The organism is Stappia sediminis, assembly GCF_009826895.1.
GTDB classification, from domain to species: domain Bacteria; phylum Pseudomonadota; class Alphaproteobacteria; order Rhizobiales; family Stappiaceae; genus Hongsoonwoonella; species Hongsoonwoonella sediminis.
Map to the genome: position 1 here is coordinate 1 of NZ_WUMV01000001.1, position 112,497 is coordinate 112,497.

109 protein-coding genes, 1 tRNA gene and 1 pseudogene (1 of these 111 only partly in view) are annotated in these 112,497 nt (G+C 60.5%); 59 read left to right on the plus strand and 52 right to left on the minus strand.

Annotated features, from left to right (window positions below; genetic code table 11):
* From GR183_RS00005 to GR183_RS00040, 8 genes and pseudogenes are all read left to right on the plus strand, one after another.
* Positions 1-495 (plus strand): annotated as a pseudogene (locus GR183_RS00005) (UxaA family hydrolase); the annotation flags it as partial.
* A gap of 106 nt (positions 496-601) precedes the next feature.
* Complete coding sequence (locus GR183_RS00010) at positions 602-1,576, plus strand: YeiH family protein (protein WP_202395776.1); 975 nt, start codon at positions 602-604, stop codon at positions 1,574-1,576.
* A 531-nt stretch (positions 1,577-2,107) separates the two neighbouring features.
* Entirely contained in the window at positions 2,108-2,860 is a 753-nt protein-coding gene (locus GR183_RS00015; RefSeq protein ID WP_160773541.1) for a Rossmann-like fold-containing protein, read from the plus strand.
* Between the two features lie 54 nt (positions 2,861-2,914).
* Positions 2,915-3,475, plus strand: coding sequence for an alpha-ketoglutarate-dependent dioxygenase AlkB (locus GR183_RS00020; RefSeq protein WP_160773542.1), 561 nt, complete (start codon positions 2,915-2,917; stop codon positions 3,473-3,475).
* A gap of 329 nt (positions 3,476-3,804) precedes the next feature.
* Entirely contained in the window at positions 3,805-4,665 is an 861-nt protein-coding gene (locus GR183_RS00025) for an AAA family ATPase (protein ID WP_160773543.1), read from the plus strand.
* A 345-nt stretch (positions 4,666-5,010) separates the two neighbouring features.
* Positions 5,011-5,295, plus strand: coding sequence for a type II toxin-antitoxin system RelE/ParE family toxin (locus GR183_RS00030; protein ID WP_160773544.1), 285 nt, complete (start codon positions 5,011-5,013; stop codon positions 5,293-5,295).
* On the plus strand, positions 5,267-5,581 hold the full coding sequence (locus GR183_RS00035) for a HigA family addiction module antitoxin (RefSeq protein ID WP_160773545.1): 315 nt from the start codon (positions 5,267-5,269) through the stop codon (positions 5,579-5,581). Before GR183_RS00030 ends, GR183_RS00035 begins: the two co-directional genes overlap by 29 nt.
* Positions 5,582-5,593: 12 nt before the next feature.
* A complete protein-coding gene (locus tag GR183_RS00040) occupies positions 5,594-6,451 on the plus strand; it encodes a hypothetical protein (protein WP_160773546.1) in 858 nt (285 codons plus the stop codon).
* Positions 6,452-6,845: 394 nt separating this feature from the next.
* Here GR183_RS00040 and GR183_RS00045 read toward each other — a convergent pair whose 3' ends face one another.
* Positions 6,846-7,136: a hypothetical protein gene (locus GR183_RS00045; RefSeq protein WP_160773547.1), complete on the minus strand. Its 291-nt coding sequence runs from the start codon at positions 7,134-7,136 to the stop codon at positions 6,846-6,848.
* Between the two features lie 130 nt (positions 7,137-7,266).
* On the opposite strand from GR183_RS00045, the gene GR183_RS00050 reads away from it, so the two are divergent.
* Positions 7,267-7,485, plus strand: coding sequence for a helix-turn-helix domain-containing protein (locus GR183_RS00050; protein WP_202395777.1), 219 nt, complete (start codon positions 7,267-7,269; stop codon positions 7,483-7,485).
* 76 nt (positions 7,486-7,561) lie between these two features.
* Complete coding sequence (locus tag GR183_RS00055; RefSeq protein ID WP_160773549.1) at positions 7,562-7,768, plus strand: hypothetical protein; 207 nt, start codon at positions 7,562-7,564, stop codon at positions 7,766-7,768.
* A 77-nt stretch (positions 7,769-7,845) separates the two neighbouring features.
* Here the strand turns inward: GR183_RS00055 and GR183_RS00060 are convergent, their stop codons facing one another.
* The gene (locus GR183_RS00060; RefSeq protein ID WP_160773550.1) at positions 7,846-9,669 is read right to left on the minus strand and encodes an ATP-binding protein; all 1,824 of its coding nucleotides are present in this window, start codon (positions 9,667-9,669) and stop codon (positions 7,846-7,848) included.
* A 16-nt stretch (positions 9,670-9,685) separates the two neighbouring features.
* Positions 9,686-9,916: a hypothetical protein gene (locus tag GR183_RS00065; protein WP_160773551.1), complete on the minus strand. Its 231-nt coding sequence runs from the start codon at positions 9,914-9,916 to the stop codon at positions 9,686-9,688.
* Between the two features lie 366 nt (positions 9,917-10,282).
* Between GR183_RS00065 and GR183_RS00070 the strand changes: the two genes are divergently transcribed.
* Positions 10,283-12,088 carry an RNA-directed DNA polymerase gene (locus GR183_RS00070; protein WP_160773552.1) on the plus strand — a complete coding sequence of 602 codons (1,806 nt, stop codon included), beginning with the start codon at positions 10,283-10,285 and terminating at the stop codon, positions 12,086-12,088.
* Positions 12,089-12,283: 195 nt separating this feature from the next.
* Here the strand turns inward: GR183_RS00070 and GR183_RS00075 are convergent.
* The 3 genes from GR183_RS00075 to mnmA form a co-directional block, all read right to left on the minus strand.
* Positions 12,284-12,360, minus strand: a tRNA-Met gene (locus GR183_RS00075).
* A gap of 150 nt (positions 12,361-12,510) precedes the next feature.
* The gene (locus GR183_RS00080; RefSeq protein WP_160773553.1) at positions 12,511-13,194 is read right to left on the minus strand and encodes a class I SAM-dependent methyltransferase; all 684 of its coding nucleotides are present in this window, start codon (positions 13,192-13,194) and stop codon (positions 12,511-12,513) included.
* Positions 13,191-14,375 (minus strand): tRNA 2-thiouridine(34) synthase MnmA, encoded by a 1,185-nt coding sequence (gene mnmA / locus GR183_RS00085; RefSeq protein ID WP_202395778.1) that lies wholly within the window; start codon positions 14,373-14,375, stop codon positions 13,191-13,193. The genes GR183_RS00080 and mnmA overlap by 4 nt, the downstream gene beginning before the upstream one ends.
* 503 nt (positions 14,376-14,878) lie before the next feature.
* Here mnmA and GR183_RS00090 point away from each other — a divergent pair.
* The 10 genes from GR183_RS00090 (at position 14,879) to GR183_RS00135 (ending at position 26,814) form a co-directional block, all read left to right on the plus strand.
* Positions 14,879-16,810: a flagellar hook-length control protein FliK gene (locus GR183_RS00090; RefSeq protein WP_160773554.1), complete on the plus strand. Its 1,932-nt coding sequence runs from the start codon at positions 14,879-14,881 to the stop codon at positions 16,808-16,810.
* 160 nt (positions 16,811-16,970) lie between these two features.
* A complete protein-coding gene (locus GR183_RS00095; RefSeq protein WP_160773555.1) occupies positions 16,971-17,645 on the plus strand; it encodes a flagellar hook assembly protein FlgD in 675 nt (224 codons plus the stop codon).
* A 148-nt stretch (positions 17,646-17,793) separates the two neighbouring features.
* Positions 17,794-18,069, plus strand: coding sequence for a CtrA inhibitor SciP (gene sciP, locus GR183_RS00100; RefSeq protein ID WP_160773556.1), 276 nt, complete (start codon positions 17,794-17,796; stop codon positions 18,067-18,069).
* A gap of 677 nt (positions 18,070-18,746) precedes the next feature.
* Positions 18,747-20,327: a flagellar basal-body MS-ring/collar protein FliF gene (gene fliF, locus GR183_RS00105; RefSeq protein WP_244313568.1), complete on the plus strand. Its 1,581-nt coding sequence runs from the start codon at positions 18,747-18,749 to the stop codon at positions 20,325-20,327.
* A gap of 2 nt (positions 20,328-20,329) precedes the next feature.
* Entirely contained in the window at positions 20,330-21,379 is a 1,050-nt protein-coding gene (fliG, locus tag GR183_RS00110; protein WP_160773558.1) for a flagellar motor switch protein FliG, read from the plus strand.
* 21 nt (positions 21,380-21,400) lie between these two features.
* A complete protein-coding gene (locus tag GR183_RS00115) occupies positions 21,401-22,090 on the plus strand; it encodes a FliH/SctL family protein (RefSeq protein WP_208999706.1) in 690 nt (229 codons plus the stop codon).
* A gap of 20 nt (positions 22,091-22,110) precedes the next feature.
* A complete protein-coding gene (gene fliN, locus GR183_RS00120) occupies positions 22,111-22,458 on the plus strand; it encodes a flagellar motor switch protein FliN (RefSeq protein WP_160773559.1) in 348 nt (115 codons plus the stop codon).
* Positions 22,459-22,479: 21 nt separating this feature from the next.
* Complete coding sequence (gene flbD, locus GR183_RS00125) at positions 22,480-23,841, plus strand: sigma-54-dependent transcriptional regulator FlbD (RefSeq protein WP_160773560.1); 1,362 nt, start codon at positions 22,480-22,482, stop codon at positions 23,839-23,841.
* A 55-nt stretch (positions 23,842-23,896) separates the two neighbouring features.
* Positions 23,897-26,068 carry a flagellar biosynthesis protein FlhA gene (gene flhA / locus GR183_RS00130; protein ID WP_160773561.1) on the plus strand — a complete coding sequence of 724 codons (2,172 nt, stop codon included), beginning with the start codon at positions 23,897-23,899 and terminating at the stop codon, positions 26,066-26,068.
* Between the two features lie 122 nt (positions 26,069-26,190).
* A complete protein-coding gene (locus tag GR183_RS00135; RefSeq protein WP_160773562.1) occupies positions 26,191-26,814 on the plus strand; it encodes a GNAT family N-acetyltransferase in 624 nt (207 codons plus the stop codon).
* A 6-nt stretch (positions 26,815-26,820) separates the two neighbouring features.
* On the opposite strand, the gene mtnA is transcribed toward GR183_RS00135, so the two are convergent.
* A complete protein-coding gene (gene mtnA / locus GR183_RS00140; RefSeq protein ID WP_160773563.1) occupies positions 26,821-27,927 on the minus strand; it encodes an S-methyl-5-thioribose-1-phosphate isomerase in 1,107 nt (368 codons plus the stop codon).
* Between the two features lie 280 nt (positions 27,928-28,207).
* Here mtnA and GR183_RS00145 point away from each other — a divergent pair, with 280 nt between their 5' ends.
* The gene (locus GR183_RS00145) at positions 28,208-28,810 is read left to right on the plus strand and encodes a hypothetical protein (protein ID WP_160773564.1); all 603 of its coding nucleotides are present in this window, start codon (positions 28,208-28,210) and stop codon (positions 28,808-28,810) included.
* On the opposite strand, the gene GR183_RS00150 is transcribed toward GR183_RS00145, so the two are convergent.
* Both GR183_RS00150 and GR183_RS21630 read right to left on the minus strand, forming a co-directional pair.
* A complete protein-coding gene (locus GR183_RS00150) occupies positions 28,803-29,729 on the minus strand; it encodes a metallophosphoesterase family protein (RefSeq protein WP_160773565.1) in 927 nt (308 codons plus the stop codon). The two genes, GR183_RS00145 and GR183_RS00150, sit on opposite strands and share 8 nt — an antisense overlap.
* A 117-nt stretch (positions 29,730-29,846) precedes the next feature.
* On the minus strand, positions 29,847-30,074 hold the full coding sequence (locus GR183_RS21630; protein WP_202395779.1) for a hypothetical protein: 228 nt from the start codon (positions 30,072-30,074) through the stop codon (positions 29,847-29,849).
* Between the two features lie 104 nt (positions 30,075-30,178).
* On the opposite strand from GR183_RS21630, the gene GR183_RS00155 reads away from it, so the two are divergent.
* Complete coding sequence (locus GR183_RS00155) at positions 30,179-30,664, plus strand: NUDIX domain-containing protein (protein ID WP_160773566.1); 486 nt, start codon at positions 30,179-30,181, stop codon at positions 30,662-30,664.
* A gap of 21 nt (positions 30,665-30,685) precedes the next feature.
* Here the strand turns inward: GR183_RS00155 and GR183_RS00160 are convergent, their stop codons facing one another.
* Complete coding sequence (locus GR183_RS00160) at positions 30,686-31,654, minus strand: glutathione S-transferase family protein (RefSeq protein WP_160773567.1); 969 nt, start codon at positions 31,652-31,654, stop codon at positions 30,686-30,688.
* A gap of 408 nt (positions 31,655-32,062) precedes the next feature.
* Between GR183_RS00160 and GR183_RS00165 the strand changes: the two genes are divergently transcribed.
* Positions 32,063-32,563, plus strand: coding sequence for a GNAT family N-acetyltransferase (locus GR183_RS00165; protein ID WP_160773568.1), 501 nt, complete (start codon positions 32,063-32,065; stop codon positions 32,561-32,563).
* Positions 32,564-32,582: 19 nt separating this feature from the next.
* Here GR183_RS00165 and GR183_RS00170 read toward each other — a convergent pair whose 3' ends face one another.
* From GR183_RS00170 to GR183_RS00185, 4 genes are read right to left on the minus strand one after another with little or no spacing between them, the layout of a single operon-like run.
* On the minus strand, positions 32,583-34,661 hold the full coding sequence (locus tag GR183_RS00170) for a hypothetical protein (RefSeq protein ID WP_160773569.1): 2,079 nt from the start codon (positions 34,659-34,661) through the stop codon (positions 32,583-32,585).
* A gap of 12 nt (positions 34,662-34,673) precedes the next feature.
* Positions 34,674-37,493, minus strand: coding sequence for a DUF4159 domain-containing protein (locus GR183_RS00175; protein ID WP_160773570.1), 2,820 nt, complete (start codon positions 37,491-37,493; stop codon positions 34,674-34,676).
* Positions 37,493-38,431 carry a DUF58 domain-containing protein gene (locus tag GR183_RS00180; protein WP_160773571.1) on the minus strand — a complete coding sequence of 313 codons (939 nt, stop codon included), beginning with the start codon at positions 38,429-38,431 and terminating at the stop codon, positions 37,493-37,495. Before GR183_RS00180 ends, GR183_RS00175 begins: the two co-directional genes overlap by 1 nt.
* A 20-nt stretch (positions 38,432-38,451) precedes the next feature.
* Entirely contained in the window at positions 38,452-39,459 is a 1,008-nt protein-coding gene (locus GR183_RS00185) for an AAA family ATPase (RefSeq protein ID WP_160773572.1), read from the minus strand.
* Positions 39,460-39,695: 236 nt separating this feature from the next.
* Between GR183_RS00185 and GR183_RS00190 the strand changes: the two genes are divergently transcribed.
* The 7 genes from GR183_RS00190 to GR183_RS00220 all read left to right on the plus strand — a co-directional run bounded on the left by GR183_RS00190 (position 39,696) and on the right by GR183_RS00220 (position 47,151).
* The gene (locus GR183_RS00190) at positions 39,696-40,316 is read left to right on the plus strand and encodes a DUF1285 domain-containing protein (protein ID WP_244313569.1); all 621 of its coding nucleotides are present in this window, start codon (positions 39,696-39,698) and stop codon (positions 40,314-40,316) included.
* Positions 40,313-40,981, plus strand: coding sequence for a CoA pyrophosphatase (locus GR183_RS00195; protein WP_312846751.1), 669 nt, complete (start codon positions 40,313-40,315; stop codon positions 40,979-40,981). The genes GR183_RS00190 and GR183_RS00195 overlap by 4 nt, the downstream gene beginning before the upstream one ends.
* A gap of 11 nt (positions 40,982-40,992) precedes the next feature.
* Complete coding sequence (locus tag GR183_RS00200) at positions 40,993-41,253, plus strand: DUF6111 family protein (RefSeq protein ID WP_160773573.1); 261 nt, start codon at positions 40,993-40,995, stop codon at positions 41,251-41,253.
* Between the two features lie 4 nt (positions 41,254-41,257).
* The gene (locus tag GR183_RS00205) at positions 41,258-42,496 is read left to right on the plus strand and encodes a CCA tRNA nucleotidyltransferase (protein ID WP_160773574.1); all 1,239 of its coding nucleotides are present in this window, start codon (positions 41,258-41,260) and stop codon (positions 42,494-42,496) included.
* Between the two features lie 468 nt (positions 42,497-42,964).
* Positions 42,965-44,611 carry a class I SAM-dependent methyltransferase gene (locus GR183_RS00210; RefSeq protein WP_160773575.1) on the plus strand — a complete coding sequence of 549 codons (1,647 nt, stop codon included), beginning with the start codon at positions 42,965-42,967 and terminating at the stop codon, positions 44,609-44,611.
* A gap of 182 nt (positions 44,612-44,793) precedes the next feature.
* The gene (metK, locus tag GR183_RS00215) at positions 44,794-45,969 is read left to right on the plus strand and encodes a methionine adenosyltransferase (RefSeq protein ID WP_202395780.1); all 1,176 of its coding nucleotides are present in this window, start codon (positions 44,794-44,796) and stop codon (positions 45,967-45,969) included.
* Between the two features lie 180 nt (positions 45,970-46,149).
* Positions 46,150-47,151 (plus strand): Tim44 domain-containing protein, encoded by a 1,002-nt coding sequence (locus GR183_RS00220; RefSeq protein ID WP_160773576.1) that lies wholly within the window; start codon positions 46,150-46,152, stop codon positions 47,149-47,151.
* 108 nt (positions 47,152-47,259) lie between these two features.
* On the opposite strand, the gene hemF is transcribed toward GR183_RS00220, so the two are convergent.
* The 3 genes from hemF to GR183_RS00235 form a co-directional block, all read right to left on the minus strand.
* Positions 47,260-48,195: an oxygen-dependent coproporphyrinogen oxidase gene (gene hemF, locus GR183_RS00225; protein WP_160773577.1), complete on the minus strand. Its 936-nt coding sequence runs from the start codon at positions 48,193-48,195 to the stop codon at positions 47,260-47,262.
* Positions 48,196-48,231: 36 nt separating this feature from the next.
* Positions 48,232-48,690, minus strand: coding sequence for a tRNA (cytidine(34)-2'-O)-methyltransferase (locus tag GR183_RS00230; protein WP_160773578.1), 459 nt, complete (start codon positions 48,688-48,690; stop codon positions 48,232-48,234).
* 85 nt (positions 48,691-48,775) lie between these two features.
* Entirely contained in the window at positions 48,776-49,870 is a 1,095-nt protein-coding gene (locus tag GR183_RS00235; RefSeq protein WP_160773579.1) for a mandelate racemase/muconate lactonizing enzyme family protein, read from the minus strand.
* Positions 49,871-50,115: 245 nt separating this feature from the next.
* Here GR183_RS00235 and GR183_RS00240 point away from each other — a divergent pair, with 245 nt between their 5' ends.
* The 4 genes from GR183_RS00240 (at position 50,116) to GR183_RS00255 (ending at position 54,339) form a co-directional block, all read left to right on the plus strand.
* On the plus strand, positions 50,116-51,054 hold the full coding sequence (locus GR183_RS00240) for a DNA-methyltransferase (protein WP_160773580.1): 939 nt from the start codon (positions 50,116-50,118) through the stop codon (positions 51,052-51,054).
* Positions 51,055-51,071: 17 nt separating this feature from the next.
* Positions 51,072-52,838: a DGQHR domain-containing protein gene (locus GR183_RS00245; RefSeq protein ID WP_160773581.1), complete on the plus strand. Its 1,767-nt coding sequence runs from the start codon at positions 51,072-51,074 to the stop codon at positions 52,836-52,838.
* Positions 52,839-53,044: 206 nt separating this feature from the next.
* The gene (locus tag GR183_RS00250) at positions 53,045-53,560 is read left to right on the plus strand and encodes an RNA polymerase sigma factor (protein ID WP_160773582.1); all 516 of its coding nucleotides are present in this window, start codon (positions 53,045-53,047) and stop codon (positions 53,558-53,560) included.
* On the plus strand, positions 53,557-54,339 hold the full coding sequence (locus GR183_RS00255) for an anti-sigma factor family protein (RefSeq protein ID WP_208999707.1): 783 nt from the start codon (positions 53,557-53,559) through the stop codon (positions 54,337-54,339). The genes GR183_RS00250 and GR183_RS00255 overlap by 4 nt, the downstream gene beginning before the upstream one ends.
* Positions 54,340-54,356: 17 nt before the next feature.
* On the opposite strand, the gene GR183_RS00260 is transcribed toward GR183_RS00255, so the two are convergent.
* Together GR183_RS00260 and GR183_RS00265 are read right to left on the minus strand one after the other, a co-directional pair.
* Complete coding sequence (locus GR183_RS00260) at positions 54,357-54,671, minus strand: aldehyde dehydrogenase (protein WP_160773584.1); 315 nt, start codon at positions 54,669-54,671, stop codon at positions 54,357-54,359.
* A 75-nt stretch (positions 54,672-54,746) separates the two neighbouring features.
* The gene (locus GR183_RS00265; protein ID WP_160773585.1) at positions 54,747-56,042 is read right to left on the minus strand and encodes a sulfite oxidase; all 1,296 of its coding nucleotides are present in this window, start codon (positions 56,040-56,042) and stop codon (positions 54,747-54,749) included.
* Between the two features lie 194 nt (positions 56,043-56,236).
* Between GR183_RS00265 and GR183_RS00270 the strand changes: the two genes are divergently transcribed.
* Both GR183_RS00270 and GR183_RS00275 read left to right on the plus strand, forming a co-directional pair.
* Complete coding sequence (locus GR183_RS00270) at positions 56,237-56,908, plus strand: glutathione S-transferase family protein (RefSeq protein ID WP_160773586.1); 672 nt, start codon at positions 56,237-56,239, stop codon at positions 56,906-56,908.
* Between the two features lie 31 nt (positions 56,909-56,939).
* Positions 56,940-57,434 (plus strand): hypothetical protein, encoded by a 495-nt coding sequence (locus GR183_RS00275; protein WP_160773587.1) that lies wholly within the window; start codon positions 56,940-56,942, stop codon positions 57,432-57,434.
* 9 nt (positions 57,435-57,443) lie between these two features.
* Here the strand turns inward: GR183_RS00275 and GR183_RS00280 are convergent, their stop codons facing one another.
* The 3 genes from GR183_RS00280 to GR183_RS00290 are packed head-to-tail and all read right to left on the minus strand — an operon-like array spanning position 57,444 to position 61,077.
* Entirely contained in the window at positions 57,444-58,571 is a 1,128-nt protein-coding gene (locus GR183_RS00280; RefSeq protein ID WP_160773588.1) for an HlyD family secretion protein, read from the minus strand.
* Positions 58,568-59,881: a glycosyltransferase family 2 protein gene (locus tag GR183_RS00285; RefSeq protein WP_160773589.1), complete on the minus strand. Its 1,314-nt coding sequence runs from the start codon at positions 59,879-59,881 to the stop codon at positions 58,568-58,570. The genes GR183_RS00280 and GR183_RS00285 overlap by 4 nt, the downstream gene beginning before the upstream one ends.
* The gene (locus GR183_RS00290) at positions 59,881-61,077 is read right to left on the minus strand and encodes a TackOD1 domain-containing metal-binding protein (protein WP_160773590.1); all 1,197 of its coding nucleotides are present in this window, start codon (positions 61,075-61,077) and stop codon (positions 59,881-59,883) included. The genes GR183_RS00285 and GR183_RS00290 overlap by 1 nt, the downstream gene beginning before the upstream one ends.
* Before the next feature lie 542 nt (positions 61,078-61,619).
* Between GR183_RS00290 and GR183_RS00295 the strand changes: the two genes are divergently transcribed.
* Entirely contained in the window at positions 61,620-61,928 is a 309-nt protein-coding gene (locus GR183_RS00295; protein ID WP_160773591.1) for a hypothetical protein, read from the plus strand.
* 5 nt (positions 61,929-61,933) lie between these two features.
* Here GR183_RS00295 and GR183_RS00300 read toward each other — a convergent pair whose 3' ends face one another.
* Positions 61,934-63,673: an adenylate/guanylate cyclase domain-containing protein gene (locus tag GR183_RS00300; RefSeq protein ID WP_160773592.1), complete on the minus strand. Its 1,740-nt coding sequence runs from the start codon at positions 63,671-63,673 to the stop codon at positions 61,934-61,936.
* Positions 63,674-63,821: 148 nt separating this feature from the next.
* On the opposite strand from GR183_RS00300, the gene GR183_RS00305 reads away from it, so the two are divergent.
* Positions 63,822-65,669, plus strand: coding sequence for an ABC transporter ATP-binding protein (locus tag GR183_RS00305; RefSeq protein WP_312846752.1), 1,848 nt, complete (start codon positions 63,822-63,824; stop codon positions 65,667-65,669).
* A 270-nt stretch (positions 65,670-65,939) separates the two neighbouring features.
* On the opposite strand, the gene GR183_RS00310 is transcribed toward GR183_RS00305, so the two are convergent.
* The 5 genes from GR183_RS00310 to GR183_RS00330 form a co-directional block, all read right to left on the minus strand.
* A complete protein-coding gene (locus GR183_RS00310; protein WP_160773594.1) occupies positions 65,940-66,782 on the minus strand; it encodes a cytochrome c1 in 843 nt (280 codons plus the stop codon).
* A 28-nt stretch (positions 66,783-66,810) separates the two neighbouring features.
* Positions 66,811-68,079 carry a cytochrome b gene (locus GR183_RS00315; protein WP_160773595.1) on the minus strand — a complete coding sequence of 423 codons (1,269 nt, stop codon included), beginning with the start codon at positions 68,077-68,079 and terminating at the stop codon, positions 66,811-66,813.
* Between the two features lie 27 nt (positions 68,080-68,106).
* Entirely contained in the window at positions 68,107-68,667 is a 561-nt protein-coding gene (petA, locus tag GR183_RS00320; protein ID WP_160773596.1) for a ubiquinol-cytochrome c reductase iron-sulfur subunit, read from the minus strand.
* A 304-nt stretch (positions 68,668-68,971) separates the two neighbouring features.
* Positions 68,972-70,813 carry an ABC transporter ATP-binding protein gene (locus tag GR183_RS00325; protein WP_160773597.1) on the minus strand — a complete coding sequence of 614 codons (1,842 nt, stop codon included), beginning with the start codon at positions 70,811-70,813 and terminating at the stop codon, positions 68,972-68,974.
* Positions 70,797-71,252, minus strand: coding sequence for a hypothetical protein (locus GR183_RS00330; RefSeq protein WP_160773598.1), 456 nt, complete (start codon positions 71,250-71,252; stop codon positions 70,797-70,799). The genes GR183_RS00325 and GR183_RS00330 overlap by 17 nt, the downstream gene beginning before the upstream one ends.
* Before the next feature lie 561 nt (positions 71,253-71,813).
* Between GR183_RS00330 and GR183_RS00335 the strand changes: the two genes are divergently transcribed.
* The 5 genes from GR183_RS00335 (at position 71,814) to GR183_RS00355 (ending at position 75,193) form a co-directional block, all read left to right on the plus strand.
* Positions 71,814-72,689, plus strand: coding sequence for an S-methyl-5'-thioadenosine phosphorylase (locus GR183_RS00335; protein WP_160773599.1), 876 nt, complete (start codon positions 71,814-71,816; stop codon positions 72,687-72,689).
* Positions 72,690-72,847: 158 nt separating this feature from the next.
* The gene (locus GR183_RS00340; RefSeq protein ID WP_160773600.1) at positions 72,848-73,396 is read left to right on the plus strand and encodes an adenine phosphoribosyltransferase; all 549 of its coding nucleotides are present in this window, start codon (positions 72,848-72,850) and stop codon (positions 73,394-73,396) included.
* Between the two features lie 17 nt (positions 73,397-73,413).
* The gene (bluB, locus tag GR183_RS00345; protein ID WP_160773601.1) at positions 73,414-74,067 is read left to right on the plus strand and encodes a 5,6-dimethylbenzimidazole synthase; all 654 of its coding nucleotides are present in this window, start codon (positions 73,414-73,416) and stop codon (positions 74,065-74,067) included.
* 130 nt (positions 74,068-74,197) lie between these two features.
* Positions 74,198-74,539 (plus strand): hypothetical protein, encoded by a 342-nt coding sequence (locus GR183_RS00350; protein ID WP_208999708.1) that lies wholly within the window; start codon positions 74,198-74,200, stop codon positions 74,537-74,539.
* Between the two features lie 174 nt (positions 74,540-74,713).
* On the plus strand, positions 74,714-75,193 hold the full coding sequence (locus tag GR183_RS00355) for a GNAT family N-acetyltransferase (RefSeq protein ID WP_160773603.1): 480 nt from the start codon (positions 74,714-74,716) through the stop codon (positions 75,191-75,193).
* A gap of 24 nt (positions 75,194-75,217) precedes the next feature.
* On the opposite strand, the gene GR183_RS00360 is transcribed toward GR183_RS00355, so the two are convergent.
* On the minus strand, positions 75,218-75,709 hold the full coding sequence (locus GR183_RS00360) for a MaoC family dehydratase (protein ID WP_160773604.1): 492 nt from the start codon (positions 75,707-75,709) through the stop codon (positions 75,218-75,220).
* Positions 75,706-76,164 carry a MaoC family dehydratase gene (locus GR183_RS00365; RefSeq protein ID WP_160773605.1) on the minus strand — a complete coding sequence of 153 codons (459 nt, stop codon included), beginning with the start codon at positions 76,162-76,164 and terminating at the stop codon, positions 75,706-75,708. The genes GR183_RS00360 and GR183_RS00365 overlap by 4 nt, the downstream gene beginning before the upstream one ends.
* Positions 76,165-76,421: 257 nt before the next feature.
* On the opposite strand from GR183_RS00365, the gene GR183_RS00370 reads away from it, so the two are divergent.
* Together GR183_RS00370 and GR183_RS00375 are read left to right on the plus strand one after the other, a co-directional pair.
* Positions 76,422-77,453 carry a methyltransferase gene (locus GR183_RS00370; RefSeq protein WP_160773606.1) on the plus strand — a complete coding sequence of 344 codons (1,032 nt, stop codon included), beginning with the start codon at positions 76,422-76,424 and terminating at the stop codon, positions 77,451-77,453.
* Between the two features lie 74 nt (positions 77,454-77,527).
* Positions 77,528-78,400: a glycosyltransferase family 25 protein gene (locus GR183_RS00375; RefSeq protein WP_260513179.1), complete on the plus strand. Its 873-nt coding sequence runs from the start codon at positions 77,528-77,530 to the stop codon at positions 78,398-78,400.
* Positions 78,401-78,475: 75 nt separating this feature from the next.
* Here GR183_RS00375 and ychF read toward each other — a convergent pair whose 3' ends face one another.
* Genes ychF through GR183_RS00390 form a run of 3 tightly spaced genes read right to left on the minus strand, consistent with a single transcriptional unit; the run spans position 78,476 to position 81,022 of the window.
* Positions 78,476-79,576: a redox-regulated ATPase YchF gene (gene ychF / locus GR183_RS00380; RefSeq protein ID WP_160773608.1), complete on the minus strand. Its 1,101-nt coding sequence runs from the start codon at positions 79,574-79,576 to the stop codon at positions 78,476-78,478.
* Positions 79,577-80,305 (minus strand): aminoacyl-tRNA hydrolase, encoded by a 729-nt coding sequence (pth, locus tag GR183_RS00385; RefSeq protein WP_160773609.1) that lies wholly within the window; start codon positions 80,303-80,305, stop codon positions 79,577-79,579.
* Positions 80,306-80,350: 45 nt separating this feature from the next.
* Positions 80,351-81,022: a 50S ribosomal protein L25/general stress protein Ctc gene (locus GR183_RS00390; RefSeq protein ID WP_160773610.1), complete on the minus strand. Its 672-nt coding sequence runs from the start codon at positions 81,020-81,022 to the stop codon at positions 80,351-80,353.
* Between the two features lie 304 nt (positions 81,023-81,326).
* Between GR183_RS00390 and GR183_RS00395 the strand changes: the two genes are divergently transcribed.
* Together GR183_RS00395 and GR183_RS00400 are read left to right on the plus strand one after the other, a co-directional pair.
* The gene (locus GR183_RS00395) at positions 81,327-82,361 is read left to right on the plus strand and encodes an ABC transporter substrate-binding protein (RefSeq protein WP_160773611.1); all 1,035 of its coding nucleotides are present in this window, start codon (positions 81,327-81,329) and stop codon (positions 82,359-82,361) included.
* 365 nt (positions 82,362-82,726) lie between these two features.
* Complete coding sequence (locus GR183_RS00400) at positions 82,727-84,358, plus strand: EAL domain-containing protein (protein WP_160773612.1); 1,632 nt, start codon at positions 82,727-82,729, stop codon at positions 84,356-84,358.
* Positions 84,359-84,531: 173 nt separating this feature from the next.
* Here the strand turns inward: GR183_RS00400 and GR183_RS00405 are convergent, their stop codons facing one another.
* The 6 genes from GR183_RS00405 to lgt form a co-directional block, all read right to left on the minus strand.
* Positions 84,532-85,464 carry a ribose-phosphate pyrophosphokinase gene (locus tag GR183_RS00405; protein WP_160773613.1) on the minus strand — a complete coding sequence of 311 codons (933 nt, stop codon included), beginning with the start codon at positions 85,462-85,464 and terminating at the stop codon, positions 84,532-84,534.
* Between the two features lie 247 nt (positions 85,465-85,711).
* On the minus strand, positions 85,712-86,197 hold the full coding sequence (locus GR183_RS00410) for a hypothetical protein (protein ID WP_160773614.1): 486 nt from the start codon (positions 86,195-86,197) through the stop codon (positions 85,712-85,714).
* A 101-nt stretch (positions 86,198-86,298) separates the two neighbouring features.
* Entirely contained in the window at positions 86,299-87,456 is a 1,158-nt protein-coding gene (locus GR183_RS00415) for a M24 family metallopeptidase (protein WP_160773615.1), read from the minus strand.
* A 2-nt stretch (positions 87,457-87,458) separates the two neighbouring features.
* Positions 87,459-88,232: a peptidoglycan editing factor PgeF gene (pgeF, locus tag GR183_RS00420; protein WP_208999709.1), complete on the minus strand. Its 774-nt coding sequence runs from the start codon at positions 88,230-88,232 to the stop codon at positions 87,459-87,461.
* Positions 88,233-88,283: 51 nt separating this feature from the next.
* Complete coding sequence (locus GR183_RS00425; protein WP_312846753.1) at positions 88,284-89,387, minus strand: class I SAM-dependent methyltransferase; 1,104 nt, start codon at positions 89,385-89,387, stop codon at positions 88,284-88,286.
* A complete protein-coding gene (gene lgt / locus GR183_RS00430) occupies positions 89,384-90,232 on the minus strand; it encodes a prolipoprotein diacylglyceryl transferase (protein ID WP_160773618.1) in 849 nt (282 codons plus the stop codon). Before lgt ends, GR183_RS00425 begins: the two co-directional genes overlap by 4 nt.
* 240 nt (positions 90,233-90,472) lie before the next feature.
* Here lgt and GR183_RS00435 point away from each other — a divergent pair, with 240 nt between their 5' ends.
* From GR183_RS00435 to GR183_RS00475, 9 genes are all read left to right on the plus strand, one after another.
* The gene (locus GR183_RS00435; protein WP_160773619.1) at positions 90,473-90,760 is read left to right on the plus strand and encodes an accessory factor UbiK family protein; all 288 of its coding nucleotides are present in this window, start codon (positions 90,473-90,475) and stop codon (positions 90,758-90,760) included.
* A gap of 377 nt (positions 90,761-91,137) precedes the next feature.
* On the plus strand, positions 91,138-91,638 hold the full coding sequence (locus GR183_RS00440) for a type III secretion system chaperone family protein (protein ID WP_160773620.1): 501 nt from the start codon (positions 91,138-91,140) through the stop codon (positions 91,636-91,638).
* Positions 91,635-92,453 (plus strand): pyrroline-5-carboxylate reductase, encoded by an 819-nt coding sequence (gene proC / locus GR183_RS00445; RefSeq protein WP_160773621.1) that lies wholly within the window; start codon positions 91,635-91,637, stop codon positions 92,451-92,453. The genes GR183_RS00440 and proC overlap by 4 nt, the downstream gene beginning before the upstream one ends.
* Positions 92,454-92,771: 318 nt before the next feature.
* Positions 92,772-94,349 carry a glycosyltransferase family 39 protein gene (locus GR183_RS00450; RefSeq protein ID WP_160773622.1) on the plus strand — a complete coding sequence of 526 codons (1,578 nt, stop codon included), beginning with the start codon at positions 92,772-92,774 and terminating at the stop codon, positions 94,347-94,349.
* Positions 94,350-94,452: 103 nt separating this feature from the next.
* Positions 94,453-95,136, plus strand: coding sequence for a TetR/AcrR family transcriptional regulator (locus tag GR183_RS00455; RefSeq protein WP_160773623.1), 684 nt, complete (start codon positions 94,453-94,455; stop codon positions 95,134-95,136).
* A gap of 95 nt (positions 95,137-95,231) precedes the next feature.
* Positions 95,232-95,576, plus strand: a complete 345-nt coding sequence (locus GR183_RS00460) for a tRNA-binding protein (RefSeq protein WP_160773624.1) — start codon at positions 95,232-95,234, stop codon at positions 95,574-95,576.
* Between the two features lie 209 nt (positions 95,577-95,785).
* Positions 95,786-96,283 carry a protoglobin domain-containing protein gene (locus GR183_RS00465; protein ID WP_208999710.1) on the plus strand — a complete coding sequence of 166 codons (498 nt, stop codon included), beginning with the start codon at positions 95,786-95,788 and terminating at the stop codon, positions 96,281-96,283.
* A 119-nt stretch (positions 96,284-96,402) separates the two neighbouring features.
* Complete coding sequence (locus tag GR183_RS00470) at positions 96,403-97,395, plus strand: amidoligase family protein (RefSeq protein WP_160773626.1); 993 nt, start codon at positions 96,403-96,405, stop codon at positions 97,393-97,395.
* Entirely contained in the window at positions 97,392-98,078 is a 687-nt protein-coding gene (locus GR183_RS00475) for a gamma-glutamyl-gamma-aminobutyrate hydrolase family protein (protein ID WP_160773627.1), read from the plus strand. The genes GR183_RS00470 and GR183_RS00475 overlap by 4 nt, the downstream gene beginning before the upstream one ends.
* A gap of 12 nt (positions 98,079-98,090) precedes the next feature.
* On the opposite strand, the gene GR183_RS00480 is transcribed toward GR183_RS00475, so the two are convergent.
* The 4 genes from GR183_RS00480 to GR183_RS00495 all read right to left on the minus strand — a co-directional run bounded on the left by GR183_RS00480 (position 98,091) and on the right by GR183_RS00495 (position 101,672).
* Positions 98,091-98,873: a VOC family protein gene (locus GR183_RS00480; protein WP_160773628.1), complete on the minus strand. Its 783-nt coding sequence runs from the start codon at positions 98,871-98,873 to the stop codon at positions 98,091-98,093.
* 99 nt (positions 98,874-98,972) lie between these two features.
* Entirely contained in the window at positions 98,973-100,265 is a 1,293-nt protein-coding gene (locus GR183_RS00485; protein WP_208999736.1) for an ATP-binding protein, read from the minus strand.
* Positions 100,266-100,402: 137 nt separating this feature from the next.
* Positions 100,403-101,104 carry a response regulator gene (locus GR183_RS00490; protein ID WP_160773630.1) on the minus strand — a complete coding sequence of 234 codons (702 nt, stop codon included), beginning with the start codon at positions 101,102-101,104 and terminating at the stop codon, positions 100,403-100,405.
* 25 nt (positions 101,105-101,129) lie between these two features.
* Entirely contained in the window at positions 101,130-101,672 is a 543-nt protein-coding gene (locus GR183_RS00495) for a MarR family winged helix-turn-helix transcriptional regulator (protein WP_160773631.1), read from the minus strand.
* A gap of 302 nt (positions 101,673-101,974) precedes the next feature.
* Between GR183_RS00495 and GR183_RS00500 the strand changes: the two genes are divergently transcribed.
* Positions 101,975-102,877 (plus strand): branched-chain amino acid aminotransferase, encoded by a 903-nt coding sequence (locus GR183_RS00500; RefSeq protein WP_160773632.1) that lies wholly within the window; start codon positions 101,975-101,977, stop codon positions 102,875-102,877.
* Between the two features lie 71 nt (positions 102,878-102,948).
* On the opposite strand, the gene GR183_RS00505 is transcribed toward GR183_RS00500, so the two are convergent.
* The 4 genes from GR183_RS00505 to pgsA all read right to left on the minus strand — a co-directional run bounded on the left by GR183_RS00505 (position 102,949) and on the right by pgsA (position 105,753).
* The gene (locus GR183_RS00505; RefSeq protein ID WP_202395781.1) at positions 102,949-104,202 is read right to left on the minus strand and encodes a multidrug effflux MFS transporter; all 1,254 of its coding nucleotides are present in this window, start codon (positions 104,200-104,202) and stop codon (positions 102,949-102,951) included.
* A 174-nt stretch (positions 104,203-104,376) separates the two neighbouring features.
* A complete protein-coding gene (locus tag GR183_RS00510) occupies positions 104,377-104,868 on the minus strand; it encodes a molybdenum cofactor biosynthesis protein MoaE (RefSeq protein WP_160773633.1) in 492 nt (163 codons plus the stop codon).
* A gap of 10 nt (positions 104,869-104,878) precedes the next feature.
* A complete protein-coding gene (gene moaD / locus GR183_RS00515) occupies positions 104,879-105,130 on the minus strand; it encodes a molybdopterin converting factor subunit 1 (protein ID WP_160773634.1) in 252 nt (83 codons plus the stop codon).
* A 26-nt stretch (positions 105,131-105,156) separates the two neighbouring features.
* The gene (gene pgsA / locus GR183_RS00520; RefSeq protein ID WP_160773635.1) at positions 105,157-105,753 is read right to left on the minus strand and encodes a CDP-diacylglycerol--glycerol-3-phosphate 3-phosphatidyltransferase; all 597 of its coding nucleotides are present in this window, start codon (positions 105,751-105,753) and stop codon (positions 105,157-105,159) included.
* Between the two features lie 189 nt (positions 105,754-105,942).
* Between pgsA and GR183_RS00525 the strand changes: the two genes are divergently transcribed.
* Entirely contained in the window at positions 105,943-106,665 is a 723-nt protein-coding gene (locus GR183_RS00525; protein WP_160773636.1) for a GNAT family N-acetyltransferase, read from the plus strand.
* A gap of 25 nt (positions 106,666-106,690) precedes the next feature.
* On the opposite strand, the gene GR183_RS00530 is transcribed toward GR183_RS00525, so the two are convergent.
* From GR183_RS00530 to GR183_RS00550, 5 genes are all read right to left on the minus strand, one after another.
* A complete protein-coding gene (locus GR183_RS00530) occupies positions 106,691-106,996 on the minus strand; it encodes an HlyU family transcriptional regulator (protein WP_160773637.1) in 306 nt (101 codons plus the stop codon).
* Between the two features lie 98 nt (positions 106,997-107,094).
* On the minus strand, positions 107,095-108,663 hold the full coding sequence (locus GR183_RS00535) for a tetratricopeptide repeat-containing sulfotransferase family protein (RefSeq protein WP_160773638.1): 1,569 nt from the start codon (positions 108,661-108,663) through the stop codon (positions 107,095-107,097).
* Between the two features lie 147 nt (positions 108,664-108,810).
* Positions 108,811-110,892 carry an excinuclease ABC subunit UvrC gene (uvrC, locus tag GR183_RS00540; protein WP_376765740.1) on the minus strand — a complete coding sequence of 694 codons (2,082 nt, stop codon included), beginning with the start codon at positions 110,890-110,892 and terminating at the stop codon, positions 108,811-108,813.
* Positions 110,856-111,632: an SDR family oxidoreductase gene (locus tag GR183_RS00545; protein WP_160773640.1), complete on the minus strand. Its 777-nt coding sequence runs from the start codon at positions 111,630-111,632 to the stop codon at positions 110,856-110,858. Before GR183_RS00545 ends, uvrC begins: the two co-directional genes overlap by 37 nt.
* A 62-nt stretch (positions 111,633-111,694) precedes the next feature.
* Positions 111,695-112,497, minus strand: partial view of a calcium/sodium antiporter gene (locus GR183_RS00550; protein WP_160774166.1) — the 3' portion only. It continues 253 nt past the right edge of the window; the window shows 803 of its 1,056 coding nt (coding positions 254-1,056); the start codon falls outside the window, past its right edge; its stop codon occupies positions 111,695-111,697.

The window sequence follows — 112,497 nt, forward strand, 5'->3', positions numbered from 1 at the left end:
GACGATCTTTCCGATAGTCAGCCGACCAAGGGCAACATCGAGGGCGGGCTGACGACGATCGAGGAAAAGGCGCTCGGCAATCTGGAAAAGATCGGCCGGACGTCGAAATACATCGACATCCTCGATCCGGCAGAGGCGCCGAAGTCCGGCAGGGGCCTTTATTTCATGGACTCCTCGTCAGCGGCTGCGGAATGCGTCACGCTGATGGCGGCCGGCGGCTATGTGGTCCACACCTTCCCGACGGGGCAGGGCAACGTGATCGGCAATCCGATCGTGCCGGTCGTCAAGATCACGGCGAACCCGCGCACGGTGCGCACGATGAGCGAGCACGTCGACGTCGACGTTTCGGGAATCCTGCGCCGGGAGATGACCATCGACGAGGCGGGCGACGCCCTGATCGACATGATCGTGCGCACGGCCAACGGCCGCAACACCGCCTCAGAAGCGCTCGGACACCGCGAATTCTCGATGACCAAGCTCTACAGAAGCGCCTGAGCGGCGGCACCATCAAAGACAATAGCCGCCGCCTGGACGAGGTCCCGGCGGCGGAAATGCGGGCGCAATGTCAATATATTCAACAACCAGGCTGAAGGGCGAATTGATGCCCTTGTTTCCGGGGGTTCTCCTCGCTCTTACGGTCGCCACCGCGGCGAGGTTTCTGGGCGAGCACTATAGCGCTCCCATGATGCTTTTCGCATTGCTCGTTGGCATGGCCTTCAATTTTCTCGCCGTCGACGAGCGCTTCCGGCCGGGCATCGAGTTCAGCTCCAAGACGCTCCTTCGGGCGGGTATCGTATTACTTGGAATGCGCATCACCGGTGGCGACATCGCCTCGCTCGGCCTTTCGACGTTTTTGACCGTCGTGGGTCTGCTCACCCTGACGATAGGATCCGGTTTCGTCTGCGGAAAATTGTTCGGCAGGGGGTGGAGGTTTTCCCTCCTGACAGGTGGATCGGTCGCGATATGCGGGGCCTCGGCAGCCCTTGCGATCGCCTCGGTCATTCCGCACAACGACAAGACCGAACGAAACACGCTGTTCACCGTGGTTTCGGTAACGACGCTTTCCACCGTGGCGATGATTTTCTACCCCATTCTGTTTTCCCTGCTTGGTCTGGATGAAACGCAAAGCGGGTTTCTGGTCGGCGCCACTATTCACGATGTCGCGCAGGTGGTTGGCGCAGGCTATTCCATCTCGCCGGAGGCCGGAGATATCTCCACGATCATCAAGCTGGTCCGCGTTACCATGCTGCCGATCGTGCTGATCGTCGTGATCATGACACTGGCCCGTTCGGGAGGGGAAGGGCGGGAAAAGGTCAGGTTGCCGTTGTTCGTAGTCGGCTTTGCGGCGGTTACCACGGCGAACAGTTTCGGCCTCATTCCCGAGGCCGTGACGAGCGTTGGCGTCGGCCTTTCATCATGGATGCTTGTCATCGCCATTTCGGCGCTGGGTGTCCGCACCAACATGAAGGACATGCTGCAGCTCGGCTGGCGCCATGTCGCCGTTGTCGTCGTGGAAACGCTGTTTCTGCTGGCACTCGCGATAGCTGCGGTCGAGATCGGCCTGGCAGGGCGTTGAAGCATCCGCAATAACAACGGCGTCGCGGTAATTCGTTTGTAAGCCTTCGTTCCACGCGACGGGCGGGTGAGCGCTCACCCGGCTTCAATCATCGCAACAGCATGAGATCACGACCTATCCGACGGGCGAAGTCGGGTGGCGTTGAATTATGCGACAGAAACGGAAAATCATTTTCGAATATTGGTATGAAATATTTTTGGTCTGATTGCTTAATAATATCAAATATCTAAAGTAAATTTTGGTAGCGGAGGAGGGACTTGAACCCCCGACACGCAGATTATGATTTAGACTTAAATCTCAATCACTTAGCCACAGTCCGACCCAAGCCGTTTCATGGGCCATTTGATCGCGTTCAGAAATGGCTCGCCAAACTTTCTCAATAGATTTCAAAGCACTGCATTTAAGCCCGGCGACGCTTGCACCCTATTGCAATCGAGCACTCTGAAATAAGCGGCTGTGGTCAAACTTATCCTCCCCTTTAGCCGCAGGCGTACCATTGGTGCAGACACCGGCACACAATAGGACGCCCAGATGAACCAGCGATACGCCGAAGCGCCGACAGTGATCGAGGCAGTGAATAAAGTTCTAGGTCGCCCCTTGCGGGTCGAACCTGCTGCGGTTGAGGCGAAGTTCACCCACGATTTTCTCGAACAAACCCTCATCGAGCAACTCTTAGTCCACAAGGGAAAGCTCGGCGCCTTCGACTATGTGCAAACCGTTTCCCAAGGACGGACTCTTTTTCTTGGTGAGGGAAATCTGAGTTTCTCGCTGGCGCTTGCAAAATTGAGGCCCACCGTAGCAAAGGACTTCACCGCAACGACCTTTGAGCCCGCAAGACGACTTTCCCCAGCCGCCCTTCAGAATGCAAGCCAACTTGCACGGATGGGTGCTAAAGTTCTCAACGGCATCAATGCAACCCGGCTTCAGACGCACTTCGGCGCAACGAAATTCCATTCCATCATTTTCAATTTCCCAAATGTCGCAAGCCGTACACCCATTTATGGACGTAATCCAAACCACATTCTGGCCCGCAAATTCTTGCGCAGCGCGGCAGGACAGCTAGTCCGGGGTGGACTTGTTGTCATGACTGTCGTCGACAGCTCGTTCTATGCGGGCGCATTCGGTCTGCCTGCAGCGGCACGATTTGCGGGTTTCGGCGAACCCGAGATTCACAAGTTCAAGCCTTCCCGCTTTCCGGGCTATATGCACGCCAACACGTTGGGCGGCCAAAGTGCATTGGCCAAGTACCGCTCCTTCAGCACTTGGGTATTCAGATTGCCGTGACCCGACAACAATCCGCCGCTATCATTAGCAAAATTGCCAGATGAGATTTCACCCATGCTACCAGCCTGCGCCCAGTATCTTCCCAGCTACATCAGCCAACCCGATGAAATTGCGTTGCTTAGCAAGATCGACGAATTGCCTTGGCTTGGTGACCTGAAACGTCGTGTACAGCACTACGGATATCGCTACGACTATAAGGCTCGTCGCGTAACTGATGACGCTTACCTTGGCCCTCTACCAAGCTGGCTGGATGACTTGTCTATCCGTCTCTGGGAAGCAGAGATTTTCGACGCAAAGCCCGATCAGGTGATCATCAACGAGTACCTACCCGGGCAAGGCATCGCCGCACATGTCGATTGCGAACCATGCTTTGGCGACACCATCGCTTCGCTTAGCCTTGGCTCGCCCTGCGAGATGAATTTTGTGAACGTAAATTCAAAAGAAGCGATATCTCGTTGCCTGGAGCCACGGAGCCTTTTGGTTCTCCAAGATGAAGCCCGCTTTGGCTGGACACATGGCATTCCCGCGCGAAAATCGGATGTGATTGAGGGCGTAAGGGTCACGCGTTCACGAAGGGTATCTTTGACCTTACGAACCGTTGTGTTGGCCGGTTAGCAGAGCCTTTGATATTCACCCGGCCCCAAAACACACCCTGACGCGCGGAGTTGTAGTCCGCGTGTCCATTTTGGCGACGCTATAGCCGATGAACCCCATATGCACCCCTGAGACTTGAACCGGGATCGTATAGGAAAAACAGGAGCCTCCACAGGGATTAGGCTAGAATTTCCGATGACCCGCCACAATTTATCCGCGTGTCTACTGCGCTAAGCCATTGAACTGAATTAGAAATTCTCGGCTCTGGAAAAACATGCACCCCCGAGGATCGGGTTATGATAAAGCTTTATATATCAATCACTTAGCCACAAAACAACCCAAAGCGTGTCATGGACCGATTGAACGTATTCGGAAATGAGTCGCCAAACTTTCTCAAAGGATTTCAGAGCGTTGCATTCAAGCCCACATGCCAATGTACCCCTATTGCAACCCAGCGGAAAAGCGACCCTCAGACGTTCAGTCCGCGCATCAAAGCACTCGGTGGCAATCCCGATAAGATCTGGGTGCAAGGCAAGTACTCGGCCTTTGATGATGATGGTCTTCGAACGCTGCGGCATCATGTGCGAAGACACAAGCCCGGCCTTATTGTTCTGGACCCGCTGTTCAACTATGTGCCGGCTGACCGAAACGCTTACAGCCCGAATGAAATTCGCGCGATCATGGGCGAGTTAAATGAAATCGGGGAGTCGTCCAACGCGGCTGTTCTGCTGATCCGGCATTTGACCAAGACCAAGCGCGACAAGCAGATATATCAGGGCGCGGGTGGCATTGATGTGATTGGCTTTGCACGCTCGGCAATTCGCATCGAAAAGCACCCCGACAATCCAGATTTGCGTCTCATGGTCCATTTAAAATGGAACCTCACGACACAGAGTAAAAGCTGGGTTTACGAGGTGGTCAAAAAGGACGGAGAAGACCTGCCCATTATCCAATGGCGCGGACAGTCCGACATCTCGATTGATGACCTCGGCAGTGACGATAGCGACGAAAGGCCACCACCTCGCAGGAATGCCGTCGAGTTTTTGCGGGCTGAGCTGAAAGACGGCCCAATGCCCGCAAAATACCTGCTCGAAAAGGCCGAGAATGAAGGCATCAAGAAGCGGACGCTTGATCGCGCCAAGTCAGAGCTGAATGTGATCGTCGAGCAGCAAAAGCGCAAATGGGTTTGGCGATTGCCTAGCGATGGGTGACCACAGGTTCTCCTTGTGCAACAGCGTCCCGGTTTATTCGCCGGGGCGTTTTTGTTGGAGCGCGTCAGAGCGCCAATTGTGTGCAGAGGAATTCTGGCAATCTGGCAGCCTGAAGATGTCTACCTCAGAACTCAGATCGCCAGGTTGCCAGAATGTCAGTCACGAGAAATGGCGATCTGACTCCTCGCCGAAATTCGGCTACAGGTCCAAAACCTCAGCAGTCGATATGCGTGCTTGTCCGCGCCCGAAGAGGTCGCCTATTAAAAAACACCCTCTCCTATCCACTGTGGTCGATTGGCCAGCATGACGTATTGCGTTATATAAAGTGATGCGTTATATTCCCTCATGATCCAAAGCTTCGCTGATCCCGAAACGAAATTGATCTGGTTAGGACGGCGAAGCCGCAAGTTGCCGCCCGATATTCAATCGGTGGCATTGCGCAAGCTGCGTCTGCTCAATCAGGCCCGCGTATTGCAGGATATGCGCGTACCACCCGGCAATCGACTCGAAGCCCTCAAGGGCGGGCGCAAGGGGCAGCACAGCATTCGGATCAATGATCAATGGCGCATCTGCTTCGAATGGCAGGATGGAGGACCGAGCAATGTCGAAATCGTCGACTATCATGACTGAGCTTCTGCCCAACCCACATCCCGGCGAAATTCTACTTGAGGAATTTCTCAAGCCGATGGGCATCAGCCAGAATGCTCTTGCCCGCGCCGTGCATGTGCCGCCGCGTCGTATCAATGAAATCGTCTTGGGTAAGCGCGCATTGACTGCCGACACCGACCTGCGCCTTGCGCGCTACTTCGGCATGTCCGAGGGCTTCTTCCTCGGGCTACAAACCGACTTTGACCTGATGGAACGCCGCCGGGTGATCGAGAGTGATCTGGATACGATCGCCCCGAGGGCGGCCTAAGAGCTACAGACGATGGAAATCCAGAGATTTGAAACCGACGTTCGCTTTGAATGCCCGGTGTGCGGAAAGTACGCCGAAACATCTGCAGAGGTGCCTGAACCCAATTGGGGTGCCGCCGAGAAGATGTCAGACCTAACCTCTGAGGATCAAACCGAGGTGGTGTGCAACCACTGCAAGACCGCTTTCTCCGCTTATGTCTACAACTCATCAAGCAGTTGCGACGTGACCCTCGATGAGCACCCAGACACCGTGGTTGATGCGGACATGGCCTTTTTCTCGCCCCCTGACGAGGACTGGACTGAGACGGACATCCCGGCCAACCCCTACGACGTATTTATGCAATCCTATCACCACACTGGCGACATCCTGGCTGATCACGGTGGGGACGACGGGTCTCACTTGATCAACCGCATGGTATTTGCTCAGCAAGTGGGCGCTATGGAAGCCTATTTGGGCGACACGTTGAAAAACCGCGTCAACGAAAAGCCCGAAGCCATGTTGCGCCTACTGGAGGCAGACAAGGAACTCGCGAAGCAGCGATTTGGTCTCGCTGAAATAGCAGCCAAACCCGAGATTGTGAGCGAAGCTGTAGCGCAATACCTGCGGTCGATCCTCTATCACAATTTGCCGAAAGTGGACTTCCTTTACCGAACAGCACTTGAAGTCACCGTTCTGCGCAGCGACGCCGACAAGGCAAAACTGATGAAGGCGATCAACTATCGACATGACTGCATCCACCGAAACGGTTTCGATAAAGATGGAGCTCAACTGACCAAATTCACCAAGGCGTACGTTCAAGAAACAGCCGACCTCATAAAATCGCTCGTCGAGCAGATAGAGGAAGACGTCTACGGACCGTATCCCTTCTGAGCATTCCTGCGATAGTCCATGCACCCCAGCAGCGATGTATGCAGACCGACACGCTGATGATTGATCAGACTGTCGGATGACTTTTGGTTCGTCAAACTCCAATGAAATCAACACCTCCGATTTCACCCTTACCTGTGGCCACCTCCGCTGGGTGACACGTGGGTGCCAATACTGGGTTTCAGAGCGTGCTTGTGATGTCCACTACGCCGGTGGCCTAGTCGATCGAACCTTCACCCCTACAACGAACAACCGACGCGCCTCAGCGAGCCAGCGCTGGGCGTTTGCATGTGCGCAGGCATACACCCTCAGCACATGACGCTGCCGACGCTCCTGGCCCATTGTAACGCTGCCGCGCGCGCAATTGTCCGTGTAGAGTGCCGGTTAGTTGCAGGTGCTATTCCCACTCGCCCGCATGATACCGCCGCCACAACTCGCGCCTGACCCGACGCCACTTGCCCTGCTCGTAGGTATCGGACCTGTACCATTGCTCCTCTTCATAGCCGCGCGCTCGATCTTCGGCATCAGGGCCATGCTGGGCTATCAGGTCGTCAACAATGGCGTCGATCTTGGCCTTGGGGATTGCGAGAGGCTTCAGGCGAAACTCCCAAGCGTGCCAAAGCCCGGTTGCCACGATCAGGGCGATGAAGACAACAAGTGGAAGGTAATCGATAAAGAACCGCCCCATCGCATCTGCTCCAACAGCAATGCGAGTATGATAACCCAAAATGGGATAATTCTAAAATCGGATTAGCTCTCGGCGCACACAATTGGGGTGATGCGTGCCGAGGTCGATCCACTCAGACGAATACCGGAAGTTGACCGCGATCCTCTTGGACGCGCGAAACGCTGCTGGCCTGACGCAGCAGGAAGTCGCTGACCGTCTAGGGAAACCGCAATCTTACGTCGCCAAGGTCGAGCGCAACGAGCGCCGCATAGACGTGGTCGAGTTCATTTCTTTGGCGAAAGCTCTCGGCCTTGATCCCGCACACCTGTTCAGCGCCGTCTTGACCAGCATCGACAAACCCTACCCGTGATCTGGGATTATCCCTGACACGGCCTCTGTGGTCGTCTTATTGGATAGATCGTCTTGAAACCAAAAGGAGACGATCAATGACCGACATCATCACCCTCAAGCAGCTCTGCGCTGAGCTGAAACTCGATCCGCGTGAAGCCCGCGAAAAGTTACGAGCCGCTGCCCGCGATCCGAAGAAGCATCCTGAACTGGCAAAACTGCACAACCCTCGCGCACCTTGGAGCTGGGTGAAAGGATCGGCTGGGGAGAAGGAAGCCAGAGCCTTACTTGCTTCGAAAAGCTGATGTCTGGAAAGCGCATCGTGATAAAAAGAAGTGGCTGAGCGGTAGCCATAGGTCCGATACCGGGCTGTTGGGTCGAACTAACCAGCCACTTCAATTTCTGCTTCAGGTTCGGTCGCCTCTTTTGCAGCCCCAAAGCGCTTGCTTAAGCTCCGATACACATTCCCGACGGCATCGCGCCAACCGTCCGCCGCTAAGCTTAGGCTTTCAGGCTCCAACGCCTTCTTCACGTCGTCTGGTGTCCATTCCCTAATCAATTGCTTGGCTTGTGCGTAGATGACGGCATAACCAACCCGACCCATGATCAAGCGCTCAGACCATTGGCGCGCGAGTTCTCGCACCAGTTCTGGATCCTCATAGGTCGCGTAGCGCAATTCCAAGTGCTTTTGCGCCGCTTCCGCTGCCGAGTAGGTCAAGTTGACGAACAACTGATTGGTTTCACGGACATAGCGCGCGGCCTTCCCGGAGATGCCCTTCTCGGCAACTTCATCCTCATCGCGGAGGGGAATTATCTCTGGGGCTACCTCCAAGTTTTTGGAAATGTTGGCCCGTTTTGCCCCAGCTGGGTTGAATATAAGATCGGTAGGACGAACCGACTCGCGCTCACCACGAGCCGAGCCGTTCACATCTCCTCGTGTTGCACCGCGCGCGCCGCCTTCTTCGACGGGGTCGACTCCATCTGCCGCAAGGCGTGGGCTTTGGGTTTTAACACGAAGCTGATTTAGCAGATCCTGCAACTCCTTGCGTAAGTCATCCGTTGATGCAGAGGTCTTAGGCGCAAGTGAGTTTATGATTTCTACGAGCCAATCTGGTCGATATCGAAAGACGATTTCGGCAAAGTCCTCGATGACCAACTGCCGTTGGTCACCGGCAGTCAGCTGCACAAACCGTCTATATGGCTCGTGTCGGACAGGGAAATCATCCGGCAACTCAACATGAATGGAGATGTGTCGAGCGCCGAACGGAATGCCGAATGCAGGTGCGTCGGCCGCCCATTTTCTTCCCTTTCGCACATCAAACATCTCACCTCGAAAAACTACTGCCGCAGTGCTGATGGATGAAGTTAGTGACCCGGAAATCGACTTGTTGTGGCCGCCGTCTTGGTAAGGAGGGTCATAGAAGTAGTGCACCTTCATTCCCTCTCCGACCTCGATCGTTTCAATACGGCCAAACGCTTCCGACCGCTCGGGTATTGCCTTGAACTGCCGTCGTCCATCGCGCGGATGTGTACCTTCATGCAGATAGAGTTCGACTCCCTGCGGTAGACGATATAGGCGATGGTAAAGATAGGTAGTGATCCATTGACGATCTTGCGTCGGATCGCCGTTGTAAGGATCAGCCACGGTATCCTGATCGGCACGGTTGCCAAAAAGAACGACCTCGGTCCAATCTTCATCAAGCCGATATTCGGCTTCTTCGCGAACGCGGTCTGTTACGTCGATGACCTCCTCAAAGGAGTCTTCGACTGGAACCCATATCTTTCCGTAGGTGCCTTCGCGTTTCCCAAGGATGACTTGGCTGACAGTGCCCTCGCTACAAGATCGATAACGTATCCCCAGTGTATTAGAAGGGAGGGACGCAACCTTTGCGCCCATGCCAAAGTTGCCTTCAAGAGCCATATCTTTGCCGAGCGACGCCGCGAGATCGCATATGTGATCAAGCTCGGCGCTACTCATACCTGGACCGGTGTTCCAAATTGCTAGTTTACGGGTATCCCCGCATTCAGATACCGATTTTCCCTTAAGTTCAACGACACGCCGCCCTTCCGGTGCTTTAGCAGCGGCCTCAATCGCATTAACAACCAATTCACGAAGCATCATCGTTTTTGGGCACTGCTCGATCTGTCGCGCGACCGTAAAGTCTATGTCCCGGATAGTGATTGGCGTAATTTGCTTGATGTGCATCGCAATTCACTCCGTTTCAAAGTTTGAATTCACCGCCGCCACGGCCTGACGTCCTGCCGAACCTCAATTCAACCTCGGATACGGCGTCACGCAATGCCTTAACGATCTTTCGAACCTCATCATCTTCGTAAACGTAAGTCTGCCGGTTCGAGAGGTTCCCTATCAAGCGAATTGCCTCAAGGGCCTTATTTGTCCTCTTCTCCGCAAGCTCGCGGAATTTCGCACGCTTCTTTTCTTCGACGGCCATTTGTTCACCATTTGGAATTCTCGGATCGTCTACAAAATATGTGAGCCCGGTGTCATATGGTCAAGATATTTGAGGAATATTTTTCGAATATTCGAAGAATGTTTGAAAAATATAGAGTGCCGCACGGTGCCATATTGGCAAGAGCGATGTCTGTTTCAGACCGTGCAACAACGCATTCGGAACTTGCGAAGCTGCACAAGCCCCGTGCTCCGCGGAGCTAGATAAAAGGGATCGACTCGGGAGAGGGAGGCGCGGGGGCTATTCCCCGCTTGCAGGTGAGCTATGGGACACTGAGCATTCCCTTATTAGCAAGCTGTTAAGCATAAACTGGGAGCGTGGCGGTTCAACTAAAGCGAGCTACTGGCCATGCGTTCACCCCGATTTGATATTCGTGCAAAACCTTTGCGAAGCATCTTCTCACCGAGCAATCTCGAACGGGTGTGGAAGAAGAAAGTGCGGATATCGATGCGACAGCAGTTTCTCAATGATGGTGTTGAAAATTTTGACTTTCACGTCGCCCATAAGCAGGAGTGTCTCAAGCTTTCTAGGTTGATCCTTGAAGGTAGTTATGTCCCTCAGCGCGCTCAACGCATTCTTGTTGAGAAAGGAAAGGGCCTTTGTCGCCAACTCGTTATACCTTCGGTTCGCGATGCCTTGGTGCTGCAATGCCTATCCGATGCACTGTACAACCAGATAAAGGGCAAGGCGCCGACTGACAGGTCTTTTTTCGAGCCAAAGGAGCATCGTTTCTCTGCGTCGCGTTCCGAATATGGGACATTTGCATCTTGGCTGAACTTTCAGCGAGAACTATTCAGCTTCTCTAAAAACCGGCGCTATGTTGTAATTACGGATATAGCTAACTACTACGATACGATTTCGTATGGACACTTGCGTAATATCATCGCGTCTATCACAGACGTGGAAGAAAGTGTCTTGGATATGCTGATCTACGTGCTCAGTGATCTGCTTTGGCAACCGGATTATGCACCGAGAGTGGAAGTTGGTCTGCCCCAAATTAACTTAGATGCCCCACGCCTTTTAGCTCACTGCTTTCTCTATGAGCTTGATGAGTTTCTAGCTAGCGATCCGAACAAAGACTTCGTCAGATATATGGATGATATCGATATAGGCGTGGATACTATAATTGAAGCTAAGGAAGCATTGAAATCTGTCGATCTAGTATTGCAAACAAAACAAGTGAGACTCAATAGCGGCAAGACCAAGATACTTACCCGCCGCGAAGCGCTCGCGCATTTTCGGGTCGTTGAAAATGCGCGTCTGGATAATCTTCAGGAGCGAGTTGATCGGCGCCTTGCAGCGGGCCTTTCTATAGACCGAGAGCGCAAAGTGGTGAGGTTGCGACTAACTCGGGGCCTCAAATCGGGTGCATTTGACGCTGGCAATGGCGAAAAGGTGCTGAAGCGCTACATCACCCTTGCTTCCAAACTAAAAGTCCAACTGCCGCCGAATGCACTCGAGAAGTTGATTAGGTTGCGACCAAGCGTAAGAGAAAACGCATTGGCGTATATCCGCAGTCAGCCGCTCACACCGGCAAGGGCCAAAGCTATTGCGGACGTTGCCTCGTCTGGATGGCTTGTCGATGATGCGGCTTTAGTGGACATATCGAACTACCTCGTCGAAACTCGTGTTGAAACACGAAGCCAGCGAAAAGAGCATATCGAAAGCCTGATTTCTGCAACTGATGGGCGAACCTATTACGGCCTTTATTGCGGCCTTTGGTTGCGATCCAAGTATACTTCTGTCGACGAGCTGATGAATACTATAATGTCCAATAGGCCCGCATGGCTCCAGCATGAACGGCTCGGTCGGCTGGTTGGTGCGTTCACGCCACTATTTCGAGGAACAAGCCATGAGAAGAAATTTCGAGCATTAGCAATATCGACGGCGAACGATGGAATACGGCAAACCTTCAGGTTTCACTGGCAGTTAGCAAAAGAGAAGTCAGTTTTCGACGATATGTATCCCTCGTTGAGCAATCTCAATCCATCTCGAGGGACGGGTATGACACACGCCAAGTTTTTATGCCTGTTATCTGCTCTCCAGAACGACAAAGTCCCGATTGTGAAACGAAATAAACTTCGTGCTACAACAGCACCCGTTTTTGACGATGTGTACTATCGCGCTATCGCAAAGCGTCTAGGTGTCTATTAGCTCTTCTCTCGAAAGATTGCGTCTGACCAGTGCCAACCTAAGATCTTCCCGATTTTAGTTTTGTAATACCAGACTATTTCGTCTCGTCGCATTCAAGCGCGCACCTTTGAAACCCAGGATGCAACCCCGGGCGTTCCACGCGCAGATGGACTCGTAGCGTCCCAAGTCTAACCATATGAAAATTTTTGGAAAAATTGGTAGCGGAGGAGGGACTTGAACCCCCGACACGCGGATTATGATTCCGCTGCTCTAACCAGCTGAGCTACTCCGCCGCCTGTCGTATCGACGATCTTGTCGATTGCGAGATTGGCGAGCATATAGGAGGGCCTTGCGCGTTCTGTCAAGCGCGTCGGGCAGGTTTCCACGATCCTGATCGTCAAACAGCCCGAATAACGGAAACGAATAGGGTTTCCTTTATTTTTTCAAGCGGGAAGGCCGTCCTTCGGGCGTTCGAAAACGAACTTCGTGAAAAGACCGAAGGGCGGCACGGGAACTTCGCTGATGCACTTCATGCGCGTAGCGGCAAAAAGCCTTTCCTTGGGAAAGACCGGGTCCCAGCCCAGGTAGTCCCCCCAGCGGGCAAGCACCCTTTCGCCCCAGGCGCGAATACCACTCTCCGCTGCGAAATGATTGACGACGATGACCTTGCCGCCGGGGCGTACGACGCGTTCAAGTTCGCGGAACACGGCTGCCGGGTCGGGCACCACCGTCATGACGTACATGATCGCGGCAACGTCGAACGAAGCGTCCGGTAAATCCAGTTCCGCCGCATCCATCGCGCGAAGCGCCTCCACATTCGAAAGTTTCTTCCGGCGTACCCGCTCTCTCGCTCGCGCCAGCATGTCTTGCGACAGGTCGATTCCGGTTATCTGAATGTCTCTTCGGTAATCTGGCAGAGAAAGCCCCGTCCCGACGCCGACCTCAAGCACCTTGCCGCCGAGGCGGTTGGCTTCGCGCACCGCCGCCCGGCGGCCGAAATAAAGAGGGCCGGAGAAAACGAAGTCATAAACCGGTGCCCAGCGGGAATAGGCGGCGTTCACGCTGTCAAGGCTAACCGTGCTTTCGTCGCAAGCGTTGTTTCGTGGTTTGGAAATGCCTTCGCTCATCCGCCGAACGCGCTTGCGATATTGGCATGGACGGCTCCTTTGGCCAGGGCGGCACGCTGCGTACGGTCGATCCATCCGCCGCCGAGGACACGGGCGTCTTCTTCGTCGCTGTCGAAGAAGACGCAAGCCTGTCCCGGTGCGATTCCGGTCTCTCCGTCGGCAAGCTCGACGGTCACGCCGTCTTCGCTGGAGGTCAGAACCGCCGCCCGAGGCGGTCGCGTGGAGCGGACCTTCACAAACAACTCCATGCCTTCGGGAGAAATGTCGGAGAGTTCCCCGTCGCCGAGCCAATTGACATCCCGCAGGGCGATACGGCGCGTGGCCAGTGCTTCGCGCGGTCCGACGACGACCCGGCTATTGTCGGCATCCAGATGAACGACGTAAAGCGGTTCGCCCGTCGCCACGCCGATGCCGCGGCGCTGGCCGATCGTATAGTGGATGATGCCCTCGTGGCGGCCGAGGACGCGCCCGTCGAGATGGACGATGTCGCCAGGTTCGGCCGCGCCCGGCTTAAGCCGTTCGATGACGTCGGAATACTTGCCCTTCGGGACGAAGCAGATGTCCTGGCTGTCCTGCTTGTCCGCGATCGCAAGTCCGAATTCGCGGGCAAGCTCGCGGGTTTCGGGCTTCGTCAGACCGCCAAGCGGAAAGCGCAGGAAATCGAGCTGTTCGCGCGTCGTGGCGAAGAGGAAATAGCTCTGATCGCGGTCGAGATCGGCGGGGCGGAACAAGGCGCGCCGGCCGCCGACCAGCCTTGTGCGGACATAGTGACCGGTTGCAAGCACGTCCGCGCCAAGTGTCTTGGCCGTCTCCAGGAGATCGGAAAACTTCACTGTCTGGTTGCACGACACGCAAGGGATCGGGGTTTCACCGGCAATATAGCTTTCGGCGAAGCGGTCGATCACGGCTTCCTTGAAGCGCTTTTCATAGTCGAGCACGTAATGGGGAATGCCGAGACGCTCGGCAACGCGGCGCGCATCGTGAATGTCCTGCCCGGCGCAGCAGGCGCCGGCCCGATGCACTGCTTCCCCGTGATCGTAAAGCTGCAGCGTCACGCCAATGACGTCATAGCCGTCGCGCTTCATCAGCCCGGCGACGACGGAGGAATCCACACCGCCCGACATCGCCACGACGACACGCGTGTCTTCTGGGCGGCGCGGCAGGTCGAGACTGTTCAACATAGCTACTACCTCAGTGGGCAGGGGAAAGGATCCCCGATTTTCAAGCCTGACATCGTCGACCTGCCGGATTGCGCTTCAACGGCTGGAAACACGACGCACCTGGCTGCGCCCGGATTTGCACTTCGGCTTCGCCCGGTTGCAATAAATGGCTGCCCGCAAACGATCGGCCGATTTCTCATCAGTCGAGATAGGCAATCCTTATGTCCGCCGCAACCTGACGATCTCGCGCCGGACTATATCGGAAGGACGCTGCATTGGCCAAGGGTTCCGCGTCGTCTTGGCCGAGATTCCCCGGCATCGCGACCGGGCAAGGATTTCCACTACCCGGCAAGCCTTGCCGGGAACAGGCTGTGCGTTCCGTATTTTTCCGAGAAAAAGATTATGAATAACAGTGGCTTAAATTCAAAAGCCAATTGGCCCGGCACTTGCAGATAACGGTTCGGGTCAGGAGCGGCATCCGTAAATCGCGATACCGCTGCCGGTGTTTGAAGACGGAGAGTTCGTTGAGCAGCGCAGGCAATATTTCAGCATCGGCCGCTTCGGCATTTTTCGGTGGCCAGCAAAATGTGGGAGCAGGGAAGGCGCCCGCTTCCGGTGATCGTTCGCAATTCGGGCTTCATCTGATCAGATCTGTAAACGCGCAGGTCAATGGCACGGGAAAAGCTGCGCCTGAAACGCCGTTCACCGGCGATCTGCAAAGTTCTCTTCTTCAGGAAATAAGACAGAGGCTGGATACGGCGCCGGGAGAAGAACCGCCCAGGCTTTCCTTCGCATGGAATGAGGAATTTGGCGGATTTTACCTGACGATCGAACAAGGTGGCGAAGCCGCGGAAGCTGGCGAAGGCGCGGGCGAGGAAAGCGCTCTCTTTGCGCCTCCCGCATGGGCGCTCGGTGAACTCCAACAATATCTCGCGAAGACCGACGAGCCGCGCCTTGCGCTTGTCGAGGATGGCGAGGTCATAGCCACCAATATCGATGCCGAAGCCGAAGCTGCAGTTGCAGCCGGTGCAGGAGACGGTACGGACAACGAGGCGGCGGCGCCCCTCGTCGATTTCGATATCCAAACAGGAGCAGAGACTGGCGAATTTCCCTCCACCGCAGCAGGAGGCATTGCGGGGGATGACGTTGACGGCGCAGGAGCCGTAGCGCCGGAAAGCGGAAAACTTTCAGATGCCGTGGCCGGCGCGCCGGTGGAACCTGGTGCCGATCAGGAAACGAATATTTCCGCCGCTTTTGCTGACCAGTCGGCAGAAGGGGAGGGGGATGTTGAGGCGACATTGCGCGAGACGCAGCGTGGCACCCCGCTGGACAAGACCGGGCTTGCGAATGACGGTGCGATACTGAACGGTGCAAACTCTTCCGATGAACCCGGCAGTACAAAAGTAGCGACCGGCGCGGAAGCACTGGAGGATTTGGCTCAAGAAGCTGATCCGGCAAACAACGCGACAGCTTCCGAGGGTGAACAGCCGGACGATTTTTCAAGTCGGCCAGGCAAGGACTTGCGCCAGGCTGGCTCCGCGCAGGCAAGCTCTCAGGCGGTCTCTTCTGAAAGTCAGGCGCAGCACCGGAGCCAGGCTGCATTGGTGCGAAGCGATTCAGCCGCCGATAAGGCGGCGGACGACCGGCCGATATCTTCCCTGGTCGACCCGCATATTGCCGATGACGCTTTTGAAGGCCAGAGCCGTTATGCCCGGCCATTTTCCGAGAACTTGTCTTCGGATGCTGAAAACTTCGAAGGAAAAAACAAAGCTTCAGGTGAGGCCTTGGGTAGCAACGCTGCCACAGGCCGCGCGCTTCGCTCCGGCGTATCCGCCGCAGCCCTGACCTTCGCGGCGGCATTGAAGGGAGAAGGTGCAGCGGACGAGCCGGAATTCAGCCTGTCCGGTTTGCAGCAGCATGGCACCGCGCCTTTGGATATTTCGGTGAGCAATAGCGGCACAGCTGCCGCCCGCGCCGCTGCTCAGATCGCGCAGAACCCCACGCAATCGGCCCACCTGGCAACCCAGGTCGCCGTCGAGATCACGCGTCATGCCTCTCAAGGCACAAACCGGTTCCAGATCAGGCTCGATCCGCAGGAACTCGGGCGCGTCGACGTGCGGCTGAAGATTCACTCCGATGGTTCGGTTCAGGCCCATCTGACAGTCGAACGCAGCGAAACGCTGGATTTGTTCATGCGTGACCAACGTGGCCTTGAACGCGCGCTGGATGCCGCTGGTCTCAAGGTTGAAAACAGCTCGCTGCAGTTTTCTTTGAGAGATCAGGGCGGTTCGCCCGGGTTCGCCGGTCACGACCCTTCCGGTGACGGTGGTGCCGGAGGAAATGGCCGCAATGATCGGCGGGCTGGCAATGATGAAGAGATTGACCCGCCAGATGGCGCCGACGTCAGAAGAGCCTATGTCGGTGTCAGCACCGGTGCCGTCGATATTCATGTGTGAGAATTACCAGAGCGTCTTCCACGAAAGCGGGATTGCTTTCATGAAAAGTAAGCGCTCTAGAATCAACGTCTTGAGCATATCCTTGTCGTGAAATCCGATCCGGATTTTGCGGGATATGCTCTAGAGAAATCCCGGGCATCAGTGCCCCTGAGGAGCGGATATGGTTGACCAGATTTCCAGTTTGAGCAGTGCGGGTGGGCTCAGGAGTGCCGAGGCCGCGGCAAGCCAGACGGCGCTCAGCAACAACTACGAGCTATTCCTGTCCATCCTGACGACGCAGATCAAGAATCAGGATCCGCTCGACCCGCAGGACGCTTCTCAGTTTACAGAACAGCTCGTGCAGTATTCGTCGGTCGAACAGCAGATCAAGACGAACGATCAGCTTGAATCCGTGCTTGCTTCGATCGAGGCGGCCGGAGCATCGAGCTTCGTCAGCTACATCGGCACGGAGATCGAGGCGTTGGGCTCAGGCGCCGAACTGGAAGACGGCAAGGCGACCTGGACTTTCTCTGCTCAACGCGAGGCGCCCGGGCTCGTGCAGATATTCGATGAGAACGGCGAGCTCATCCACGAGGCCGAGACGGAGCTGACCGGTTCCGAACAAACCTTTGAATGGAACGGTGAAACCGAATCGGGAACGCCTTATACGGCCGGAACGTTTCAGGCGGCGATTTTCGAGGTGGACAAGGATGGAGCTCCCTTGCGCACCGTTCCGATCCGCGTTCGCGGCGTCGTGGACGGTGTGGATTTCTCAACAGGCGGGGCTGTGCTCCAGGTGGATGGTTCGAATATACCCGTCTCCCAGGTCATTTCCGTCACGAGAAACGGAGCCTGATCGGCTGATGGCCGCCTGAAACTTCCGAAATTCTGCGGTTTCTGAGTCGTTCAAATTCTTACCGAATTGTTGCCGTCGGTTTAGGCAATTCTTAAAACCGTCGCGGTAATCTCATACTCGACCTGGTCATGGTGAGTGTGAGAGTATAATGACCGAACCGACAAGTTCTCGTGTGAAATACGTCATCGGGCCGGACGGAAGCCCCCTGACCATATCGGATCTGCCGCCAACGAACACGCGTCGTTGGGTTATCCGCAGAAAGGCCGAAGTGGTTGCCGCTGTGCGCGGTGGCTTGTTGTCTCTCGATGAGGCCTGCCAGCGCTATACGCTGACGGTGGAAGAATTTCTGTCATGGCAGAAATCCATTGACCGTCACGGTCTGGCCGGGTTGCGAGCAACACGCGTTCAGCAATATCGCAACTGATCGTCACCAGCTGCAGATGAGAGTTTTGCGCCGCCGGGATCATATGTCCGGCGGCTTCTCGCTGTTATGGGGTCGAATGGATTATCGCGTCCGCGTATCGGTATGGGAATTTGCTTTTAGAGCATGTCCCCCAAAAGTGGGAACCGGTTTTGGGACAAGGACATGCTAAATATCAAATAGATAGAGCGCGTCCGGTGATTCCGATCAAACAAGACGCGCTCTAGCCGGATAGCCGCCCAACTCCGCCCCCTTTTTTCTGAAGCTTTTTGCAGTTTCAGCGACGTATGTGGCTTTCGGGAAGATGCGGCCCGACGGTCGCCGACTCAGCCGATTTTTTCATTACGCAACGGGATTAAACGACTCAGCTTTCGCCAACTCGCATATTGCGACCGGACGGGCCGCTGAGCGGCGGCAAAAATTTCCTGTTTCGAAATTCATTAAGCGCGGAACTCCGCGAACTCCGCAGCATGCCGGGGTGAAACGTAAATAAGCGTTAACACCTTGTTTACCATATCCCGGGCAAGTTTTGCCTACCGGCTGTTCGGGGGCCATCACCATCCCTCTTCCCCTTGGCCCCTGAACGGCCCGGTCATTTGTTTGAGGCATGACGAGCGGGTTTCATCGTGAACGGTATCACGGAACTTATTAAGACACTTGGACCCACGCGAATTGCAGCGATGGGGGCGGTCGCCGCGATCCTGGTCGGCGTATTTGCCATGATCATTTTTCGTATTACGGCGCCGCAGATGGTGCCGCTCTATACGGACCTGACGCTGGAAGATTCCTCCGCGGTGATTTCACGCCTGGAAAACCAGGGAATCCAGCATGAGTTGCGCAACGAAGGCTCAACCATTTTCGTTCCCCGCGATCAGGTGTTCCGCCTTCGTATCAGGCTGGCCGAGGAAGGCCTGCCCACCGGGGGTAACGTCGGTTACGAGATCTTCGACAAGACGGACACGCTCGGCGCCACGAGCTTCGTGCAAAATATCAATCATCTTCGGGCGCTTGAAGGCGAATTGACGCGCACGATCCGCTCGATCGACCGGATCGCCTCGGCTCGCGTCCACCTCGTCATGCCGGAGCGCCAGCTCTTCCGCCGTGACCAGCAACCGCCGTCGGCGTCGATCGTACTGAAGGTGCGCGGTTCGCTGGACAACGGTCAGGTGCGTGCGATCCAGCATCTGGTCGCGACCGCCGTGGAGGGCCTGTCGCCGCAATACGTCTCGATCGTCGACGAATCGGGCCGTCTGCTTGCAAGCGGCAGCGGCGACGATGCGCAAAGCGCGATGGCCAATACGCTTTACGAGCGCACACAGGTGGAAGAGCGGCGCTTGCGCGCGCAAGTCGAGGAAATCCTGGACAGCGTTGTCGGTGCCGGACGTTCGCGCGTTCAGGTCGCGGTCGATCTGGATTTCAACCGGGTTACGGAAACGCAGGAGCGTTACGACCCCGAAAGCCAGGTCGTCCGCTCAACCCAGATCAAGGAGGAGAACTCGTCCTCCCAGGAGCGGCTTGCAGGCGTAACCGCCGGAAACCAGCTTCCCCAGTCGAACGGTGACGAAGCCGGCCAGGGCAACCGCGACACCGCCAATGTCACCGAGGAAATCGTCAACTACGAGATATCGAAGTCGACGAAGACCGAGATTATCGAGGCCGGCAGCGTCAAGCGGTTATCGGTCGCCGTCCTCGTCGATGGTGTCTACGCGCCGGATCAGCAGGGCGATCTTGTCTACGAGCCGCGCTCGCAGGAAGAACTCGACAGGATCGCCGCCCTTGTCCGCTCCGCCGTTGGCTACGACGACACGCGCGGCGATACCATCGAGGTTGTGAACCTGCGCTTTGCCGAAGCGCCCAACCAGATTGCCACCACGCCTGAGGAAGGGCTCTTCGAATTCACGCGCGCCGACATCATGCGCTTCATCGAACTCGGTGTCCTCTTCGTCATCGCCCTGCTTCTCACGCTCTTTGCGGTAAGGCCGCTGGTCAGGCGCATCCTTACCAAGGAAGAGCCGGCCCCGGCGCCCGCTCTCCTGGGGGCGGACGGCACCGCGATCGGAGCCGCTGCACTGCCTGATACCGAGGTCGGGGAAACGGAAGAAGAGCATCAGGAGCGGGAACCGCAGATCAAATGGCTTGAACAGGCGCAAGCCGAAGGCGCCATCCAGGTTGCCACGATCTCGAAGGTCGGCGACATGATCGACGAATATCCAAGTGAGGCCGTGACGATTATCCGCGGCTGGCTGAACCAGGCGGCTTGATCATGGCGGACGGCAATCAGCTCAATCGGCTCACTGTCAGCGAATCGGAAAAGGACCGCAATCTGGCCGGTGCGGAACGTGCCGCGGTGCTTCTGCTCGCGCTCGGCGAAAAGCATGGACGGCGCATCTGGGAACAGCTGGATGAGATCGAGGTCCGGGACATCTCCGCCGCCATGGCGCGTCTGGGCCCTGTCACGCCGAACATGCTTGAAATGCTCTTCGTCGACTTCGTGAAGAAACTTTCGAGCAACGGCGCGCTGACCGGCAACGTCGATGCCACCGAGCGGTTGTTGTCGACATTCCTGCCCGGTGATCGCGTCGCCCACATCATGGAAGAAATCCGCGGTCCCGCAGGCCGTAACATGTGGGAGAAGCTCTCCAACGTGCAGGAGAACGTCCTCGCGAACTACCTGAAAAACGAGTATCCGCAGACGGTCGCCGTGGTGCTGTCGAAGATCAATGCGGATCACGCCGCGCGTGTCCTTTCCATCCTGCCGGAGGAACTGGCCCTCGAAGTGGTCAACCGCATGCTCAAGATGGAGGCTATCCAGAAGGAGGTTCTGGAAAAGGTCGAGCAGACGCTGCGGGTTGAATTCATGTCGAACCTGACCAACACGAGCCGGCGTGACAGCCACGAGATGATGGCCGACATCTTCAACAACTTCGACCGGCAGACCGAGGCCCGGTTCATCGCTTCGCTGGAGGAGGAGAACCGGGAATCGGCGGAGCGTATCAAGACGCTGATGTTCACCTTCGACGATCTTATGAAGCTTGACGCCGCCTCTTGCCAGACGCTCTTGCGGCACGTGGAAAAGGACCGGCTGGCGATTGCGCTCAAAGGCGCGAACGACGCGGTTCGCGAGTTTTTCTTCTCAAACATGTCGGGCCGCGCGGCGAACCTTTTGAAGGACGACATGGACGCTCTCGGTCCGACCCGGCTGCGCGACGTCGATGAAGCCCAGTCCATGATGGTTTCCACCGCCAAGGATCTCGCCGCCAAAGGCGACATCATGCTTTCCAAGAACAAGGGTGATGATGAGCTCATCTACTGACGCCTCCAAGGAAAACGCCGAGTGACGAACCTGAAGATGAAGGCCAATCGTTTCCTGTTCGACCATGACTTCGCCGCACCCGCAGCGCCGGCGGCTCCCGTGGAGCCGGTGGAGCCGGAAATTCCGACGATCACCGTGCCCGAGCATGAGGCTCTCATGGCGAAGGCGGAGAAGAAAGCTTTCGAACGCGGACGTCAGGAAGGGCGAAAGGAAGCTGCGGATACGACCGAAAGCCGCCTGGGCGTCGAAGTTTCAAACCTCGCCAGGCAGGTCGGCGAGCTGATTGGCGAAATCGACCGGATGAAGGGTGAGCAGGAGAAGGATGCGATAGCGCTTTCGTTTCTCGTTGCCCGTCGCCTGGCGGCACATCTGATCGCCCGCGAACCGCTGGGAGAGGTGATTGCACTGGTGTCCGAATGTCTTGGTCCGTTGCGCGAGGCGCCTCATCTCGTGATCCGGGTGCGCGACGGCGATGTTGAAGACCTCAAGACGCGTGTCGATCCGATCGTCCACGAAAAGGGGTTCGAAGGGCGCCTCGTCATTCTTGGCGATCCCGAGATCGAACGCGGCGACTGCCGCATCGAATGGGCCGATGGCGGCATCGTGCGCGACCGCAAGACGGTCGAGCGGCAGATCGATCAGGCGGCGAAGCGCTACTTCGCCGCCCGGACGAACGCGGCGGGCGATTCTGCCGGGCAAAGCGAATTCTAGACTGAGGAGTGAACCGGGCCATGGCCGATACCGAAAACATGGAAAGTGGTTTCCCGCTCAATGAACTGGAAGGCGCAATGATCGCGCCCGGAACCGGGGAGGATGATCAGTCCCAGGCGAAGGGGGCGGCGGACCTTGAAGCCGTGTTCGATGTGCCGGTGCAGATCTCGGCCGTTCTCGGCCACTCGCGCATGCATGTGTCCGACCTTCTGAAGCTTTCCTCCGGCACGGTGCTGGAGCTCGATCGCAAGGTTGGCGAGGCGATCGACATCTATGTCAACGACAGGCTGGTGGCGCGCGGCGAGGTGGTCCTCGTTGAAGACAAGCTCGGCGTGACCATGACGGAAATCATCAAATCCGATCGCTGATCGGGAAGCTGGAGAAAGATCATGCGACTGCTCATCGTCGGAACGCTAGGCGGTCAGCTCACGGCCGCATCGAAAATCGCAATGGATCGGGGGGCGAGCGTCACCCATGCGCGGACGGTCGACGAGGCGTTGACGATCCTGCGCTCCGGGCGCGGGGCGGATCTCCTGATGATCGACGTGATGCTGGATGTCGCCCGGCTGGTCGGTCATCTCCAGCGCGAGCGCATCCACCTGCCGATCGTCGCCTGCGGTACCGAGACGGATGCCAATGCTGCCGTCAATGCAATCCGTGCTGGCGCTAAGGAATACATCCCCCTCCCGCCTGATCCCGAACTGATTGCCGCGGTTCTTGCGGCGGTCGCGCAGGAGCGCAACTCGATCATCTATCGCGACGAGGCGATGGCGTCCGTTGTGCGCCTTGCCGAGCAGATTGCCCCGTCGGATGCGTCCGTTCTGATCACGGGCGAATCGGGAACCGGCAAGGAAGTGATCGCCCGCCACGTCCACAGCCGTTCCTCGCGCGCCGACAAGCCGTTCGTTTCCATCAACTGCGCGGCGATCCCCGAGCAGCTTCTGGAGTCGGAGCTTTTCGGCCATGAGAAGGGCGCGTTCACAGGGGCGGTCGCCCGGCGCATCGGCAAATTCGAGGAAGCCAACGGCGGCACCCTGCTGCTCGACGAAATTTCGGAAATGGATGTGCGCCTGCAGGCGAAGCTTCTGCGCGCGATACAAGAACGCGTTATCGACCGTGTGGGCGGCACGCGCCCGGTTCCGGTCGATATCCGCATTCTCGCGACATCGAACCGGGATCTCGCGGAATCCGTGCGCAACGGTACCTTCCGCGAAGATCTGCTGTTTCGCCTGAACGTCGTCAATCTCAAGCTGCCGCCGCTGCGTGAGCGGCATTCGGACATCATGGAGCTTGCGGCCCACTTTGCCGCGCATTATTCCGAGGTCAACGGTTTGCCCAGGCGTCGCATCGGCGAGGATGCCCGGCGCGCTCTCCTTACGAACCCCTGGCCCGGCAACGTACGCGAGCTGGAAAACACCATGCATCGCGCCGTGCTTCTGGCAAGTGGCGAGGAGATCGGCGTCGCCGCGATCATGACGCCGGACGGCGTGCCCATGACGGGCAATACCGGGCCCGCGGCTCATGCCGCGCAGACGGCGGAAGCTGTCGCCCGCACCATGGTCGGGCGTACCGTGGCCGATGTGGAGCGTGAGCTGATCCTCGACACCCTCGACCATTGCCTCGGAAATCGCACACACGCTGCGAAAATCCTCGGTATCTCGATCCGCACCTTGCGCAACAAACTCAATCAGTACTCCGGCGAAGGCCTCAGCATTCCGGCGCCGGGCGAGGCTCGCCTGGCGGCTTACTGACCGGCAGGGCTGAAAAACAACAAAATACTTCAAGGCGTTTTGACAGGACCACACCATGAGCGATGTGACAGCGGGCGAAACGGCACCTGTGCCGCGACAGGCGAAGGCCGTTCGGGCGGCAGGCGGCGGGCTACAGGCAATTCCCGGCGTGTCGGAACTCTGGAATACCCTTCGCAATGGCGATATCGCGCTCGCGCTTGGCGTCATGACGATCATTATCCTGCTGATCCTGCCGATGCCGCCGGTGATGCTGGATATCTTTCTCGCGATTTCGATCGTGTTTTCGGTCCTGGTCCTGATGACGGGCCTTTTCATCCAGCAGCCGCTGGAGTTTTCATCGTTTCCGACCGTGCTGTTGATCGCGACCATGTTGCGCCTTGCGCTGAACCTCGCCTCGACACGGCTGATCCTCGCCAACGGCCATGAAGGAACGGGCGCGGCCGGCCATGTGATCGAAGCTTTCGGCAGCTTCGTCATGGGCGGCAATTTCGTCATCGGCATCATCGTCTTCGCGATTCTCGTGATCGTCAATTTCATCGTGATCACCAAGGGTTCCGGCCGCATCGCCGAGGTTGCCGCCCGTTTCACCCTCGATGCGATGCCGGGCAAGCAAATGGCGATCGACGCGGATCTTTCGGCCGGCCTGATCGATGAAGGGGAAGCGCGCACCAGGCGCAAGAACCTGGAAGACGAAAGTTCCTTCTTCGGCGCAATGGACGGTGCCTCGAAGTTCGTCCGCGGCGATGCGATCGCCGGTCTCCTGATCACCTTCATCAATATCGTGGCGGGCATCATCATCGGTGTGGTGCAAAAGGAGCTTTCGTTCTCCGACGCCGCGCATACATATACGCTTCTGACGATCGGTGACGGTCTCGTCTCCCAGATTCCGGCGCTCATCGTCTCCACCGCCGCGGGCCTTCTCGTTTCCAAGGCGGGCGTGCGCGGTGCAGCAGACAAGGCGCTGTCGAGCCAGCTTTCCGGCTATCCGAAGGCACTTGGCATGTCTTCCTTCGTCATGGTCATCCTGTCGGTGCTGCCCGGCATTCCCATGATCCCCTTCTTGGGCCTTGCCGGTCTCACCGGGTGGCTTGCCTATCGCTCCACCAGGCAGATGCAGGAAACGGCGAAGCAAGAAGCGATGACGCAGCGCATCGCCGCCGCCTCCAGTGAATCCGAAAAACCGGCCGAGCCGCCGATTTCCGAGACGCTGAAAATGGACGAGCTCAGGGTGGAACTCGGCTATGCGCTTCTGCCGCTCATCAAGGGGGAGGGGCCGGAAGGCGACCAGCTGACCGAGCAGATCAAGGCGCTACGACGCCAGATCGCGAGCGAGATGGGCTTTGTCATGCCGCCGGTGCGCATCCTCGACAACATCCAGCTCGGCGCAAACGATTACGTCATCAAGGTCAAGGAGGTGGAATCGGGCAAGGGCCAGCTCTTTGCCAAGCACTACATGGTCATGGACCCGCAGGGCGGACAGGTAAAGCTGCCGGGCACTCATACGACGGAGCCGACTTTCGGCCTGCCGGCAACCTGGGTGGAAAGCCAGTACCGCGAGGATGCGGCGCTGCGCGGATACACCGTCGTCGATCCCGCCACGGTGCTTGCCACCCATCTGACGGAGACTATCCGCTCCAACGTCGCGGACCTTCTGAGCTACGGCGATGTCCAGAGGCTCCTGAACGAGATCGAGGGCGAGCAGGCCAAGCTGATCGAGGATATCGTGCCCTCGCAGATCACCGTTTCCGGTATCCAGCGCGTGCTACAGACGCTGCTTGCCGAACGCATTTCCATCCGCGACCTGCCGACGATCCTCGAAGGTATCGCGGAGGCGTCCGGCTATACGCGCGATCCGGTTTCGATCGCCGAGCAGGTGCGCACCCGCCTTGCCCGCCAGATCTGCGCGGCCAACATGTCGCCCGCCGGTTACCTGCCGCTTATCGCCATGTCGCCGCAGTGGGAGCAGGCGTTCCTTGAATCCATCGTGGGCGACGGCGACAACCGTTCGCTCGCCATGGCGCCGTCCAAGCTGCAGGAGTTCGTGCAGGCAGTGCGTGAAGCCTTTGAGGAAGGCGCCAAGCTGGGTGAAGTGCCGGTTCTTCTGACCTCGCCGCAAACGCGCCGCTTCGTGCGCTCGATCGTCGAGCGTTTCAGGGCACATACCACGGTAATGAGCCAGAACGAGGTTCACCCGCGTATCCGGCTGAAAACGGTAACTTCCGTATAAACGATGACGGCCGGGATATTACCCGGCCGTCTTTTTCTCCCGCCAATTCTCGGTTATCAAGCGGCATGAACACGCGGCCCTGGCCTTGAGGCGGCCAAATAGGAATTTCATTCGGAAACGATATGGAAACGCAGATTTTCGACCTGAATGGCTATACGGACCTGCCTTCCGGCAAGGTCGCCAGCATCGTGACGTATCTCGATATGCACGCGCGCCCCTTGCTCAGGTCGGAAGATCGCCCGGATCTGCGGCTGGAAAGGATCGAGAAGCCGGATCTGGTGGAATACCGCAAGCTATTCCGTCGCATCGGCGAGGATTGGCTTTGGTTCGGTCGTCTGGTGATGGACGATGCGGAGCTTTCGCGGCTTTTTGCCGAACCTGCGCGCGAGCTCTATTTTCCGATGTCGGGACGTAACGCCTTGGGCGTGCTCGAGTTGAATTTTGCCGATCCGAAAAATGTCGAACTCGCCTATTTCGGGCTCGTGCCGGAGGCCATCGGCGGCGGCGCCGGAAAGTGGCTGATGAAAAAGGCGCTCGATATCGTCTGGTCGCGGCCCGAGACCGAGCGCCTGTGGCTTCACACCTGCACGGCGGACAGCCAGCAAGCGCTCGGCTTTTATCGCAGCGTCGGCTTCAAACCCTACAAGCGGGCGATAGAGATCGCCGATGATCCGCGACTGAAAGGGCTTCTGCCGGAAGCGTCCGCCCCTCATTTGCCGTTGATCGGCGAAGATCCCGAAGCCTGAAGCTTCCTATGCAGCCGGGCTCATTCGCTCCGGAAACGCGGAAAGGATCGCCTCCCGGCTTGCCTCCAGTACGCCGCGCTCGGTAATCAGGCCGGAAACGAGGCGCGCCGGTGTTACGTCGAACGCCGGATTGGCCGCGCCCGATCCGCTGGAGACGACCTCGATCGTTCGAATCTCGCCATCTTCTCCACGTCCAGTAATATGCGTGACCTCGCGGTTGGAGCGCTCCTCGATAGGGATTTCCCTGATGCCGTCCTCGATCGAGAAGTCGATCGTCGGAGAGGGCAGGGCGACGTAAAAAGGTACGCTGTTGTCCTTGGCCGAAAGCGCTTTCAGATAGGTGCCGATCTTGTTGCAGACATCGCCGCGCAAGGTCGTGCGATCCGTACCGGTGATGACGAGATCCACCTGCCCACGCTGCATCAGATGGCCGCCCGCATTGTCGACGATCACCGTATGCGGAACTCCGTGGTGGAACAGTTCCCACGCCGTCAGGAAGCCGCCCTGGTTACGTGGCCTCGTTTCATCCACCCAGACGTGAACATCGATCCCCCGGTCATGCGCCGTATAGACCGGTGCGGTCGCCGTGCCCCAGTCGACGGTCGCAAGCCAGCCGGCGTTGCAATGGGTCAGGACGTTGACGGGTTCGCCCGGCTTCTTCGTTGCCGCGATTTTCTCGATCAGCGTCAGCCCGTGCGCCCCGATGGAGCGGTTGATTTCGACATCCTCCTCGCAGATCGCCGCTGCCTCCCGGTATGCCACGGAAAGCCTGTCGGCTTCGGGAAGCGGCAAGAGGAGCTTGCGCATGCGCTCAAGCGCCCACCGCAGGTTGATCGCCGTTGGCCGTGTTGCGTGCAGAACTTCATAGGCCTCGGCGAGGCGCTGGTCGGATGCGTCCTCGCGAAGCGCCAGGCAGAGCCCATAGGCGGCGGTGGCGCCAATCAGCGGTGCGCCCCGCACCTGCATGACCCTTATGGCATGGGCTGCATCCTCCAGCGTGCGCAGCGTTGCCGTTTCGAACGCATAAGGAAACTTCGTCTGGTCGATGATCTCGACCGACCAGCCGTCCGGGTTGAGCCAGATGGTTCGATAGGCCTTGCCGTCGACTTTCATCTCTCGCCCTCCGCTGTGACTTCATTCATGGATTGCCGCCGCGATTGTGCCGACAATGGCTCGGTCTTCTTAATCAGAGATTTCAGGTGCGACTCAGCACAAAGATGCTGAAAATCCCACGCGAAAGCCTTAATTTCTGTTAACCATAAACATAGCTTTGTCCGTGGATGACTCTTCGTGACGGATTCCGTCGCCTTAACAGATGCTGGCACTATGGTAATCCTAATCATTAAGAGTCTGTTTACCTGAATCGATTCGGGCGCTGGAGCCAGAGACCGACATGACCAATTCCCGTGACAACGTCGTACCCCATGCGAAGGTACGTAGCCTGCGCGAGGCGATCCGCAAGGTTAGAATGGCGGAAGTCGAGCGCACGGATGTCGTCGTGGAACTTCAGGAATCGGAAAAGGCGCGGCTTGAGCTTCTGGCCGAGGAGCTCCAGGACGTTTTTCAGGAAGTGCCTGAAGACGACGACCAGTTCTCCTTCCAGATCGTTCCCGGCACGCCTCCGCGGTTGTGGATCGATATTACCGGCCATGTGGTCATGGGCCGGGACAAGCGCATCTACCGCTTTATCAAGGACACGCGCATCGGCCGCACGGTCATTCTGGAAACGGAAGACCTCGACGACATGGCCGACTGCATTACCGAATATATCGCGGAGCGTGTGCTGGAACGCGAAAGGGTGGTCGAAGGAGACTGGCTCGCCAAGCGCCTGCGCTCGAAGCCGGAGGAGAGGGCCGCCGCCCAGTCCGAAAATACGCCGCAGCCCGTGCCTAACGTGCGCGGCGTGTGGGGGCCCTTCGTCGCTTTCGCCATAGGCCTGCTGGTCGGGATCGTGGGGCTGGTCGGTTTCGCGTGGTACGCCAATCCGATCAACTGACGCTGGCCGCGCGCGGATAGTCCATCGAAGGCACGTCGATATCGAATTCGTCCAGCGTTTCTATGGCACCGTCTTTTTCGGTGAAGCCCCTCTCGACCATCCCGCAGCGCCAGCTGCCCGGTTCGCCCGAAATCCGGAAAAGGTTATAGCGCGACGGTGGGCGCCTGCCGCCCGGCACGTTGGATGCCGAAGGCACGCAGATCACCGGAACATCGCCGTTCGGCCCTTCGATAGCCGCTTGCGTCGCCATGTGCGTGTGACCGTGCAGCACAAGCTCGCAGCCGCCAGCCTTGATTGCGGCACGCACGCGCGAAGCGTCCGTCAGGCGTTTCACCCAGGCGGTCGCCTTCACGCCGGGCGGGTGGTGGATCAGCAGGATGCGGAAAAGGCCCTCTTCGCCAAGCTGCTTGAGCACGGGGTGAAGCCTGCGGGTCTGTTCGGTGCCGATACGTCCGGTCGCAAACCACGGGCCGCTGGCCCGCGCGGTGGAAACGCCGACCAGCGCAACGGGGCCACGGCGCCTCACGAATGGAAAGCCCACTTCGGTTTCGCCGTCGCCTGTCATATAGCTTGCCCATGCATCGGTCGCCTTTCGGATCGCGCCCGGCACATAGGCATCGTGATTGCCCGGAACCACCGTGACATCGTCGCTGGGGCCGATGCGCTCCAGCCAGTCGCGTGCCGCGGTGATTTCCCGGTCAAGCGCGATATTCACAAGATCACCTGTTACGGCGATGTGATCGGGCGCATGCGAGTGCACGTCACCGACCAATTGGTCGAGATAGGTGCTGCGCATCGAGCGCCCGCGGTTGCGCTGCCAGTTGACGTAGCCGATCACCCGCTTCGACAAAAGCTCGCGGATGCGCGGATCGGGCATGGGGCCGAGATGCGGATCGGAAAGATGGGCAAGGGTAAACATCGCGAGCCCATCATTGAGCCGAGGCGCAAGCCGTCAAGCAAAAAAACGAAGGCACCGCCCCGGACGGGGGTGCGGTGCCTTTCGTACGCAATCGTTTGATTTGCCCGTGCGGGCAGATCAGTTGGCCGCGAAAGTATTCAACGCGGCGGCAATGCGCGGATTCGAAAGATCGACGGCGGGCTTCCAGTTGAAGCGGCGCTTGCGACGCGAGTTGAACAGGCTGGAGAACATGAAAGCCTCCTTGAGCTTTTCTGGTGTCTTGGGATCGGATACGGCGTCTGTACGTCTTGTGAGCATCTGCTGCTCAATTTCTGTGCTTCTAGATAAGGATTTTTCTTGCGCCAACCAGCGCTATTTTCGCGTAGCTCCCATGCGCGCGCCGCATGGTGGGTTAACATCTGCGGTACTAGGTGGGGGTATTATCGTTTTTGGATGGAGAGAGGTTGCGGATGCCGGGAGATGACGTGAAGCCGCTTTCAAGCCGACTCCTGCGCAGGGTTTTGCTGACCGCCAGCCTGATGCGCCGGGCGGTAACGCTTGGCGTTCGGCTGGCCGTTCATGACGAGCAGGGGCGGATCCTCCTCGTTCGTCATACCTATCTGCCGGGTTGGTATATGCCGGGCGGAGGCGTGGATCTTGGTGAGACGGCCGCGGATGCCGGCAAGCGCGAGCTTCGTGAGGAAGCCGGTCTCGAGGCCACGGCTCCACTCGATCTTTTCGCCCTTTACCACAACAGGATGGGTGGACGGCGCGATCATGTCGCTCTTTTCACCGTATCCGCATTCAAGGAGACGCAGAAAGCGTTTCGGCCAAACCTTGAAATTGCGGAGGTGGGTTTCTTCGATATCGCGAAGCTGCCGGAGAACATCACGCCCTCCACCTTGCGCAGGCTGGATGAGCTGTCGGGAAAGGCGCCGGTTTCCGATATCTGGTAAAAAGCCCTTCCCCGCGTCTTCTCATGCGGCCAGTTTCTGGCGCTGATGGGGGAGCGTCAGGTCGATATCCGGGCCGGCCGGCACGATCCGCGTCGGGTTCAAGCTTTCGTGCGAGCCGTAGTAATGTTGCTTGATTGCCGCGAAATCGACTGTCTCGGCAACGCCTGGAACCTGATAGAGCTCACGCAGGTATCCGAAAAGGTTCGGGTAGTCGGCGATCCTGCGAATGTTGCACTTGAAGTGTCCATTGTAGACGGCGTCGAAACGCACAAGCGTGGTGAACAGGCGCCAATCGGCTTCCGTAAGCCGCTCTCCGGTCAGATAGCGCTTGCGCGATAGCCGGTCTTCCAGGAAATCCAGCGTGTCGAACAGTGCCGTCACCGCTTCGTCATAGGCGTCCTGCGTTCTTGCGAAACCGGCCCTGTAGACGCCGTTATTGACCGTTTCATAGATGAGGGTGTTGATCCCGTCGATCTCCTGGCGCAGCTCTTTCGGGTGGAAATCGAGCGAGGAATCGCCCCAGGCATCAAAGGCCGAATTGAACATGCGGATGATCTCCGCGGATTCATTGGAAACGATCGTCCTGCTCTTGCGGTCCCAAAGTATGGGTACGGTCGCCCGTCCGGAGTAATTCGGATCGGCTTTGACGTAGATCTGCCAGGCCGTTTCCGCACCCGTTACGGGGTCGGGTTCTGATAAAGTCCAGCCGTTTTCCAGCATCAGCGGCTCGACGGCATTCAGCGTGACGATCTCCTCCAGCTTCTTCAGCTTGCGAAAGATAATCGTCCGGTGCGCCCAGGGACAGGCGTGGGAAACGATGAGGTGGTAGCGCCCGGGCTCGGCCTTGAAGCCGCCATCGCCCGTCGGCCCCGGCGCGCCGTCCTCGGTCACCCAGTTACGGAAGGAGGACGCCTTTCGCACGAACCGCCCATCCGAAGAACTTGGCATCGCCCCGTCGGTAAGCCATTCGCCGTTTGAAAGGTAACCCATGTCGTTCTCCCGCGCAGGTTTGCCGTACTCACTACCACCTAAGGGAGAAATTAGCGCGATCAACCGTGTGAAAACGCCGTTCAGGAATGGTGAACGGTCGATGTCCTGAAACTTGCGGAATGCGGCAGGGCGCGACCGAAGTCACTTTACGGGTCTCGTGGCCCGTGCTATCGGACTTCCGCGCGCCGGATTTGCCGGCTGCCATATGAGCGATGAAACGGATAGAGCCGAACGATGGCCTGGGCGTTCGAACAGCGACGACGAAGCCTGCGACGAGGATTTTCCTCGCGTGCACGCGTTGTCGCGGCCTGAACCTGTCGCTCGATCCCATGTGATGTTTCTTCACGTCCAGCGGTTTCGACGGGTTGCGATTCCCCGATGAGATCTGATCGATTGGATGTGAAAGAAATGAAGCCGATACCCTTCCTTGTCCGGCTGGAAACGCCGGAAGACGATCCCGTTATCGACACACTCCACGAAGAGGCTTTCGGCCCGGGCCGTTTCGCGCGCACGGCATTTCGCCTGCGGGAAGGGATTGCCCATGATCCAAGGCTCAGTTTCGTCGGTATGTCGGGCGGGCAGGTCGCCGGCTCGGTGCGGTTGACGCCGATCGCGATCGGATCGGCGAAAGCCCTCCTGCTTGGTCCCTTGGCGGTATCGCCGCGTTTCAAGAACAAGGGCATAGGCCGCGCGCTGGTCAGGACAGCGCTTCAGGCGGCGAAAGAACTTGGCGAGGCATATGTGCTTCTGGTCGGCGATGCGCCCTATTACGGGCCTCTCGGCTTTGAGCAGGTGGCCTTCGGTTCGATCACGCTCCCCGGCCCTGTGGACCCGGCGCGCGTACTCGTTGCCCCACTTGCCGGCGGGCAGATGCCGGAAGGCCCGGCGCAAGCCCGCAGCCGTAGCTGACGGGCCGGTTCGGGCTTGGTCAGCGGCCCTCGCGATACCACAGGAACGAGACGGCGCCGAGAAGGATCGCCAGGCCCAGGAAGCCGCTGAAAAGCTGATAGCGGTCGATGCCCTTCAGCACGCTGGCATCGGTGGATTTGAGCCCGATCCAGCCGTTGCCGGCGAAATCCTTCGCCCGGCTCAGGGGAACCACGCGCGGGACCTGCAGGTTGCCGTCCTCGTTACGCAGGCGCATGGTTCCGCCGCCGGTTGCTTCCGTGAGCCCGGAAAGCTTGTCGGTTGTCGAAAGAACGTCGGTGAACTCGCGCGGGTTCGGCGGGCCCACATGCACAAGGGCCTTGTGCGTGCCGTCGTCGGCGGCATAAAGCCCAAGATCGGGTGCAGGCGCCGATGCGCGCCACAGCCCGGGTTCCGCTTCCGTCGGCGTCAGAACGCGCGTATCGCCGTTTGGCAGCGTCAGCACGATGTCGCCTACGGTTTCTCCCACCGTCTGGCGCTCGATAATCACTTCCGCGCCTCTTGTCGAAAGTCTGAGCGCCTCTTCCTCGAGATCGGGTTCCTTCATCAGCCAATGGGCAAGCCGACGCAGGAGCGGCACATGCGGCCCGCCACCCTCATAGCCACGCGCCCACAGCCATACATGGTCCGACAGAAGCACCGCGACGCGGCCTTCTTCCTGCCGGTTGAGGACCAGGAGGGGCCGGTCTCCCGGTCCCGTCATCAGCGTTTCGCCCTCCTTGATGGAGCTTTCGACAAGGCGGAACCACCGGCTCCAGTTCGCGGGATCCCCTTCGGAGCCCGGAAGTCCGCGCGTGACCGGGTGGCGTGCGCCGATTTCCGAAATGGCTGCCTTGTACGGCTCTTCCCAAAGCTGCCCGGTAGGTTCCGCCGGCAGGACGGTTGAAAGCGGGGTGCGATAGATGCTGCCGCTGTCCGCATAGTCCGGGCCGCTCGCGATCAGGATCGCGCCGCCTTCCTTCACATAGCGCGCGATGTTGTCGAAATAGAGCAGCGGCAGAACGCCGCGCCGTACGTACCGGTCGAAGATGATCAGGTCGAATTCGTCGATTTTCACCGAGAACAGCTCGCGCGTCGGGAAGGCGATCAGCGAAAGCTGGTTGATCGGCGTGCCGTCCTGCTTGCTCGGCGGGCGCAGGATCGTGAAATGCACGAGATCGACAGATGCGTCGGATTTCAGAAGGTTACGCCAGGTACGCTCCCCCGCGTGCGGGCTGCCGGATACGAGCAGCACGCGCAGGTTCTCGCGAATACCTTCCACCGTCACGACGACACGATTGTTGACGTCGGTAAGCTCGCCTTCCAGCGGCTCCGCCTCGAACTCGAAGATATTGTCGCCGCCGCTTGAAATCTCCACCGGGATATCGATCGTTTGTCCCGGAACGACCCGCTCTTCGCTCACCACTTCCCCGTTGCGCCGCACGGTAAGTCGCGCGCGGTCTTGCGGCACGTCCACGCCACGATCATGCAGTTGCAGCGTGACGACCTGCTCGGAGCCGACGAGGCCGAAACGCGGTGCCTTCCCAAGCGCGAGACGGCGGTCCATTTCGTCGGCCCTGCCTGTGATCAGGCCGTGGACGGGTGCATCGAAGCCGAGGGTCTCGGTCTTTTCGGGCACGTCGTGAACCTGGCCGTCGGTAATGAAGATCGCACCGCCGACACGCTCCGGCGGAACATCCGCAAGCGCTTCGGAAAGAGCGCCGAAAAGCGCGGTTCCGTCGGTCGCGGCACTTTCGCCCCTCCCGGCGCGGATCGTCCTGATTTCGAAACCCGGAAGCTGGCCGAGGCGGTTTTCAAGTGCCATGCGAACCTCTTCGGCGGTCGCCTTTCGTTCGCCGAGATCCTGGCTCTGGCTGTTGTCGACGACCAGCGCGACCACGCTGGACAGGGGCTCCCGGTCTTCCCGCTCGATGGCCGGGCCGGCCAGGGCGAGAAGCAAAAGCGCAAGCGCAATTGCCCTCAGCCACCATGCCCTGAGGCCGAGGAGCGCGGAAATCGCCACCACGACGAGCGCGATCGCGCCCGCCGCGATCAGGACCGCGAGCGGTATGAGAGGGTCGAAGGAGACGGACCAGAGCACGCGTTCGTTTCCCTATTGTCCCAGGCGTTCCAGAAGTGCCGGGATATGCACCTGATCCGCCTTGTAGTTGCCGGTCAGCGCATACATCACGATGTTCACTCCCGTGCGGTATGCATATTCGCGCTGCAACGGATCGGCGGGAACGGTCGGATAAAGATAGGCGCCGGTCTCGTCGGTCGCCCATGCGCCGGCGAAATCGTTTCCGGTGATCATGATCGGCGATACGCCGTCACCTGCGACCACGGGCCGTCCGCCTGCCTGGTTGCCGTGTTCGATCGCTTCGACCCACAGCGGGCTTCCCGTGTAGCGTCCGGGGAAGAAGTCCAGCAGGTAAAACGCCTTGGTAAGAACGTGATCTGGCGGAACCGGTTCGAGCGATGGCAGGTCGAGATCTTCCAGCATCCGGCGCAGGTGCGCGCCGTTTTCGGTCGTGCCGAAAGCCTGCAGCCCGGCGCTGAGCTGGTCCCGCGTGTCGAAGAGTATGGTGCCGCCATTGCGCATATAGGCGTCGATGCGGGCCATCGTCTCGCTCGAAGGGACCTGCATGGCGGTGGTGACCGGCCAGTAAAGCAGCGGGAAGAACGCAAGCTCGTCGCGGGTGATGTCGATGCCTACGGGCGCTTCGGGCTCAAGTGCGGTGCGCTGGGTGAGGTAGCGCGAAAGCCCGTAAAGCCCGGCCTGGCTCGCTGCATCGACTTGCGCATCTCCGGTGACGACGTAGGCGAGGCGCGTATCGAGCGTGGCGTCGAGCGCGAACAGATCGTCGGAGCTTTCCTGCGCCTTGAGATCGGTTGGCGCGGAAAGCGCGAACACCCCCGCGATCAGGAGCGCGGCCGTCCTGCCGGACACCGCCTGCCGGATCCGGTCGTACTCTCCGCGCAGCGCGAGCATGGCGATCGCATCCGCAAGAAGCAGGGCGAGCGCGATCAGCAGGAAAAGTGGCATCAGGTCGGTCGGTCCGGCGGTCGGGTAGGCAAGGCGTTCCATTCGGGCCTCGAGTGGCGACAGGTCGATCGGCTCCAGCTTATCCCCATTGTCGAGCAGATTGAGAGCGCGAAATGCGTCGTCCGCTCCGTAAAGGCCCGGCGGATGCTTGCGGCTCGGCGCGGTTTCGCCGATCCCTTCCGCCGGAATCGGGAGGGCGTCATTGCCCGGCTGCGTCAGGCGCCCGTATCCGTCGAGAAGCCTGAGCGGGGGAAGCATGGGGCTGGTGGACGCGGTTTCGCTCGCGGAACCTTGCGTTTTTTCGCCCGTGCGCGCCACATCCGACGTGGCGACGATCCGCCGGAGCATTTCGACGAATGATCCGGTCAAGGGAAGATTGGACCAGATGGTATCCGCCGTCACATGAAACAGAACCACCCGGCCGTTCCCGCGCCCGGCGGCGGTCACAAGGGGCGTCCCGTCGGCAAGGACGGCCCAGGTCCGGTCGGACAGGTCCGGGCTGGGTTCGGCCAGAACCTGCCGGTTCACCGTCACGTCGGAGGGGACATCGAGCCCGGCGAGCGGAGAGCCCTCGGCAAATGCGGCGAGCGATTGCGGTTCGTCCCAGGAAAGGCTTCCCCCAAGCGTCCTGTCCCCGGTTCTGAGCCGCGTCGGTATGAGATCGTCCGTGCCGCCAGCCATCCTGGGTCCGGCAAAGCGCACCAGCGTGCCGCCGTTTTCGGTCCAGCCGGCAAGCGTCTCTTCCGCGGTTGCCGGCAGGCGGCCCACATCTGCAAGCACGAGCACCGATACGCCGCTGTCGATCAGCTCGGGAATGGCTTTCGCGAGATCGCTTTCGCGCGGGATCCGCAGTTCGGCGAAAGGCTCGAGCGCCCTGCGAAGATAATAGAGCGGCGAAAGCAGCGGCTGCGCGAGGTCTGACGAGGTGCCGGCGATCAGGCCGACCGTGCGCCTCCGCCAGCGGTCGTCCAGCAGCTGGGTTCCGGCGGCGCTCTGCTCGCCCGCAACCTCGAGCCGGGCGACATCGTTCCTGAGTTCGACCGGCAGTTCGAAGCGGGCTTCGCTCTGCGTCGTTCCCGGATCGAAGAGCGCTTGCGCCTGGGAAAGCACACGGCCTTTAAGATCCAGCGCGCGAACGTCGACGATCTCGCTTCCTTCGGCGCTATCGCGGCGCAAGACCGTGGTGGTGAGCGCATCCGCATCGTTGCGCGCGCCGGCCAGCGCTGTCGGCAGGCTCAAGCTGCCGTAGACCGTTATCGGCGCATCGCCCGACATTGCATCAAGGTCGCGCACGAAGGTGTCGCTGCTTTGATCGCTGAGATCGTCGGTCAGCCAGATGACGGCGCCGGGAGGTTGCTCCAACGCGGCTGAACGCAGCGTCACGGAAAGACCCGCGCGTTCCGTCGGCCAGGCGCGGGGTTCAAGCGCCCTCAGCCTTTCTCCGGCAACGGCGGCGGCATCGGGAACCAGCGGCTGGTTCGCCCCGTCCGCGGTTGCCGCGAAAAGGACGGCGGTTCCCTGTGTCCCTGCGGTCTCGATCAGGCGCGCGGCCAGTTCGCTTTGCGCTTCCCAGCTTTTCGCCGAGCTCCAGCCGTTATCCACGATCAGCCATAAGGGGCCTTCCTCGGGAACCACGTCCGCGGCGGGTTTCCATACCGGCCCCGCGAGCGCGATAATGAGGGCGGCGGCGAGAAGCAGCCGCAAGAGTGTCAGCCACCAGGGGCTTTTTTCCGGCGTCTCCTCGCGTTTTTCGATCTCCAGCAAAAGCCGGGTCGGCGGGAAGGAGACCTGCCTGGGGCGCGGCGGCGTCAGGCGCAAAAGCCACCAGATGACCGGCAGCAGGATCAGGGCCGACAGGACCAGAGGGGCTGTGAAACCGAGAGGCATTACCCAGGCCTCCCGGCGCGGAGCGTCTCCAGATTGCCGCTCAGGCTGCTATGGAGGGCAAGCAGCGGCTCGGATGCGGGACGATCGGTATGGTGGATGGTGAACGTCCAACCGGCTCGCCTTGCCAGTTCGGAAATCGCGGCGCGGTGCGCTTCAAGGCGTTCCTGGTACTCCCGCTTCCAGTCTTCGGCGCGGCCCGTGGTCAGCCGCGTTCCGCTTTCCGGATCGCGGAATTCCGTTCGTCCGGTAAAGGGAAACGTCTCCTCGATCGGGTCGAGAACCATCACCAGATGCCCGCGCGCGCCTGTCGCGGCGACGTTGCGGATCCATTCGCTCACCTTGTCGATCGGGTCGAGAAGGTCGCCGATCAGCACGACTTCGGAAAACCGGCGGATGTCGATGGTTTCGGGAAGGGAAACAGGGTGGCTGATGTGTGTGAGCGCGGTGGCGATGCGCTCTGCCGCGTGCCTGTCGGATGTGGGGCGGCGTATTCCGGGCAGGCCGATGCGCTCGCCGGTTTCCGCCAGAAGTTCGGCAAGGCCCAGAAGCAGCACCAGCGCCCGGTCGCGCTTGGAGACCGGCGACAATCGCGACCGGAAGGCCATGGAAGGTGAAAGATCCGCCCACAGCCAGACCGTATGGGCCGCTTCCCATTCCCTTTCGCGCACATAGAGGTGGTCGTCGCGCGCCGAGCGTCGCCAGTCGATCCGTTTCATGGGTTCGCCGGCGATGAAGGGGCGAAACTGCCAGAAACTTTCGCCGGGACCCGCGCGCCTGCGCCCGTGCCAGCCGACGACGACCGAGTTGGCCACTTGCCTTGCTTCCACCAGAAGATCCGGCAATGCATCGGCAAGCTCGCGCGAATCCGCCAGGATCTGCGGCCATTGCTGCTGATCGATCCCTCGATTGACGAATGCGGAGTCGGTATTGGCTGCCATCGGCGAAATTCCCGCTCGCGTTAGCCGATCCGCCCCTTCAGGCGGCTGATCAGGTCGCGGATCGTGTGGCCGTCCGCGCGCGCGGCGAAGGAAAGGGCCATGCGGTGCTGCAGCACCGGTTCGGCAAGCGCGATCACGTCGTCCACCGACGGGGCGAGGCGCCCGTCTACGAGCGCGCGGGCGCGAACCGTAAGCATCAGCGCCTGGCTTGCACGCGGCCCCGCACCCCAGGCGAGCAGCTTGGACACCTCGTCCCCCTCGATTTCCGGCCGCGCGGCGCGCACGAGTTCCAGAATAGCCTCGACCACGCTCTCGCCGACGGGCATGCGGCGCACGAGCTGCTGGAATTTCTCAAGCTCCTTGGCGTCGATGACCCGGCTTGCATGGGCTTCGTCCGCGCCCGTTGTCTCGACGAGGATGCGCCGTTCCGCTTCACGGTCGGGATAATGCACGTCGATCTGCATCAGGAAGCGGTCGAGCTGGGCTTCGGGAAGCGGGTAGGTGCCTTCCTGTTCCAGCGGGTTCTGCGTCGCGAGCACGTGGAACGGGCGCGGCAGGTCGTGGCGCTGGCCGGCAACGGTCACGTGATATTCCTGCATCGCCTGCAGGAGAGCCGATTGCGTGCGCGGGCTCGCGCGGTTGATTTCGTCGGCCATCAGGAGCTGGGAGAAGATCGGCCCCTTGATGAAGCGGAAGGAGCGCGTGCCGTCCGCCGCCTGGTCCATGACCTCGGCGCCCAGAATGTCGGATGGCATCAGGTCCGGGGTGAACTGTATCCGGCTTTCGCCAAGCCCAAGCACGGTGCCCAGCGTTTCGACGAGCTTGGTCTTGGCAAGTCCCGGAACGCCGACGAGAAGGCCGTGGCCGCCGGAAAGGATCGTGACCAGCGTTCGCTCGACCACGCTTTCCTGGCCGAAGATGACGCGGCCGATCTCCTCGCGCGCGGCGATTATGCGCTCAACCGCGCTTTCGGCCTCCTGCACGATCGTCTCGGTGTCGCTCTCGCCTGTTCCGGTTACAGCGCTCATCGTTTCTTCGTCCCCTGCTTTCCGGATCTGGCCGCGGGGCCTGGCGCCCGCGCCGTCTCGCTTCTTCAAATCGGGCGACTCATTGCGTCGTTCCCGCAGTTTGGCACCATCCGCGCCGGTGCATAAGCCACGGCGCGGGAAAGATGGTGCCTTGCATCTTTGCGGCAAAACCCGATCTCATGACAGGGTATGGGCCAAAACAAGGCAAGAACAATGGAGGCGGGGCGAAAATCGCGATGTCCGATGCTGAAATGATGCGCGGCGAGGAGCTTCCTCCGGGTCTTGCCGCCCTTGTCGAAAGGGCTGGAAAATCCGGCCGCGGCATACCTCCGGTAGAGAAATGGCACCCGTCCTTTTGCGCCGATCTCGATATTCGCATCGCCTCCGACGGGCGCTGGTACTACCTTGGATCGCCTATCGGGCGCGAACCGCTGGTGCGTCTTTTCGCCTCGGTCCTTCGCAAGGACGGCGACGGCCGCCACTATCTGGTGACGCCCGTCGAAAAAATCGGGATCACCGTCGAGGACGCGCCATTCGTGGCGGTGGAGATGCATGTCGGGGGAAGCGGGAAGACCCAGCGCATGACGTTACGTACAAATGTTGGTGATGTCGTCGAGGCGGGGCCGGACAATCCGCTCCGCTTCGCGCTGGAAGGCGGAACGGATGGCCTGAAGCCTTACGTGCTTGTGCGCGGGCGGCTTGAGGCGTTGTTTTCGCGTCCTCTCCTCCATCAGCTTGCCGAACATTTCGAGGAAGAAGACGTCGGCGGGCGGAAGATGTACGGCGTTTGGAGCGGCGGTACATTCTTTCCCGTCGCCACCGTGGACGAGCTTGCCGCCCAGGGAGAAACGGCGTGATCGTCGACGGGGCGGACAGGCGCGGCGACGGGAGCGGGCTTCTCGGCAAGAAGCTGACGGCACAGGCGTTTCGCCTGCGCGCCCGCGAGCGGCTGTCGGCGCTTTCGCAGGCGGATGCCGGCGATCACATCCTGAACCCAGGCAGCAAGCGTTTCATCGACCGCAAGGGCCCTTTGAGGGATGCCGCCGTTCTGATCGCCGTGGTCGACCGCGGCGCGAACCCGACCGTGATCCTGACCCAGCGGACCGAGCACCTCCCCTCCCATGCCGGCCAGATCGCCTTTCCAGGCGGCAAGATCGACCGGGGCGACGACGGTCCCCTTGCCGCCGCCTTGCGCGAGGCGCATGAAGAAGTCGGCCTCAGGCCGTCCTCCGTGGTGCCCGTCGGGTCGCTGCCGAACTATCTTACCGGCTCCGGCTACAAGATCGTGCCGATCATTGCTGTCGTGCCGGCGAACCTGACGCTTGTTCCAAATCCGGGAGAGGTTGCGGATGTCTTCGAAGTGCCACTCGCTTTTCTCATGAACCCGGCCAATCACCAGCGCCACAGCCGGGTATTCCAGGAGGAAAAAAGGTATTTCTATGCCATGCCTTACGGTGAGCGTTATATCTGGGGCGTGACGGCCGGAATCATTCGGCTGCTTTACGATACGGTCTACGGGTAAAGTCGTCTCTCATGCTCAGGGTTGTCCTCACGCATCTCTTCCTGTTTCTCATCCCTTTCATCGCCTATGCGTTCTGGCTGTGGATCAACAAGAAGGCCCAGACGTCGCAAAACTGGCGCGAGGGGCCGATGGCATGGCTCGCGTTTGCCGGGGTGGTGATCGTCTCCGCCAGTCTCGTATTGCTGGCCACATTCGAGCGTTCGCCGGAAGGCAAGACCTACATGCCGGCGGAAATCCGCGACGGCGAATTCATTCCCGGACATTACGAGTAGGGCGATGGTGGAGCGTATCGCAGCCGACTGGTTGGCCGCAGCCTCGCTTCAGGCGGTCTTCGATGCGCTGGAAACCGGCGGCGAAGAGGCACGCGCGGTCGGCGGTTCGGTGCGCAATACGCTTCTCGGCGTTCCGGTGACGGATATAGATATTTCCACGACGAATCCGCCTGACGAAGTTGTTCGCCGTACCAAGGCGGCGGGGCTCAGGGCCGTTCCGACCGGGATCGAGCACGGGACGGTAACCGTGGTCAGCGATCACGCGGCCTACGAAGTGACGACGCTGCGCGAGGACGTGGAGACGCATGGGCGCCATGCGACGGTGCGCTTCGGGCGCGATTGGGTCAAGGATGCCGGGCGGCGCGATTTCACGATGAACGCCCTTTATGTGGACCGTAACGGCGTTCTCTTCGATCCCGTTGGCGGCCTTGAGGACCTGAAGGCGCGCAGGGTCCGCTTCATTGGCGACCCGGCAGCCCGCATTCGTGAGGATTACCTCAGAATCCTGCGGTTTTTCCGCTTCCATGCCCAATACGGCTCAGGCGAATTGGACAGGAATGGCCTTCATGCGGCGATCGAAGGTCGTGACGGATTGCGGCGTCTTTCCGCCGAAAGGATCGGGCTGGAGATGCGAAAGCTCGTGTCCGCGCCCCGGGCACCTGAAACCCTGAGCCTGATGGCCGATATCGGCATCCTTGAAATCGTGCTCGCGGGCATCGCCAGGATCGTCGATTTTAACAATCTGCGCCGTCTTGACACGGTCTCGGACGACACCCGTGCACCCGCAGTCGGCCTTGCCGCCCTTGCCGGATTTATCGATGAGGATATCGATCGTATCAGCGACCGGATGCGCCTTTCCAACGCGGAGCGAAAGCGCATGATCGGCGCGCTGCACGTGGCAGACCGGGCCGGCCGGCCGGACGATCGGCTTTCGGCGAAGGAACTGGTCTACCGGCATGGCCGCACGGCCGCCGTCGACGGGCTTTTGCTTGCCTGGGCGCGGCAGGGCGGAGACCCCAGGGACAGGCATTTTCGAGATGCGCTCGAGCTGGCGCGCAGTTTTCGCGCGCCGCAATTCCCGGTCAGAGGCAAGGATTTACTTGGCGTCGGCGTTCCAAGAGGCCCCCGTGTGGGGGAGTGGATGGCGCTTCTGGAGCGGGCATGGATCGATGCCGACTTCGAACTGACTTCGGCGGAATTGCTAAAGTTGGTGGATGTCGAAGTGAACCCGGACGCGCGCTGACCGTCGCCCGTTTCCTTCTTTCCCGGGCCAAGCGTTCGGCTCTGCCGCATTTGCCTGCAAGCCTGCCAAGGTCTTTCAATATCAAGGTTAAGTTATATTCGATACATGGCCTCGATTTTGACAATAGATAATTAGTTTTTCTTCTGATGAAAAGCTTGTGCGAAAACTTGATAACAATATAGTATAGACAGTTCATTCATATGAATTTCATATTTATCCTGAAAGGTCTGAAATTATATTTTTTGTGCTGTTGAAAGATCGAATGGATCATTGTATCTCTACGCTCTCTAGCGCCGAAGTCGGGACGTGATTACCTGAGCGTAGTCGTTTGGGGCGCGTCATGTTTACCTATCCTCCCGCACGACTTCCGGCTTGCTTCTCACTCAGTGTGTCGCGTTCCGGCGTGGCCGCTACCGGCTCCGGTGCCTCCATGCGCGTCGGTCCGGGCACTCGAACCGGGGGTTTTTTATGACTGCCAAACTCATCGACGACGAAAGCTACGTCGAAGAATACACCGAGGATTTCGTGGGCAATTGGGACAAGCTGATCGGCTGGGATGGCCGGCGCAAGAGCGAGTCCGGGTTCTTTCATCGCTTGTTGAACGCTTATGGCGTTGAATCCGTTGCCGATATCGCCTGCGGTACGGGGTTTCATTCGGTCGTCCTGGCCGAAGACGGTTTCAAGGTGACGGCCTGCGACGGCTCGGCCAACATGATCGAACGGGCCAAACAGAATGTCGTGCAATCCGGCGTCGAGCTGGTCGATACACGCGTCGTCGACTGGCGCGAGCTTCACAAGGCCTTCGGTCCGGAGGCTTTCGATTCTCTGGTTTGCCTCGGTAACGCGTTTTCGCATCTTTTCGAACATGAATCGCGCCGCGATGCGCTTGAATCCATGTTCAAAGTGCTGAGGCCTGGTGGAATACTCATCATCGACCACCGCAACTACGACAGCATCCTGGATGAAGGCTACAGCACCAAGCACGAGTTCTATTACACCGGCAAAGGAGTGGACGCGCGGCCGGTCATCATCAGCCGCACGATGTGCAAGTTCCAGTACAGCTTCCCCAATGGCGATCGGCATACGCTGCAGCTTTATCCGCTGCGCCAGAACTACATGAGCCATCTCCTGGAGGATGCCGGCTTCGTAGATGTAACCCGCTACGGCGATTTCGAGCGTCCCTACGACCACTACGACGTCGATTTCATCCAGCAGGTTGCCTTCAAGCCCGTCGACAAGACGAGCGGCATCAAGCCGAAGCGCAAGGAAACGGCGGCCCAGAAGAACAAGAACCTGACCCGTGTCGTGCGCGAAACGCGCGAATATTACGACGGCGCGGCGGATGAGATTTATCGCGACATCTGGGGCGAGAACGTCCACATCGGCACGTTCGAGCTAGAGGGCGAAAGCCTCCAGTCGGCGATGGTGCGTTCCAACCAGCGTATCGGCGACCTGATGGAGGTGCCGCGCAAGTCCCAGGTTCTCGATGTCGGCTGTGGCTACGGCGCAATGGCGCGCTTCCTGTCACGCCGCTTCGGTTGCCGGGTGCTTGCCACGAACATCTCCGAGCGGGAGCTGGAATGGGGTGCGGAACTGACGCGCGACGCCGGGCTCGACGATCTCGTCGCCTTCGAATGGGCCGATTTTCACGACCTGCCTTACGATGACGGCATCTTCGATATCTACATGTCGCAGGAAGCCTTCCTTCACGCCGCCGACAAGCAGAAGGTTCTCGACGAGGCTTACCGCGTGATCAAGCCGGGCGGTCAGATCGTCTTTACCGACCTTCTGGTGCGCAAGGACGTTTCGAAAGAGGACCGCGAGCGCATTTACCAGCGCATCAAGTCTCCGGACATGTTCGATGCCGCCGACTACCGCGAGGCGCTGGCAAAAAGCGGCTTCGATATCAAGACCGATGCCGACTGGTCGGAAAACGTGGCGCCCACCTACGCCTGGGTTCGCTCCGAACTCTTGCGCCGCAAGGCCGAGTTCGACGACCGGATCGGGGCGGAACTCGTGGAGCGCACGGCGAACGCCCTGCAGTTCTGGGTCGATGCGGCGAATGCCGGGAAGATCGGCTGGGCCTGCTTCATTGCGGAAAAGTCAGCGAATTGATCCACGATGCCGACTGCCGTGGAAAGCCACGCGATTGATTTCGCGGCAGTCGTTCTTTCAAGGGTGAAAAAGGGCGTTCCCGGGAACTTCCGATGGCCCTTCTCGCCCGCATCCGTGGGGGCACGTGCCTTTCAACGGGCAAAGTTGTCCCCGCACCATTTCAAGAAGGGTAACCTGAACTGATGGATGGCTATATCTTCTCTTCCGAATCCGTTGGCGCCGGACATCCGGACAAGGTCGCGGACAATATTTCCGACGGCATTCTCGATGCGATCCTCGCGGAGGACCGTTCGGCGCGCGTCGCATGCGAAACCATGGTCAATACCGGTATGGCCGTGATCTCGGGCGAGATCACGACGACTGCCAAGCTCGACTATGCCGAGATCGTGCGCGAGATCATCCGCGACATCGGATACACGGATCCGGCCCTTGGCTTCGCGGCTGACACGGCGGCCGTTCTCCTTTCGATCGACAAGCAATCTCCCGATATCGCGCAAGGCGTGAACGAAGGCGACGGGCTCGATCTCAACCAGGGCGCGGGCGACCAGGGCCTGATGTTCGGCTATGCCTCGCGCGAGACGCCCGAGCTTATGCCGATGCCCATTCAGCTTGCCCATCAACTGACCCGCCGCCAGGCTAGGTTGATGAAGGACGGCACGCTGCCGTGGCTGCGCCCGGACGCAAAATCCCAGGTTTCCGTACGCTACGTGAACGACAAGCCGGCGGCGCTCGACACGGTCGTGCTTTCCACGCAGCACGCAGAGGACGTGAGCCACAAGGAGCTTACCGAGGCGGTGATCGAGGAGATCATCAAGCCGGAAATGCCGGAAGGCTTCATCGATTCCGAAACGAAATTCCTCGTCAATCCGACCGGGCGTTTCGTTATCGGCGGGCCTGTTGGCGACTGCGGCCTGACCGGGCGCAAGATCATCGTCGACACCTATGGCGGCATGGCGCGTCACGGCGGCGGAGCGTTTTCGGGCAAGGACCCCTCGAAGGTCGACCGTTCGGCGGCCTATGCATGCCGGTATGTCGCGAAAAACGTCGTGGCCGCCGGTCTTGCCGACAAATGCGAGGTGCAGATCGCCTACGCCATCGGCATTTCCGAGCCCGTCTCGGTGCATGTGACGACATTCGGAACGGGCAAGCTTCCCGACTGGAGGATCGAGCAGCTTATCCGCGCCCATTTCGACCTTCGCCCGAAGGGCATCGTCCAGATGCTCGATCTGCTTCGCCCGATTTACAGGCAGACCGCCGCTTACGGCCACTTCGGCCGCGACGATGCCGGTTTCCCGTGGGAGAAGACCGACAAGGCCGAAGCGCTGGCGGATGAACTGAAGAAATCCGCAGTCGCTTGAAAGTCGCTGAAAAGACGTAGCGGCAAGTGAAAATCAGGCCCGGCGGCTTCAGGTTGCCGGGCTTTTTTCATCCATTTTTCACGTCCGGACCCTCATTGACTGTGCCTGCGGCTTTCAATTCGCAAGGGCCGTACCTAAATCGACTGACGAACAAGAATGAGCGACACCTCCGGAGCCTGAATGAAACTGATATATCGATTTCGTGCTGTTTTCCTTCTTCTGGCGCTTGCCACCACGCTAAGCCTGATTGCCGCCGATTATGCGGAGGCGCGGCGCGGATTTTCCTTCGGGGGCAGGGGTTTGCGCACGTTTTCGGTGCCCAAGGCGACGCCGACGGCACCACGCAAGGCGCAACCGCTGCAAAACACCCAAACGCCGCGGCAGAGCGCATCGCCTTCACAGGCGACAAGGCAGAATTCCGCCACTTCGCCGCGGCGTGGCCTCTTCGGTGGCGGTTTCTTCGGCTCCATGATGGGCGGTCTTCTGCTCGGCGGGCTTATCGGCATGCTGCTGGGCCACGGGATCGGCGGCTTCGCCGGCATGCTGGGCCTCCTGCTGCAACTGGCCATTATCGGCGGAATTGTCATGTTTTTCATGCGTCGGCGGCAGCCCGAACCGCAACCGGCCTATGCGCCGGCGGGCCTTGCGAGCGCGCGGCTTTCGCAGTTTTCGGGCCAGCGCGAAAACCACGCGTCACCGGGGTTCCGGGTGCCGGATATCGGTGGAGCATCCGCATCTTCCGCAGCGTCTACAAAGCCTTTTTCGGAAGGGGACGAGATCGGCGTAACACCTGAGGATCTGGACGTCTTCGAAAAGCTCCTGACCGAGATCCAGGAAGCCTTCGGGCGGGAGGACTATACTGCGCTGCGCGACCTTTCGACGACGGAAGCCTTTGGATTCCTTGCGGAAGATCTCGGAAAAGCAGCGTCCGCAGGCCTCGTGAACGAGGTGCGCGATATCAGGCTGCTGCAGGGTGATCTTTCGGAGGCATGGCGCGAGGGTGCGGAGGATTTCGCAACGGTTGCAATGCGTTACTCGTCAATTGACGTAACGAGAGAGCGAGCGACGAACAAGGTCGTCGAAGGCGATCCCGACACCCCCTCGGAAGTGACGGAACTTTGGACCTTCGTGCGCGAAAACGGCGGAAACTGGCGGCTTTCCGCCATCCAGCAGGCCGGGTGATACCGGCCTGACGGGGGCCTGAGAGGCTGTCCACGCAAGCGGCGAAGATAATTCCCAAAGGCGCGAAAAAGGTGAAACGAGGGGATTTGAGAAAGTCTCAGAATTCCCTCATGGCCATTTCACGACCGGCGGCATGGAAGACAGGATGGAGGCGACGTTTCCGCCCGTCCTGAGGCCGAAAATCGTGCCCCGGTCGTAAAGCAGATTATACTCCACATAGCGGCCACGGCGGATAAGTTGCTCCTCGCGCTCCGCCTCGCTCCAGGGCGTTTCGAAATTGCGTCGCACGAGGTCGGGATAGATCTTGCGGAAGGCGCGGCCGACATCCTGCGTGAAGGCGAAATCGGCCTCCCAATCGCCGCTGTTGAGATAATCGTAGAAAATGCCGCCGATGCCGCGCGGCTCGTCGCGGTGTTTCAGGTAGAAGTATTCATCGCACCATGTCTTGTAGTGGTCGTAATCGGCGCAGGCGTGAGCGTCGCAGGCTTCGCGCATGGCGGCGTGGAAGGCGCGCGTGTCCGGATCGGCTTGCGTGCGGCGGGCATCGAGAACGGGGGTGAGGTCCGCCCCGCCGCCGAACCACTGGCGCGTGGTGACGACCATGCGCGTGTTCATGTGAACGGCTGGAACATGCGGGTTGTGCGGATGGGCGATCAGCGAGATGCCGGAGGCCCAGAAGCGCGGATCTTCCGATGCTCCCGGAATCTGGCCGCGAAACTCCGGCGAGAACGAGCCGTGGACGGTGGAAACGTGAACGCCGACCTTTTCGAAAACGCGGCCATGCATCATCGACATGACGCCGCCGCCGCCCTTTTCGCCGTCGTGGTTCGTGCGGTCCCAGGGGGTGCGGACGAAACGGCCGGGCGCCATATCCGAAAGCGGGCCGGAAAGCGAGCCGATCTCATCTTCGAGCGCCTCGAAAGCGGAGCAGATATCGTCGCGCAAGCTTGCGAACCATTCGGGCGCGCGGATCTTCTTCTCCTCGATCCCGCCGGGGATCGGCCCGCCCTTGATATCTCCGCCCTTCGCCTTGTCGCCGCTCATGATCCGCCTTTCGAATTTGATCGATTGAAGAGACGTTTAGGGGAAAGCCTTCGTCTGGCGCAAGGCCTCGCCCAGCACCATCGCGCCGGATATCGCGACATTGAGCGAGCGCATGCCCTCCGCCATGGGGATCAAAAGCCGCGCATCGGCGGCATCGTGAACCGCATCCGGCACGCCGGCGGACTCCCGCCCGAGCAGGAGAATGTCCGAGCTTTCAAAGGAAAACGCGGTGTAGGGCTCCGCCGCGCGGGTGGAGAGCAGGACGAGCCGCCGCGCTTCGCCCTTCCGCCAATCCTCGAAAGCGGCGAAGGAGACATGGCGGGTCAGCGCCGCGCGCTCCAGATAGTCCATCCCCGCGCGCTTCAACGCATGGTCGGATAGCGGAAAACCCGCAGGCTCGATCAGGTGAACGCAGACACCCATGCAGGCGGCAAGGCGCAGGATCGTGCCCGTGTTCTGCGGAATATCGGGCTGGTAAAGGGCAAGATCGGGCACGGGCTTCCGCTTCGGCTTTGATGGTTCGGCAAAAGGGTTTAGCCGATTTTCAGGAGCCGTGAAACGCGCCCCGCCTCGCTTCATTTCACCGGCGCGCTTCATGCGGCCCAAGCTTTTCCCAATCGAACTCGACGCCGGTGCCGGGCGTATCGGGCGCCTGGGCGAGAGCGTTTTTCATCACGAGTGGCCGCTTCGTATAGGCGTCAATCGGAAAGGAATGCACCTCGATCAGGCCGGCGTTCTCCTGCGCGGACACGAGGGAGACGTGAAGCTCCTGCATGCCGTGGCTGCAAACGGGCAGGCCGTTACGGCGCGCAAGCTCGGCCACGCGCAGCCAGCCGGTTATCCCGCCGCAGTTGGAGGCATCCGGCTGGATGTAGGAAAGCTGCGAATTCTCAAGAGCGAGCGAGAATTCGTCGAGCGTGTGCAGGTTCTCGCCCATGGCAAGGGGAACGTAAGTCTCCTCCGCGATGCGGGCGTAGCCGAAATAATCGTCCGGCACGATAGGCTCTTCGAACCAGAGGATATCGAGGGGGGCGAAGGCGCGTGCCGCCGCAATCGCCTGATCGACGGTGAAGGAATAATTCGCATCCACCATGAAGGCGATGTCGGGGCCGATCAGATCGCGGACGGCGGCGGCGCGGGCGACGTCCTCGGCAAGTGTCGGCCGCCCCACCTTGATCTTCACTCCGTCGAAGCCCTCATCGAGGTAGGAGCGGACGGAGGCGAGAAGCTTTTCAAGCGAATAGCCAAGGTCGATACCGCCGCGATAGGCGCGGCATTCGCGCGCCGCCCCGCCTGCCATCCGCCAGAGGGGAAGGGCGTTTTCACGCCCCCGCAGGTCCCAAAGGGCGATGTCTATCGCCGATATCGCGAAGGAGGCGATGCCCCCGCGCCCGACATAATGAACGTGCCAGAGCATAGCGTCATGAAGCGCCTCGATCTCGCGCGCGTCCTGGCCAAGGAGGAAGGGGGCAAGATCATGTTCCACCATGGCAAGGATCGCGTGGCCGCCCTTGCCGCCGGTATAGGTGTAGCCGGTGCCGGAGCGCCCGCCTTCGGTGGTGACGGTCACCGTCACCAGCTCGAAATGCGTATGCGCGCCGTGCTTCGCATCCTCCAGAACCTCGGCAAGCGGAACACGGAAAAGCCGCGCGGATATATCCTTGATCGTGCTCACGGGTTGCCCCTCCGTGACGCTAGTTTTGTGCCACGTTTGGGAGATTACACGAAAGGAGTGGTGCAGGGCGTCGGTTCGGTGAGAAACGGAAATGGTCTAGCCGGTTCTGAGGGAGCGTAAAGGATGAGGGCTATGCAATCAGCCTCTTGAGCCTTGCCCCTTGGCCCAGGTCGTTTGACAAGCGGTATCGCGTAAAATTACAAATTCCGCTATCATAGGTTGATTCTTTTTAAGGAGCCGCACCTTTGAAGGAGACACAGCTTGACAACGAAAAGCACCGACTGCTTCAGGGGGACGCGGCGTTAAGACTGCGAGATGTTCCTGATGGTACTTGTCGCCTCGTGATCACTTCGCCTCCCTACAATATCGGGAAGGAGTACGAGAGAGATCGGAGGCGGACGCTGGATGAATACATTGAGTGGCTAGATCCAATTGTCCAAGCCTGCTGCGATAAGGTTGCGGAAGACGGGCATCTATGCTGGCAAGTGGGAAATCATCTCAAAGACGGAGAGGTATTTCCTCTAGATTATTTTTTCTATAGTATGATTTCGAGAAGGGGATTTAAACTCAGAAATCGTATAATTTGGCATTTTAATTTTGGATTACATGCGACAAAGAGATTTTCTGGTCGATATGAAACGCTCCTTTGGTTCTCGAAATCTGATAAATACTATTTTAATCTAGATCCGGTCCGTGTTCCACAGCTATATCCGGGTAAACGCCACGCGAGGGGGAAGGGTGCTAGAGCAGGGCAACCAAGTGGAAATCCCGCTGGTAAAAATCCGACAGACTTCTGGACGTTCGATCCGAACGAAGCGTTAAATGGTAATCCGATCTGGGATCTGCCGAATATCAAGTCGCGCCATCCGGAGAAGACTATTCATCCCTGCCAATTCCCAAGTGAGCTTGTTGAGCGATGCGTTCTCGCGTTCACTGAAGCAGGGGATACAGTATTGGATCCATTCGTCGGTGCTGGGACCACTGTTATCGCCGCCGCTAAGCACCAACGTATAGGTGTCGGCATAGATCAGAGCGAGAAGTACATTCAGATCGCGCGTTCGCGCTTGCAAGATTTTCTTGATGGAGATTTGGAGCTGAGGCCATTTGGTAAGCCGGTTCGCCGTCCCCGGTCGGGGGAGCGAGTCGCTACTGTACCTGCTGAGTGGCAGACGGCAGCCGAATAGTTTTTAGGACATTTAGAATGGCAAAGAAGCCTCAAAGCAAGAGTAAAAAAAGGAAAAAACTTACGCCTGAAGAGCGTCAAAAAAATAAACGTAGAGAATATCACATTCGAACTGTGCAATCAGTTCTTCGAAATGCTGGATTTGATCGAGTTCCGGAAGTTGCAAATAAAGATATTAGTTGGGGTGGGCAGGACGGCGAGTTTGATGACGTATTCGTATCCGAAAATATGGTTTTGTTGTTAGAATATACTACTTCTCAGTCTTCCGATGTTAGAGAGCATTTAAAGAAAAAGAAAATTATATTCTCAAATGTGGTTGCCGACCCAAAGGGTTTTCTTGATTATCTTCGTGGTAATTTTTCTGAATTCAATAAGAGGCTAGGGAATAAATTTCATGAAGATAGATATATTATTAGAATTTTATATTGTTCATTAAACGAATTTGACGAAAGTATAAAGGATGTTGTAAATGAACCTGTTTATTTTGATTATCCAGTTCTGAAATATTTTGAAAAAATATCTTCAATTATAAAACTTTCTGTTCGTGGTGAGTTATTGGAGTTTCTTCGTATAGATCCGAGTGACGTGGCCGAAAACGGATTGTTTCAACAGCAGGGCAATTCCCGTACCCTCAACGGTTCTATCCTGCCCGAGGCCTCTTCCGGATTTCCGACGGGATACAAGGTCGTATCGTTTTACGTTGATGCGGCATCTTTATTGTCGCGAGCATATGTCCTCCGCCGCGACGGTTGGCGAGGGTCATCTCAAGCTTATCAGCGCATGATAAATAGCTCAAAAATTGAGTCTATGAGGAAGAAACTGAAAACAGATCAGCAGGTCTTCGTGAATAATTTGATTGCTACCTTGCCGTCGGACGTTCATCCGGAGGAAAAGGATGGGAAAACTGTCGACATCACCACGTTAACTAAGACTTCTCCGGTAAAGATAAGACTACCAGAGCGAGCGAACTCAATTGGTATGATAGATGGTCAGCATCGGCTATTTTCATACTATAAGTCTAGAAATGATGATCCTGAAATAGCGCGACTTCGACATCATCAAAACCTTCTTGTTACGGGGGTTATCTATCCGCCTGATGTTGACGAAGAGGAGCAAGAGAGGTTCGAAGCCAAACTATTTCTATCGATTAATGCAACTCAAACTAATGCGCCAACACCGTTACGCCAAGAAATAGAGACGGTTCTTAATCCTTTCAGTGCAACTGCGATTGGTCGCCGAGTAATGGCGCAACTCGCGAAGAATGGGCCACTCACTGGTTATGTTGAAAAGTATTTCTTTGATAAAGGAAAATTAAAAACTAGCTCGATTGTAAGTTATGCTTTGGGTCCATTGCTTAAATTAAGCGGAACTGATTCTTTATTCTATATTTTTGATCACGAAAATAAGGAAAAAATTAATACAGAATCAGGCCAGAAGGTTTTGAACGAATATATAAACTTCTCTGTTTCGAAGATTAATATGTTTTTAAATGCCGTTAAGAATAATGTGGAAGCTAAAAGGTGGACAACGGATCCGAAGCAAAAAGATCGTTTGGTTACCGTCACGTATATTAATAGTTTTCTGATAACGATGAGGTATCTCATTGAGAGCGGAAACAAAATTGATGAGTTTTCGTCATTAAAAGCCGCTCTTTCCGATATTGATAGTTTTAATTTTAGAGCGTATCACTCCAGCCAATATGCGCGTATGGCGGAAAATCTATTTCAAACGTATTTTGCGAGCGACTATACTAATAGGAATAAGCCTGCTAACGACTCGTCATAATATTAATTGGCCGATCTATGAAGAGATATTCTGGATTGATTTAGTGCGGCGAGTAATGGCTCATTTGATAGAAATTAATCACCATGAAAAATAGCTAGCATGTTACTCAACAAGCATTACCGCTCTCGACGACATAACTCTGAAACCCAATCACCCAAGCTCTATCCCTAGCTCCCACCGCATAACTGCGGCATACTTTCACCGGGATGGTTGATCACGACAAAATCCTGAGGCTGCGGCCTCAGTTCACCGCCTATGCCTATGCGCTTTGCGGCGATGCTTGCGACGGGGACGACCTCGTGCAGGAAGCGATTGCCCGCGCGCTGGAAAGCGGGAGCGTGCCCGACACGCTGCCCGATATGCGGCACTGGATGTTCCGCGTCATCCGTAATCTCTACATTGACAGACAGCGCAGGAAAAAGGTGCGCTCGGAATATTCCGCCTCGTATAAACGTTTAATTGATGGGGAGCCGGCTGGTGAGGACAATCGGCTGGACTCCATCCTGATCCGGCAGGCGATGGCAGCGCTTTCGCCCAACCACCGCGAGGTGCTTTACCTGGTCGATGTGATGGGGATGAGCTATGCGGAGGCGGCAAACGTCATGACGGTTGCCACCGGCACGGTGATGAGCCGGCTGAGCCGGGCACGAAGGGCGATGGTGGATGAGCTTGAAGGGTCCAACGTCAGGCCGATGAGGGCAAGGCGGAAACGGAAGACATGATGCGCGGGCAGGAAAACGGCGGGCAGGAAAACGATTGGGTGCTGCTGAACGGTTTCGCCGACGGCGAACTCGACGCAGCACTATCCGCCGCGTTTGAGGCGCGCCTTGCCGACGAGCCGGGCCTTCAGGCCGAACTCGACCGTATCCTCAAGCTCAAGAAGGGCCTTGCGGCCCTGCGCCCCGCCGAAGCCGCCCCGGATGCCGCCACGGACGAACGCAAGCCCGCGAAGAAGCCGCGTGCGCGCGCTTTTGCGGCCATCGCCGCGTGTCTGATCGTCGCCGTGATGAGCCTCTCCGCCTGGCAGTATCTTCTGCCCCCGAACCTGGAAGACAGCGTGTTCGCCTTGCACGAAAGGCTGGCGCGGCAGACCTACGTCGTTGAGGAAGGCAAGGTGGAAAAGGTCGTCTCCACGGGCCGGGCGTTCGAGTTCAGCGCGCCGGACATGACGGCGTCGCGGCTGTTCCTCGTCGATGTGGAAACGGGCCGCGCGGGCGGGAGCGACATCGTCGGCCTGCATTACCGCGGGCTGCACGGCTGCCGGCTGACGCTGATCGCGGTCGACGGGGCATCCAGCGCGCCGCCGATGAAACGCGCCGGCTTTCTGGTGCGCAACTGGGCCGCAGGCGGGTTCGGCTTCGTGATGGTCGCCAGTGGCATGGACGCCGAGCGCTTCGAGGCCGTCGGCGAATACGCCGAAGCCGTGATCCAGCACCAGTTGCGCAGGCGGGATGAATTCCGCCACGCCATGAGCGAGACGGCGGCGCGCCCCTGCGCGTGAGCGAATTATCCGGCTAATTATCGTTTCGGGAAGTGGGGCCGGTCCTCGTTATAGTTCTCGGCCAGATAGTCGAGGATGCGGGTGCGGTCCGGCTCCGGAATTTCCGCCATGCCCTGCTCCTCGCGCATCCACTCGAACAGGTCCTCCCAATGCTTGCGGGTCTTGCCCTGCTGGGCGACGATCATCTCCGAATGGCAGGCCGTGCAGTAGATGTAGGTTTCCTCCACGCCCGGCGCGTTGAAAAGAATTCCGTATTCGGAATCTTCCGCGAAGGCCGGGGCGGAAAGGGCGGCGATCGCAAGACTCAGGCAGGTTGCGAGAAGATGGTTCATGGCAGGTCCGGGCTTGGGATGACGTGATGAAGGGGCGGCAGGTCTGCCGCCCCCAACGTTCGATTTGCGAAGAGATCAGACGATGCGCACGCCGACGCGATGCATCGAATTGTTGAGATAGCCCTTCGGGTTCCACGCAATCGCAAAGGGCTGCGCGACGCCGGCATCATCCGTCGCCCGGGCCCAGATCTCGTAATAGCCGGCTTGCGGGAAATTGACGGTCGTGCGCCAGTTCTGCCAGGCGCCGTCGTTCACCGGGGCTTCCAGCTCTGTCTCAATCCACGTCGCGCCGAAATCGATCGAGATGTCGACACGCTCGATCTTGCGGTCGCCGGACCAGGCGTGGCCGCGCACCTCCGCCCCTTGCGCGCCAAGCTCGGCGCCCGTCGCGGGGCTGGTGATCAGGGACTTCACCGGCATGCGCTCGATGATGACGAAATCCTCCTTGGCGACCTCCTCGCCCGGCGCAACGGGGCGGTTCGGAACGCGATAGGACGTTCCCGTCATCTTCGGACCGTCGTGGACGACATCGCGCAGCCAGATGCGCTTCAGCCACTTCTGCGAGCACGACCCCGGCCAGCCGGGAACGACGAGGCGCAGCGGCGCGCCGTTCATCGGATGCAGGGCCGCGCCGTTCATCTCGAACGCGATGAGGACGTTGTCCGTCATCGCCTTCTCGATCGGAACGCCGCGCGAGATCGGCAGTTTCCCGGGATCGCCCGACAGATGCGTATCGGCGCCGACGTGCGCGGTGTAGACGACGCCGTCCTTCACGCCGGCCTTCGCCAGCACATCCTTCAGGCGAACGCCCGTCCACTCCGAACAGGCCACCGCACCAAGCGTCCACTGGTTGCCCGACGCCGGCGGATCGAAGAACGCGCGCCCGTTGCCGCCGCATTCGATCGTGAGAGCCATGTTCACAACCTCGAAATTGGACTTGAGGTCGGCGATCGTCAGTTCCATCGGATTGTCGACGAGGCCGTCGATCGTCAGGGTCCAGGTGGTGGGGTCGACGTCTTCCGGCGGCAGGCCGTTGTTGCGGATGAAATGCCGGTTCGTCGGCGTGATCGGGTCGTCAAGCAGCTGGGGTGGCGTTTCCGCGTTGACCGGTCTGTCGTTCAAAAGGGTCAGGCCATCCTTGCCGGTGAGCGCGTCTTCATTGGCGAAGGCGACCGGAATGAAGCCCGCCGGCATGGTGCGGTGATAAGGAATAGCCATCCCGAGCATGGCGCCCATGGTGGTCAGGCCCGCGCCGCGCAGAAAACCGCGCCGGTCGGAATGGGAAATCCGCCCGAAGAAATGACGGTCGGCGCTTTCGGGGTCTTTTTCGAAGTAAGCGAACAGCCCCTTGCTTTCGTTCTTCACGGACATGTATTCCTCCCTTTGCAATGTCCTCAATAAACAAACGCACAGGGCCGGCTCTTTATTCCGTCGAAAACAACCTGAGGGGTGGCGCTTGCGCCATGTGCGGCGGCCTGTCCCAGACAATCACCGTCTGTTCGGACAATGCGATTGCCGATAGGTTGGCCACAACCGAAGCAGGCAGGGCAAAGCGCAATTTCGATATGAACGGAAGTTACAGGTTTTTCTGGGCGCAAGGCACGGCATGCCTCGCCCCGCAAATCGTTCTGGAAGAAACCGGGTCGGACCATGAGATCGTGAGCGTCGATCTTTCGCGCGGCGAACACAACACGCCGGAGTACTTGAAGCTCAACCCCGCCGGCACTGTGCCCGCGCTTGTTTGCCCGGACGGGCAGGTACTAAGCGAGGCCGCCGCGCTCTGTCTCTATCTTGGCGAGTTGCATCCCGGGGTTGGCCTTGTTCCGGCGGTCGGCGACACAAGGCGCGGGACATTCCTGCGCTGGCTGATCTACCTGACGAACACCGTGCAGGTCGCCTACAAGCGCTTCTACTACCCCGAGCGCTTCAGCACGGACCCTGCCCATGCGCCCGCCATCAAGGAACGCGCGGTCGAGAACCTGTTCGCGGTGTGGCGGCCGGTCGAGGCGCATCTTGGCGAAAAGGGGCCGTACTTTCTGGGCGAGGCCTGCAGTGTGGCGGATATCTACATGCTGATGCTGGCGACATGGTTCGAGCCGGTCGACGATCTCCGGCAAGCCTGCCCGGCGGTCGCGGAGGCCTGCGAACTCATGAGCCGTCGCCCGGCCGTCGCCAAGTGCCTCGACATGCAAAACGGGATCAGCATCGGCAGAACGGCGCATTCTCCGTTAGAGTGAACGACATTCGATGCGTTCACGGGAGAAGCCGATGGCGATGAAGGAAAGATCGTTCGGAACCACGATCAAGAACCTGCTGCTCGCGTTGTTGAACGCGACGCTGATCCTGGTTGCACTGTGCCTTGCGCTTGCCTATGGCGCGGCATCGACCTTCGAACGGGCGATGGACAATCTCGGCGGGCGTATCGTCAGCATCCGCCCGGTCAGCGGCGAACTGAAGAACCTGACCGGAGAACTGAAGGCGCTTCGCGGCGATCTCGCTTCCATTCGCGAGCAAGGGCGGGAAAGCAGCGCGGAAGCGCTGGAGAAGGCGAGGGCGAAGCTCGACGAAGTCGACCGCAGGCTTGCCGCTTTCGGCGAGAACGTGGAGGCATTGGCGCAAAAGCCGGATGAGATCATCGACACGGCGCTGGACAAGGTCTCGACGCGGATCGGCAGCGGCTTGAGCGCGCTCGCCCCCTGTGTCGCGCGACCGGGCATAGGGATGAGTGAAGGCATCCCGCCCACCAGACCGGCTGATGGCTGATGCGAAATCCTACCGAATGTTCGACTTCTGCGTGAGCTTCATTTCGTCCGCGTTCGCCTTACCTTCGGTAAATATATCCGCCACGGCGGAGGCCATACGAGAGACCGCCGAGGCTATCCGCGTGGTGGTGATCGTGTCGTTGCCGGGAATGAGCTTCTCGCCCGAGACGGTGATTTTCGTCAGCAACGGAAAGACGGTCTGGTTGTCGAGCGCGATGCGCACGACCTGTCCGCGCGCCGTCGGCTGAAACGTCTTCTGGAACTCGTCCGGCAACTGCACCGTTAACGGCAGGATCTCGACAATGGTGCCGGGCGAGCTTGCGAAGCCGCTCTTGACCGTGACCCGTTCTCCGGGCCTGACGGAATAAAGAGTGCCCGTCTCGAGATAGGCGAGGACGAACTTGCCGCCGACGAACATTTCCGCCAGCGGTTCTCCGGGCCGGATCACATCGCCCTGGCGGGCGAGCGTATCGCTGATGACGCCATCGGCGGGCGCGCTGATGGTGCCGTTCATGTAGCGGCTGCGGATATCCTCCATCGCAGCGGCGGCTTCTTCCTGCGCCTTGCCGAGCTTTTCGAGCTGGGCAAGGGAGGAGCGGCGCTCTGCGTTGCGTATCGCGATCTCCTCGAAGGCGTCGTAATGCTCGCGAACCGCCTGGCGGTAGGAGGCATCGGTGACGACCGAGCGCGCGCCCGACAGCTTCTTCAGGCTGGTTTCGGCCTCGGCAAGGCGGTCGTCCGCCGTCTTCATGACCTCGTTCGCGATCTCGACCTTGATGGAAAGCTCCGCCTGGCGGGCGATCGTCGCCGCACTCTGGGAGGCGAGGTTGGCGATGACGCTCGCGACCTGGGGCGAATGCACCTGGCCGAGGAACTGCCCTTCGCGAACCGCCTGGCCGGGCTTGATATCGACGTCGAGGACCTGCGCTTCATAGGGCAGGGAGATGACGACCCTGTCCGCCGTCACGAGCCCTTCGGCCTGGAGCCAGAGCATGGGGCCGACGATCATGTTGGCGATATAGGCCAGGAAGGCGAGGACGCATGCGAAGTAGAGGTAACGGCTCCACTTCGGCCTCGATGAACGGACGTCGTTTTCGAAACGGTCCGCCTTGGTGCGCGGTCTTATCTGACGGATCATGACTTGCCTCTCGCGTATGGCAGGATGGAGCGGACGCGGCTTGGCTGATAGCTGTCATCCTTGGAAGCGTCGAATACCCATTCCTCGAAATAGGCGTAGAGCCTGACCAGCCGCAGGAACATTCCGTTGAACAGCCCGCTGGTCAAAAGGAACGGCAGAAGCTCGAACACCGTTTTCGCGCCGAAACGCCCGGTGACGAAAACGGCGAGAAAGAAAATGAAGATGTCCATCAGGACGTAGACGATGGCCACCGCGCCCAGGATGTAGAAGGCGGCGGTACCGAAGACGTAGAACAGGGCGCCGACATAGATCGGGAAGACGAGGGTGGGGATCAGGTTGAAAACGACGAATTCGACCTGTTCCACCGTTTCCAGCGTGTTCCAGCTCCGCCCGGTCGGGGCGAAAGAACTCCCGAACTTGCGCAGCCTGATCCTGATCGTATCCCTGTCCCACCGTCGGCGCTGGCGGATGAGGCCCCTGAGTGTGGGAACGCCATCCGTGAAGCACCATGCATCGGCCGCGTAGCGGATCTTCCAGCCGGCCCGGCGGACGCGCATGGTCATGTCGAAATCCTCGCCCGGCCCGGGCTCGTTGCCGCCGATCTGGCGGAAGCACTCGCGGCGGAAAGCGCCGAACGCGCCCGAAACGCAAGTGACGATGCCGAAAAGATCCTGAACCCGTTTCCCGAGACCGATGCTGATGATGTATTCGATCGCCTGATAGGCAGTGACGACCGAATAAGTGTGGTTGCGCACCCCGATGGCGCCGCATACCGCGCCCACCTGCGGATCGGCGAACGGTTCGAGCAGAAGCTCTATCGCGTCTCTGTCGTACGAGCAGTCGGCATCGAGATTGATGACGATATCGCCGGTTGCCATCATCATACCGAAGTTTGCCGCCGAAACCTTGCCGCAGCGATCCTGGTTGCAAAGGGCGGCATCGATCAGGCCCTCGGCGCGCAATTGCGCAAGAACCTCGCGCATGCCGTCCGTCGAGCCGTCGTCGACGCAGATGATCTCGTCGATCCGGCGCGTCTGCTCGCGAAGCGAGCGGATGCACGCGCGCATCGCGTGGGCCTCGTTGTGCCCCGCGACCACGACGCTGACCTTCAGCCGGGAAAGGGTGCGTTCGTCAGCCTTCGAACGGGGCGGCGGCGGATAGAGCGTCGCCGCGACATGATCGACGCCCGCGACCAGGAAGCCGAGCGCGAAGCGCGGAATCTCCAGGAGCACCATGAACCAGAACACGGCGATGGCGGAGTGCCAGTCCAGCGCCTGAAGAAAATCGGCTGCTCCTCTTGCCGCGTCCATCATGTTTCCCCGGCGATTTGCTCGCACTCGGAGCGCGAAAGAATGTGGAACCTGAGGCCCGGATCGTGCAGGACGACCTCCGCCATCCGGTGATCGATCTCGCTGATTACCTTTTGTGCGTCGGCCTCGCTCATGTGCGTGAGCAGGATGAGCATGCCGTTTTCGCAAGGAGCGACCGTGTCCACGGGCCTTAGCGCGCTGCGCAGGACATCGGAAACCAGATGCTCGGACTGCTCGGCCAGGCGCAGGCTGTGCGAGCGGAAATCTTCCGCGGGATCGTAAACGCCTTTCAGAACCTGGAAGGGCGTGCCGAAGGCCGCTTCGTGGCGGATCGCCTGCTGCAGCAGAACCTTGAAGTGGTCCGTCTCGACGTCCGGTTTGCGCGGGTCCGTTCCACCGCCGAGCAAGGCCTGCAGCCCGGCCGGAGTCAACTGATAGGAATACCAGTCCTGAACGGGCATCCGCCCGGCGTCGTGCCTGGAGCGGCAATGCATGCAAACGAAGCCCACCGCCGTGCTATCGTCGACCGCGCCGCAGGACTTGCAGACGATCGCCGAGCCCGGCTTGTCATAGTCGAGGCCGATATGGCGCAGCAACTGACTGCATTTCGGGCAATAAAGGCCATCCGCGGTTTGCCGGAACTCGCCCTCGACCGCCTCGAAGCCACAGGGGAAATGATGGACGACCGTCTCCTCGCCGATCTGCGGCGAGCGGCACTTGCAGCATTCCTCGCGAACGTTCAGCGCGGATGAGCGGCATTGGGGACATACGTGCAGGCGGTCGAAAAACGTGCGGTTCAGGAAACCGCGCCGGAAGAGCGCATGCGCCGTTTCGCAGGCATCGCCAAGCTGACCGCCCAGGACGCGGTAGCCCACCATGGCAGGTTTTCGGGGATCGTAGTCGGCAATCAGATCCCGCTCGCGCGAATACATCCTTGCAAGAAGAATGTCTTCGGTATTTCCCGACAAGCGCACGGTTTCCGGAAGGTCCTCCAGCCGCTCGATGATAGCGCGCGCGGCATCAAAGCAATCCGGCCCGGACGCGTCGAACCATTCGCGCTCGTCCGCTTCCATGCTGATGACCGGGACCAGCGGATTGCTGATTTTCCTGAGAAGCCTTTCGATCAGCCGATCAGCCAGAAAGGCTGTCAGGACAATGGCGTAAGGCTTGTTATTTCCACCGGCCTTTCCCTTCACCCATCCATTCGGAATTGGGACATTGTCCACGTTGGGGAAAAGAAAGTAGTGGAAATCTTCAGTAGGCCGTAGACGCAATAATGTATGCATAACACAGTACTCTATACATTACGCACTCGCCTCGCTCTGTTTCGTTTTCTGTTCCGTACTGCGTCCTTGACGATTCTTTTCTTCGAATACAAGAAAAAACAACCTTTGCGCTAGAAAAAGAATTTCTAACGTTTAGTGTGCGATCGGAAAATAGTTAAGCAATCGTACATAATTTGAATTAATTCGCAATAGGGGTAAATAAGAGTTCGTTAATACCTCTAGGTAAGAGTTTTTCGCGGTTCGATGCTGGCGTTTTTCCGTAGCATTGCAAGGCGTGGCGTGGCGGATTTCACGATGAAATCCGGACGCGTCGGCCGGCGGGTCAACACCGGAATCCGCAAGGTTTTCACAAGGTGCAAGGCTCGATTTTCGAAAGGCCGGACAATGGTCATCTTCCTGCCACTCCCTCCGGCATAAGTAACTCTGCGTAATTTTGAGGGGAGTGCCTGGACATGAGGCGTTTTACCGCAGCGATTTTCATCCTTGCCATTCCGGTTGCCGGTTGCCAGTCGTCAAGCAGCGGACCGACCGTTGCCGCAACGCCGGTGACGGGTTCGACTGCCGATATCGCCGATTTCCAGGGCGCAAGGGCAGGGCAGGCCGAGCTGGGGCTTAACAACCGGGGTTACGAACCCGCCCGTACCGAAGGGCTGACGGCCTATTGGTGGAACGACGCGACGCAAGCTTGCGCGCGTATTGTGACCTCCAACGGACGCTACGAGACGGTCGATACGGCAACGCCGGCCGATTGCGGGAAGTAGGGTCTTCAGCGCTCCAAACCCGCCGCTTCCAGCCCCTTGAGCAGGCGGGCCATATCCTCTCCGCGCTTGTAGGGGAGAAAGGTTTTCAGCCAATCTACTGAAAAGCCGGGATGGATCCTGAAGGCCTGGCGCAGCGTGTCCTTTGCCGCCTGTTCTTCGCCGCGAAGGCCGTGGCAGGCGGCAAGATAAAGCTGCGCGGGCAAGACCTCGCCATTGCGCGCGACGGCGCGCCGAAGGGCTTCGAGCGCTGCGTCGTAACGCTCCATCATCATGTCGGCCTGGCCGCGATAAAGCGTGTAGTAGAAGGGGTAGAACGGGTTCAGCCCGATCGCCTTGTCGATGAGGGGGGCGACCTTTTCCGGTTCGCCCATGAAATGCCTGAGCCCGGCGAGATTGGCGTAGGCATCCGCATTGCCGGGCTCCACTTCGATCCAGCGTTCGATCGCCGCGACGGCCTCGTCGTATTGCCTGCGGAAGAGCTGGATGTTGCCGAGCGCCTCGTGAACGAGCGGCAGTGACGGGTCGAGCCTTTCAGCCATTTGCGCCAGCTCATAAGCCTTGTCGAGCGCATCGGCCTGACCGGAAAACCAGTCGTGCATCCTGACCATGGCAAGGCCTGCATAACCGGCGGCATAATCCGGGTCGAGATCGATGGCCCTTGAATAAAGCGCATCCGCCGCGCGATTTCCCTCTGGCGTGAAAAGGCGGTACTGCTCGCGCCCGCGCAGGACAAAGTCGTAAGCTTCCGGAACGGCCGGTTCGCGGCGTGGCGCGGGGGGCGGACAACGGGCGATCAGGCTTATGGAAAGAGCCTCGACGATCTTGCCCGTCACGTCGTCCTGCACGGCGAAGATATCCGCAAGCTCCCGGTCGTAGCGCTCCGCCCAGACATGGGCGCCTGATGCACCGTCGATAAGCTGCGCGGTGATGCGGACCCTCGTTCCCGCCTTGCGCACGCTGCCTTCCACCACATGGGCGACGCCGAGATCGGACGCGACATCCTGAATGCGGGTCGCCTTTCCCTTAAAGGCGAAGGTGGAGTTGCGCGCGATCACCACGAGCCCGGCAACCTTGGAAAGCTCGGTAATGATGTCTTCGGCAATGCCGTCGGCGAAATAGGCCTGTTCCGGATCGCCGCTCATGTTGTCGAACGGGAGAACGGCGACGGAGGCCCGGTTCGCCGCAACTTTTTCCGATGCGGGGGAGCAATCTGGATCTTCCCCGACCGACCAGCGCCAGATCGCGACGGGCCGGGCGATGTTCTTCACCGCATGTTCGCCGCCGTCCGCCCAAGTGACGCCCGTCCTGTCACGCACCTGCCGGTAGGCGTCGTCCGAAAGGGCTATGCCGCCGGCTTCGGCCAGCGCTTCGATACGGGAGGCGATATTGACCCCGTCGCCGAAAATGTCGTCGCCCTCGGCGATGACGTCGCCAAGGTGAATGCCGATGCGAAAGCGGATGGCGCTTAGGGGCGTGAGGCCAGAATTGCGCTCCGCCATGCCGCGCTGGATGGCGACCGCGCAATTGACGGCATCGACGACGGACGGAAATTCCATCAGGAGGCCGTCGCCCATGCTCTTGACCGTGCGCCCGTCGTGCTCGGTGACGAGCGGGTCGACAAGCTCGCCGAGGTGAGCGCGCAAGGCGGCGAGCGTTCCCGTCTCGTCGGTTCCCATGAGACGGGAATAGCCGGCGACATCCGCCACGACGATCGCCGCCAGTTTGCGTCGGCTGCCTTCTTTCATGAGAAGAGATTACCTAGCGAAAGGCCGAGAATCCATTCGCCGCGCCGGCATGAGACCCTATAATTGGCTGCGAGAATTTCCGTCCAGATCGCCGCGCGCGAGAATGGCGGCCCGCCTTTCACATTCATTCCATGGAGTTCCGGCAAAAGTGACCCCGATTTTCCGATGGTTCGAAAGCCGGATCGACCCCTTCGCCAAGCGGCCCGAAAGACCGGTGCCGCGCGACGTGCTCGCCTTCCTGCGGTTCTTCGTCGCCCAGGCCAGATGGGTGTTCGCCGCCATGCTCGTGCTCGGCGGGCTGACGGCGCTGATCGAGGCGATGCTCTATGTCTTCGTCGGCTGGCTGATCGACCTGATGGGCGAGGGCGAACGCGCGACCTTCTTTACCGACCACTGGCCGCTGCTCCTCGCCATGGCCGCGACCCTTGTCGTCTTCCGTACGCTCGTTGCGACGCTGACCGCACTGGTCGAGGAACAGGCCGTGGTGCCCGGTTTCTTCAACCTCGTGCGCCTGCAATCCCACGACCGGGTGATGCGCCAGTCCATGGCCTATTTCCAGGACGAATTCGCAGGCCGCGTTTCCCAGAAGGTCTGGCAAGCGGGACAGGCGGCGGGCGACTTCATGGTCTCGCTGCTGCAGGTGAGCTGGTACATCGTCGTCTTCGCGATCTCCACCTTCGCGCTTTTCACCGGGCTCGACTGGGTCTTCGGTGCGCTGATCGTTGCCTGGGTCGCGATGTTCGCGCTCGCCGCGCGCTTCTTCGTGCCGCGCATACGGGTGAGGGCGCGCGATGTCTCGCATGCCGCCTCCGGCGTGACGGGGCGACTGGTCGACACTTACTCGAACATCCAGACGGTGAAGCTCTTCGGCGACCAGTCGCACGAAGAAGAGGGCATGCGAAGCGGCTACCTGACGTTTCTGGATCGGCTCAAGACCTTCACCCGAACGCTGACGACGGCGCGTTTCTTCATGTCGGGAGCAAGCGGCGTGATGATGGCGACCATCGGTGGTTTCGCCATCGCCGCATGGCAGCGCGGCACGCTGACACCGGGCGATGTTGCGATCGTGCTTGGCCTGATGCTCAGGCTCAACATCCTGCTCAACCGGCTGATGAACCAGCTGAACGGACTGTTCCGCAACCTCGGCACCCTGCAGGACAGCGCGGAGATGATCACCCGAAAGGTGACGGTGACGGATGCGGCGGATGCGGTGCCGCTCGACGTTCGAGAGGGCCGGATCGCATTCAGCAGCGTCACCTTCGATTATGGCCGCGAGGACGGCGTGCTGCGCGACCTGACGCTTGCCATCGAACCGGGGGAACGGGTCGGCATCGTCGGCCGGTCGGGGGCAGGCAAATCGACCCTCGTCAACCTTCTGCTTCGCTTCTACGACGTCGACCGGGGCCTGATCGAGATCGACGGGCAGGACGTATCGACTGTGACGCAGAGATCGCTGCGCGGCGCCATCGGCATGGTGACGCAGGATACCTCGCTGCTGCATCGCTCCATTCGCGAGAACATCGTCTACGGACGCCCGGATGCGGATGAAGACGCCATACGCAAGGCGGCGCGGCGTGCGCATGCGGATAGATTCATCGCCGAGCTATCCGACAGGCGTGGCCGGCGTGGGCTTGACGCCCATGTTGGCGAACGCGGGGTGAAGCTTTCCGGCGGGCAACGGCAAAGGATAGCGATAGCCCGCGTTCTCCTGAAGGACGCGCCGATCCTGGTGCTTGATGAAGCGACGTCGGCGCTTGATTCCGAGATCGAGGCGGCGATCCAGGAAAGCCTTTCAGAGCTTATGGAAGGCAAGACGGTGATCGCCATCGCACACCGCTTGTCGACGATTGCGGCGATGGACCGGCTCGTGGTCATGGACGAAGGCCGGATTGTGGAGGAAGGCACGCATCAGGACCTGCTGGCACGCGGCGGGCTGTATTCCGACCTCTGGAAGCGCCAGTCCGGCGGCTTCCTGGCGGCGGACGAAGCTGCGTGAGGCGGGTTGGGGGACCCGGTCAAGGTTGGAGGATTGGAAGCTCGATATTTTTGGATCCTTAGGCCCGCGCAACAACCAACAAATATGACGCGCTTGCGCGCGCCCTACACGCTGGATCCCGGCTCTCGCGATGCGCGCAACCGCGCACGCGGGCCGGGATGACGTCCTTCGTGTTTCAGGGTCATTCGGAGGTGCCGCCGCCACGGCAGAAAACGAAAAAAGCCGCCGGATCGCTCCGGCGGCTTTTGAACTCGTGGGCTTGCCCGCCGATCAATGATCGACGTTGCGCCAGATCTTCTGCTTCGTGAAGTAAAGCAGCGAACCGAAGATGATCAGAAACGCCATGACGCGGAAACCGATCTTCTTGCGATCTTCCAGATGGGGCTCCGCCGCCCACATCATGAAGGCCGCGACGTCCCTGGCATATTGATCCACCGTCATCGGCGTGCCGTCGGTATATTCGACGAGCTCCTCAGACAGCGGCGGCGCCATGGCGAGTGTATTGGCGGCCAGGAAGCTGTGGTTGTAGTACTGCCCGACCGGGACTTCCACGCCTTCGGGCGCCTCTTCCTCGTAACCCGTCAAGAGGGCGTAGATGTAATCCGGGCCCTGCTCCTGGTACTGCGTGAAGGCATCGAACACGAAATTCGGGAAGCCGCGATGCGCCGCGCGCGCCTTGGCGAGCAGCGAAAAGTCCGGCGGATAAGCACCGCCGTTGGCCGCGCGGGCCGCCTGCTCGTTCGGGAACGGCGAGGGGAAGTGGTCGGCCAGGATGCCCGGACGCTCGTACATGTCGCCGTCGTCGTTCGGGCCGTCCTCGACCGTGTATTCGGCCGCGATCGCCTTGGCTTCTTCCTCGGAGAAGCCGGGGCCGCCCGGCTGGGCGAGGTTGCGAAAGGCCACGAAGCGCATCGAGTGACAGCCCGAGCAGACCTCGCGGTAGATCTTGAAGCCGCGCTGAAGCTGGGCCGGGTCGTAGGTGCCGAAAGGCCCCGAGAACGACCACTGCTGCTTTTCGATGTGCGGCGGTTCGCCCGCGGCGAGCACGGGGCCCGCCAGCACAAGGCCTGCGACGGCGGCGAGCGTGCGAACGGTTCCAACCATTCTTTTCATATCATCGAACTCCGATCTCGCTCGTCGATTACTTGGTGTCGGGTGCTGCGACCGCGCCGGCCGGCTGACCGCCGCCCGATTTGGCGAGCACGGCTTCCGAGATCGACGCCGGCAGCGGCTTCGGCTTCTCAAGGAAACCAAGCAGCGGCAGGATGATCAGGAAGTGCGCGAAGTAATAGGCGGTGAGGATGCGCGCCATTATGACGTAGATACCTTCCGCCGGCTGTGCGCCGAGATAGCCGAGGCCAACGCAGACCGCGCCGAAGATCCAGAAGAACTGCTTGAACAGCGGCCGGAACGTGCCGGAGCGGACCTTCGAGGTGTCGAGCCAGGGCAGGACGAAGAGAACGGCGATGGAGCCGAACATCGCCACCACGCCGCCGAGCTTGTCGGGAATGGCGCGCAGGATCGCGTAGAACGGCAGGAAGTACCATTCCGGGACGATGTGCGCGGGCGTGACCAGCGGGTTCGCCTCGATGTAGTTGTCCGGGTGACCCATATAGTTCGGCACGTAGAAGGCGAACCAGGCGAAGAGGATCATGAAGACGATGACCGCGAAGAGGTCCTTCATCGTGTAGTACGGATGGAAGGGAACCGTGTCCTGCTTCGACTTCGGCTCGACGCCCGTCGGGTTGTTGTTGCCCGAGGTGTGGAACGCCCAGACGTGGAGAAGGGCCACGCCGAAGATCATGAACGGCAGCAGATAGTGCAGCGAGAAGAAGCGCTTCAACGTCGGATTGTCGACCGAGAAGCCACCCCACAGGAAGGTGCGGATTTCCTCGCCCACCAGCGGGATCGCCGAGAACAGGTTGGTGATCACCGTCGCGCCCCAGAAGGACATCTGGCCCCAGGGAAGCACGTAGCCCATGAAGGCGGTGGCCATCATGATGAGGAAGATGATGACGCCCAGGATCCACGAAATCTCGCGCGGCGCCTTGTAGGAGCCGTAGTACATGCCGCGGAACATGTGGATGTAAACGGCGATGAAGAACATCGACGCGCCGTTGGAGTGAAGGTATCGCAGCATCCAGCCGAAGTTCACGTTGCGCATGATGTGCTCGACGGAATCGAAGCCCGCAGCCGTCGACGCCGTGTAGTGCATGGCCAGCACGATGCCGGTCAGAAGCTGCGCGACGAGGACGAAGAAGAGGATGCCGCCGAAGGTCCACCAGTAGTTGAGGTTCTTCGGGGTGGGGAAGTCAACGAAGGAACCGCGGATGAGCGAAATGACCGGCAGGCGGCTTTCGAGCCACTTCGCCGCCGCGCTCTGCGGTACGTAATTGGAATGTCCAGCCATGGCTGTCTCCTAAAGCGCTGCTGAGCTTCAGCCGATCGTGATGGTCTGATCCGCGGTGAATTCATACGGCGGGACCAGCAGGTTCTCCGGAGCCGGGCCCTTGCGGATGCGGCCCGCCGTATCGTAGTGCGAGCCGTGGCACGGACAGAACCAGCCGCCGAAATCGCCCTGCTGGCCGAGCGGCACGCAGCCAAGGTGCGTGCAGATGCCGACCATGACAAGCCACGGCTCTTTCTCGGGTGCCGCGCGGTGTTCGTCGGTCGCCGTCGCGTCCGCCGGGAGATTGGAATTACGGGCGAGCTGATCCGGCAGGTCGTCGAGCGCGACGGATTTCGCCTCTTCGACCTCCTCTGCCGTGCGATGGCGGATGAAGACGGGCTTTCCGCGCCACTTTACGGTGATCGACTGTCCTTCCTCGACCGCCGAAACGTCCACCTCGATCGAAGCGAGCGCCAGCGCCGAAGCATCCGGGTTCATCTGGTCAATAAAGGGCCATACAAGCGCTCCCGCGCCGACCGCCCCAACTGCACCGGTCGCGATATAGAGGAAATCGCGGCGTGTCGGTTCGACCGTATCCTGCTGTGCCAAGGTCGCGTCCTCTTCAAACTGTTCCAGCCCCTGAACGGCAAGCCCGCTCCGAATCTTCCCTATGGGTAATAATACCTAGAAGGGCTCGGGCAGGCTAACAGGGCCACAAGATGCGTCAAAACCGCACCCGTTCAAGCGGGCGTCTTTTTGCATCGTTCCCGGCTCTTGTCCAGATCGTCATACGGCGAAATGACGCTTTGTCGCGCGTCAGGCCGCTTTTTTTCAACGTATTGCCGCCGCGTTTCCGCCAATGTTCGCGTTACGTGCACAAATCCGGAGATTTCGGGAAATGCGGGCGGTGGCGTCAGGCCACCGCCGCGCTGTCGATAAAGCCGCCGGACTGGCGTTTCCAAAGGTCGGCGTAAAGCCCGCCGCGTGCCAGCAGGTCCTGATGGGTGCCTTCCTCCACGATGCGGCCCTCGTCCATGACCACGAGCCGGTCCATGGCGGCGATCGTCGACAAGCGGTGTGCGATGGCGATCACCGTCTTGCCTTCCATCAGTTCCGAAAGGCTTTCCTGAATCGCCGCCTCGATCTCCGAATCGAGCGCCGATGTTGCCTCGTCCAGTACGAGGATCGGCGCATCCTTCAAAAGAACACGCGCAATCGCGATCCTCTGGCGCTGCCCGCCGGAAAGCTTCACCCCGCGCTCGCCCACGTGGGCGTCCATGCCGCGCCGCCCTTCAAGGTCCTCCAGCCCTTCGATGAACCGCGCCGCATGGGCTCGCCGCGCCGCCTCCCACGCTTCCTCGCGGCCGGCATCGGGGCGCCCGTAGACGATGTTTTCAAGCACCGAACGATGCAGGAGCGAGGTGTCCTGCGTGACGACGCCCACCTGCGAGCGAAGCGATTCCTGCGTGACCGCCGAGATGTCTTGATTGTCGACTAGAATGGTGCCGCCTTCGAGGTCGTAGAAACGCAGGAGCAGGTTCACCAGCGTCGACTTGCCGGCGCCCGAGCGGCCAATCAGGCCGATTTTCTCGCCCGGCCTGATATCGAGCGTCAGATCTTCGATGACGCCCGATGCCTTGCCGTAATGAAAGCGGATCTTGTCGAAGCGGATCGCGCCTTCCTGGACGACGAGAGGCTTGGCGCCAGCGCGGTCCACCACCTCGCGCTCGCGCGAGATCGTGGTGATGCCGTCCTGCACCGTGCCGACGTTTTCAAAGAGGCCCGACACCTCCCACAAGATCCACTGCGACATGCCTTGCAGGCGGAGAACGAGCGCAATGGCGACCGCGATGTCGCCGGTCGAAACGGTGCTCGACCGCCAAAGAAAGATCGCAAGCGCCCCGGTGGAAAACAGAAGCAGCGTGTTTATGCCGTTAAGCGAGATGTTGAGGACCGTAACGAGCCGCATCTGGCGAAAAACCGTCTGCAGGAACGCCCACATGGAGTTTTTCGCGTAATTCTCCTCCCGCTCGGTGTGGGAAAAGAGCTTCACCGTCGAAATGTTCGTATAGGCATCGACGACATGGCCGGTCATCAGCGCGCGGGCGTCCGCCTGATCGCGTGAAGCGTCCTTCAGCTTCGGCACGAAATAGTAGATCACGCCGAGATAAGCCAGGAGCCAGAAGACGAGCGGGGCCGCAAGTTCCCAGCTCGCCTCGCCCACCAGAAACAGCGCCGAGACGAAATAGACCGAAATGTAGACGAGGATGTCGACGATGCGGGTGACGACCTCACGCACAGCCAAGGCGGTCTGCATCACCTTGTTGGCGATGCGGCCGGCGAAATCGTTCTGGTAAAAGCCGATGCTCTGGCGCAGCAGATAGCGGTGCACGCGCCAGCGCACGTTCATCGGGTAATTGCCGAGAACGCCCTGGTGAAAGAGCGATTCCCACAAGGCGTTTATCGCCGGCAGGATGACGAGAATGACCGCCGCCATCCACATAAGGCGTGGCCAGTTGTCGGCAAAGAACGTCTCGCGGTTGGCCGACGACAGCCAGTTCACCAAGTCGCCGAGGAAGGAGAACACCATGACCTCGAAGACCGCGATCAACGCGCCGAGGATGCCGACCGCCGCCAGTACGGGCCAGATCGGCCTGGTGTAATACCAGCAGAACCTGACCAGCGTGTCGGGCGGCGGCCCCTCGATCCCCTCCGTCCTGAAGGGATCGATCAGGCGCTCAAAGCGATCGAACATCGTGCATTCTCCGCATGAGGCGGTTTGCTTCGCCTTCCGCCTCGTCCTGTTGCCGTTCGATGTCGGCATAATCGAGCGAATTCAGAAAGCGCGGCTCGAAAGGCGCGATCAGGAAGGTAAGCCCGAAGCTCACGATCGCAACCGCGACGACCAGCGCCCCGATGAAGAGCCCGCTCAGCCGATCGACGAAGACGGAGGCCGTCTCCGCGCCGGCAGCGGTCACGAATTCATCGATCCGAGCGATCTCCGACAGGAGGATCGGCGCGAAGATCAAAACCGCGATGACAGCAACCGAAAGGATGCTCGCCCCGGCGATGGCGGCAACCCGCCTCAGGCGCTTTTCCCGCGGCTCCAAGGGCTGCAGGTTGCGAAGGTGCTGGATGTCGACATCCGGCAAGCCGTGCCGGATTTCCAGTTCCGGCGGCAGTTTCATGAACATGGCAATTTGCTCCCGTCAGGGAAAAAGCAAGAAATGGAGGCCGCCGGGAAACGGTAAGCGAAACGGAGTCGCCTACCGATCCGCGCGCCGAACGCTCAGGCGCGATTCCGCACGGATTGGCCGTCGGCCGATGATCTGGACTGGTTGAAAGGAAAGTGCCCGGGAAGCGGGCGGTGGGCCGTCAGGAAGCTGCGATGCAGCTCCAGGAACGGCGCGGCGTCGATGCCGATGACATGCCGGGGCGAAGGATGCCGAACGAAGCGACGCTGATCGAAAGCGCGAACTTGGCTGTCATGCGATCCCTCCGTTTCAGGCTTTTGCCATCGGGTGAAATGACGCTGCACCAATAAATGCCGCCAAGGAAGGCGGGAGACGGTCCAGCAAGGAGCGCGAAGAATACACAGCTTTTCGAGAATGGCTACCCCAAGGGGCGAAAATTCTGCGACGATCCGACGCGGCTGTTGCAGGCGGACCACAAGGCCGCTTGCCTCATGCGCCGATTTGGCAAGCCCCGTGCGCTGTGGCATGTAGCTGATAGAAGGATATTGCAGGAGCGGTGCTATGGCTGAAACCGTGCTGGGCGTGATAGGCGGATCGGGCATATACGATCTGCCGGGGCTGGAAAAAGCGGTCTGGACGAAGGTGGAAGGCCCCTGGGGCGAACCGTCGGACGAGATCCGCATCGGCGAAATAAACGGCCTGAAAATCTGCTTTCTTCCGCGCCACGGACGCGGGCACATATATTCCCCCTCCGACATCAACTACCGCGCCAATATCGACGCCATGAAACGATGCGGCGTGAGCGACCTCATTTCGGTTTCGGCCTGCGGGTCGCTGAAGGAGGAATACGAACCGGGCACCTTCGTGCTGGTGGAGCAGTTCATCGACCGCACCTTCGCACGGCCGAAAAGCTTCTTCGGCAAGGGCTGCGTGGCGCATGTCTCGATGGCCTATCCGGTCAGCCCGCGTCTCGTCGACCACGTGGAAGCGGCGGCGAGGGCCGAAAACCTGACCTATCGCCGTGGCGGAACCTATCTTGCGATGGAAGGCCCGCAGTTCTCCTCGCTCGCCGAAAGCCACCTCTACCGGGCCTGGGGCTGCGACGTGATCGGCATGACGAACATGCCGGAGGCCAAGCTCGCCCGCGAGGCGGAGATCTGCTACTCGACCGTGGCCATGGTGACCGACTACGACAGCTGGCACCCGGACCACGGCGAGGTCGACATCCAGTCGATCATCAAGGTGCTGCACGAAAACGCGGAAAACGCGCAACGCCTTGTCGCAAGGCTTGCCCGCGACATCCCACGAAAGCATGAAACCTGCCCCGTAGGCTCCGACACCGCGCTCGACTACGCGATCCTGACGGCTCCGGAAGCGCGCGATCCCGCGCTTTTGGCGAAGCTCGATGCAGTCGCGGGGCGGATCCTGAACGAATAGGTGTCTTCAAAGCCGCTTTTCGCCTCTTCCATCGAAGGCCCGCAGCCGTGTAAGTAAGCTGGCTTGCGAAATTCGACCGGTGCCCTCTCATTGGGATGTTGCCGGAGGCAGGCGCTGCGAAATCGAACACAAAGACTAACAGAATGCGAGGCGCTCCCATGGGTGCGGACACAGTTTCCGACGATCTCATCAAATCGATCCGCACGATCCCCGACTATCCGAAAGAGGGCATCCTGTTTCGCGATATCACGACGCTGCTGGGGGATGCGCGTGCATTCCGCCGTGCGGTGGACGCGCTGGTCCAGCCCTGGGCAGGCTCGAAGATCGACCAGGTCGCCGGCATCGAGGCGCGCGGCTTCATCCTGGGCGGCGCGGTCGCGCATCAGCTTTCCGCCGGTTTCGTGCCGATCCGCAAGAAGGGCAAGCTGCCGCATGAGACCGTGCGCATCGCCTATTCGCTGGAATACGGCCTCGACGAGATGGAAATGCACAAGGACGCCATCAAGCCGGGCGACAAGGTGATCCTCGTCGACGACCTGATCGCAACCGGCGGTACGGCGGAGGGGGCGACCAAGCTCCTTAAGCAGATGGGGGCCGAGGTCGTTGCCGCCTGCTTCATCATCGATTTGCCGGACCTGGGCGGCCGCAAGAAGCTTGAGGCGCTCGACGTTCCGGTCCGCACGCTCGTGGAATTTCCCGGCCACTGACATAGGGGCGCGCAATCATGGCGCCGGATGAAGGGCAGGGCCACAGGTTCGACGAAGGCTTTCGCGACGAGTTCGGCACGCTGCTCGCCTGGCGCAGGGACGTGCGACGGTTCCGTACCGACCCGGTTGCCCCGGACCTCGTTGAAGAGCTGCTGGCGAAGGCGCATACGGCCCCTTCCGTCGGCAACAGCCAGCCCTGGCGGTTCGTGCTGGTGGAAAGCGCGGGCGCGCGGGCGAAGGTGCGCGAAAGTTTCCTGCGGGCAAACGCGGATGCGCTGGCCGACCTTTCCGGCGAGCGGGCGGCGACCTACGCGCGGCTGAAGCTTTCAGGCCTCGAAGCGGCACCTGTTCACATCGCCGTCTTCTGCGACGAGGCGACGGAGCAGGGCGGCGGGCTCGGCCGTAGGACCATGCCCCAAACGCTCGCCTTTTCAGTCGTTTGCGCGATCCACACCCTGTGGCTTGCCGCACGCGCTGAAGGGCTCGGGCTCGGTTGGGTGTCGATCCTTGAACCGGAGGTTGTGACAAAATCGCTGAATGTACCTTCCGAATGGCGCCTGATCGCGTATCTTTGTCTCGGCCTGCCGGAAGAGGAGCATCTTGATCCGGAACTGGAACGCGCCGGATGGCAGGACCGGCGAGGTCTCGGCGAACGGATAGTCAGGCGATAGAAAAGTTTTTGCCAGTTGAAGCATTTGCGGCGGACGGGGACAGGCGTCTTGTCATTTCGCACAAGACGCTGCTTGGGATCCGATCGATCGGGACACTCGAATTCAGGGATTGAAAGTGAAAGGTATTTTCATGGACCCTTCCCAGACCGAGCAAGGCAAGGTGGCTTTGAGATTTGCAAATGCCCTTTGTTCCGGCGAGTTTTCCGCTGCGCGTGAACTGATGGCCGCGCCTTTGCGCGAGAGGCTTTCGGAAGCCGATCTCTCCCGCGAATTTGCTGAAATGATAGAATATGGAGCCTCGCCGCCCGACACGGTCGAGGCCATGAATGTGCTGGACGACTGGCCGGCCAAGCAAATCGGCGATCTCGGTTGGGCCTATGTCGCGATCTCGGGCGATGGTTTCGGCGAGGGTGTGGCTGTAGTGGTTACCAGGGAGCGGCTGATTCGCGAGATCGAGTGGGGCCGCCCCTGAAAGGGTCTTTCTACAGGCAGCTGATAGCGTATCCTTGTTCAAGACTCCGGGAAGAGGGCACCGGGATTCGCCATCGGCACGCGTCGGCCCGCAGGACCTCGCGGAGCGAATTTTCAAACGGTAACCGGTCCGGTAATTTTCGGCAGAATCCGGCCGGTGAAACGGGGGGTGCGCATGAGCGCTGAAATACGGGCGATAGAAGAGGCGGACCACGAAAAGGTGGTCGACCTTTTGACAAAGCGATGGACAAGCCCGCTGCAACTGCTCGACGGCAAGATGGTCGACGCATCAAGGCTGCCGGGCTTCATCGCCGAGGAAGACGGCGAAATCGCCGGCCTTGTGACGGTCATCAAGCGTGACGAGGAATGGGAGATCCTCACGCTCGATTCCCTCAAAGGACAAAGCGGGACGGGAACGCTCCTCCTGAACGCGGTGGTTGGCGATGCGGTGGAGCATGGCATCAAGCGGGTGACCGTCAGAACGTCGAACGACAATCTCGATGCCTTCCGCTTCTACCAGCGCCGCGGTTTTCGCCTGGAAGGGGTGAACCCCGGCGTGATCGACGAGGAACGGAAGATGAAGCCGGAAATCCCGATGACCGGCGAATACGGCATCCCGATCCACGACGAGGTGCTTTTCGCGCGGAAAATCTGAGATCCGCGATGGCGTGCGGCTTCCTCAGGAGGCCGCTTCGCGATCCTTTTCCATCTTTACGAAAACCCGGCCCTTGAAGGAGAACACCGGTTCTCCGTGCTGGTTCACGCCCTCGTTCTCGGTAAAGAGAATGCCCCAGCCCGGCATGGAGCGGCTGGGGCGGGCTTTCACGGCGGTCGTATAATAGGTGACCGTATCGCCGGCGAAGACGGGGCGTATCCACTTCAGGTCTTCGAAGCCCGGCGAAGGGCCAAGCTGGGCGACCGTTTCGCCGGCCGCCCTCGCGCGCTCGGCTACGCGGGCGCGATAAGCGATCATGAGCTTCATCCATACGGATGCGGTATGCCAGCCGGAGGCGCAAAGTCTGCCGAAATGGGTCTTGGCGGCTTCCTCGTCGGACAGGTGAAAGCGCTGCGGGTCGAACTGGCGTGCGAAGCGGATGATATCCTCAGGCGTGAAAGTGTAGCTGCCGATTTCGTGGCGCTCGCCAATGGCCTTCAGCTCGGGCGTCGTCATGCGGCGGCCTCCTTGCGGGCGAACAGGATCGCGTTTTCCTGGGTCATCACCGTTTCGCCACGCTGGTTGGTGACCGTGAAGAGAAAGCGCACGACGCCGAGATCGGGCTTCGACTTGAGCTCGCGCGTGCCGAGCACCTTCGCCGTGGCATGAAGCTCATCGCCCGCAAGCACGGGGCGCTTCCAGGCCACCTTGTCGACGCCGGGAGAGCCCATGCAGGTCGAGGCGAGCAGGAGATTGTCGCACAGAAGCCGCATCAGCATGGCGATCGTATGCCAGCCCGATGCCGAAAGCCCGCCCAGCACGGAAGCCTTGCCGGCGGCTTCGTCCAGATGGAAGGGCTGCGGGTCGAATTCTTCGGCGAAGGCGATGATTTCATCCGCCGTCACCCGTTTCTTGCCGAGGTCGATTTCCTCGCCCTCACGGAAATCCTCGAATGTGCGAAATGCTGTCATGACGCGTGTTTTTAAACGAAAACACGGGCCTGTCGAGATCGTGCTTTCGGACAGTGAAACAGCATTGATTTGGCGGCTAAAGCTTATCGATATCCCTGCTTCGGATTTTCAGCGTTTTTAAAATGTATAAATTTGCATATCCGTGTGAGCCCGCTATTATCACGCCCATCCCGTGAAGAATTTGATTTGCCCGTCGTTGACGTTCAGCGACCGGGTATCCGTGCGTTCGTGCCAAACCTATGTGGAGTGTCTTTGTAATGTCTTTGCCGAAACCCCTGGAATCCGCGGAACAGATCTCCGATATTGCCTTCGGCTTCATGGGGTCGAAGGCGCTGTTTTCCGCACTCCATGTGGATCTTTTCTCCGCACTGGCCGATGGAGGCGGGAGCGTGGAAGACGTTGCGGGAAAGACCGGCCTCGACCCCGATCGCGCGATGACGCTGCTGACAGCGCTGACGACGCTCGGTCTCGTGGTGCGAAACGGCAAGGCTTACGAGAACGCGCCGGCGGCGGATGCCTTTCTCGTGAAAGGGCGGAAATACGACTTCGGAGACTATCTGCGCTTTCAGATCGACAAGCAGATGTACCCGTTCCTGACGCAGCTTGAGGAAGCGCTGACCGGGGAACTGGAGCCCGAACAGGTTTCGTCCTACGCCGACTGGTTCTCCGATGCCGAAGAGGCGCGGATTTATTCCGAATCGCAACATTCCGGTTCGCTCGGCCCCGGACGGTCGCTTGCCAAGATGATCGATCTTTCGAAGGCGAGGACGCTGCTCGACGTCGGCGGAGGCACCGGCGCCTTCTCGATCTCGTTGTGCAAGGCCTATCCCGAACTGAGGTCCACGGTGCTGGATTTCCCGAATGTGGTCGACGTCGGCCGCGGCTTCGTGAAAAAGGCAGGGCTTTCGGACCGGGTCGAATTCAATCCCGGTAATGCGCTTGAAATTGAATGGCCGAAGGACCGCGACGTGATCCTGATGTCCTATCTCTTCTCCGGCGTGCCGGGAGAAACGATACCCGGCCTCGTGCGCGCGGCCATGGACCATCTTGCGCCGGGCGGTCACTTCATCGTGCATGACTTCATGGTGGAGGACGACCGCACGGGCCCGAAACTTGCCGCGCTATGGCAGCTTCAGCATGTCGCCTTCAACCCTGAAGCCCGTTCGGTCACCAGCGGCTGGGTGCGGGCGCTGATGGAGGCGGCAGGCTTCAAGGATATCGAGATCGCCGAGATGATCCCCGGCATGACGACGATGGTGCACGGGGTGAAGCCCGCCGCCGGGGCTTGAACGTCGCTTGCCGGGTGACGGTGGGGCGAAAAGGGGTTTTGGCGGCAACCGCCGATTTCAATTGCCGATAAACAATGCTAAGTCCCCTTCGACTTTCCAAATTTCGGCTTGCGGGTAAGTACTTGATCAAGGCGTTTTTTATTAATCTCGACCGGCGGACGGACCGAATGGATCGCATGAGCCGGCAATTCGCAGCAGCGGGCATTCCCGCCTTGCGCTGGCCTGCGAAGGACGGAACCTCGCTTTCGACAGAAGAGATATCACTGTTCGGCAAGACCCACCTTGGGGCGAACCAGATCGGCTGCTTCCTGAGTCACGTTGCCGTCTGGAAGTGGTTATTGGCTTCCGATGAGAATGAAGTCGCTGTCTTTGAAGATGATCTCGTCATTTCCGGCCGCCTGAAGCACTTGTTGGAGCGTGGTGCCTGGCTTCCGCCGGATGCGGATATCGTCCGGTTGGAGACAATCCTGCGGAAAACGCGGCTTGCTGGCATTCAACCCAGCGGTGTCGAAGGCTTCTCGGTTGGTCGATTACGCGCGAAAGATTCCGGCACTGGCGGGTATATCGTTACAAGGCGGGGCGCGGAAAGGCTGCTAGGCGGCTACTGCAGGCCGATCAACAACATCGACACCCTTCTTTACGATCCGTGGCTTCATGACGGCAGCGGGCCGCTTCGGGTGTATCAGGTGCTGCCGGCCCCGGTCTCGCAACTTCAGTTTCTCTATCCGCGAAAGTTTGCCCACGAAAGCGACATCGTCGCGGATAGAAAGCTGCAGTCGGAAGCCCGCGAAGTGTACAGGAGCGGGCGAAATTCGGCATCCCTGCCCAGAAAGCTGGTCTATGAACTCGCGGATATCGCGCGCATCGTCCGGCGGGCGCCACGCAACATGCTTGTGGCGCTTACTTCCCGCAAAATGGTCGTCCCTTTCGACGACGCGTTCGTCTGAGGCAAAAACCCCGGGGCGATTCCGAAAAAAACCGTATCCGGCAATGGGCCGGAAACCGCCCCGGATCCGGGCATTCTAGCGATTGAACTTGAAAAGCATCACGTCGCCGTCCTTGACGACGTATTCCTTGCCTTCGTCGCGCGCCTTGCCGGCTTCTTTCGCTGCGGTTTCGCCGCCAAGCGTAACGTAGTCGTCGAAGCCGATCGTCTGGGCGCGGATGAAGCCCTTTTCGAAATCCGTATGGATGACACCGGCAGCCTGAGGGGCTTTGGTTCCCTCGCGAACGGTCCAGGCGCGCGCTTCCTTGGGGCCGCATGTGAAATAGGTGATGAGACCGAGCAGTTCGTATCCGGCGCGGATCATCCGGTCGAGGCCGGGCTCCTCAAGGCCCATCTCGGCGAGGTAGTCCTTCTGCTCTTCTTCGGCGAGCTGGGCGATTTCCGCCTCGATCGCGGCAGAGATCACCACGCAGGCAGCCCCTTCGGCAGCCGCTTTTTCGGCAACCCGGGCGGAGAATTCGTTGCCGTTCGCAGCCGAACCCTCATCGACGTTGCACACGTAGAGGATCGGCTTCGATGTGAGAAGGTTGAGCTCCTTAAGGATGCGCCGTTCCTCGGGCGAGGAAAGTTCCAGATGACGCACCGGCCTGCCGTTCTGGAGAAGCTCGAGCGCGGCCTCCATGACCGGCAGGACGGCCTTGGCATCCTTGTCGCCGCCCGTCGCTTTCTTGCGCAAGGGGGTAATGCGGCGCTCCAGGCTTTCCAGATCGGCGACCATAAGCTCGGTCTCCACCGTCTCCGCATCGGCGATCGGGTCGATCTTGCCGTCGACGTGGGTGATGTCCTCATCCTCGAAGCAGCGCAGCACATGGGCGATGGCATCGACCTCACGGATATTGGCGAGGAACTGGTTGCCGAGACCCTCGCCCTTGGAAGCGCCGCGTACGAGACCGGCGATGTCGACGAAGGTAAGGCGCGTCGGCACGATGCTGGCGCTCTTGGCGATGCCGGCGATCTTCTCAAGACGCGGATCGGGAACCGCGACGTCGCCGGTGTTCGGCTCTATCGTGCAAAACGGAAAATTCGCCGCCTGCGCGGCCGCCGTCTTGGTGAGCGCGTTGAAAAGCGTGGACTTGCCGACGTTCGGCAGGCCGACGATGCCGCACTGAAATCCCATTCAATCCGATCCTTTTGAACCAAACAGCCGCTTCAGCCCTTCGGCGAGCGGGCCTTTTTTACTGTCTTTCCCGGTCTTGGCCGGTGGTGTTTCGCTTTCGGCCCGCGCGGTCGCCGCCGGTTTCGGCTTCTGATCCTGTTTCGGCTTCGCCGGCTTTTCCGGCGCGGTCGCCAGATGGATCCTGTTGGCGAATTGCGAATCCTTGCCTTCCACAAGAAGCGGCGCCTCCGCGGAAATGGCGTCGAGCAACGGCTCCAGCCAGTCACGGTCCGACTTCGCGAAATCGCCAAGGACCCAGTGGGTCACCAGTTCCTTGCGGCCCGGATGGCCGATACCGATGCGAAGACGCCGGTATTCCGGCCCGATATGCGCGGAGATCGACCGCAGGCCGTTGTGCCCGCCGTGGCCGCCGCCCTTTTTCATGCGCGTCTTGCCGGGCGCAAGGTCGAGCTCGTCGTAGAGCACGCAGACGTCTTCGGGGGAAAGCTTGAAGAAACGAACCGCCTCGCCCACGGCACGGCCGGATTCGTTCATGTAGGTCTGGGGCTTCATGAGAAGCGTTTTCTCGCCGCCCAACACGCCTTCGGACACTTCCGACTGGAAGCGGGCGCGCCAGGGGCCGAAAACGGCATGGCGGCGGTGAATTTCATCCGCCGCCATGAACCCGACGTTGTGGCGGTTGCGCTCGTACTTCGGGCCGGGATTGCCAAGGCCGACAATGAGCCGCATGGGATCCCTTTCTCGATATCGCGAGCGGACCGCGAGGGAGGAGGATTACTCTTCCTCGCCGCCTTCTTCGGCTTCCGCCTCGGCCTCGGCGCCGGCTTCCGCCGCTTCGCCCTCGGCTTCCTCGCCTTCGCCTTCCTCTTCTTCCTTCAGGCCGGCGGGGGCGGCGATCGTCGCGATGGTGAAGTCGCGGTCGGTGATCGTCAGCTCGCAGCCCTCAGGCAGCGCAACGGCCGAAATGTGAAGGGAATCGCCAAGGTCGGCCTTCGCGAGGTCAAGCTCCAGCGCATCCGGAATGGCGTCGGCCGGAACGGTCATTTCGACCGTATGGCGCACGACGTTCAGCACGCCGCCGCGCTTCAGGCCCGGCGAGGTCTCTTCGTTCAGGAAGTGGACCGGGATTTCCACCGTCAGTTTGGCGCCCTTGGCGACACGCAGGAAATCGACGTGGATCAGATCGTCGCGGACCGGATGAAGCTGGTAGTCCTTCGCGATGACGCGGTGCTTCTCGCCGTCGACGTCGATCGTCGCGAGATTCGTCATGAAACCGCCCTTGTGCAGCACGAGCGTCGTTTCCTTTAACGGAATCGCGATCGGCAGGGCCGGTTTCTTGTCGCCGTAGATCACGGCAGGGATCAGGCCTTCGCGACGCAGCGCACGAGCGGCCCCCTTGCCCACACGATCCCGCGGCGAAGCCTTGAGCTCATAGCCTTCAGCCATGGCGTAACTCCTTCGGGTTGTGATGTAGAAAACGGTGCGAATACCGGACGGCGTATTGATCCGCCAGCCGCTTCGCCCGCCTTTGCGTATCTCCTCCAGGGGTGCAGATACGCGCGCGATCCTATAGCCGAAGACCTTGCAAAGGGCAAGCGCGCAGGGCAATTGACACCGGGTGCTCCGCCGGTCACGTTCCGTAATCGAAAATTGCCGGACGAAACTTCAAGCTCTCGTCCGTGCTTTCCAAAAGGCCTTGCCGGTTCCAATCTTCCGCGAAGGCCGAACCGACAATCGGGAGGAGATAATGATGGTCAGGGTCACGCGCCGCTCCCTGGTGAAATCCGCCGCCGCGGGCGCGCTCGCGCTCGCGGTTTCGTCCGCAGCGGTTCTGCCGTCCCTCGCGGCGGACAAGATCACCGTCGGCGCCTTGCGCTTTACTTCGCATGCGCCGAGCTTCGTGGCTTTCGAGCGCGGTTATTTCGCCGACGAAGGCCTCGACGTCGAATTCAAGTTCTTCCAGGCGGCCCAACCAATGGCGGTTGCGATCGCCTCCGGCGACGTCGACTTCGCCGTGACCGCGATATCCGGCGGGCTGATCAGCCTTGCCGACAAGGGCGCGATCAAGGTGATCGGCGGCGCGCTGATCGAGGAGGAGGACATCGACGGCCAGATGATCCTGGTCTCGAAGAAAGCCTACGACGAAGGCGTGAAAACCCCGGCCGACCTCAAGGGCCGAAGCTTCGGCATCACCCAGGCCGGTTCCTCCTTCCACTACATGGCCCACAAGATCGCCGACAAGGAAGGCTTCGAGCGTTCCGAAATCACGCTGAAGCCGCTGCAAAAGGTGGGGGCGATCATCGGCGCGCTGAAAAGCGGGCAGATCGACGCCTGGACCATCGTGCCGCACATCGCCAAGCCGCTCGCAGGCGGCGACGAGATCGAGGCGATCGGCCTGGTTGCCGACTATATCCCGAACTATCAGGTTACGACCGTATTCACCTCCACCGAAAACGCGACGGAAAAGCCGGAGCTGACCAAACGCTTCCTCGCCGCCTTTTCCAAGGGCGCGGCGGATTTCAATGCGGCCCTTGTCGACAAGTCCGCGGGTGACGAAGCGGCCGAGGAGATGGTCAGGCTCATCCACAAATACGTCTACACCGACAGGCCTTATGAGAAAGCAGCGCCGTCGATCCGCAACGGTGCGATGCGCGTCAACGAGGGCGCGGCACTCAACCTCACGAGCGTCAAGGACCAGCTCGACTGGTTCAAATCGGAAGGGTTGGTGCCGGAAGGCGTGACGATCGAAAAGCTCGTCGACGCCAGCTACGTGGAAACCTACTGAATTCGGCACCCGTTGAAGAGGCGCGGGCCCGAGCGGCTCGCCGCCTTTTTTCGCATCCTGCGACCAATCGATCTCACGGCTACGTGATCGATCGTGAAAATTTGTTCCGCTCCCATTTGCCAACGCGACATTGCCGAAAAATCCGTCCCGATTCGGCGCGGTAATGCTCCGTAGCCTCGAAATACGTAACGTAATTTTCGAAGGCGCGCGGACCTGCGGGAAGAAACAGCGCCCGAGCCGATGCCGCGCGACGGTTCCCATTTGGTGATTGCCGGTAAACCTTCTCTCCTGAATATGGACGCGAGAAAGCTAAACGCGCGCCCTGAACAACAGGCCTTTCGCGCACCAGATATTTGGTATGCGTAATGAAACGGATATTGGTCTACGGATTGTCGATCCTTGCGAGCGCTGTCATTCTTTTCGGCGTCGCGCAGTCTATTCATCGAGCCTTCGTCGATACCTGGAACGAACGGCAGTTCGAAGAGCTTGCCGTGCGGGCCATCACGCGCATGGAGTTCGCCATCGACCTTGCGGTGATCGCCATGAGCGAGCTCTCGGCGTCGGGAAAACTTGCCTGCACATCGCAAGGCGAGGAAGCTATCCGCAGCGCCGTCTTCGCCTCCAGCGCGATCAAGGACATTTTCATCATGAACGGCGGCGAAGCCTGCCGCGCATTCGCCGAAAGCGACCTGCAGCTTGAAACGGCGGCCGCGAACAAGCCGCGCTACGGTGCGCGCAACGCGCAGATCAGCCTGTTTTCCATGACGGACAATGCAGGCCACCCGGCCCTCGGCGTCGTGTGGACGCTCGGGGAGGGAACCGAAGCGATCGCAATCGTCAGCACCGACGCGCTCCTGTTCGACATTCTTCCCGCCGCCGTGCGCGACTATGCGGATATACGCATCGATCTCGGCGCGAGCACGGTCGTGGCAAGTTACGAACCGGGAACGGGCAGACTTGCCGAAAGCGAAGTCGCCAAGCATTTTCGCGGCACGTCGGACCGCTATCCGCTGGCATCCCGGCTGCGGATCAACGAACGCGCGAGTTCGGGCTGGAACCGCGAGAGGCCGCTGTTCATCGATATCGCCGCGTTTATCGCCGCGATCATCGTCGGATCGCTCATCGGCAAGCTGCTTTCGCGCCCGCCCTCGCTGACCGACGAATTGAAGAACGCGATCCGTTCCGGAGAGATCAAGCCCTATTTCCAGCCGATCATCTCGCTGGGGTCGAATGAAATCGTCGGCTGCGAGTTGCTCGCCCGCTGGATCCGCCGCGACGGCACGATGGTTTCGCCCGCCGAATTCATTCCGCTTGCGGAAAACTCCGGCCTGATCGACGGTGTGATGGAGGCGATCCTCACCGACGCGGGGCCGCAGCTTGCCAACCTCATTGCCGAACGCCCGTCCCTGAAGGTCAGTTTCAACGTCACGCCAAGGCAGTTCCTGGGCGAGGGATTCGTGACCCGGCTCGGCGCCCTGATCCTCCAGTCGGGCCTCTCGCGGGCGCGGCTGGTGGTGGAAGTCACCGAGCGCCAGCAGATCGACGATATGGCGCGGGCGCGCACCGTGACGGCAGAACTGCGCGAGCTTGGCATCCAGGTCGCGATCGACGATGCGGGCACCGGACACAACGGGCTTTCCGCGCTTCAGACGCTCGGTGCGTCCTGTGTGAAGATCGACAAGCTCTTCGTCGACGGTGTGGTGACCGACCACCGTACGCGCACGATTGTTGAAATGCTTGTGACGGTCGCGCGCGAATTCGGAATGACGACCGTGGCAGAAGGCATCGAGCACAGCGAGCAGGTTGCCGTGCTCAAGGCGTTGGGCGTGCAGGAAGGGCAAGGTTTCCTGATCTCGCGTCCGGTTCCGGCGGCGGAGTTTCGCGAGCAGGTGAACCGATCCTCGCTGGCGGGAAAGGTCGTCGCCCTTGAAGGGGGCAGGCTTCCGACCGCGCCTGCGCAATCCGGCCCGCCAATGAGGCTGTCCGGCTGGAGATAGAAATCCCGCTGCGGAAGTGATTTCCAAGATAGCTCGAACGCTGTCGCGATCGGAAAACACTCCGGAATTCTATACGCACGAGGCAGGAAAAAACCCGGCTTCCGCATCGAAAGCCGGGTTTTTTCTGTTCGCGTCGTCGTGCCGGTCGATTTGCTCGGTTTCTGTCCAGTTGATCAGTTGAAGAGACTGGATACCGACTTCTCGAGCGCGGTACGGTTGATGGCCTCGCCCATCAGCGGGGCGATCGATAAGGTGCGGATATTGGGAGCGGCGATGACGGCGGCCGTCGGCTCGATCGAATTGGTGATCACCAGTTCCTTGAGCTTGGAGGCGGTGACGCGGGCGACCGCGCCGCCCGAAAGCACACCGTGTGTGATATAGGCCGTTACCGAATTGGCACCCTTGGCGAGAAGCGCGTCCGCGGCGTTGCACAGCGTGCCGCCGGAATCGACGATATCGTCGAAAAGGATACAGTCGCGACCCACCACATCGCCGATGATGTTCATGACTTCCGATTCGCCCGGACGCTCGCGGCGCTTGTCGACGATGGAAAGCGGCGCGTCGATGCGCTTGGCGAGCGCGCGGGCGCGCACCACGCCGCCGACGTCGGGCGAAACCACCATGACGTTCTCCGTCGAATAACGCTCCTTGATGTCGCGCGTCATGACCGGTGCCGCGTAGAGATTGTCCGTCGGAATGTCGAAGAAGCCCTGGATCTGGCCCGCGTGCAGGTCGAGCGTCAGAACGCGGTCGGCCCCGGCATGGGCGATCAGATTGGCGACCAGCTTGGCGGAAATCGGCGTGCGCGGGCCGGGTTTGCGGTCCTGCCGGGCGTAGCCGAAATAGGGGATCACGGCGGTGATGCGGCGCGCGGAGGAGCGGCGCAACGCATCTATGAGGATCAGAAGCTCCATCAGATGATCGTTGGCCGGATAGCTCGTCGACTGGATGGCGAAAACATCCTCGCCGCGCACGTTTTCCTGGATTTCGACGAAGATTTCCTGATCGGCGAAGCGACGCACCTGGCAGCTTGCCAGCGGCACCTCGAGATAGGACGAAATCTGCTCCGCCAGGGCCCGGTTGGAGTTGCCTGCGACGAGTTTCATGTCCCGCAAGTCCTTTTCGTGAAGTGCGCTGCCGTATGTTTGCCACGGCGCCTGCGTGACAGGTCACGCAATGGTGGTTCATTTTCCGGATTTTCGCCGGGCCCGCGCGAAAGCTTTGGCCCCGGCAGGCGGCGGCGTTTTAGCAACCGCACACACATCCGACAACCTGCCCTTTCGCGGGCAGGTGCATTTTTTGCATGAAAAGACTCGGTCAGGGGCCAGAGGAACACAGTACCGCTACGTTAAATTACCGGTACGTCCATGCCCTCAGTGCGGCGACCGTGCGTTTTGCGGTGCGGTTCAGCGTGTCGCCATCGACGCCCGACCACGGATCGCCCGAGGTGCCGCTCGCACTTTCCTGCCCGACGATGCGATGAACGCGGTTGCCCGCATTGTCGACCACGTCGAAGACGTAGAAGAGCGTGACCGAGGACTGGTTGCCGGTCGCCGAAAGATAGCCATTTACCCGGTATGTGGCCGGTGCGCCGACGCGCCTGACCAGCGTGAGACCCTGAGATCGTGCCTCGTTGCCGATGTCGCTTGCCAGCGAATCGGCGATGTTGCCCGGCGCGCCCGTGAAAGGCTCAAAGGCGTAGGAGGTCTTTTCGGGAGCGACCTGCGGCGGGTCGGAAACGACGGGGCCGCGTGTGGACGAACCGATTTCGCCCGGAGGCGTCGTGTTCGCGCAGGCCGAAAGCAGCAGCGCCGCGAAAGCCGCGCACGCGAACGGCACCGCCCGCCGCCGGCGCCTGGATGTGCAATTACCTGCCGAATTCAACGTCATTCTCGTCTCGCCGCTTTCCAAATCAGCTCCGGAACCTATCGGATGATCGTTTATCCCGCCTTTACGGGCAGGTCGAGGGGCAGTTTCGAAAGGCATTCGGGATCGCCCTCGCCGGTGAGGTAGGTTCGCCCGAGCGTCATCGCCGTGCCGGTCAGGGAATCGGCAAGGATCATATGCATGAAGATGGTCATGTCCGGCACGATCTCCGCGGTGTTGGCGTGGTAGGCCATCGGCCAGTCCATCCAGCTGGGTGAAAAGCGTGCGCCCAGCGAATAGCCGCATGCGTTCAGCCGGTGATGCTGCATGCCGTGCCGGTCGAGCGCGAGCGCATGGGCGTCGAACAGGTCGCCGAAGGTGTGGCCCGGCTTCAGGGCCTTTTCCACCTCGTGGAGTGCGTCGAATGCCGCGGCATACAGCCTTTCGTGTTCCGGCGTCGGCTTGCCGATGATCACGGTGCGCATGAGCGCGGCATGGTAGCGCCGGTAGACGCCTGCCCATTCGAGGGTGAGCTGGTCGTTTTCCGAAAGCTGCCGCCGGCCGGATTTGTAGCGGCACAAAAGCGCGTCGCGGCCCGAGCCGATGATGAACTCGTTGCCGGGGTAATCGCCGCCGCCCTCGAAGACCGCGCCTTGCATGGCGGCGAGAATTCGGCCTTCGTCGGCGCCGGGCCCGATCTCTTCCATCGCGGCGAGAAATGCGTCGTCCGCAAGTTCCGCCGCCTTGCGGACGTATTCGATCTCCGCCGGGCTCTTGACCGCGCGCAAGAGCGGCACGAGCGAGGAGGCGTCGTCGAGATCGGCGAAGGAACGCAGCGTCTCGTCGAGATCCTTGCCGAGGCGGGCGGTAAGCCCGTGGGTGTCGTATTCCACGCCGAGCCGGCTGCCGAGCAGGTCCATTTCGAACAGGAGATCGCGAAGCTGTTCCGTCGGCGAAGCTCCACCCCGGTCGACCCAGACGCGGATATCGGAAACGATCGACGTCTGCTGCGCCTGGCGTAGATCGGCGGAGCGGGTCAGCAGCACCGTCCGCCCGTCGCGGGTGACGACCATGCACTGGAAATGGCAGAAGCCGAAGGTGTCGTAGCCCGTCAGCCAATACATGCTTTCCTGCGCGAACAGCAGCATGGCGTCCAGGCCCTCGTCGGCCATGAGCGCGCAAAGCGAGATCCGGCGCGATTCGAACTCCGGCTTGGTGAAATGAATGGCCATCCTCAAGCCTCGCTCAGCACGATCGCGGACATCAGCCGCCCATAGTCGTCTTCGCCGCGGTGGGTCGCACGCCGATAGGAATAGAAGCGCTCCTCGTCCGCATAGGTGCAAAGGCCAAGGTTGCCGGCTTCGCCGACGCCCGCCTTTTCAAGGCGCTCCGCTATGAAGCCCGGCAGGTCGAACATCGCGTGGCCCTCGCGCCCCGAAGGCGTGAAATGCCGTTCGCTTCCCGGCGCCTCGCGCTGGAACCTTTCCACGAATTCGGGGCCCACCTCATAGGCTGCGGCCGATATCGTCGGCCCAAGGACGGCTGAAATGCGCCCGCGCTCGGCACCGAGCTTCTCCATCGCCTCGATCGTGGCCTCCAGCACGCCGGTCAACGCACCGCGCCAGCCGGCATGAGCCGCGCCGACGACGCGGGCATGCCCATCGGCGAACAGGACCGGGCCGCAATCGGCGGTGGAAATGGCAATCGCCATGCCTGGACGATCCGTTACCAGGGCGTCGGCCTTCGGCCCGTTGCCGGGCGCCCAGGGTTCGCCGACCGTGATCACGTCCGCGGAATGATGCTGATACGGCGAAACGAGGCGGGCGGGATCGACAGCGAGCGCTTGCGCGATCCTGCGGCGGTTTTCCAGGACGCTATCGCGATCGTCCCTCGAGCCGAGACCGATGTTCAAGCTGCCGTATATGCCGTCGGACACGCCGCCCACGCGCGTGAAATAGCCGTGTTTTATTCCAGGCATTTCTTCCAGTTGCGGCGCTTTGATCATCAATGGGACTCAAGGGGTTTCGAAAAAGGACGAGCGATGGTGCAGGGCCGGCTGTCAGGTGTCAAATGGCGGGGGCGAGAGGCCCTGCTTCGTCACGGCAAGGACCTTGAAAAGCGTGCCCATGGCATCCGGCCCGGCAAGGCGCTCGACGTCCGCGCGGATACGCTCCTGCACGTGCGCCGGCTTGCCGGCGCCAAGCTGTCCGGCGCGCTCGAGCAGCCCCAGGCCGATCAGGAAATCGCCCTGCGTCATGGGCCCGCCGACCTGCGCGCCGGCGGAGCGGAAAGCGTGGCCGAGCGCCTCGAAATTCACATGGGCCGTCAGGTCCGCCTCGCCGGGCCGTACCAGTACGGGATCGAATTCATGCCGGTAGATTGCCTGCAGCGTGTCGCCGGGTGCTGAGCGAAGGTAGCCGTAGTCGATCACAAGCGCGGCGCCGCCACGGGTCGCGATCCTCTCGCCGATCGAAGTAGCGATGGCATTGGAAAGTGGTTGCGTTTCCAGCACCGCGCCGGGCGCTGCATTTCTTGCGGCGGCCGGAACGTCCGGACTTGCGAGGCTGGCCGGGCCGATGCCGAAGCAAAGTTCTCCCGCGTCGTCCAGTCCGACCATGCGTTCCCGCCAGCCGTCGCCGGTCAGAATATGCTGGTGGATCGGCAGAGCATCGAAAAACTCGTTGGCGACGAGGAAAAGCGGCGCGTTATCCGCAATCTCGCCAAGATGCGAGGCGAATTGCGGCTTCAGCGGTGCCTTGGCAAGCGTTTCGGCCTGTTTTTCGCGCAGGCGCGGGCTCGTTTCGACGAGGGTGAGATGCGCAGCTTTCATGAAGTCGCTATCGAGCCTAGCGACCCGCAGCGCGTCGGCCATCAGCGTGCCCCGTCCGGGGCCGGGTTCGACGAGGTGGAAATGCGGCGGGCTTCCCGAAAGCCGCCAGACGTGAACCAGCCACGCGCCGATCAATTCGCCGAAAAGCTGGCTGACTTCGGGAGCGGTTATGAAATCGCCCCCTGCGCCGAAAGGCTCGGCCATCATGTAATAGCCGTCTTCCGGGTCGGAGAGGCAGGCGTTCATGAAATCGGCAACCGTTATCGGCCCGTCCGCGGCGATGCGACGTTTCAGGCGCGCCGCAAGCCGGGTCTCGGGTTTTCGTCCGCTCACCGGTTGTCGCCTTCCGCCGCCGCCTCGCGGGCGGGCGGGCGGCGCAAAGCCCATATGGCGAGCGCAAGCCCGGCGACGATCATCGGGACGGACAGCAGGATGCCCATCGTCAGACCGCCCGCGAGAAAGCCGATGTGTGCGTCCGGCATGCGAAAAAGCTCTACAAAGGAGCGCGCTAGGCCGTATCCGGCCGCGAAGACGCCGGCGGTGAGGCCGGGCCGTGCCAGCCCGCCGAAGCGGTGCGTCACGAGGCGAACGACAAGAAACAGGACGATGCCTTCAAGGGCTGCTTCGTAAAGCTGGCTCGGGTGGCGCGGCTCGGGGCCCGCACCCGGAAATACCATCGCCCAGGGCACATCGCTTGCCCGGCCCCAGAGCTCGCCGTTTATGAAATTGGCGATCCGCCCGAAGAAAAGGCCGATGGGCGCCGTCGCACCCGCAAGGTCGAAAAGTGTCAGGACCGACAAGCCGCGCCGCCACGAAAAAAGCACCATCGCGGCAACCACGCCGAGGAAGCCGCCGTGGAAGGACATGCCGCCGGACCATATGGCGAGGATTTCCGCGGGGTTGGAGAGGAAATAGGCGAGATTGTAAAAAAGCACGTAGCCGATCCGCCCGCCGAGGATGATGCCGAGCGTGGCCCAAATGACGAAATCGTCTATATCGAGAGGGGAGGGATGGGGCGTGCGCGCCCAAAGCCTCTCATTGGCGACGAGCCGGCGCATGTAGCGCCAGCCGAGCAGGATGCCGGCGATATAGGCAAGCGCGTACCAGCGCACGGCGAGCGGGCCGACTTCGATCAGCACCGGGTCGATGGCTGGAAACGGCAGGACGAAAAGCGGCATCTTTCGGCTGTCTCGATCAGGTGGCGATGATGGCCTGGCGGCAAGGGCGGCTTGCGCGCGACGTTGACGTTTTTTTTGCGCTTGCGTCAAGGTCACAGGCATCGGGGGCTTGCGGACGCGGGCAGGGGCGCTTACTGCATCGTCGGATGGCCTTGAACCCAAGTGATCCGCGCACGAAATATGGTGCAAAGGGCGGATTGCGGTCCGAAGAAATGCGGGCCGGCGCGAAGGAGACGATAAATGACGACTGGACCGAACCGCATTCTCGACGACTTCGCCAAGCTGATGACCGATGCCGCAGGGGTTGCGCAAGGTGCGCGCCGCGAAGTTGAAACGGCCTTTCGCTCACAGGCCGAACGGTTCCTCGCCGATATGGATCTGGTGAAGCGCGAGGATTACGAAGTCGTGAAGGAAATGGCGGCAAAGGCGCTCGACCAGGTCGAGGCGCTGGAAGAGCGCGTCGCACGGCTGGAAGATCAACTCGCCAAAAAGCCGGGGAAAAAATCGGGAGCCGGCGAAGCCCAGTAAAGGGCATTTGCCGGAATTCGCCTTTTCGGTCATCCATTTAGGCTTTTCACGGTCGCCGATTTGCCGCCACTTAACCGCCGCAATGGCGCGATAGAGCGGGAAATCGCATGCCTTCGCTTGCGTCAGCGAAGGCAAACGATCCACAAGTTTCAATACTGTTAAGCAAAAGTGAACTTATTGGAAACGGACTTGCGGATATATATTGAATCTATAGCAGGATTCGCATTGCGTCGTCCTTTCGGTCAATGATGGCGGCCAGTGACGGATTTCATCAGGACGATGGCTTTTCCGGGCGATGGGCCTCGTTTCTGCGGACCGAAGCGAGAGGGTCGGCAAGCCTTGCGGTGGCCGGGTCTCTCAAAACGAGAGGAACGATCATGAGCCTCATCGACGTCGAGTACGAACGGCCCGGAAATCCCGTCGACACGATCGAAAACATAGCGGCTATCAACGACTGGTCGTTCGAGCGTTCGGGCGAGGATGAAATCACCATTTCGATCGCCGGCTACTGGTGCGACTACCATGTGTCCTTCTCCTGGATGGAGGACCTGGAGGCGCTGCACCTGGCCTGTGCCTTCGACCTCAAGGTTCCCGAGCCGCGCAAGACCGAGATCATGCGCCTGCTCGCGCTCGTCAACGAGCAGCTGTGGATGGGCCACTTCGACCTGTGGAACCGCGAAGGGGTCGTGATCTTCCGCCAGTCGCTGCTCCTGGCAGGCGGCGCTGATCCCACGTCCGCGCAGATCGAAGGCCTGCTTGCCAATGCGCTCGAGGCTTGCGAACGCTATTACCAGGCGTTCCAGTTCGTCGTCTGGGCCGGCAAGTCCGCATCCGAGGCCGTGGATACCGCCCTGTTCGAGACCGCGGGCGAAGCATGACCTATTCCCCCCATCGCCCGTTGGCGCTTGTCGGCGCCGGCAAGATGGGCGGCGCGATGCTGGCGGGATGGATCGAAAAGGGCGTCAATCCGAAATCCGTATTCGTCGTCGATCCGTCGCCGGCGCCCGAAATCGCCGACCTCATGAGCCGGGAAGGCATCGCCGGCGGAGAGGCGATGCCTACCGACATGCGCCCGGCAATTCTCATGCTTGCGGTCAAGCCGCAGATGATGGACGCCATCCTGCCGAACCTCGTTCCCAATACGGCTGCGGACACGCTGGTCCTTTCGGTTGCGGCAGGCACCACCATCGAGCGCTTTTCCTCTGCCTTCGGTGACGTTCCGATCGTGCGCGTCATGCCCAATACGCCCGCCCAGGTGGGGCGCGGCATGAATGTCGCCTGCGCCAATGCAAGGGTGAGCGAGGACCAGAAAGGCGACGTCACCAACTTGTTGAGCGCCATCGGCAAGGTTGCCTGGATCGATGACGAGGCGCAGATGGATGCCGTGACAGCCGTCAGCGGATCCGGCCCGGCCTACGTCTTCTATCTGACCGAGGCACTCGCTCAGGCAGGGGTGCATGCGGGATTGCCGGAAGACCTTGCGAAGACGATTGCCCGGCAGACGGTCGTCGGCGCGGGCGAATTGATGCATCAGTCCGACCTGGAAGCCTCCACCTTGCGCGAGAACGTTACCTCGCCCAACGGTACGACCGCCGCCGCACTTGCCGTCCTGATGGCCGATGACGGCCTTCAGCCGCTGATGGACAGGGCGGTCGAGGCAGCGGCGAAACGCTCGAAAGAACTGGCGGGCTAGGTCACTTTCGTGACAAGAAATCGCTCCAGAATCAAAATCTTGAGCATATCCTTGCCGCAAAATCCGATCCAGATTTCGCGGGATATGCTCTAGGCCGTAGCGACAATTGGGCTTCGGACCCCCGGGTCTTGCCTCTGACAAACCGAAGGACAGGTTCCGCGTGTTTCGGGCCTCGGGTCTGAACAGGCGAAGAGACCGTCGTGGCAATCGCCATCAAGGGGTAGATCCGCTTCAAAACCCCGCTCAATCCGATCTGCTATGTTTTTTGGATGAGATGGTATACAGGGTCACGTTAAGTCAATCAGCATGCCGTTCCGCATGATCGAAGCAATTTCCCAATCCGACGAGGAAACCCCGCTCTTTGCCACGCCTTTCGGTGTCTGGGCGATTGTAGCCGGCTGGGGATTGGCACATCTTCTTCTGCGTGCTTTGTCGACCCCGGTTCTGGGTACGGACGACATGTTCGAAAACGTGCTCGTCCAGACGCTGGAGCCAGGTTACATGCTCCGCCAACCGCCGCTATACGAGTGGTTGCTCTGGACCGTTCAGCAAGTTTTCGGGCCGACGATCTGGAGTTTCCTGTTCCTGAAATACGGGCTGATCTCGCTTGCGGCGCTGTTTCTGTTTCTGCTGGCCCGCAGGGCGATCCCTGATCCACGCATCGCCGCGCTTTGCGTCTTCGCCTACTCGCTGTTCTATCAGTTCGGCTGGAACCTGCATGAAGGCGTTACCCACACGGTGGTGCTGACCACGGCCTGCGCGGCGAGCGCATATCTTTGGGTCTGCGCGCTGGAAGGTCGCACACTTGGCCGTTATGTTGTTTTGGGCGTCGCCTTTGGCGCTGGAATGCTTGCCAAACACTCGTATCCGCTGTTTGGCTTTGCCTTGATCCTGGCTGCGTTGAGCGACGGTATGTGGCGGGTCAAAATCCGCATTGCCGGACTGGCCCTGGCCGTTATTGCGGCAGGACCGACCTATTCCCCCTATCTCTATTGGATCCTGAGCGAAGGGCCGACGTTCCTCGCCAATGCTTCCCAGACCATGGGCATTGCCGGCGAGACTTCCCATCTGCTGCGCGCCGGTGAAGGGCTCGGCAAGCTGGCATTCGGGCTTCTTGGGTTCTCGGTACCGCTTCTTCCGGTTCTTCTGCTCGTGTTCTGGCGCCGTTACCTTGGCCTCAAGACGCCCGGGAAAGGTGCGCTCAACGACGTCGCACGGCTGTGCGGCCGCACCGTGCTGGTCATGATCATTCTGACCGCGCTCCTGATCGCCGTGGCCGGAGCCACCTACGTCAAGGAGCGGCATATGCATCCGCTCCTCATTCTGCTGCCGATTTATCTCTTCGCCGATCTTTCCCGTTATTCATGGAAAGCGAACTGGCGTTATTTCGGCGCGGCCGTCAAAGCGCTGGTCGTGGTGGTGTTTTTTGCCCGGATCCCCGGCCTGATGGCGCCGGACAATTTCTGGTGTGGCGGCAAATGCCGGCACATGAAGTCCTATGCGGATCTTAAAGCGCCGCTGGCGGAACTCGGCGCCGGGAACGCGACACTGATCGCAAACGATGACTACACCGGCGGCAATCTCAAGGTACTGTTTCCAGGTGCCAGGGTCGTGACGGACGGCATTTCCGTCCCCACGCCCGCGCGGGACAAATGCTTTTACGTCTGGGAAGAGGGGACGAAGAAGCCCGGCCTGCCGGCTGTGGAAAGGTTCGTGGCTTTGGGCGGGCACGCGCCGTCCGGCCTCAAGCCGCTCTCGGCGCGGTACATGACCGGTGCCTGGCCGCATATCTGGAAAAATGCCGGCTGGCGCACCACCTGGTGGGGTGTCGCCGAATTGCCCCCAGAAAGCCCGGCGTGTCAGCGAAGTTCTCAACAGGTCTTGTTGCGCGGGTAGTTTCCAGCCGACCGTGAGGCGGCATGTCGCACGGCATGCTCTCGCATGTCGCGATTTTCGCACTATCTTGTAAAGACTGAGAGAATTTCGGCGGGAGGCCTCCATGGCGACGCAGAAGACGCGTCAGAAGATCGTACGCAATTTCCTTCAGATCCTCGGCGACGAGGGCTGGAACGAGGCGACGCCTGCCGCGGTTGCGGTGCGATCCGGTGTGTCGCTGGCGGTCATGCGTGCGGAGTATCCCACCCGTCTGTCGCTTCTCGAAGGCGCCATGGCGCAAATCGACCAGACGGTTCTGGAGAACATCGACGAGGACATGGGCGAGGAAGCGCCGCGCGACCGCCTGTTCGATGTCCTGATGAGCCGCCTTGATGCGATGACCCCCTACAAGCCCGCGATCCGTGCGCTGAAGGCGGCCGTTTCCCGCGATCCCATGCTCGCGTTCGAGGTCAACGGGGTTGCCTCCGTTTCCATGCGCTGGATGCTGACGGCGGCGGGAATGGAGGGCAGGGGCTGGCGTGGACGGATCATGGTGCAGGGCCTTGTCGTCGCCTTCGCACGGCTTCTCGACACCTGGCTTGAGGACGACGATCCGGGCCTCGCCCGCACCATGGCGAAGCTCGACCGCGAGCTTGAAAAGGGCGGCGAGTGGATGGCGCGCCTCGACCGGGCGGCAGGCTTCGTTCGCCCCTTCGCCGAACGGGCGGAGAATCGGCGCAAGAAGCGGCGCGAGGCAAGGCGGGAAGACCATGAGGCCGACGAAATGGACGAAGGCGAAGGGATATGATGCCCGGATCGGGCGTTACCGGGCGTTATCGGGCTTGATCGCTGTGCGTGAATCCCGTTTGCTGCGCTCAAGATTGGTTAAAGCAAGGAAACACCGTGGCATCCGATCAGATTTCTTTCGACGACTTTCTGAAGGTCGACGTTCGGGCCGGCACGATCATCGAGGCCGCCCCTTTTCCCGAAGCGCGCAAACCGGCCATCAAGCTGATGATCGATTTCGGCGGGGACATCGGCGTCAGGAAATCCTCCGCCCAAATCACCAAGCACTACGACCCTGCGGAACTGGTCGGAATGCAGGTAATGGCGGTCGTCAATTTTCCGCCGCGCCAGATCGGCCCGATGATGTCGGAGGTGCTCACGCTCGGCGTGCCGGATGAAGACGGCGAGGTCGTGCTGATCACGCCGGACAAGCCCGTGCCGAATGGCGGGCGGCTCTACTGAGCGGCGAATACCGGCATGCAGGCGAGCCGGGAAATCCACCGACTATCACGGAAACTTTACAAATTCTGAGAAATTCGAGAGCGGCATTGGAAATGCCGTCCAACGTCCGGCGACGTCGGAAATCTTAAACGTTTTCAAAGTACTCGATGGTTGGAAGCTTGGCGGAAGGCCGCTTCCTGGGCGGCTGACCGCCGAAAATGGGACCGACCATGGGGTATTCATCCGCGATGGACGCGCAGAGCTGGACGGAAATCTCCGACTACATCGAATTTCTGGAGTTTTCCGCGGAAGATACGGAAAACGCGCGCGAGGCCTGGTCGATATTGCAGCCCCGGCTGCATTCGATCCTGGAAGAATTCTACTCGACCCCGATGATTTCCCGTGCAACGCGACGCTTTCCAGCCGTCGACATCGCGCGGTTGACCCGAAAACAGTACGAATATTGGGAAAAGCTGTTCGCAGGTTCGCTTGACGAGATCTATGCCGCTCACGCCCGCGATATCGGCGCGAAGCACCGCGCCTATGGCGTGACCATGACCGATTACATCATGGCCTACGGCTGGTTCATGAACGCGTTCGAGCATACCTTGGCGAAGTGCGAGCGCGATGGGATCGCGGTCAAGCGCATGATGTCTTCGGTGCGCCGGCTCGTTTTCTTCGATCTGAGCATCGCCGCATCGACCTATCACGTTGTCTATGTGGATTGAGAGCGGAAGCGCTCCGGGCGCGTCCCGATCGGGGTGAGGAAGTCCCGAAACCTTTTTCGATCTCGCGCGTTTATTCATGTAGCATTTCGATCGAGGGACAGGCGCACCGAAACCTTTTCATGGATATGTCCGGACAGACGATCGGGGGGTTAAGCTTTCGCGAGCCCCCATATCTGAAGAACCACGAAGGCGGTTTGCGCCGTGTCGGCGTGGAGATCGAGTTCGGCTCGGTGTCCGCGCGCGAGGCGGCGCTTCAGGTTCGAGCGCTGTTCGGCGGCGAAATCGAGACGGAAGACGAGCACCGCCTGCATATCCGGGGCACCGAACTCGGAGATTTCCTGTCGGAACTGGACTCTCAATACGTTCATCGTTCAGGCCCAGCCAAATTGCCGGCGCTGGAGGATCTCCAGACCAGGCTGCGCAAGATCCTGGGCGACATCAGTTCTCTCGTCGTGCCTTGCGAGATCGTCTGCCCGCCGGTGGAAATCGATCATCTTCCACGTCTGCAGGACCTTGTCGATGCGCTGGGCGGGGCTGGTGCGCGCGGCACTTCGGACAATCTTTTCTATGCCTTCGGCTTCCAGCTCAATCCTGAAATCGCGAGCCGGGAAACAGGTTACATCACCGCGGTTCTGAAGGCCTACCTGCTGATGTCGGATTGGCTCAGGGCCATCATCCGCCTGGATATCACGCGTCAGATCATCGCCTTCGCCGACCCGTTTCCGAAGGATTACGCAGCACTTGTCGTCGATCCTGATTACTGGCCGGACATCGAGCGGCTGATCGACGATTATCTGAGCTATAACGACACGAGGAACCGCGAGCTTGACCTTCTGCCGCTGTTTTCCTGGCTCGATCCTGAAAGGGTGCGTGAGCGGGTCCGCGATATCCGCGTAAAGGCCCGCCCGGCTTTCCACTACCGGCTGCCTGACGCCAACATCGGGCAGAGCGACTGGAGCCTGAGGCTTGAGTGGAACCGCTGGTGCGTCGTGGAGCGCCTTGCCGCCGACCGCGAGCGGCTTGACGCCATGGGGCAGGCGTATATCGCCAACAACAATCGCATTATCGGCGAGAACTGGGCCATTCGCTCGACCGAGTGGCTTTTGACATGAAGCGTCGTCCTCTGGTGGGCGTCACGACTTCGCTCGGTGGCGGCCGCTACATGTGGTGGTTCTATTGGCTGTCGCTGCGGCTCTTCGGCGTGCGCACGGTGAGGCTTACGGCACCCGGCGGCGCTGGCGTGCTGAAGCGGCTCGACGGGCTCGTTGTCGGCGGTGGCGACGATATCTCCGCGGAAATCTATCGGGGCGAGGCCGCGCTCGACATTCGCATCGATCCGGCGCGCGACCGGTTGGAGCTTCTGGCGCTCGAGGAAGCGTCGAAGCGCGACATTCCGGTGCTCGGCGTGTGCCGGGGCGCGCAGATGCTCAATGTCTTTGAGGGCGGCACGCTCCACCAGGATATCTATCGGGCCTATGAAGGAGTTCCGGCCATGTGGTCGCCCCTGCCGCGCAAGATGGTGACGGTGGAGGAGGGGTCGAAGCTGTCGGGCATCATGAAGAGCAGGCGATTCCGCGCCAATTCGCTGCATCGCCAGTCGATCGACAAGCTGGGCGGCGGCCTGAGTATTTGCGCGCACGACCGCTACGGCATCGTGCAGGCGGTGGAAGACCGCACCGCGCGCTTTCGCATTGGCGTGCAATGGCATCCGGAGTTCATGATCTACAGGCGTGCGCAGCGCAGGCTCTTTCAGGCATTCGCCCGCGCAGTCCGCGAGCGAATGGAACAAAGGTAGAGGCGTCTCGAACTATCCTTTCGGTCCGACAAGGGCGAAGAAACCGCCTTGTGGATCGAGGCCGTGGACAATCCAGCTGCCGCCCGGAACTTCCATGGGCCCGTTGACGATCCGGCCGCCGGCACCGGTGATGCGCTCCACGGCGGTATCTATGCCATCGACGTTGAAATAATAATTCCACGCCGGCGCTGGCATATCTGCGGGCTTAGTCATGATCCCGCCTATGCCCCTGCCGTCCGCCTCGAAGAGTTGGTAGACGCCCATGGGGCCCATGTCCATGGCCTCACCCTTCGTCCAGCCGAAGAGGCTTGCGTAGAAATCGAATGCGGATGCGCCGTCGCCGGCCATAAGCTCATGCCAGCCCACATGTCCCGGCGTCCCCGGCTCCACATTTGCGGCGGGCGGTTCGCCTTCGCCCTTGAAGAGGCAGAATTTTGCGCCATGCGGATCGGCGACGACGGCGAAGCGCCCCACGTCGGGAATATCCGAGGGCGCACGGTGAACGCTACCGCCCTTGGCCTCGATCCTTTCGGCATAAGCGTCGACATCATCGACGGCGATATAGCCGAGCCAGAACGGCGGCGCGCCAGTTTCTCTCACTTCCTCGGGCTGCTTCATCAAACCCGCCACCGGCGTCTCTCCCGCTTTCAGGATTGTGTATTCCATGCCGGTGGCCGCGGTCATACCGGAGTCTTCGGCCGTCCAGCCGACGACCCTGGAATAGAACCCGGCGGCGGCATCCGCGTCCGTCGTCATGAGTTCGTACCAGACGAAACTTCCGCTCTTCATAGACATTGCGAACTCTCCTTTGCGTCCTGTCCGGCAGTTGTTCGCGGGAATTGCGGACAGCATATTCCATTAAAACGGAGCCATTTTGACGACGATGATTTGCCTTTACGCCGGAATTCGGACCTTGGCGCGCAGGCCCCCCATGGGACTTTCGCCGAGCTGGATGTCGCCGCCGTGCCCGCGCGCAATGTCGAGCGCGATCGCAAGCCCGAGGCCGGTGCCGCCCGTCTCTCTCGCGCGCGATTCCTCCAGGCGGTAGAACGGACGGAAGACGGTTTCGCGCTTTTCCGCCGGAATGCCGGGGCCGTCGTCGTCGATGGTGATCGTCAGCCAGCGTTCGTCGTGCTTGGCCTTAAGGCGGATGGTGTCTGCGTATCGCGCGGCGTTCGAAACGAGGTTGGTCAGGCAGCGCTTGAAGGCGATGGGCTTGACCATGATGTCGGGCGAACCCGTGATCTTCGACGAAACGCTGGCACCGGCGATTTCCGCCTCCGCTTCGAGGTCCTCGAACATAAGCGCAAGGTCGGTCGGTTTCGCCTCCTCGTCGCCGTCGCCGCGGGCGAAGGCTAGATAGTCCTCCAGCATGTGATGCATCTCGTCGACATCGCTCTTGAGGTCCGTGACCTCCGGCCGGTCACCGAGAAGGGCAAGCTGCAGGCGAAAGCGCGTGAGCACGGTGCGCAGGTCGTGGCTGACGCCGGCCAGCATCGTCGTGCGCTGTTCGATCTGCCTTTCGATGCGCTTGCGCATTTCGATGAAGGCTTGTGCCGCCCTTCGCACCTCCAGAGCTCCACGCGGCCGGAAATCGCCGATCGGCCGTCCCTTTCCGAAGCTCTCCGCCGCGTTCGCAAGCCGCTCTATCGGCCGGATCTGGTTTCGCAGGAATATCAGGGCGACCACCATCAGGACGAAGGAAGTGGAAATCATCCATACGATGAAGATATGCGAGTTCGAGGCGTACGTCTGGCTGCGCCGGGCGATGACGCGAAGGACGTGGTCGGGAAGCTGGATGCGCATTTCGACGTAGCTTGAGCGGCCGACGGTGTCGATCCAGAAGGGGCGGCGGATCTGCCGGCGGATTTCGTCGGAAAGGACCCTGTCCACGAAATCGAAGAAAGGCTTGGGCCGTGGCGGGGGAAGGGGCTCGGGCGGAAGGACGGATATGGAAAGTCCAAGCTTGCTGTTGGCGATATCCGTCACAATCGAGAAGTCGGCATCCTGAGGGTAGCGCTCGATGATTTCGACGAGCGTCGCCACCTCGCGGATCACCGCTTCTGAAAGGCGGCGGGTGACGAGGTCGTAGTGCCGCTCCATGAAGACGAAGGCGAGCACCGACTGCAGGATAAGGAACGGCAGGACGACAATGAGGATCGCCCGCGTGAAGAGGCCTTTCGGCATGACCCGCCGCAGGCGCCGGGCCACATGCCCGTAAGGCGTGGCGACGACGGCGCGTGCACGGCGGAAGCCCTCGTTCCGCCACACAGCGGCAGCACGCTCCTTGATGCCGGCCGGGAAAGCGGGAAGCCTTGTGCTCTTCAATCGCATATCAGCCGGTAGCCGATGCCGCGCACCGTTTGCAGGTAGACCGGATTGCTCGGGTCGTCTTCGATCTTTCGCCTGAGCCGGTTGATCTGCACGTCGACCGTGCGTTCGGCGAGGCCGCTGTCGTCGCCGACGATGTCGTTGCGCGCGATCGTGTCGCCCGGTTTTTCGGCGAAAAGCGTGAGGATCTGCTTTTCGCGATCGGTCAGGCGAACCGTCGCGCTGCCGCGTTTCAGGTCGCCGCGCGCACTGTCGAACACGAAGGGACCGAAGCGGATTTCCGGCGGAGGGCCGGCCGTCGTCGTATCCCGCCTTCTCAGGATCGCGCCTATGCGCAACAAAAGCTCGCGCGGCTCGAACGGCTTGGAAAGGTAGTCGTCGGCTCCCACCTCCAGTCCCTCTATCCTGTCGGACGTCTCGGACCGCGCGGTGAGCATCAGGATCGGGATGTCGGAACCTTCGCGCATCGACTTCGCCAGCTCAAGCCCGCTTTCGCCCGGCATCATGATGTCGAGGATCAGCATGTCGAAGGCAAGGCCCTCCAGACGCCGGCGCGCTTCGGCGGCCGTGCCGGCGGTCGTCACCCGGTAGGCGTTTTCGCTCAGGAAGCGGCTCAGGAGGTCGCGCAGGCGCTTGTCGTCGTCGACGACCAGAAGGTGGGCGGCATTGTCGTCAAGGGTCGTCACACTCGTCATCCTTCTTGTTATTGCCCGTGCCCGGTCAGCCCTTGTCGCGCTCGATCAGGCGGACGACGTCGCGCCGTTGGTCTGGATCGATCATTTCGTAGAGGAATCGTCGGGCGATTTCTTGACCGTCGTCCGGAAGGCCGGCAAGCGCGCGCGATATCCTTTTCGTCTGCAGGTCGGTCAGCCGCATCGCGAGCGCGGCCCCTTTTTCCGTGGCATAAAGCAGCCTCTCGCGCCGGTCGACCGGGCCCGGTTCCTGGACGATGAAATCCTCGTCGACAAGCTGCTTCAGAACGCGCCCGAGGCTTTGCTTGGTGATCTTGAGGATCGCCAGCAGATCCGTCACCCGAAGCCCCGGATTCCGGTTGACGAAGTGCAGGACGCGGTGGTGCGCCCGCCCGAAGCCGTATTCCGCCAGCACCTCGTCCGGGTCGGACGTGAAATCGCGGTAGGCGAAGAAGAGAAGCTCGATCAGGTCATAGGGCGGTTCGCCCGTGCCTTGCACGGTGCGTGGCGGATCCACGTTTCTGTCCCGCCCGCCTTTTTCAGTCGATGTCTTGAAATTTATGTCAGCCATATTGACATATTTCGTGCCGATTGTTACTGGTGAGAGGCCTTTGGAGAAAGGAATGAACCGTTTGCCTTAATTTTGGGCAATGTTCGGACCATTTTTGCTCCCAAAGGCTGTTGATGAGTATCTGTGCCCGTTGGGGCACTTGGCCTAAGATATCGACAGATTGGCCCCGGCGCAAAAGCGCAAATGGGGGAAAACATACAGTCCGTGCAAATACTTCGCCGGGTGACAGGCGGGGCGGGCTGACAAGGCGGGTTTTTGAGGGCTCGGGCGATAATGCGGACGGGCCGAGTGGAGTAACGAAAATGGCTGGCATCGCATTCGATCAGCGTGACGGGGAGATCTGGTACAACGGCGTCTTCGTTCCCTGGAAGGACGCCAAGCTGCATGTGCTGACCCATGGTCTGCATTATGCCAGCTGCGTTTTCGAGGGCGAGCGCGCCTATGGCGGCGAGGTATTCAAGCTCGAGGAACATACCGAGCGCCTGCACACGTCGGCCAATGTCCTCGGCTTCGAGCTGCCCTATTCCAGTGAAGAGATCAACGCGGCGACGCGCGAGCTTCTTGCCCGCCAGAACCTTGTGGATGCCTACGTTCGCCCCGTCGCCTGGCGCGGCAGCGAGATGATGGGTGTTTCAGCCCAGCACAACCGCATCAACGTGGCGATCGCCGCCTGGGAATGGCCGAGCTACTTCAAGCCGGAAGAGCGGCTGAAGGGCATTCGCCTCGATATGGCCGAATACCGCCGGCCGGACCCGATGACGGCGCCTTACAAGTCGAAAGCCGCGGGCCTCTACATGATCTGCACGCTGTCGAAGCATGCCGCCGAACGCAAGGGCTATGCCGATGCGCTTATGCTGGATTGGCGCGGCCAGGTGGCGGAGGCGACGGGCGCCAATGTCTTCTTTATCAAGGACGGGAAGATCCACACGCCGACGCCGGATTGCTTCCTGGACGGCATCACGCGGCGCACGGTGATCGATCTGGCGCGCGCGCGCGGGTTCGAGGTGATCGAGCGCGTGATCATGCCGGAGGAGATGGAAGGCTTCGAGCAGTGCTTCCTGACCGGTACGGCCGCCGAGGTGACGCCGGTGTCCGAGATCGGGCCGTACAATTTCCAGGTTGGCGAAATCACGAAGGTGCTGATGGAAGACTATCACGCCTCTGTCCAGCCGGTCGCCGATATCAAGGCTGCCGCCGCCGGCTGAGCGTTTCGTGCTCTCAAGTCGAAAAGCCGCCCTTCGTCGAGGGGCGGCTTTTTTGTTTGCGAGGGCAATAGTCAGGCCGGTTCGCGTTCCGCTGGCTGGAACATCCGTCCGCCCTCGGTCAGGCTGACGACCACGATCGCGAGGAGGCCGAAGCCTGCATAGCCGAGCGCGGTCGGCACAACCGTTCCGTCGTAGAGCTGGCCTATGAAGAAGCCCAGGATCGCCCCGCCAAGCGTGGTGACGAAGCCGAGCACCGAGGATCCGGTGCCCGCGATCCGCCCGAGCGGCTCCATGGCGAGCGCGTTGAAATTGGGCCCGACGAAGCCGAAAAGGAACATGGTCGCGCCGAGGATCACGAGAAAGAGGGGCAGGCTTTCGAAGCCGAGAAGCGCAAGGCCCGCTTGCAGGAAACCGAGCGCCGTGAACCCGACGAGCGCTGCGTGCGAAAGCGGGCGCATGCCATACCGCTCCACCAGCCGGGAATTCAGGAAAGAGGCCGCCGAAATGCAAAGCGCGACGGCGGCGAAGACGGCCGGAAACCAGACGCCGAGATCGAATATTCCGACGAAGATCTGCTGCGCGGAGGCGATGAAGCCCAAAAGCGCCCCGAAGACGAGAGCCGTGGCGGTCATGTAGCCGATCGTGATTCGGGTCGTCACCGTCGTGCGATAGGCACCAAGGACCGAGGAGATTTCGAGAGTTCCCCGGTACCGCGGATGAAGCGTTTCGGGCAGGCGGATCGCGCACCATGCGAACATTGCGACGCCGCCGACGGTCAGCATCAGGAATATCGCCCGCCAGGGTGCGACAATCAAAATGACCTGGCCGACCGATGGAGCGATCACCGGAACGGCCATGAAAATCATCATGGCAAGCGACATGACCCGCCCCATCTGACGCCCGTCATAGCAGTCGCGCACGATTGAAAGGGCCACGACGCGCGGCGCCGCGCAGCCGATGCCCTGAAGAAGCCTCGCAAGAAGCAGATGGTCGAACGTGTCGGCAACCACCGAAAGGACGCTGGCCGCAGCGTAGAGCCCCAGGCCGCCGAGCAGGATGATGCGCCGCCCGAAGCGGTCCGAAAGCGGACCGTAAAAAAGCTGCGCCGCGCCGAAGCCGACTAGATAGGCGATCAGCACCTTCTGGCGGTCGTTTTCCTGCGCGACGCCGAGTGCGTCGCCGATGTTGGGAAGCGCCGGCAGCATCGCGTCGATCGCGAGCGCGTTCAGCGCCATCAACGCGGCGATCATCGCCACGAATTCGGCAAAGGACATGCCGGGATGCGGCGCGGCCTTGACGGCCTCGTCCTGGGTCAGCGTATGCATGAAGCACCTTGGAAGCACGGAGGGCGGAAAGGAGACCCGCCGTTGAATGCGAAAGTGGTTCGAGAACGAACCATAAGGCAGTCTTACGAATTGCACATTCTTTCATTGCCGGTGCGCCGTCAAGGCGGTGACCGCGCATAGCGGATATGCTTTTACGTGGCGTCGTTGGTGATTTCAGCCGTCGGACCAGCGCGCGGCATCGTCATCGTCGGCCGTCTTGGCCTCCACCCAGCCGCCGGAGCCGGAATCCGCCATGTGTTCTTTTTTCCAGAAAGGGGCACGGGTCTTCAGAAAATCCATCATGAAATCCGCCGCTTCGAATGCGGCGCGCCGGTGGCGCGAGGCGGCGACGACAAGGACGATGTTGGCGCCCGGAGCGATTTTACCGTGGCGGTGGATTACGGTCAGTCCCGTCAGAGGCCAGCGCTCCGCCCCTTCGCGCGCGATCCGGCCGATCTCGTCTTCCGCCATGCCGGGATAATGCTCCAGTTCGAGCGCGGAAAGACGTCCGTCCTCGTCTCGGCAAAGGCCAGTGAACGTGACGACGGCGCCGATGTCGCGCCGGCCTTCGCAAAGCCGCGCGACCTCCGCTGTGACGTCGAAATCCTCCGCCTGCACGCGTACGAGGGGAATGATCCGTTCGCCCGACTGCGCCTTCGTGTCCATGGCCACCCCGTCAGCCGCCGGTCATGGGCGGGAAGAAGGCGATCTCGCTCGCCCGGCCGATGGGTTCGTCGTGTTCCACATGCGTCTGGTCGATGGCGACGCGGATCACCTCGGGTTCGGCGAATGCGGCGGCATAGCCTTCGTCGCGTTCGCTGAGCCAGCCGATCAGGTCGGACACGGTCGCGACGTTGCCGGGCACCTCGATCGTCTCTTCCTCAAGGCCGATGCGCTCGCGCACCCAGGCGAAATAGCGAACCTTCATAGGTCGTAATCCCAATTGCTCGCGGGCTAGTCGGCCATCAGGTGGCCGATGCCGGCGCGGAAATAGTCGTAGCCAGTATATAGCGTCAAGGTTGCGGCGATCCACAGCGAGATCAGGCCGATCAGAACGGTGCCCGGCAGGACTGCTTCTCCGGCGGGTCCCGCGATCAGCAGGGCGAGCGCGGCGAGCTGAACGGCCGTTTTCCATTTGGCAAGCCGGGTGACGGGAACGCTTACCCTGAGTTCGGCCAGGAATTCGCGCAGGCCCGAGACCAGGATTTCCCGGCACAGGATGATGATTGCCGCGATCATCGACCATCCGCCGATGGTTCCGTCTCCGGCCATCATCAAAAGGCTGACAGCGACGAGGAGCTTGTCGGCGATCGGGTCGAGCATCTGGCCGAGGCGCGATTGCTGCTGCCATGCGCGGGCGAGATATCCGTCGAGAAAGTCCGTCAGGGCGGCGATGACGAAGATCGCAAGCGCGGTCCAGCGCGCGCCGTGTCCCGGGAAATAGAAGCAGAACGCCAGCGCGGGCACCGCCAGGATGCGCCCGTAGGTCAGGAGATTGGGCAAGCTCCATGCGATCGATCGCTGCGTCGGGCGAATGGGTGTCTCAGACAAGGCGCGGCCAGTACTCGTCGTGCGTGGACAGGCTTCGATACCGACTTGAAGCACGGTCCGCGTTGCGTCGTCAATGTGCGAGCGCGGCTTGTTGGCGTCCGGACCGGGAGAACGTCGCAAACCGGACCTTTTTCCGTCGCTTTGCTCTTGCGATTGTGATCCGCGTTGAACAGAAAATGGATGTCCGTGATGGAGGAAGCGAAATTGGAGCGTTTGAACGACCTCGGCCAGCCGATCGGCTTTGCCGTGCCGGGTTGGAAGCCCGTCGGACGTCCCCCGTCGACGCCAATGCCCGGGCGTGTTTGCGATGTCGTGCGGCTCGGCGAGAATCATGCGCAGGATTTGTTCGAGGCTTTCTCTGCGGACCGTGAAAACCGGATCTGGACGTATCTTCCCTATGGGCCGTTCGACAGTGCGGCTTCCCTGGGGAACTGGCTGGAGGCGACATGCCTTGGCGAGGACCCGTTGTTTCATGCCGTCATCGACAAGGAAACGGGCAGGGCGCTGGGTGTGGCCAGCTATCTCAGGATCGAACCGGCGACGGGCGTGATCGAGGTCGGCCATATCAATTTTTCGCCCGCTCTTCAGAAAACCGTGATGGCAAGCGAGGCGATGTTCCTGATGATGGCCCGCGTTTTCGACGAACTCGGCTACCGGCGTTACGAGTGGAAATGCGATGCGCTCAACGCGCCGTCGATGGCGGCGGCACGACGGCTCGGCTTCGTTTACGAGGGAACCTTCCGTCAGGCCACGCTCTACAAGGGGCGCAACCGTGATACCGCGTGGTTTTCCGTCACCGACCGGGAGTGGCCGGGGCTGAAGGCCGCGTTCGAGGCGTGGCTCGCGCCGGACAACTTCGACGACGACGGTCGTCAGCGGCGATCGCTCGCGGAAATTCGAACGAAAAGCTGACGCACGATCTTCCTCGCAAACGCGGTCACTTCGAAAACAGGCGCATGCCCTGTTCGTCGATGATTTGCCGGCCTTTGCGAAGCGTCATTTCCACGGCTTCGTCGGCGGATGCGCATTTGTCCGCGCGGATGAAGGTTTCCTCGCGCAATTCGCCGTCGATTTCCCTGGAGATGACGCCGACGACCTGCCATTGACCGTCCGCCTGGCGTGGGGTCGGGCGGATGGTGAACCCCTTGTGCTCGACGCTGATGCCGCTGCCGGGGCCAGCATCGCTGCCGCTGGCGCCGCCGCTGCCGCCGAAAAGGCCTGAAATAATCTTCCCAAGTCCCATGATGGTGCTCGTTCTTCGTTATATCCCACCATCACTATGGAGCAGACGCCGCCGGGTGCAACCTCACAAACCCGGCAGCGGCGGCGCGGGGTGCGTCGTCAGTCCCGCTTCGGGCCGTAGGGTCCGAGCGCCTCGACCAGCTCGCCGACCTGGGATTCGTAGCGTTTCCAGCGGTTGACCGACGATTTGTAGATCGGTCGGCGCACCTGGTCGATACTGAAGGTCGTGACCTGCCGGTCGCCCTTGTAGAATTCAAGGCAGGCATCGTCCCAGGGCAGGCCTGTGTGGTCGATCAGCGCGCGGCTTTCGCGCTCCTGGTCCTCCACCATCGCTTCGTAGGACTGCTGGCGGATGTTGACGGGCAGCACCTCGGCCCAGTGGTCCATCAACTCGCGGTACATGCAGAAGTACTCTCCGAGGTCCTTCTGGCTGATCGCGTAGTTGTGGCCGTCGCGCAGCGGCGTGGTGTAGATCGAGATGCAGTTGTCGATCGGGTTGCGGTTGAGGTGGATGAAGCTTGCGTTCGGGAAAAGCAGCGCCATCATCCAAAGGTTCTCGAAGTTGTGCGGCATCTTGTCGACGACGCGCGACGCCTTCCCGCCGATGCTTTCGAGCAATGAAAGATAGCCCTTGCCGGCCCGGCGGAACGCTTTCGGATCCATTTTGAGAACGTTCTTGAAGAAGTCCGGCGTGACTTTCGCCTCGCCGCGCAGTTTCACCATTTCGGAGTGGAAATAGGTGAGCTCCCCGGCGCCGACGGCTTTGGGGTGGCGGCCGATGATCTGCTCGGTCAGCGTGGTTCCGGAGCGCGGCATGCCGAAGACGAACACCGGTTTTGCGCTCTCGAAGCCGACTTCCCTGCGCGCCTCGAAAAATTCCTTGTTGAAGAATTCCTTGTAGGCGTCGATCTGCCAGCGCCGGCGCTTGCCGTTATAGGGCGAATAGAGGAACTTTCGCCCTGCCTCGAAGTGACGGAAGGCGTCGTCCATCTGGTCCAGGTCGTCGTAGATCTTGGCCGCGCCGTAGTGGAGGTTGGCGCGCTGGTTGCGCTTGTATTCCTTTTCCTCGTCGGAAAGCACTTCCTCGATCGTATCGAGGTGCTCCGGCTTTTCCTTGTGCTTTGCGGCGATGGCCTCCTGATAAAGGACATTCGGATTTTTCGGAGCGATTTCCTTCGCTTTATTCAGGTATTCGGCTGCCTTTTCCTTATCGCCGAGAGACTTCTCGAGCAGGAAGAGGGCCAGATAGGCACCGGAAAACTCCGGCTCCAGCTTCAACGCCTTGTGGTATGCTTGGCGAGCAAGCACCGGTCGCTGCAGTTTTGCATAGACGTCGCCAAGCGCCTTGTAGCTGTTGCCGATATTGGGATCGAGCTTGACCGCTTTCCTCGCCGCCTCCAGCGCTTCCTCGTACTCTCCCGCGCGGATGAGGATTTGCGCGAGTTCCTCGAAAACGATCGACTTCTTCCTGGCGACTTCGGCGGCCCGACGCAGGTGAGCGAGGCTCATTTCAACTTCGTCGGCATCGTCGTAGACGAGCCCGAGCGAAAAGTTGATCCGCGCGTTCATGGGGTCGCGGTCGTGAAGGTCGAGGAGGATGGGCTCCGCCTCCTTGTAACGCCTTTGTTCGATGAGATCCAAGGCACGGTCGAATGCCGCAGGATTCATGGCGGTCTACCTCAGCAGTTTTCTCCCCGGCGGGGGCATCCAAAAAATCGATCCTAACGAAATACGGAGATCGTCGCTCTGAAGCAAGCCGAATGCCGCAACTCGATGGCGGCATTAGGGCAAGATGGGAAGATGATCGCAAACCCACTACTCGTGAAAATGGTCGTAGATCAGTTTCGCGACCGTTTCCGATATTCCCGGAACCGTGGTCAGATCTTCTATGCCGGCCTTGGAAACCGCCTTTGCGGTGCCGAAGTGCCTCAGGAGCGCGCGCTTGCGGGTCGGGCCGATGCCGGCGATCTCATCGAGCGGGCTCCTGGCGATGTCCTTCTTGCGCCTTGCGCGATGGGTGCCGATGGCGAAGCGATGCGCCTCGTCGCGCAGGCGCTGGACGAAATAGAGCACCGGATCGCGCTCCGGCAGCATGAAAGAGTCCCTGCCGGGGACGAAGAATTTCTCGCGGCCCGCATCGCGGTCCGGCCCCTTGGCGATGCCGACCAGGGGTACGTCGTCGATGCCCAGTTCCTGCAGGATCTCGCGCACGGCGTTCAACTGGCCGAGGCCGCCGTCGATGAAAACGAGGTCGGGCCATGCCGGCATCGCTTCATTGCCGGCGTCTTCGGTCGTGGCGTCTTCGCTCGCGCCGTCGGGTGCAGGCGCGGTTGCGTTGGTTTTTGCGTCTTCCGGTTCGGGTTTGTTGCGTTCCTCGCCATGCTCCTTCAAAAGGCGCGAGAAGCGGCGGGTCATGACTTCGCGCATCATGCCGTAGTCGTCGCCCGGCGTCAGTTCCTCCGACTTGATGTTGAACTTGCGGTACTGCGCCTTGGCGAAGCCCTCGCGCCCGGCCACGATCATGCAGCCGACCGCGTTGGTGCCCATGATGTGCGAATTGTCATAGACCTCGATGCGGCGCGGCGGCGCCTTAAGGTCGAACACCTCGCCCACTCCCTTGAGAAGCCGTGCCTGGGACGACGTTTCGGCAAGCCTGCGCCCCAGGGCTTCGCGCGCGTTTTTCGCCGCATAATCCGCCAGCTCCTTTTTCTCGCCGCGTTTCGGCACGGCGACCTCCACCCGGTGGCCGGAACGTTCGCTCAGCGCGAGCGACAGGAGTTCGCGCTCCTCCACGTCGTGCGACAGGAGTACGAGGCGCGGGCAGGGCTTGTCGTCGTAAAACTGCGTCAGGAAGCTTTGCAGCACCTCGCGCTCGTCCAAGGATTTGTCGGCCTTGGGAAAATGCGCGTGGTTGCCCCAGTTCTGGCCGGTACGGAAGAAAAACACCTGGATGCAGCTTTGCCCGCCTTCCTGGTGGATGGCGAAAACGTCGGCCTCCTCCACCGACTGGGGGTTGATGCCCTGGTGCGACTGGACGTGCGAAAGGGCCGCGAGGCGGTCGCGATAGACGGCTGCCTGTTCGTAGTCGAGGTTTTCCGCCGCCCGCTCCATCTGCCGGGCAAGCTCGGTCTTGATCAGCTGGCTCTTGCCGGACAGGAACGATTTCGCCTCCGCCACCAGCCCGGCATAGTCGTCGAGCGAAATTTCCCCGGTGCAGGGGGCGGCGCAGCGCTTGATCTGGTGCAGGAGACAGGGCCGCGTGCGGTTCGCGTAGAAGCTGTCGGTGCAATTGCGGATCAGGAACGCTTTTTGAAGCGCGTTGATCGTCCGGTTGACCGCGCCGGCCGACGCGAAGGGACCGAAATAGCCGCCCTTGCGCCGGCGTGCGCCGCGGTGCTTGACCAGCGCAGGCGCCTCGTGATCCCCGGTAACGAGGATGTAGGGAAACGACTTGTCGTCGCGCAAGAGCACGTTGAAACGGGGCCTGAGCCGCTTGATCAGGTTCGCTTCCAGCAGCAGCGCTTCCGTTTCGGTGTTCGTCGTGACGAATTCCATGGAAGCGGTCGCCAGAATCATGCGCATGATCCGGTTCGGCTGGCCTTGCAGGCGGGTGTAGCTCGTCACGCGTTTTTTCAGCGAGCGCGCCTTGCCGACGTAGAGAACCTCGCCGTCCCGGTCGAGCATGCGGTAGACGCCCGGCCCCATCGGCAGGTGCTTGACGAAATGGGCGATGACCTCGGCGCCGGAAAGCTCGCTCTCGCGCGGGGCGGGCGCGGCCTCGAAGTGAACCGGGCCGATAGGCGAGTCACCGGTTTCTTCAGCCGCTTCGGGCCTGTCGGCGGCAGATGTTGGCGTGCTGCTCATTCCCGGATGCCTACGACGTCCGGCGTCTCCCATGCAAGATGCTGCCCGCCGTCAAGCGCGATCATCTGTCCCGTTATCGACGGCGTTCGCCAAAGATAGAGGATCGTGTTCGCGAATTCGACAAGTTCCGGGCCGCGCCCGAGCGGGACGGCCTCCTGCTGGCGGCGGAAGTCTTCCGCGCTTTGGCGTTCGCTCGCCAGCGTCGGGCCGGGGCCGATCGCATTGACGCGGATGCGCGGCGCAAGGCCTTGCGCCAGCATTCGGGTTGCCGACCACAGTGCCGACTTGGAAAGCGTGTAGGAAAGGAACTTCGGCGTCGGCCGCCACACTTTCTGGTCGATGATGTTGACGATCAGGCCGCTCGCTTCATCGGGCAGCTGCTCGGCGAACGCCTGCGACAGGAACAGGGGCGCGCGGGTGTGGATCGCGAAATGCCGGTCGAAGCGTTCGATGTCCAGGGTTTCGATCTCGTCGGGCTCGAAAATGGAGGCGTTGTTCACCAGCACCGACAAGGGGCCGATTTCGCGCGCGGCTCTATCGACGATCCGGGAAAGGCCCTGGGCGCTGGAAAGGTCGCCGGTGATGACGGCCGCGCGCCCGCCGGTGGAGCGGATGAAGGTCGCGGTCTCTTCGGCCTCGGCGACGGACGTGTTGGCATGCAGCACGACACCGAAGCCTGCCGTCGCGAGATCGGTCGCGAGCGCCGCTCCGATACGCCGCGCGGCGCCGGTTACCAGAACGTTCGATGAAGTTTCGCTGAGTCTTTCGAGCATCTGTTCAGGTCCCGCCCAAGATACACCTTAAGCGATTCGTACGTAGCGGGATGCCGGATCGATCAACCTACCTGCCCCAGAGTGAAGCTTGCGGCGATATAGAGCACGTAGAGTGCGACAAGCGCCAGGCCGGAAAGGCGGCGAAGCGTCGTCTGGAAAGCGGCGAGTGCGAGTACCAGGAACGCGCAGGCCAGCATCACCCAGATATCGAAGGAGAGGATTTCAGGGGGAATGTGAACCGACGTCACAAGGCCCGTAATACCCATGATGGCGAGGATATTGAAGACGTTGGAGCCGATGATGTTGCCAAGCGCCACCGCAGAATGGTTTCTGAGCGCGGCCATGAGCGATGTCGCAAGTTCCGGAAGGGAAGTGCCGAGCGCCACGACCGTAAGGCCGATCACGGCTTCCGTCACGCCCCAGGATCGCGCGAGCGCCGAGGCCCCTTCGATCGTGAAATGCGCGCCGAGCGGCAGTCCGGCAAGGCCCAGGAAAACGAAAACGAAGGCAAGCGCGATATTGTCCGGCACGCCTTCCACTTCCTCGAAGGGCGGGGCGGAGCATGCGTCTTCCTCGTCCTCTTCGCTGTCTTCCGCGGCGTCTTTGTCCGTGGCGACGGCGGATGCGCCCAGGTCGCGCGCGGCGCGTCCCTTTCCGTTCTCGCGCCGGTGTTTTCGCGTCGCCATGACCGAATCCGCCAGGAAGATCGCGAGAAGGACGATGAGAAAGGCTCCGGTGATCCGCGTGATCGTGCCGGTGAAACAGATGAAGACGAAGATTATGCTGACGGCCGTCATGAAGACGGCATTGCGAAGCGCGCCTTTTTCCTTGCACGAAGTCGCCGCGACCAGTGCGGGCAGGCCGA

Excerpts from the sequence above, each read along its gene's own strand:
- fliF (WP_244313568.1), top strand. The coding sequence starts at position 18,747 with ATGGGGGCGGTCGCCGCGATCCTGGTCGGCGTATTTGCCATGATCATT.
- GR183_RS00475 (WP_160773627.1), top strand. The coding sequence starts at position 97,392 with ATGAAGCGTCGTCCTCTGGTGGGCGTCACGACTTCGCTCGGTGGCGGC.
- fliN (WP_160773559.1), top strand. The coding sequence starts at position 22,111 with ATGGCCGATACCGAAAACATGGAAAGTGGTTTCCCGCTCAATGAACTG.
- GR183_RS00190 (WP_244313569.1), top strand. The coding sequence starts at position 39,696 with ATGTCCGATGCTGAAATGATGCGCGGCGAGGAGCTTCCTCCGGGTCTT.
- sciP (WP_160773556.1), top strand. The coding sequence starts at position 17,794 with ATGACCGAACCGACAAGTTCTCGTGTGAAATACGTCATCGGGCCGGAC.
- GR183_RS00360 (WP_160773604.1), bottom strand. The coding sequence starts at position 75,709 with ATGACGACGCCCGAGCTGAAGGCCATTGGCGAGCGCCACGAAATCGGC.
- GR183_RS00325 (WP_160773597.1), bottom strand. The coding sequence starts at position 70,813 with ATGTTCGATCGCTTTGAGCGCCTGATCGATCCCTTCAGGACGGAGGGG.
- GR183_RS00440 (WP_160773620.1), top strand. The coding sequence starts at position 91,138 with ATGAGCCTCATCGACGTCGAGTACGAACGGCCCGGAAATCCCGTCGAC.
- GR183_RS00175 (WP_160773570.1), bottom strand. The coding sequence starts at position 37,493 with ATGCCTCTCGGTTTCACAGCCCCTCTGGTCCTGTCGGCCCTGATCCTG.
- GR183_RS00300 (WP_160773592.1), bottom strand. The coding sequence starts at position 63,673 with ATGAAAGAAGGCAGCCGACGCAAACTGGCGGCGATCGTCGTGGCGGAT.
- GR183_RS00335 (WP_160773599.1), top strand. The coding sequence starts at position 71,814 with ATGGCTGAAACCGTGCTGGGCGTGATAGGCGGATCGGGCATATACGAT.
- GR183_RS00435 (WP_160773619.1), top strand. The coding sequence starts at position 90,473 with ATGACGACTGGACCGAACCGCATTCTCGACGACTTCGCCAAGCTGATG.
- GR183_RS00400 (WP_160773612.1), top strand. The coding sequence starts at position 82,727 with ATGAAACGGATATTGGTCTACGGATTGTCGATCCTTGCGAGCGCTGTC.
- GR183_RS00060 (WP_160773550.1), bottom strand. The coding sequence starts at position 9,669 with ATGCACATCAAGCAAATTACGCCAATCACTATCCGGGACATAGACTTT.
- GR183_RS00250 (WP_160773582.1), top strand. The coding sequence starts at position 53,045 with ATGGTTGATCACGACAAAATCCTGAGGCTGCGGCCTCAGTTCACCGCC.
- GR183_RS00260 (WP_160773584.1), bottom strand. The coding sequence starts at position 54,671 with ATGAACCATCTTCTCGCAACCTGCCTGAGTCTTGCGATCGCCGCCCTT.
- GR183_RS00340 (WP_160773600.1), top strand. The coding sequence starts at position 72,848 with ATGGGTGCGGACACAGTTTCCGACGATCTCATCAAATCGATCCGCACG.
- GR183_RS00280 (WP_160773588.1), bottom strand. The coding sequence starts at position 58,571 with ATGATCCGTCAGATAAGACCGCGCACCAAGGCGGACCGTTTCGAAAAC.
- uvrC (WP_376765740.1), bottom strand. The coding sequence starts at position 110,892 with ATGGGAGACGCCGGACGTCGTAGGCATCCGGGAATGAGCAGCACGCCA.
- GR183_RS00150 (WP_160773565.1), bottom strand. The coding sequence starts at position 29,729 with ATGTTTACCCTTGCCCATCTTTCCGATCCGCATCTCGGCCCCATGCCC.
- GR183_RS00530 (WP_160773637.1), bottom strand. The coding sequence starts at position 106,996 with ATGGGACTTGGGAAGATTATTTCAGGCCTTTTCGGCGGCAGCGGCGGC.
- flhA (WP_160773561.1), top strand. The coding sequence starts at position 23,897 with ATGAGCGATGTGACAGCGGGCGAAACGGCACCTGTGCCGCGACAGGCG.
- GR183_RS00470 (WP_160773626.1), top strand. The coding sequence starts at position 96,403 with ATGGATATGTCCGGACAGACGATCGGGGGGTTAAGCTTTCGCGAGCCC.
- GR183_RS00095 (WP_160773555.1), top strand. The coding sequence starts at position 16,971 with ATGGTTGACCAGATTTCCAGTTTGAGCAGTGCGGGTGGGCTCAGGAGT.
- GR183_RS00500 (WP_160773632.1), top strand. The coding sequence starts at position 101,975 with ATGGCTGGCATCGCATTCGATCAGCGTGACGGGGAGATCTGGTACAAC.
- GR183_RS00070 (WP_160773552.1), top strand. The coding sequence starts at position 10,283 with ATGCGTTCACCCCGATTTGATATTCGTGCAAAACCTTTGCGAAGCATC.
- GR183_RS00205 (WP_160773574.1), top strand. The coding sequence starts at position 41,258 with ATGGTGGAGCGTATCGCAGCCGACTGGTTGGCCGCAGCCTCGCTTCAG.
- GR183_RS00480 (WP_160773628.1), bottom strand. The coding sequence starts at position 98,873 with ATGTCTATGAAGAGCGGAAGTTTCGTCTGGTACGAACTCATGACGACG.
- GR183_RS00510 (WP_160773633.1), bottom strand. The coding sequence starts at position 104,868 with ATGGACACGAAGGCGCAGTCGGGCGAACGGATCATTCCCCTCGTACGC.
- GR183_RS00495 (WP_160773631.1), bottom strand. The coding sequence starts at position 101,672 with ATGGCTGACATAAATTTCAAGACATCGACTGAAAAAGGCGGGCGGGAC.
- fliG (WP_160773558.1), top strand. The coding sequence starts at position 20,330 with ATGGCGGACGGCAATCAGCTCAATCGGCTCACTGTCAGCGAATCGGAA.
- GR183_RS00395 (WP_160773611.1), top strand. The coding sequence starts at position 81,327 with ATGGTCAGGGTCACGCGCCGCTCCCTGGTGAAATCCGCCGCCGCGGGC.
- GR183_RS00020 (WP_160773542.1), top strand. The coding sequence starts at position 2,915 with ATGCTACCAGCCTGCGCCCAGTATCTTCCCAGCTACATCAGCCAACCC.
- GR183_RS00160 (WP_160773567.1), bottom strand. The coding sequence starts at position 31,654 with ATGGGTTACCTTTCAAACGGCGAATGGCTTACCGACGGGGCGATGCCA.
- GR183_RS00055 (WP_160773549.1), top strand. The coding sequence starts at position 7,562 with ATGACCGACATCATCACCCTCAAGCAGCTCTGCGCTGAGCTGAAACTC.
- GR183_RS00275 (WP_160773587.1), top strand. The coding sequence starts at position 56,940 with ATGGCGATGAAGGAAAGATCGTTCGGAACCACGATCAAGAACCTGCTG.
- GR183_RS00155 (WP_160773566.1), top strand. The coding sequence starts at position 30,179 with ATGCCGGGAGATGACGTGAAGCCGCTTTCAAGCCGACTCCTGCGCAGG.
- GR183_RS00330 (WP_160773598.1), bottom strand. The coding sequence starts at position 71,252 with ATGTTCATGAAACTGCCGCCGGAACTGGAAATCCGGCACGGCTTGCCG.
- GR183_RS00135 (WP_160773562.1), top strand. The coding sequence starts at position 26,191 with ATGGAAACGCAGATTTTCGACCTGAATGGCTATACGGACCTGCCTTCC.
- pth (WP_160773609.1), bottom strand. The coding sequence starts at position 80,305 with ATGCGGCTCATTGTCGGCCTTGGCAATCCCGGCCCGAAGTACGAGCGC.
- GR183_RS00025 (WP_160773543.1), top strand. The coding sequence starts at position 3,805 with ATGGACCGATTGAACGTATTCGGAAATGAGTCGCCAAACTTTCTCAAA.
- GR183_RS00315 (WP_160773595.1), bottom strand. The coding sequence starts at position 68,079 with ATGGCTGGACATTCCAATTACGTACCGCAGAGCGCGGCGGCGAAGTGG.
- GR183_RS00200 (WP_160773573.1), top strand. The coding sequence starts at position 40,993 with ATGCTCAGGGTTGTCCTCACGCATCTCTTCCTGTTTCTCATCCCTTTC.
- GR183_RS00145 (WP_160773564.1), top strand. The coding sequence starts at position 28,208 with ATGACCAATTCCCGTGACAACGTCGTACCCCATGCGAAGGTACGTAGC.
- flbD (WP_160773560.1), top strand. The coding sequence starts at position 22,480 with ATGCGACTGCTCATCGTCGGAACGCTAGGCGGTCAGCTCACGGCCGCA.
- GR183_RS00165 (WP_160773568.1), top strand. The coding sequence starts at position 32,063 with ATGAAGCCGATACCCTTCCTTGTCCGGCTGGAAACGCCGGAAGACGAT.
- GR183_RS00295 (WP_160773591.1), top strand. The coding sequence starts at position 61,620 with ATGAGGCGTTTTACCGCAGCGATTTTCATCCTTGCCATTCCGGTTGCC.
- GR183_RS00350 (WP_208999708.1), top strand. The coding sequence starts at position 74,198 with ATGGACCCTTCCCAGACCGAGCAAGGCAAGGTGGCTTTGAGATTTGCA.
- moaD (WP_160773634.1), bottom strand. The coding sequence starts at position 105,130 with ATGAAGGTTCGCTATTTCGCCTGGGTGCGCGAGCGCATCGGCCTTGAG.
- GR183_RS00370 (WP_160773606.1), top strand. The coding sequence starts at position 76,422 with ATGTCTTTGCCGAAACCCCTGGAATCCGCGGAACAGATCTCCGATATT.
- bluB (WP_160773601.1), top strand. The coding sequence starts at position 73,414 with ATGGCGCCGGATGAAGGGCAGGGCCACAGGTTCGACGAAGGCTTTCGC.
- proC (WP_160773621.1), top strand. The coding sequence starts at position 91,635 with ATGACCTATTCCCCCCATCGCCCGTTGGCGCTTGTCGGCGCCGGCAAG.
- hemF (WP_160773577.1), bottom strand. The coding sequence starts at position 48,195 with ATGAGCGGCGACAAGGCGAAGGGCGGAGATATCAAGGGCGGGCCGATC.
- GR183_RS00265 (WP_160773585.1), bottom strand. The coding sequence starts at position 56,042 with ATGTCCGTGAAGAACGAAAGCAAGGGGCTGTTCGCTTACTTCGAAAAA.
- GR183_RS00210 (WP_160773575.1), top strand. The coding sequence starts at position 42,965 with ATGACTGCCAAACTCATCGACGACGAAAGCTACGTCGAAGAATACACC.
- GR183_RS00180 (WP_160773571.1), bottom strand. The coding sequence starts at position 38,431 with ATGGCAGCCAATACCGACTCCGCATTCGTCAATCGAGGGATCGATCAG.
- GR183_RS00415 (WP_160773615.1), bottom strand. The coding sequence starts at position 87,456 with ATGGCCATTCATTTCACCAAGCCGGAGTTCGAATCGCGCCGGATCTCG.
- GR183_RS00015 (WP_160773541.1), top strand. The coding sequence starts at position 2,108 with ATGAACCAGCGATACGCCGAAGCGCCGACAGTGATCGAGGCAGTGAAT.
- metK (WP_202395780.1), top strand. The coding sequence starts at position 44,794 with ATGGATGGCTATATCTTCTCTTCCGAATCCGTTGGCGCCGGACATCCG.
- GR183_RS00285 (WP_160773589.1), bottom strand. The coding sequence starts at position 59,881 with ATGGACGCGGCAAGAGGAGCAGCCGATTTTCTTCAGGCGCTGGACTGG.
- GR183_RS00505 (WP_202395781.1), bottom strand. The coding sequence starts at position 104,202 with ATGCATACGCTGACCCAGGACGAGGCCGTCAAGGCCGCGCCGCATCCC.
- GR183_RS00040 (WP_160773546.1), top strand. The coding sequence starts at position 5,594 with ATGGAAATCCAGAGATTTGAAACCGACGTTCGCTTTGAATGCCCGGTG.
- GR183_RS00545 (WP_160773640.1), bottom strand. The coding sequence starts at position 111,632 with ATGCTCGAAAGACTCAGCGAAACTTCATCGAACGTTCTGGTAACCGGC.
- GR183_RS00525 (WP_160773636.1), top strand. The coding sequence starts at position 105,943 with ATGGAGGAAGCGAAATTGGAGCGTTTGAACGACCTCGGCCAGCCGATC.
- GR183_RS00185 (WP_160773572.1), bottom strand. The coding sequence starts at position 39,459 with ATGAGCGCTGTAACCGGAACAGGCGAGAGCGACACCGAGACGATCGTG.
- GR183_RS00450 (WP_160773622.1), top strand. The coding sequence starts at position 92,772 with ATGATCGAAGCAATTTCCCAATCCGACGAGGAAACCCCGCTCTTTGCC.
- GR183_RS00375 (WP_260513179.1), top strand. The coding sequence starts at position 77,528 with ATGCTAAGTCCCCTTCGACTTTCCAAATTTCGGCTTGCGGGTAAGTAC.
- GR183_RS00355 (WP_160773603.1), top strand. The coding sequence starts at position 74,714 with ATGAGCGCTGAAATACGGGCGATAGAAGAGGCGGACCACGAAAAGGTG.
- GR183_RS00390 (WP_160773610.1), bottom strand. The coding sequence starts at position 81,022 with ATGGCTGAAGGCTATGAGCTCAAGGCTTCGCCGCGGGATCGTGTGGGC.
- GR183_RS00045 (WP_160773547.1), bottom strand. The coding sequence starts at position 7,136 with ATGGGGCGGTTCTTTATCGATTACCTTCCACTTGTTGTCTTCATCGCC.
- ychF (WP_160773608.1), bottom strand. The coding sequence starts at position 79,576 with ATGGGATTTCAGTGCGGCATCGTCGGCCTGCCGAACGTCGGCAAGTCC.
- GR183_RS00035 (WP_160773545.1), top strand. The coding sequence starts at position 5,267 with ATGTCGAAATCGTCGACTATCATGACTGAGCTTCTGCCCAACCCACAT.
- GR183_RS00010 (WP_202395776.1), top strand. The coding sequence starts at position 602 with ATGCCCTTGTTTCCGGGGGTTCTCCTCGCTCTTACGGTCGCCACCGCG.
- GR183_RS00080 (WP_160773553.1), bottom strand. The coding sequence starts at position 13,194 with ATGAGCGAAGGCATTTCCAAACCACGAAACAACGCTTGCGACGAAAGC.
- GR183_RS00485 (WP_208999736.1), bottom strand. The coding sequence starts at position 100,265 with ATGCCGAAAGGCCTCTTCACGCGGGCGATCCTCATTGTCGTCCTGCCG.
- GR183_RS00220 (WP_160773576.1), top strand. The coding sequence starts at position 46,150 with ATGAAACTGATATATCGATTTCGTGCTGTTTTCCTTCTTCTGGCGCTT.
- lgt (WP_160773618.1), bottom strand. The coding sequence starts at position 90,232 with ATGCCGCTTTTCGTCCTGCCGTTTCCAGCCATCGACCCGGTGCTGATC.
- GR183_RS00065 (WP_160773551.1), bottom strand. The coding sequence starts at position 9,916 with ATGGCCGTCGAAGAAAAGAAGCGTGCGAAATTCCGCGAGCTTGCGGAG.
- GR183_RS00365 (WP_160773605.1), bottom strand. The coding sequence starts at position 76,164 with ATGACAGCATTTCGCACATTCGAGGATTTCCGTGAGGGCGAGGAAATC.
- GR183_RS00270 (WP_160773586.1), top strand. The coding sequence starts at position 56,237 with ATGAACGGAAGTTACAGGTTTTTCTGGGCGCAAGGCACGGCATGCCTC.
- GR183_RS00310 (WP_160773594.1), bottom strand. The coding sequence starts at position 66,782 with ATGAAAAGAATGGTTGGAACCGTTCGCACGCTCGCCGCCGTCGCAGGC.
- GR183_RS00405 (WP_160773613.1), bottom strand. The coding sequence starts at position 85,464 with ATGAAACTCGTCGCAGGCAACTCCAACCGGGCCCTGGCGGAGCAGATT.
- GR183_RS00535 (WP_160773638.1), bottom strand. The coding sequence starts at position 108,663 with ATGAATCCTGCGGCATTCGACCGTGCCTTGGATCTCATCGAACAAAGG.
- GR183_RS00030 (WP_160773544.1), top strand. The coding sequence starts at position 5,011 with ATGATCCAAAGCTTCGCTGATCCCGAAACGAAATTGATCTGGTTAGGA.
- GR183_RS00465 (WP_208999710.1), top strand. The coding sequence starts at position 95,786 with ATGGGGTATTCATCCGCGATGGACGCGCAGAGCTGGACGGAAATCTCC.
- mtnA (WP_160773563.1), bottom strand. The coding sequence starts at position 27,927 with ATGAAAGTCGACGGCAAGGCCTATCGAACCATCTGGCTCAACCCGGAC.
- GR183_RS00245 (WP_160773581.1), top strand. The coding sequence starts at position 51,072 with ATGGCAAAGAAGCCTCAAAGCAAGAGTAAAAAAAGGAAAAAACTTACG.
- mnmA (WP_202395778.1), bottom strand. The coding sequence starts at position 14,375 with ATGTTGAACAGTCTCGACCTGCCGCGCCGCCCAGAAGACACGCGTGTC.
- GR183_RS00455 (WP_160773623.1), top strand. The coding sequence starts at position 94,453 with ATGGCGACGCAGAAGACGCGTCAGAAGATCGTACGCAATTTCCTTCAG.
- GR183_RS00255 (WP_208999707.1), top strand. The coding sequence starts at position 53,557 with ATGATGCGCGGGCAGGAAAACGGCGGGCAGGAAAACGATTGGGTGCTG.
- GR183_RS00490 (WP_160773630.1), bottom strand. The coding sequence starts at position 101,104 with ATGACGAGTGTGACGACCCTTGACGACAATGCCGCCCACCTTCTGGTC.